This window comes from Campylobacter sp. JMF_08 NE1 (assembly GCF_027737875.1).
Classification (GTDB): Bacteria; Campylobacterota; Campylobacteria; order Campylobacterales; family Campylobacteraceae; genus Campylobacter_B.
In genome coordinates, this window is record NZ_JAOVUC010000001.1 from 1 (window position 1) to 115343 (window position 115343).

General features: G+C 40.9%; 116 protein-coding genes, 1 tRNA gene and 1 pseudogene (1 of these 118 running past the window's edge). 66 read left to right on the forward strand and 52 right to left on the reverse strand.

The window, feature by feature from the left end:
* The first annotated feature begins 331 nt into the window (after positions 1 to 331).
* From rpsB to OFN91_RS00040, 8 genes are read left to right on the forward strand one after another with little or no spacing between them, the layout of a single operon-like run.
* A complete protein-coding gene (gene rpsB, locus OFN91_RS00005; protein ID WP_270860623.1) occupies positions 332 to 1126 on the forward strand; it encodes a 30S ribosomal protein S2 in 795 nt (264 codons plus the stop codon).
* Positions 1126 to 2184, forward strand: coding sequence for a translation elongation factor Ts (gene tsf, locus OFN91_RS00010; protein ID WP_270861912.1), 1059 nt, complete (start codon positions 1126 to 1128; stop codon positions 2182 to 2184). Before rpsB ends, tsf begins: the two co-directional genes overlap by 1 nt.
* Positions 2185 to 2186: 2 nt before the next feature.
* Entirely contained in the window at positions 2187 to 2828 is a 642-nt protein-coding gene (locus tag OFN91_RS00015; protein WP_270872820.1) for an ABC transporter ATP-binding protein, read from the forward strand.
* Between the two features lie 58 nt (positions 2829 to 2886).
* Positions 2887 to 4770, forward strand: a complete 1884-nt coding sequence (locus tag OFN91_RS00020) for a hypothetical protein (RefSeq protein ID WP_270872821.1) — start codon at positions 2887 to 2889, stop codon at positions 4768 to 4770.
* Positions 4771 to 5385 carry a guanylate kinase gene (gene gmk, locus OFN91_RS00025; protein ID WP_270872822.1) on the forward strand — a complete coding sequence of 205 codons (615 nt, stop codon included), beginning with the start codon at positions 4771 to 4773 and terminating at the stop codon, positions 5383 to 5385.
* 9 nt (positions 5386 to 5394) lie between these two features.
* Entirely contained in the window at positions 5395 to 5598 is a 204-nt protein-coding gene (locus OFN91_RS00030) for a twin-arginine translocase TatA/TatE family subunit (RefSeq protein ID WP_270859118.1), read from the forward strand.
* A 3-nt stretch (positions 5599 to 5601) separates the two neighbouring features.
* Positions 5602 to 7197, forward strand: coding sequence for an arginine--tRNA ligase (gene argS, locus OFN91_RS00035; RefSeq protein WP_270871992.1), 1596 nt, complete (start codon positions 5602 to 5604; stop codon positions 7195 to 7197).
* A gap of 35 nt (positions 7198 to 7232) precedes the next feature.
* A complete protein-coding gene (locus OFN91_RS00040) occupies positions 7233 to 7796 on the forward strand; it encodes a hypothetical protein (protein WP_270872823.1) in 564 nt (187 codons plus the stop codon).
* 9 nt (positions 7797 to 7805) lie between these two features.
* On the opposite strand, the gene OFN91_RS00045 is transcribed toward OFN91_RS00040, so the two are convergent.
* On the reverse strand, positions 7806 to 8696 hold the full coding sequence (locus OFN91_RS00045; RefSeq protein WP_270859115.1) for a DMT family transporter: 891 nt from the start codon (positions 8694 to 8696) through the stop codon (positions 7806 to 7808).
* Between the two features lie 193 nt (positions 8697 to 8889).
* Positions 8890 to 10077: an ammonia-forming cytochrome c nitrite reductase subunit c552 gene (locus OFN91_RS00050; RefSeq protein ID WP_270872824.1), complete on the reverse strand. Its 1188-nt coding sequence runs from the start codon at positions 10075 to 10077 to the stop codon at positions 8890 to 8892.
* Positions 10078 to 10222: 145 nt separating this feature from the next.
* On the opposite strand from OFN91_RS00050, the gene OFN91_RS00055 reads away from it, so the two are divergent.
* From OFN91_RS00055 to OFN91_RS00080, 6 genes are all read left to right on the forward strand, one after another.
* Positions 10223 to 10606 (forward strand): CidA/LrgA family protein, encoded by a 384-nt coding sequence (locus OFN91_RS00055; RefSeq protein WP_270859089.1) that lies wholly within the window; start codon positions 10223 to 10225, stop codon positions 10604 to 10606.
* On the forward strand, positions 10603 to 11295 hold the full coding sequence (locus tag OFN91_RS00060; RefSeq protein ID WP_270871270.1) for an LrgB family protein: 693 nt from the start codon (positions 10603 to 10605) through the stop codon (positions 11293 to 11295). The genes OFN91_RS00055 and OFN91_RS00060 overlap by 4 nt, the downstream gene beginning before the upstream one ends.
* 9 nt (positions 11296 to 11304) lie before the next feature.
* Positions 11305 to 11880 (forward strand): cytidylate kinase-like family protein, encoded by a 576-nt coding sequence (locus OFN91_RS00065; RefSeq protein WP_270859087.1) that lies wholly within the window; start codon positions 11305 to 11307, stop codon positions 11878 to 11880.
* Positions 11881 to 12097: 217 nt separating this feature from the next.
* Positions 12098 to 12511 carry a TonB-system energizer ExbB gene (gene exbB / locus OFN91_RS00070; RefSeq protein WP_270859086.1) on the forward strand — a complete coding sequence of 138 codons (414 nt, stop codon included), beginning with the start codon at positions 12098 to 12100 and terminating at the stop codon, positions 12509 to 12511.
* A gap of 1 nt (position 12512) precedes the next feature.
* Positions 12513 to 12896, forward strand: coding sequence for a TonB system transport protein ExbD (gene exbD / locus OFN91_RS00075; RefSeq protein WP_270866139.1), 384 nt, complete (start codon positions 12513 to 12515; stop codon positions 12894 to 12896).
* Entirely contained in the window at positions 12889 to 13659 is a 771-nt protein-coding gene (locus OFN91_RS00080; protein WP_270872825.1) for an energy transducer TonB, read from the forward strand. Before exbD ends, OFN91_RS00080 begins: the two co-directional genes overlap by 8 nt.
* Positions 13660 to 13998: 339 nt before the next feature.
* On the opposite strand, the gene OFN91_RS00085 is transcribed toward OFN91_RS00080, so the two are convergent.
* The 8 genes from OFN91_RS00085 to glmU form a co-directional block, all read right to left on the reverse strand.
* Positions 13999 to 14817, reverse strand: coding sequence for a hypothetical protein (locus OFN91_RS00085; protein WP_270872826.1), 819 nt, complete (start codon positions 14815 to 14817; stop codon positions 13999 to 14001).
* Positions 14818 to 14908: 91 nt separating this feature from the next.
* A complete protein-coding gene (truA, locus tag OFN91_RS00090) occupies positions 14909 to 15610 on the reverse strand; it encodes a tRNA pseudouridine(38-40) synthase TruA (protein ID WP_270872827.1) in 702 nt (233 codons plus the stop codon).
* Position 15611: 1 nt separating this feature from the next.
* The gene (locus OFN91_RS00095; protein WP_270861875.1) at positions 15612 to 16643 is read right to left on the reverse strand and encodes an LptF/LptG family permease; all 1032 of its coding nucleotides are present in this window, start codon (positions 16641 to 16643) and stop codon (positions 15612 to 15614) included.
* Positions 16636 to 17388, reverse strand: coding sequence for a prepilin peptidase (locus OFN91_RS00100; RefSeq protein ID WP_270868323.1), 753 nt, complete (start codon positions 17386 to 17388; stop codon positions 16636 to 16638). Before OFN91_RS00100 ends, OFN91_RS00095 begins: the two co-directional genes overlap by 8 nt.
* A gap of 109 nt (positions 17389 to 17497) precedes the next feature.
* The gene (locus OFN91_RS00105; RefSeq protein WP_270872828.1) at positions 17498 to 18652 is read right to left on the reverse strand and encodes an acyltransferase; all 1155 of its coding nucleotides are present in this window, start codon (positions 18650 to 18652) and stop codon (positions 17498 to 17500) included.
* Positions 18652 to 19329, reverse strand: a complete 678-nt coding sequence (gene uppS, locus OFN91_RS00110; RefSeq protein ID WP_270872829.1) for a polyprenyl diphosphate synthase — start codon at positions 19327 to 19329, stop codon at positions 18652 to 18654. The genes OFN91_RS00105 and uppS overlap by 1 nt, the downstream gene beginning before the upstream one ends.
* Before the next feature lie 3 nt (positions 19330 to 19332).
* Positions 19333 to 20514 carry a bifunctional phosphopantothenoylcysteine decarboxylase/phosphopantothenate--cysteine ligase CoaBC gene (gene coaBC / locus OFN91_RS00115; protein ID WP_270859075.1) on the reverse strand — a complete coding sequence of 394 codons (1182 nt, stop codon included), beginning with the start codon at positions 20512 to 20514 and terminating at the stop codon, positions 19333 to 19335.
* Positions 20507 to 21808, reverse strand: coding sequence for a bifunctional UDP-N-acetylglucosamine diphosphorylase/glucosamine-1-phosphate N-acetyltransferase GlmU (glmU, locus tag OFN91_RS00120; protein ID WP_270872830.1), 1302 nt, complete (start codon positions 21806 to 21808; stop codon positions 20507 to 20509). Before glmU ends, coaBC begins: the two co-directional genes overlap by 8 nt.
* 166 nt (positions 21809 to 21974) lie before the next feature.
* Here glmU and OFN91_RS00125 point away from each other — a divergent pair, with 166 nt between their 5' ends.
* The 15 genes from OFN91_RS00125 to OFN91_RS00195 all read left to right on the forward strand — a co-directional run bounded on the left by OFN91_RS00125 (position 21975) and on the right by OFN91_RS00195 (position 37066).
* The gene (locus OFN91_RS00125) at positions 21975 to 22832 is read left to right on the forward strand and encodes an EamA family transporter (RefSeq protein WP_270872831.1); all 858 of its coding nucleotides are present in this window, start codon (positions 21975 to 21977) and stop codon (positions 22830 to 22832) included.
* A 130-nt stretch (positions 22833 to 22962) separates the two neighbouring features.
* The gene (locus OFN91_RS00130; RefSeq protein WP_270872832.1) at positions 22963 to 24147 is read left to right on the forward strand and encodes an efflux RND transporter periplasmic adaptor subunit; all 1185 of its coding nucleotides are present in this window, start codon (positions 22963 to 22965) and stop codon (positions 24145 to 24147) included.
* 16 nt (positions 24148 to 24163) lie between these two features.
* Positions 24164 to 26092 (forward strand): MacB family efflux pump subunit, encoded by a 1929-nt coding sequence (locus OFN91_RS00135; protein ID WP_270872833.1) that lies wholly within the window; start codon positions 24164 to 24166, stop codon positions 26090 to 26092.
* Positions 26093 to 26094: 2 nt separating this feature from the next.
* Positions 26095 to 27453 carry a TolC family protein gene (locus OFN91_RS00140; protein ID WP_270872834.1) on the forward strand — a complete coding sequence of 453 codons (1359 nt, stop codon included), beginning with the start codon at positions 26095 to 26097 and terminating at the stop codon, positions 27451 to 27453.
* Between the two features lie 101 nt (positions 27454 to 27554).
* A complete protein-coding gene (rpmH, locus tag OFN91_RS00145) occupies positions 27555 to 27689 on the forward strand; it encodes a 50S ribosomal protein L34 (RefSeq protein ID WP_270859069.1) in 135 nt (44 codons plus the stop codon).
* A gap of 14 nt (positions 27690 to 27703) precedes the next feature.
* Positions 27704 to 28009 (forward strand): ribonuclease P protein component, encoded by a 306-nt coding sequence (rnpA, locus tag OFN91_RS00150; RefSeq protein WP_270859218.1) that lies wholly within the window; start codon positions 27704 to 27706, stop codon positions 28007 to 28009.
* On the forward strand, positions 28006 to 28335 hold the full coding sequence (gene yidD / locus OFN91_RS00155; RefSeq protein ID WP_270859068.1) for a membrane protein insertion efficiency factor YidD: 330 nt from the start codon (positions 28006 to 28008) through the stop codon (positions 28333 to 28335). Before rnpA ends, yidD begins: the two co-directional genes overlap by 4 nt.
* Before the next feature lie 2 nt (positions 28336 to 28337).
* A complete protein-coding gene (gene yidC, locus OFN91_RS00160; RefSeq protein ID WP_442868042.1) occupies positions 28338 to 29921 on the forward strand; it encodes a membrane protein insertase YidC in 1584 nt (527 codons plus the stop codon).
* A complete protein-coding gene (locus OFN91_RS00165) occupies positions 29911 to 30648 on the forward strand; it encodes a Jag N-terminal domain-containing protein (protein WP_270872835.1) in 738 nt (245 codons plus the stop codon). Before yidC ends, OFN91_RS00165 begins: the two co-directional genes overlap by 11 nt.
* Positions 30648 to 31979 carry a tRNA uridine-5-carboxymethylaminomethyl(34) synthesis GTPase MnmE gene (gene mnmE / locus OFN91_RS00170; protein ID WP_270872836.1) on the forward strand — a complete coding sequence of 444 codons (1332 nt, stop codon included), beginning with the start codon at positions 30648 to 30650 and terminating at the stop codon, positions 31977 to 31979. The genes OFN91_RS00165 and mnmE overlap by 1 nt, the downstream gene beginning before the upstream one ends.
* A gap of 57 nt (positions 31980 to 32036) precedes the next feature.
* Positions 32037 to 32918: a lysophospholipid acyltransferase family protein gene (locus OFN91_RS00175; RefSeq protein ID WP_270872837.1), complete on the forward strand. Its 882-nt coding sequence runs from the start codon at positions 32037 to 32039 to the stop codon at positions 32916 to 32918.
* Positions 32918 to 33811: an ELM1/GtrOC1 family putative glycosyltransferase gene (locus tag OFN91_RS00180; protein WP_270872838.1), complete on the forward strand. Its 894-nt coding sequence runs from the start codon at positions 32918 to 32920 to the stop codon at positions 33809 to 33811. Before OFN91_RS00175 ends, OFN91_RS00180 begins: the two co-directional genes overlap by 1 nt.
* Complete coding sequence (locus OFN91_RS00185; RefSeq protein ID WP_270872839.1) at positions 33808 to 34899, forward strand: glycosyltransferase family 4 protein; 1092 nt, start codon at positions 33808 to 33810, stop codon at positions 34897 to 34899. The genes OFN91_RS00180 and OFN91_RS00185 overlap by 4 nt, the downstream gene beginning before the upstream one ends.
* Positions 34896 to 36092, forward strand: coding sequence for an O-antigen ligase family protein (locus OFN91_RS00190; RefSeq protein ID WP_270872840.1), 1197 nt, complete (start codon positions 34896 to 34898; stop codon positions 36090 to 36092). The genes OFN91_RS00185 and OFN91_RS00190 overlap by 4 nt, the downstream gene beginning before the upstream one ends.
* The gene (locus OFN91_RS00195; RefSeq protein WP_270872841.1) at positions 36089 to 37066 is read left to right on the forward strand and encodes a glycosyltransferase; all 978 of its coding nucleotides are present in this window, start codon (positions 36089 to 36091) and stop codon (positions 37064 to 37066) included. The genes OFN91_RS00190 and OFN91_RS00195 overlap by 4 nt, the downstream gene beginning before the upstream one ends.
* A gap of 154 nt (positions 37067 to 37220) precedes the next feature.
* Here the strand turns inward: OFN91_RS00195 and OFN91_RS08285 are convergent.
* Positions 37221 to 37379 (reverse strand): annotated as a pseudogene (locus tag OFN91_RS08285) (DapH/DapD/GlmU-related protein); the annotation flags it as partial.
* A 312-nt stretch (positions 37380 to 37691) separates the two neighbouring features.
* On the opposite strand from OFN91_RS08285, the gene OFN91_RS00205 reads away from it, so the two are divergent.
* Genes OFN91_RS00205 through purH form a run of 6 tightly spaced genes read left to right on the forward strand, consistent with a single transcriptional unit; the run spans position 37692 to position 44950 of the window.
* Positions 37692 to 38687, forward strand: coding sequence for a glycosyltransferase (locus OFN91_RS00205; RefSeq protein WP_270869636.1), 996 nt, complete (start codon positions 37692 to 37694; stop codon positions 38685 to 38687).
* The gene (locus OFN91_RS00210) at positions 38684 to 39475 is read left to right on the forward strand and encodes a polysaccharide deacetylase family protein (RefSeq protein WP_270872843.1); all 792 of its coding nucleotides are present in this window, start codon (positions 38684 to 38686) and stop codon (positions 39473 to 39475) included. The genes OFN91_RS00205 and OFN91_RS00210 overlap by 4 nt, the downstream gene beginning before the upstream one ends.
* On the forward strand, positions 39472 to 40224 hold the full coding sequence (locus OFN91_RS00215) for a glycosyltransferase family 2 protein (protein WP_270872844.1): 753 nt from the start codon (positions 39472 to 39474) through the stop codon (positions 40222 to 40224). The genes OFN91_RS00210 and OFN91_RS00215 overlap by 4 nt, the downstream gene beginning before the upstream one ends.
* Before the next feature lie 53 nt (positions 40225 to 40277).
* Positions 40278 to 42470: a phosphoribosylformylglycinamidine synthase subunit PurL gene (purL, locus tag OFN91_RS00220; protein WP_270872845.1), complete on the forward strand. Its 2193-nt coding sequence runs from the start codon at positions 40278 to 40280 to the stop codon at positions 42468 to 42470.
* A gap of 2 nt (positions 42471 to 42472) precedes the next feature.
* A complete protein-coding gene (locus tag OFN91_RS00225; protein ID WP_270872846.1) occupies positions 42473 to 43378 on the forward strand; it encodes a DnaJ domain-containing protein in 906 nt (301 codons plus the stop codon).
* A 39-nt stretch (positions 43379 to 43417) separates the two neighbouring features.
* Positions 43418 to 44950 carry a bifunctional phosphoribosylaminoimidazolecarboxamide formyltransferase/IMP cyclohydrolase gene (purH, locus tag OFN91_RS00230; protein ID WP_270872847.1) on the forward strand — a complete coding sequence of 511 codons (1533 nt, stop codon included), beginning with the start codon at positions 43418 to 43420 and terminating at the stop codon, positions 44948 to 44950.
* Between the two features lie 189 nt (positions 44951 to 45139).
* On the opposite strand, the gene OFN91_RS00235 is transcribed toward purH, so the two are convergent.
* Positions 45140 to 45670: a DUF1643 domain-containing protein gene (locus OFN91_RS00235; RefSeq protein ID WP_270872848.1), complete on the reverse strand. Its 531-nt coding sequence runs from the start codon at positions 45668 to 45670 to the stop codon at positions 45140 to 45142.
* 90 nt (positions 45671 to 45760) lie between these two features.
* Here OFN91_RS00235 and OFN91_RS00240 point away from each other — a divergent pair, with 90 nt between their 5' ends.
* Together OFN91_RS00240 and OFN91_RS00245 are read left to right on the forward strand one after the other, a co-directional pair.
* Entirely contained in the window at positions 45761 to 46018 is a 258-nt protein-coding gene (locus OFN91_RS00240) for a helix-turn-helix domain-containing protein (protein WP_270861853.1), read from the forward strand.
* A gap of 398 nt (positions 46019 to 46416) precedes the next feature.
* Positions 46417 to 47481 (forward strand): acyltransferase family protein, encoded by a 1065-nt coding sequence (locus OFN91_RS00245; RefSeq protein WP_270872849.1) that lies wholly within the window; start codon positions 46417 to 46419, stop codon positions 47479 to 47481.
* 53 nt (positions 47482 to 47534) lie between these two features.
* On the opposite strand, the gene OFN91_RS00250 is transcribed toward OFN91_RS00245, so the two are convergent.
* Together OFN91_RS00250 and OFN91_RS00255 are read right to left on the reverse strand one after the other, a co-directional pair.
* A complete protein-coding gene (locus tag OFN91_RS00250; protein ID WP_270872850.1) occupies positions 47535 to 48872 on the reverse strand; it encodes a sodium-dependent transporter in 1338 nt (445 codons plus the stop codon).
* Between the two features lie 26 nt (positions 48873 to 48898).
* The gene (locus OFN91_RS00255) at positions 48899 to 50251 is read right to left on the reverse strand and encodes a sodium-dependent transporter (RefSeq protein ID WP_270859048.1); all 1353 of its coding nucleotides are present in this window, start codon (positions 50249 to 50251) and stop codon (positions 48899 to 48901) included.
* Between the two features lie 129 nt (positions 50252 to 50380).
* Here OFN91_RS00255 and thyX point away from each other — a divergent pair, with 129 nt between their 5' ends.
* The gene (thyX, locus tag OFN91_RS00260; protein WP_270864511.1) at positions 50381 to 51004 is read left to right on the forward strand and encodes an FAD-dependent thymidylate synthase; all 624 of its coding nucleotides are present in this window, start codon (positions 50381 to 50383) and stop codon (positions 51002 to 51004) included.
* Between the two features lie 491 nt (positions 51005 to 51495).
* Here thyX and OFN91_RS00265 read toward each other — a convergent pair whose 3' ends face one another.
* From OFN91_RS00265 to radA, 4 genes are all read right to left on the reverse strand, one after another.
* Positions 51496 to 52281: a hypothetical protein gene (locus tag OFN91_RS00265; protein WP_270872851.1), complete on the reverse strand. Its 786-nt coding sequence runs from the start codon at positions 52279 to 52281 to the stop codon at positions 51496 to 51498.
* Between the two features lie 355 nt (positions 52282 to 52636).
* Complete coding sequence (gene ccoS, locus OFN91_RS00270) at positions 52637 to 52861, reverse strand: cbb3-type cytochrome oxidase assembly protein CcoS (protein ID WP_270859044.1); 225 nt, start codon at positions 52859 to 52861, stop codon at positions 52637 to 52639.
* Entirely contained in the window at positions 52858 to 55242 is a 2385-nt protein-coding gene (locus OFN91_RS00275) for a heavy metal translocating P-type ATPase (protein ID WP_270872852.1), read from the reverse strand. The genes ccoS and OFN91_RS00275 overlap by 4 nt, the downstream gene beginning before the upstream one ends.
* A gap of 43 nt (positions 55243 to 55285) precedes the next feature.
* A complete protein-coding gene (radA, locus tag OFN91_RS00280; RefSeq protein ID WP_270869621.1) occupies positions 55286 to 56635 on the reverse strand; it encodes a DNA repair protein RadA in 1350 nt (449 codons plus the stop codon).
* A gap of 145 nt (positions 56636 to 56780) precedes the next feature.
* On the opposite strand from radA, the gene brnQ reads away from it, so the two are divergent.
* The 5 genes from brnQ to OFN91_RS00305 all read left to right on the forward strand — a co-directional run bounded on the left by brnQ (position 56781) and on the right by OFN91_RS00305 (position 61556).
* On the forward strand, positions 56781 to 58097 hold the full coding sequence (gene brnQ, locus OFN91_RS00285; RefSeq protein ID WP_270859041.1) for a branched-chain amino acid transport system II carrier protein: 1317 nt from the start codon (positions 56781 to 56783) through the stop codon (positions 58095 to 58097).
* A 163-nt stretch (positions 58098 to 58260) separates the two neighbouring features.
* Positions 58261 to 59949: an acetolactate synthase large subunit gene (locus OFN91_RS00290; RefSeq protein WP_270859040.1), complete on the forward strand. Its 1689-nt coding sequence runs from the start codon at positions 58261 to 58263 to the stop codon at positions 59947 to 59949.
* 9 nt (positions 59950 to 59958) lie between these two features.
* Positions 59959 to 60429: an acetolactate synthase small subunit gene (gene ilvN / locus OFN91_RS00295; protein ID WP_270859039.1), complete on the forward strand. Its 471-nt coding sequence runs from the start codon at positions 59959 to 59961 to the stop codon at positions 60427 to 60429.
* A gap of 8 nt (positions 60430 to 60437) precedes the next feature.
* Entirely contained in the window at positions 60438 to 61391 is a 954-nt protein-coding gene (gene lpxD, locus OFN91_RS00300) for a UDP-3-O-(3-hydroxymyristoyl)glucosamine N-acyltransferase (protein WP_270872853.1), read from the forward strand.
* A 9-nt stretch (positions 61392 to 61400) separates the two neighbouring features.
* Positions 61401 to 61556, forward strand: coding sequence for a hypothetical protein (locus OFN91_RS00305; RefSeq protein ID WP_270872854.1), 156 nt, complete (start codon positions 61401 to 61403; stop codon positions 61554 to 61556).
* 25 nt (positions 61557 to 61581) lie between these two features.
* Here the strand turns inward: OFN91_RS00305 and OFN91_RS00310 are convergent, their stop codons facing one another.
* Genes OFN91_RS00310 through OFN91_RS00350 form a run of 9 tightly spaced genes read right to left on the reverse strand, consistent with a single transcriptional unit; the run spans position 61582 to position 69214 of the window.
* A complete protein-coding gene (locus OFN91_RS00310) occupies positions 61582 to 62343 on the reverse strand; it encodes a TIGR02757 family protein (RefSeq protein ID WP_270872855.1) in 762 nt (253 codons plus the stop codon).
* Positions 62344 to 62371: 28 nt separating this feature from the next.
* Positions 62372 to 62947, reverse strand: coding sequence for a 16S rRNA (guanine(966)-N(2))-methyltransferase RsmD (gene rsmD, locus OFN91_RS00315; RefSeq protein ID WP_270872856.1), 576 nt, complete (start codon positions 62945 to 62947; stop codon positions 62372 to 62374).
* Positions 62934 to 63290 carry a hypothetical protein gene (locus OFN91_RS00320; RefSeq protein ID WP_270872857.1) on the reverse strand — a complete coding sequence of 119 codons (357 nt, stop codon included), beginning with the start codon at positions 63288 to 63290 and terminating at the stop codon, positions 62934 to 62936. Before OFN91_RS00320 ends, rsmD begins: the two co-directional genes overlap by 14 nt.
* Positions 63290 to 64246: an SAM-dependent methyltransferase gene (locus tag OFN91_RS00325; protein ID WP_270872858.1), complete on the reverse strand. Its 957-nt coding sequence runs from the start codon at positions 64244 to 64246 to the stop codon at positions 63290 to 63292. Before OFN91_RS00325 ends, OFN91_RS00320 begins: the two co-directional genes overlap by 1 nt.
* Positions 64243 to 65409: an aspartate aminotransferase family protein gene (locus tag OFN91_RS00330; protein ID WP_270871942.1), complete on the reverse strand. Its 1167-nt coding sequence runs from the start codon at positions 65407 to 65409 to the stop codon at positions 64243 to 64245. The genes OFN91_RS00325 and OFN91_RS00330 overlap by 4 nt, the downstream gene beginning before the upstream one ends.
* Positions 65406 to 66029 (reverse strand): trimeric intracellular cation channel family protein, encoded by a 624-nt coding sequence (locus OFN91_RS00335; RefSeq protein WP_270859031.1) that lies wholly within the window; start codon positions 66027 to 66029, stop codon positions 65406 to 65408. The genes OFN91_RS00330 and OFN91_RS00335 overlap by 4 nt, the downstream gene beginning before the upstream one ends.
* Positions 66030 to 66078: 49 nt before the next feature.
* The gene (locus tag OFN91_RS00340; RefSeq protein ID WP_270872859.1) at positions 66079 to 66669 is read right to left on the reverse strand and encodes an NUDIX domain-containing protein; all 591 of its coding nucleotides are present in this window, start codon (positions 66667 to 66669) and stop codon (positions 66079 to 66081) included.
* Positions 66654 to 68036 (reverse strand): magnesium transporter, encoded by a 1383-nt coding sequence (gene mgtE / locus OFN91_RS00345; RefSeq protein WP_270859029.1) that lies wholly within the window; start codon positions 68034 to 68036, stop codon positions 66654 to 66656. The genes OFN91_RS00340 and mgtE overlap by 16 nt, the downstream gene beginning before the upstream one ends.
* An 8-nt stretch (positions 68037 to 68044) precedes the next feature.
* Complete coding sequence (locus OFN91_RS00350; RefSeq protein ID WP_270861835.1) at positions 68045 to 69214, reverse strand: peptidoglycan DD-metalloendopeptidase family protein; 1170 nt, start codon at positions 69212 to 69214, stop codon at positions 68045 to 68047.
* Between the two features lie 129 nt (positions 69215 to 69343).
* Between OFN91_RS00350 and OFN91_RS00355 the strand changes: the two genes are divergently transcribed.
* Together OFN91_RS00355 and OFN91_RS00360 are read left to right on the forward strand one after the other, a co-directional pair.
* Positions 69344 to 70069 carry a plasminogen-binding N-terminal domain-containing protein gene (locus OFN91_RS00355; RefSeq protein ID WP_270861834.1) on the forward strand — a complete coding sequence of 242 codons (726 nt, stop codon included), beginning with the start codon at positions 69344 to 69346 and terminating at the stop codon, positions 70067 to 70069.
* Complete coding sequence (locus OFN91_RS00360; protein WP_270873061.1) at positions 70062 to 71441, forward strand: FAD-linked oxidase C-terminal domain-containing protein; 1380 nt, start codon at positions 70062 to 70064, stop codon at positions 71439 to 71441. Before OFN91_RS00355 ends, OFN91_RS00360 begins: the two co-directional genes overlap by 8 nt.
* A 63-nt stretch (positions 71442 to 71504) precedes the next feature.
* Here the strand turns inward: OFN91_RS00360 and OFN91_RS00365 are convergent, their stop codons facing one another.
* From OFN91_RS00365 to truD, 3 genes are all read right to left on the reverse strand, one after another.
* The gene (locus tag OFN91_RS00365) at positions 71505 to 71999 is read right to left on the reverse strand and encodes a hypothetical protein (protein ID WP_270869610.1); all 495 of its coding nucleotides are present in this window, start codon (positions 71997 to 71999) and stop codon (positions 71505 to 71507) included.
* 48 nt (positions 72000 to 72047) lie between these two features.
* The gene (locus OFN91_RS00370) at positions 72048 to 72287 is read right to left on the reverse strand and encodes a hypothetical protein (protein WP_270869609.1); all 240 of its coding nucleotides are present in this window, start codon (positions 72285 to 72287) and stop codon (positions 72048 to 72050) included.
* Positions 72288 to 72448: 161 nt separating this feature from the next.
* Positions 72449 to 73561: a tRNA pseudouridine(13) synthase TruD gene (gene truD / locus OFN91_RS00375; RefSeq protein WP_270872860.1), complete on the reverse strand. Its 1113-nt coding sequence runs from the start codon at positions 73559 to 73561 to the stop codon at positions 72449 to 72451.
* A 111-nt stretch (positions 73562 to 73672) separates the two neighbouring features.
* Here truD and OFN91_RS00380 point away from each other — a divergent pair, with 111 nt between their 5' ends.
* Positions 73673 to 74713, forward strand: coding sequence for a hypothetical protein (locus OFN91_RS00380; RefSeq protein WP_270872861.1), 1041 nt, complete (start codon positions 73673 to 73675; stop codon positions 74711 to 74713).
* 393 nt (positions 74714 to 75106) lie between these two features.
* Positions 75107 to 75808, forward strand: coding sequence for a hypothetical protein (locus OFN91_RS00385; RefSeq protein ID WP_270872862.1), 702 nt, complete (start codon positions 75107 to 75109; stop codon positions 75806 to 75808).
* Positions 75809 to 76197: 389 nt separating this feature from the next.
* On the opposite strand, the gene OFN91_RS00390 is transcribed toward OFN91_RS00385, so the two are convergent.
* Entirely contained in the window at positions 76198 to 78774 is a 2577-nt protein-coding gene (locus tag OFN91_RS00390) for an ATP-dependent Clp protease ATP-binding subunit (protein ID WP_270872863.1), read from the reverse strand.
* Between the two features lie 183 nt (positions 78775 to 78957).
* Here OFN91_RS00390 and OFN91_RS00395 point away from each other — a divergent pair, with 183 nt between their 5' ends.
* The 9 genes from OFN91_RS00395 (at position 78958) to OFN91_RS00435 (ending at position 86322) form a co-directional block, all read left to right on the forward strand.
* Complete coding sequence (locus OFN91_RS00395) at positions 78958 to 80304, forward strand: S41 family peptidase (RefSeq protein WP_442867877.1); 1347 nt, start codon at positions 78958 to 78960, stop codon at positions 80302 to 80304.
* Between the two features lies 1 nt (position 80305).
* A complete protein-coding gene (gene purC, locus OFN91_RS00400) occupies positions 80306 to 81022 on the forward strand; it encodes a phosphoribosylaminoimidazolesuccinocarboxamide synthase (RefSeq protein WP_270859019.1) in 717 nt (238 codons plus the stop codon).
* Between the two features lie 3 nt (positions 81023 to 81025).
* Complete coding sequence (gene purS, locus OFN91_RS00405) at positions 81026 to 81262, forward strand: phosphoribosylformylglycinamidine synthase subunit PurS (RefSeq protein ID WP_270859018.1); 237 nt, start codon at positions 81026 to 81028, stop codon at positions 81260 to 81262.
* Positions 81259 to 81924, forward strand: a complete 666-nt coding sequence (purQ, locus tag OFN91_RS00410) for a phosphoribosylformylglycinamidine synthase I (RefSeq protein WP_270870830.1) — start codon at positions 81259 to 81261, stop codon at positions 81922 to 81924. Before purS ends, purQ begins: the two co-directional genes overlap by 4 nt.
* Positions 81918 to 83210: a hypothetical protein gene (locus OFN91_RS00415; RefSeq protein WP_270870829.1), complete on the forward strand. Its 1293-nt coding sequence runs from the start codon at positions 81918 to 81920 to the stop codon at positions 83208 to 83210. Before purQ ends, OFN91_RS00415 begins: the two co-directional genes overlap by 7 nt.
* The gene (locus tag OFN91_RS00420; protein WP_270872864.1) at positions 83197 to 83976 is read left to right on the forward strand and encodes a lysophospholipid acyltransferase family protein; all 780 of its coding nucleotides are present in this window, start codon (positions 83197 to 83199) and stop codon (positions 83974 to 83976) included. Before OFN91_RS00415 ends, OFN91_RS00420 begins: the two co-directional genes overlap by 14 nt.
* 23 nt (positions 83977 to 83999) lie before the next feature.
* Positions 84000 to 85073 (forward strand): CapA family protein, encoded by a 1074-nt coding sequence (locus OFN91_RS00425; RefSeq protein ID WP_270872865.1) that lies wholly within the window; start codon positions 84000 to 84002, stop codon positions 85071 to 85073.
* Positions 85074 to 85094: 21 nt separating this feature from the next.
* The gene (locus tag OFN91_RS00430) at positions 85095 to 85856 is read left to right on the forward strand and encodes a TSUP family transporter (protein WP_270861822.1); all 762 of its coding nucleotides are present in this window, start codon (positions 85095 to 85097) and stop codon (positions 85854 to 85856) included.
* Positions 85857 to 85947: 91 nt separating this feature from the next.
* Positions 85948 to 86322, forward strand: a complete 375-nt coding sequence (locus OFN91_RS00435; RefSeq protein ID WP_270859012.1) for a RidA family protein — start codon at positions 85948 to 85950, stop codon at positions 86320 to 86322.
* Between the two features lie 100 nt (positions 86323 to 86422).
* On the opposite strand, the gene OFN91_RS00440 is transcribed toward OFN91_RS00435, so the two are convergent.
* From OFN91_RS00440 to OFN91_RS00505, 14 genes are all read right to left on the reverse strand, one after another.
* On the reverse strand, positions 86423 to 87094 hold the full coding sequence (locus tag OFN91_RS00440) for a hypothetical protein (RefSeq protein ID WP_270872866.1): 672 nt from the start codon (positions 87092 to 87094) through the stop codon (positions 86423 to 86425).
* A gap of 124 nt (positions 87095 to 87218) precedes the next feature.
* Complete coding sequence (locus tag OFN91_RS00445) at positions 87219 to 87863, reverse strand: YggS family pyridoxal phosphate-dependent enzyme (protein ID WP_270872867.1); 645 nt, start codon at positions 87861 to 87863, stop codon at positions 87219 to 87221.
* Positions 87860 to 88978, reverse strand: coding sequence for an RIP metalloprotease RseP (gene rseP, locus OFN91_RS00450; protein ID WP_270872868.1), 1119 nt, complete (start codon positions 88976 to 88978; stop codon positions 87860 to 87862). The genes OFN91_RS00445 and rseP overlap by 4 nt, the downstream gene beginning before the upstream one ends.
* Before the next feature lie 3 nt (positions 88979 to 88981).
* The gene (pgsA, locus tag OFN91_RS00455) at positions 88982 to 89554 is read right to left on the reverse strand and encodes a CDP-diacylglycerol--glycerol-3-phosphate 3-phosphatidyltransferase (RefSeq protein ID WP_270859450.1); all 573 of its coding nucleotides are present in this window, start codon (positions 89552 to 89554) and stop codon (positions 88982 to 88984) included.
* Between the two features lie 14 nt (positions 89555 to 89568).
* Positions 89569 to 90357, reverse strand: a complete 789-nt coding sequence (locus tag OFN91_RS00460; protein ID WP_270868015.1) for an enoyl-ACP reductase — start codon at positions 90355 to 90357, stop codon at positions 89569 to 89571.
* Positions 90357 to 91253, reverse strand: a complete 897-nt coding sequence (gene dapA / locus OFN91_RS00465) for a 4-hydroxy-tetrahydrodipicolinate synthase (protein ID WP_270859452.1) — start codon at positions 91251 to 91253, stop codon at positions 90357 to 90359. Before dapA ends, OFN91_RS00460 begins: the two co-directional genes overlap by 1 nt.
* On the reverse strand, positions 91246 to 92499 hold the full coding sequence (locus tag OFN91_RS00470) for a M16 family metallopeptidase (RefSeq protein WP_270872869.1): 1254 nt from the start codon (positions 92497 to 92499) through the stop codon (positions 91246 to 91248). The genes dapA and OFN91_RS00470 overlap by 8 nt, the downstream gene beginning before the upstream one ends.
* Before the next feature lie 7 nt (positions 92500 to 92506).
* Complete coding sequence (locus OFN91_RS00475; RefSeq protein ID WP_270872870.1) at positions 92507 to 93565, reverse strand: quinone-dependent dihydroorotate dehydrogenase; 1059 nt, start codon at positions 93563 to 93565, stop codon at positions 92507 to 92509.
* Between the two features lie 608 nt (positions 93566 to 94173).
* Positions 94174 to 94617, reverse strand: coding sequence for a hypothetical protein (locus OFN91_RS00480; protein ID WP_270872871.1), 444 nt, complete (start codon positions 94615 to 94617; stop codon positions 94174 to 94176).
* A complete protein-coding gene (locus OFN91_RS00485) occupies positions 94614 to 94910 on the reverse strand; it encodes an AtpZ/AtpI family protein (RefSeq protein WP_270859456.1) in 297 nt (98 codons plus the stop codon). The genes OFN91_RS00480 and OFN91_RS00485 overlap by 4 nt, the downstream gene beginning before the upstream one ends.
* A 23-nt stretch (positions 94911 to 94933) precedes the next feature.
* Positions 94934 to 96205, reverse strand: coding sequence for a glutamate-1-semialdehyde 2,1-aminomutase (gene hemL, locus OFN91_RS00490; protein WP_270872872.1), 1272 nt, complete (start codon positions 96203 to 96205; stop codon positions 94934 to 94936).
* Complete coding sequence (locus OFN91_RS00495; RefSeq protein WP_270864475.1) at positions 96189 to 96572, reverse strand: c-type cytochrome; 384 nt, start codon at positions 96570 to 96572, stop codon at positions 96189 to 96191. Before OFN91_RS00495 ends, hemL begins: the two co-directional genes overlap by 17 nt.
* Before the next feature lie 51 nt (positions 96573 to 96623).
* On the reverse strand, positions 96624 to 97859 hold the full coding sequence (locus OFN91_RS00500; RefSeq protein ID WP_270872873.1) for an ArsS family sensor histidine kinase: 1236 nt from the start codon (positions 97857 to 97859) through the stop codon (positions 96624 to 96626).
* A 16-nt stretch (positions 97860 to 97875) separates the two neighbouring features.
* Complete coding sequence (locus OFN91_RS00505) at positions 97876 to 98556, reverse strand: response regulator transcription factor (protein WP_270859460.1); 681 nt, start codon at positions 98554 to 98556, stop codon at positions 97876 to 97878.
* Between the two features lie 254 nt (positions 98557 to 98810).
* On the opposite strand from OFN91_RS00505, the gene OFN91_RS00510 reads away from it, so the two are divergent.
* From OFN91_RS00510 to OFN91_RS00550, 9 genes are all read left to right on the forward strand, one after another.
* Entirely contained in the window at positions 98811 to 99107 is a 297-nt protein-coding gene (locus OFN91_RS00510) for an HU family DNA-binding protein (protein ID WP_270859461.1), read from the forward strand.
* 84 nt (positions 99108 to 99191) lie between these two features.
* Positions 99192 to 99278 (forward strand) — tRNA-Leu (locus OFN91_RS00515).
* Between the two features lie 104 nt (positions 99279 to 99382).
* Positions 99383 to 100813, forward strand: coding sequence for an acetyl-CoA carboxylase subunit A (locus OFN91_RS00520; protein WP_270862426.1), 1431 nt, complete (start codon positions 99383 to 99385; stop codon positions 100811 to 100813).
* A 9-nt stretch (positions 100814 to 100822) separates the two neighbouring features.
* Complete coding sequence (locus tag OFN91_RS00525; RefSeq protein WP_270859463.1) at positions 100823 to 101047, forward strand: hypothetical protein; 225 nt, start codon at positions 100823 to 100825, stop codon at positions 101045 to 101047.
* Positions 101047 to 101763: an arginyltransferase gene (locus OFN91_RS00530; protein ID WP_270872874.1), complete on the forward strand. Its 717-nt coding sequence runs from the start codon at positions 101047 to 101049 to the stop codon at positions 101761 to 101763. Before OFN91_RS00525 ends, OFN91_RS00530 begins: the two co-directional genes overlap by 1 nt.
* Before the next feature lie 143 nt (positions 101764 to 101906).
* Positions 101907 to 102671 (forward strand): ABC transporter ATP-binding protein, encoded by a 765-nt coding sequence (locus OFN91_RS00535; RefSeq protein WP_270872875.1) that lies wholly within the window; start codon positions 101907 to 101909, stop codon positions 102669 to 102671.
* On the forward strand, positions 102671 to 103618 hold the full coding sequence (locus OFN91_RS00540; RefSeq protein ID WP_270872876.1) for an ABC transporter substrate-binding protein: 948 nt from the start codon (positions 102671 to 102673) through the stop codon (positions 103616 to 103618). The genes OFN91_RS00535 and OFN91_RS00540 overlap by 1 nt, the downstream gene beginning before the upstream one ends.
* The gene (locus tag OFN91_RS00545; RefSeq protein WP_270872877.1) at positions 103611 to 105476 is read left to right on the forward strand and encodes an iron ABC transporter permease; all 1866 of its coding nucleotides are present in this window, start codon (positions 103611 to 103613) and stop codon (positions 105474 to 105476) included. Before OFN91_RS00540 ends, OFN91_RS00545 begins: the two co-directional genes overlap by 8 nt.
* Before the next feature lie 24 nt (positions 105477 to 105500).
* Positions 105501 to 107570, forward strand: a complete 2070-nt coding sequence (locus OFN91_RS00550; RefSeq protein WP_270872878.1) for a TonB-dependent siderophore receptor — start codon at positions 105501 to 105503, stop codon at positions 107568 to 107570.
* Between the two features lie 123 nt (positions 107571 to 107693).
* On the opposite strand, the gene OFN91_RS00555 is transcribed toward OFN91_RS00550, so the two are convergent.
* From OFN91_RS00555 to OFN91_RS00580, 6 genes are read right to left on the reverse strand one after another with little or no spacing between them, the layout of a single operon-like run.
* Positions 107694 to 108068, reverse strand: coding sequence for a GtrA family protein (locus OFN91_RS00555; protein WP_270872879.1), 375 nt, complete (start codon positions 108066 to 108068; stop codon positions 107694 to 107696).
* Positions 108065 to 109936 carry a glucosyltransferase domain-containing protein gene (locus OFN91_RS00560; RefSeq protein WP_270872880.1) on the reverse strand — a complete coding sequence of 624 codons (1872 nt, stop codon included), beginning with the start codon at positions 109934 to 109936 and terminating at the stop codon, positions 108065 to 108067. The genes OFN91_RS00555 and OFN91_RS00560 overlap by 4 nt, the downstream gene beginning before the upstream one ends.
* A gap of 11 nt (positions 109937 to 109947) precedes the next feature.
* Positions 109948 to 110991 carry a glycosyltransferase gene (locus tag OFN91_RS00565; RefSeq protein WP_270872881.1) on the reverse strand — a complete coding sequence of 348 codons (1044 nt, stop codon included), beginning with the start codon at positions 110989 to 110991 and terminating at the stop codon, positions 109948 to 109950.
* A 32-nt stretch (positions 110992 to 111023) separates the two neighbouring features.
* Entirely contained in the window at positions 111024 to 111758 is a 735-nt protein-coding gene (lptB, locus tag OFN91_RS00570; protein ID WP_270858753.1) for an LPS export ABC transporter ATP-binding protein, read from the reverse strand.
* A complete protein-coding gene (tsaE, locus tag OFN91_RS00575) occupies positions 111751 to 112161 on the reverse strand; it encodes a tRNA (adenosine(37)-N6)-threonylcarbamoyltransferase complex ATPase subunit type 1 TsaE (protein ID WP_270872882.1) in 411 nt (136 codons plus the stop codon). The genes lptB and tsaE overlap by 8 nt, the downstream gene beginning before the upstream one ends.
* Positions 112145 to 112390 carry an RNA-binding S4 domain-containing protein gene (locus tag OFN91_RS00580; protein WP_270862526.1) on the reverse strand — a complete coding sequence of 82 codons (246 nt, stop codon included), beginning with the start codon at positions 112388 to 112390 and terminating at the stop codon, positions 112145 to 112147. The genes tsaE and OFN91_RS00580 overlap by 17 nt, the downstream gene beginning before the upstream one ends.
* A gap of 338 nt (positions 112391 to 112728) precedes the next feature.
* Between OFN91_RS00580 and OFN91_RS00585 the strand changes: the two genes are divergently transcribed.
* On the forward strand, positions 112729 to 114894 hold the full coding sequence (locus tag OFN91_RS00585; RefSeq protein WP_270872883.1) for a TonB-dependent receptor domain-containing protein: 2166 nt from the start codon (positions 112729 to 112731) through the stop codon (positions 114892 to 114894).
* Positions 114895 to 114954: 60 nt separating this feature from the next.
* Here OFN91_RS00585 and OFN91_RS00590 read toward each other — a convergent pair whose 3' ends face one another.
* Positions 114955 to 115343, reverse strand: the end of a protein-coding gene (locus OFN91_RS00590) for a putative transporter (protein WP_270872884.1). 589 nt of this gene lie beyond the right edge of the window; only the last 389 of its 978 coding nucleotides appear in the window; its start codon lies off the right edge, out of view; the stop codon is at positions 114955 to 114957.

The window sequence follows — 115343 nt, forward strand, 5'->3', positions numbered from 1 at the left end:
CTCCCCCTTACCAACCCCCACCCCTGTAAAACCTTAGAAGTGGCTAAATTTTAAAAAGCGTTGCTTTTTAAAATTTAGCTGATTTTATTTTTACTGAAACGGCTTACGCCGTTTCTAACAATGACAAATAATCAAAAATTCAAACATAAATTTAGCTTAATTTTATAAATTTTTCAGTATAATCCAAGTTTCATTTCACACGCATTTATCCTTATTTAGTTGCAAATTTGGCAAGTTGTGAAAGCAAATTTCACGCCCAAAAAGCCCTAAATTTGCTAAAAAATGCGGAGGAAGAAACTAAATTCGGGCTAGTCCCATAAGGAGAAAACTCATGGTTACAATGAGAGATTTATTAGAATGTGGCGTTCATTTTGGTCACCAAACACGCCGCTGGAACCCAAAAATGAAAAAATTCATTTTCGGCGAGAGAAAAGGTATCTATATCATAGATTTGCAAAAAACTATCCGCTACTTCCGCTACACTTACAATGTCGTTCGCGACGCAGCAGCTGAGGGCAAAACTGTCCTATTTGTCGGCACTAAAAAACAAGCAGGTGCGACTTTGCGTGAATACGCTGAAAAATGCGGAATGCCATTTGTAAATCATCGCTGGTTAGGCGGTATGCTAACAAATTTCAGCACTATCAAACAATCAATCCGCAAACTAGAAGTCATCGAAGCTATGGAAGAAGACGGCTCAATCAACCTTCTAACAAAAAAAGAAGCCCTAATGCTACGCCGCAAAAAAGAGAAATTAGAGCAATATCTAGGCGGAATTCGCAATATGAAAAGCTTGCCTGATATGATTTTTGTTATCGATGTAGTTAAAGAAAAAATCGCCGTAGCAGAAGCAAACAGACTAAAAATCCCTGTTGTAGCTCCACTAGATACAAACTGCGACCCAGATGTTGTAGATTTCCCAATTCCGGGCAATGATGACGCTATCCGCTCGGTTCAACTTTTCTGCCAAGAAATGGCTGAGGCTATCAACGAAGGAAAAGCTCTAAGAGATCAAGACGGCGAAGTAAGCGAAGAAAAAGCAGAAGTAAGCCAAGAAGAAAAAGATGAAATCGTAGAAGAAGCGATGAGCGAAGAAGATTTCGAAACAGCAGAGGACGCAGAATAATGGAAATTTCAGCACAAATGGTAAAAGAACTGCGCGAAAGCACTGGCGCAGGTATGATGGACTGCAAAAAAGCATTAGTTGAAACAAACGGCGATATGGAAAAAGCCGTAGATCTACTACGCGAAAAAGGTCTTGGCAAGGCTGCGAAAAAAGCAGATCGCCTAGCTAGCGAAGGTCTAGTATGTGTCGAAGTAAATGGCAACGCTGCAACAATCAGCGAGGTAAATTCAGAAACTGACTTCGTCGCAAGAAACCAAAATTTCATTGATTTGGTTAAAAATATCACTATTCATGTCCAAAAAAACAGCATTGAAACAGTAGAAGCGCTAAATGAGAGCGTAATCGACGGCGTGAAATTCGAAGATCACCTAAAAACTCAAATCGCAACAATCGGCGAAAATTTGGTTGTTCGCAGATTTGAAACCGTCAAAGCTGGCGCAAATGGTGTAGTCCAAGGATACTTGCACTCAAATAGCCGCGTGGGCGTCATCATCGCAGCAGCTTGCGATAGCGAAAAAACTGCCGAAGGCGCAAAAGATCTAATCCGCAACCTTTGCATGCACGCAGCAGCTATGAAACCAAGCGTGATTAGCTACAAAGATTTGGATAAAGAATTTATCGAAAAAGAATTCGCAGCACTTGTGGGCGAGTTAGAAAAAGACAATGAAGAGAGAGTAAGACTGGGCAAACCTTTGCACAAAATCCCAGTATATGGCTCACGCGCTCAAATCACTGATGAGGTTTTGGCGACTGAGACTGAGAATTTAAAAGCAGAACTTAAAAAACAAAACAAACCTGAGCAAATTTGGGACAAAATTATCCCAGGTCAAATCGATAGATTTATCGCTGATAACACTCAAATCGATCAAAGACTTACGCTTATGGGACAATTTTTCGTAATGGACGATAAAAAAACTATCGAGCAAGTAGTGGCTGAGACAGCTGAGAAACTCGGTGGCAAAATCGAAATCGTAAAATATGTCCGCTTCGAAGTCGGCGAGGGCTTAGAGAAAAAAGTCGATGATTTCGCAGCAGAAGTTGCAGCTCAAATCGGCTAAAAATGACACTTTTAAAGGGCGTTAATCTTACTCATGCGTATGATTATACGCTCTTTAACGATATAAATATCACAATAAATTCAAATTCTACTAGCGCCATTTTGGGCGTGAGTGGTTGCGGTAAATCCACACTTTTGCACATTTTATGCACACTTTTAAAGCCAAATTCGGGCGAAGTTTTTTACAATGACACAAATTTATACTCGCTAAGCGCGGACGAACGACTTAAAATTCGCAGGCATGATTTTGGCATAATTTTTCAATCACACTACCTTTTTAAGGGCTTTTCTGTCAAAGAAAATATCGAACTTGCAGCCAAGCTTACAAATAACAAAATTGATTATGAAATTTTAGAAAAACTAAAAATTACTCAGACTTTGTCCCAAAATATCGGCGAGCTTAGTGGTGGTCAGCAACAACGCGTCAGTATTGCTAGGGTGCTAAACAAACGCCCACGCATTATTTTTGCCGATGAACCAACTGGGAATTTGGACAAAAGCACCGCTAATGAGGTCATGGAGGTGATATTTGATTATATCGCCAAAAATGACGGCGCACTCGTGCTTGTTACTCACGATGAAAGCTTAGCTGGCAAATGTTCGTCAATTTATCGCCTAAATAATCAAAATTTAGCTAAAATATAAGCAATCACTAACCAAAATTATCCTAAAATAGGGAAATTTTTTTTCAAAAAGGCTAAAAATGAAAATTTTACTTGATAGCACAAATGAACAAGTTGCAAAAGTAGTTAATATTTGTTGCGAACGCACACACTCTGATTTAGCGAATTACAGCATTGATGAACAAGATTATGATTTGGTGATAAAAGATTATAGCGAAGAGGATAGCATTTCTCATTTTGATGTCGATAAAACCCTGTTTTTGATCTCCAAAGACGATATTATCGTAGGCGCGACACACACGCTGACTAAGCCATTTGCGCCTGCTGAATTGATTAAATTTATTAGCGGATTTTCATCTGCAAAACCAAATCCTGAGATAAAATCAAAAATGGCACAAGAATTCGCCGATGTAAGCTCGATGATGAAAGAGATCGAGTCAATCGATGAAAAGGGCGATAAGGGCGCTGATATGGGAATCGGTCTAGCGCCAATCAATGATAGCGCGGACGAGGAAACAAAAGCTGAAAACCCTGCGCCAAAACCAAAACCAGCTCCAAATATCGATGCTGGCGATACAATCTCTCTTGCTACTAGCGCAGAAGCTAGCGATGAGACGCAAAACGAAGTAAAATCTGAACCTGCAAAAAATGAGCCTTTTAATATCGAAATTCCTGATAATTTAGATGATTTGGTTTTAGAACTTGCTCCTAGCGAGCCAGAAGCTAAACCAAGCGATGAGAGTGTTAGCGAGCCTGCAAACGAGGCCGAAACTACCGCAGAAGTTAGCGTAGAGCCAGCTAGCGAGGTAGCTTCTGAAAGCAGTGAAGCTAGCCAAAATGAGGCTAGCACGCAAAATTTCGAAAGCCTTTTAGATGATTTTTACAACTCTGACGATGATGTTCCGCTATCTGCATTAGCTGAAAATATCGATGATGATACGCCGCTTTCCGCTATGCTAGATAATGTAAATGACGATGTTCCGCTATCTGCATTGGCAGAAAATATCGATGATGATACGCCGTTAAGTGAAATTTCGCTTGATGATCTTGACGATGATAAACCTTTAAGCGCATTAGCAGATGAAATTTCGCTAGATGATATCGATGATGACATGCCACTAAGTGCTGTTATGGATCAAATTTCAGACGATATGCCGCTTAGTGAGATTGCGCAAAATAACGAGCCAGAAGAGGCACAAGAAGAGCAAAAAGAAGAAGCAAAAGTAGAAGCGCAAGAAGAAGCCAAAGAAGAGCCAAAAGAGCAGAGCGAAGATTCATCTGATAGTGATTTTGGGTCGATGTTTTCTTCGATGTTTGATAATTCTAGTGATGATGAGCCAGAGGATAAAGCAGAGGGCGAAAAAGAGAGCGAAGCCCTAATCGCGCTAGCTAGCGACAAAGAAATTCCTTTGGCGAATGTTTCGTTAGAGCCAGCATTTGAGAGTGTAGAGCATGGCGAGGACGAGACAAAGGCTGAGCCAGAAGCCCAAATTTCACAAGATGAGACCCCAGATGAGGACGATGAGGAAACTGGCGATGATGATTTGCTATTTGATAATATTTTAGCCCTTGAAAAAGATAAAAAAGTCGCTTCCGAGCCTGTTAAAGCGGCAGCGCAAGATGAGAAAAAAGATGAAAAACCAAATTTTGATGATTTGGATTTACCGCAAGTCGCAAGTGGCGTAGAGCTACCTGATATCAAACCAGCTGTCGATGTCAGTGTCGAGCCGACCGCTCAAAGCGAGGTTCCTGCGCATGTCGCACCAAAAACTCGCGATGAAGTTAATCGAATTTTAGAGCAAGAGCGCAGATTTTTGAGCGTTGATGAGCTAAAAGAGCAGTTGCGCTACGATTTAGAGGCAAATATCGCTAGTGTGTTGGAGCAATTCTCTGGCGAGGAAAACATACAAGAAGCACTTAAAGACCTTAGAATCAATATCAATATCTCATTTGAGGATAAATAATTGCTAGGTAAAATTTTACTAGTTTCAGGTCCAAGCGGCAGCGGTAAGAGCACTCTTATAAAGAGGCTTATCGCTGAGTTTGGCACAGATGAGATATATTTTTCTATCAGTTCTACCACAAGAGATATGCGAGATGGCGAAAAAGACGGCGTGAATTACCATTTCATCAGCAAAGACGAATTCAAAGCTGGCATAGAAAATGACGAATTTTTAGAGTGGGCGCTCGTGCATGGCAATTACTATGGCACATCGTTAAAAGCCGTGCGAAAGGCGCTAAATTTGGGTAAAATTGTGATTTTTGATATCGATGTGCAAGGTTTCGAAATCGTTCGCCAAAAAGTAAGCAAAAACGAGCTTACCACGGTTTTCGTAACCACTCCGAGCCCAGCAGAGCTAGAAAAGCGTCTGCTAGCACGGGCAGATACAGCCTCTGGCGATATCGCTACTCGTTTGCAAAACGCAAAAGACGAGATTAAATATCTCGCACAATATGATTATTTCGTAATCAACGACGAGCTAGAAAGCGCGTATTTAAATTTTAAATCAATCTACAAAACAATCAGATTAGAAACCGCTAGATGCGATATTTCAGCGGTTATGAAATCTTGGAAATAAGGAGAGACAATGGGCGTTAGCGTTCAACAATTGCTAATTATTTTGGCTATTATAGTGTTGCTTTTCGGAGCGAAAAAAATTCCTGAGCTTGCAAAAGGCGTAGGCAAGGGTATCAAGTCGTTTAAAAAAGAGATGGAAGACGATCCTAAACTCGAAGAGAGTGTGAAAAAAGAGAGCGAAACTACCAAAGCTGACGAATCTCAAAAGGCTTAGTTTTTGAAAAATTTAGCTATAAACGAAATCTCTCGCGTCCTAGGGCGCGAGGTAATCATCGAAAAACCAAAAGACAAAACCCTCGCTCACTATGCTTCACCTGTGGCGTTTTCGCTTGCAAAAGAGCTTAGAAAAGCCCCTAAAATCATCGCCCAGGAGCTAGCGGCTAAATTTAGCGATAATGAAATTTTATCAGCAAGTGCGATAAATGGGTATTTGAATTTTCATATAAAACCTAGTGTGCTTGGAAATTTAGCCCAAAATGCGCTAAATTTGGGCGAAAATTTTGCGAAAAATAGCGCAGAGCATAAAGGCGAAAAAATCCTGCTTGAATACATCAGCGCGAATCCAACCGGCCCTCTTCACATAGGCCATGTCAGGGGCGCAGTATATGGCGATACCTTCGCTAAGGTAGGAAACTACCTAGGTAGCGAGGTTTGCACAGAGTATTACATAAACGACGCTGGCAATCAAATCGAATTGCTTGGTATTTCCATGATACTGCGCGCAAAGGAAATTTTCGGGCAGAGCGTCGAGTATCCCGAGAAATACTATCGCGGCGAGTATATCGATGAGCTGGTAAATTTAAGCGTAGAGAAATTTGGCAAAGAGATTTTTTACGATGATGGTAGAATTTTAGAGCTTGCAGAATTCGCCAAAGACGAGGTTTTGAAAATCATCAAAAAAGATTTGGCTGATTGCGGGATTACTATACAAAACTGGGCTAGCGAAAAGAGCCTTTATGGCGAGCTTGACGCGACGATTGCCAAGCTTGAAAAAAGTGGCGAAATGTATAAAGAAGGCGGTAAGGTTTGGATCAAATCCAGTGCTGTGGGCGATGAAAAAGACCGTGTCGTCATCCGCGAGGACGGCCGTCCGACATATCTAGCGGGCGATATTGTATATCACAATAACAAATTCGAGCGCGGATTTGAGCGATATGTCAATGTCTGGGGAGCAGATCATCACGGCTATATCGCGCGCTTAAAGGCGGCAATTCACTTTCTAGGATACGATGAAAATGCCCTAGAAATCGTGCTTATGCAAATGGTAAATTTGCTAAAAAACGGCGAAGCGTTTAAAATGAGCAAACGATCAGGCACCAGCGTGCTAATGAGCGATGTGTTGGGTGCGATTGGCAAGGATAATTTGCGCTTTATGTTTATTAGCAAAAAGGGCGAAACACCGCTAGAATTCGACATTGACGAGCTTGGCAAAGAAGATAGCTCGAATCCGATATTTTATATCAATTATGCTCATGCTAGAATTTATCAAATTTTTGGCAAAGCTGGCAAAAATATGAGCGATAGCGAGGTTTTGGGCGCAGATTTTAGCACGCTTGATGAAGCTGGGCTAAATTTGGCTTTTGAGGCGATGACGCTAAATGAGGTTTTAAACGAAGCCTTTGCTAGCAGGGGACTGCAAAAAATCCCTGATTTCCTTAAAATTTTAGCCGCAGATTTTCATAAATACTACAACGAAAACCGCGTGGTTGGCAGCGAAAACGAAAATGCCAAACTCAAACTTTTTGCCCTTGTCGCGCTTAGTATTCGCACGGCGTTTGGCTTAATGGGGCTAAGTGCGAAAGAGCGCATGTAAATTTTGCCGAATTTTCGGCAAAATTTCATTTCAAAATGAAAAATCCTATCAAAACTCTATTTTATAAAATCAAAAAACCGCTCCCGCCGGGTGCGCGCAAAATCAGCGGAATCATCAGCGATGTGCGTGCCTGCGAGGTGAGGGAGAATTTTTTTGTCGTGATTTTTCATGTAGGAGGGCTTAGGTTTAGCTCGATTTTCGCCAAATGGTGGGCGAAAAACGGCGATTTGATCGATGTGATTTACACCAGAGGCTGGCAGGAGGGCACTTATTCTGCGCTTAGTGTCACTAGCTATTCGACCACGGCTTATTGGGGAAATTGGAACTTGATAAAGCGATTTTGTGGCGTGGTATTTTCGCTACTTTTCGTCGCATTTATGAGCGCAGTCATCGTATCTGGCGTGGAAGAAATCGCGCGGATAGAGTATTTTTACGACAAGTTAGTTTATTTTCTTTTCTTTTGCATTGTCGCAATCGTCTATGGTATGGGCGTGGTAAATGCCTATGTCAAATTTAAAGTATTTTTTAGTTTTATCTACTACAAACGCAAATCTGATAAATTTTTAAAAGCCCTAAATTTAAGATTTCCGTTAAAATAAATTTTAAATTTAGCCCAAATTTTGATTTTTCGCCTTAAAATAGCTTCCAATCTCGCTGATTAGCACGCCTGCGATTATCAAAACAGCGCCTAAAATTTGCCAGCGATTTAGGATTTCTCCACCTACGAAAACCCCCATAATACCCGCAGTTACTGGTTCTAGCGTGAAAAACAGAGCGACTTTGATCGGCGTGGTGTAGCGTTGCATCAAAGCCTGCGCAAAAAACCCAAAAACCGTCCCTACAAGGCAGATAAAAATCATTGCGATGAAAAATTTCGTATCCAGCACAGGCGCGACACTCACGCCACTGACAAAGTAGCTAGCCAATGCGCAAAATAGGCTAAGCGAGGCGATTTGGACATAGACCATGCCAAAAATTTCGCATTTGCGCACGAAATTCGCCGTAAGCACGATATGAAACGAATACGCGCTCGCGCAAACGAGTGCCAAAATTTCGCCCGCTCCAAAGCCAAGCTCGGTTTGGCAGATGAGATAAAGCCCCGCCACAGCGAAAGCAACGCCGATATAGGCGTATGAGTAGATTTTGTATCCAAACAAAATACTGGCGATAAATGGCACGAGCACGACATTTAGCCCCACGATAAAGGCCACCGACGAGCTAGCGGCAAATTTCATTGCAAAGGCTTGGCTTACAAACCCTGCGAACAAAAACAGGCTCAAAACCACGCCATAGCGGATTTGTGTGCGCGAGATAGATTTGATTTTGCGCCAAAATAGAGCCGCGATAATCACGCTAGCGATAAAAAATCGCCAAAAAAGCAAGACAAAAACATCGTTGCTCTCAATCGCCCATGCTGTGGGCAAATACCCCAACCCAAAGGCAATCGCCACAAAAATCATACCGATATCTGCTCTAAATTCCATGCTTAAATTTTTCATAAAGACCCTTTTTGTATTTGGCAAAAATTTAGCAAATTTGGCTTAAATTTGGAATTTTAAAATGTAATTAAATTTACAAAATAATCAAGAATTAATTATAAATTTTCCGCTTCGCAAGCCCGCAACCCTGCGCCAGAATTTAAAATTTAAAAATGGGGTCAAATTTGACCCCATTGCACTTTTTAAAGCAGAGTTAGAAAGTTATTTCTATGATTTCATAAGGCTTAGTGAAGCTTTCGTCCTTGACTTTGAGCAGGTTTTGAAGCTGTGGCGCTAGGACATAATAGACGATTTTTACATCGACAGTGTAGGTGTTTTGTGGCATAGTTACGCTAAATTCTCTGCTCTCCCCAGCGTTTAATCTCGTATCTTCCTTCAAAGTTTTTGCGGCATACGATAGGGTTTCATCGCCTCTACTGTCTGTATAGATCGCACGAAGCGCGCCTAAATTTTGTGTTGATAAAATTTTGCCAAGCCTGTCTTTGAATCTGACATGCACTTCAACCGAACGCCCGCTAAATCCTGTCGGAACCTTGTGAGTGGTTAAATTTTTTAAATTTATCACCGCTTTGTCGCCGCCTAAGCGATTAAATCTAAGCTCAATCGCCTCTTTTAGGATATCTGAATTGCGTGCGCCGTTGAAAAAGTGAGATCTGATATCTCTGATAACCGCGCCCTCCCTAGGTGCGCCAGGGGCGATGATTTTTTTGGTCGATTTGCCCATGTGGCAATCCACGCAAAGTTTGGCATTTTGCACGCCTGCGCCCTCAGCCTGTGTGTTATAAATAGAAAGCTTAGATTTGCCACCTTGTCCTTGGTGGCAAGAGTTGCAAAGCTCGTCGTTGTTTTGGAAAAAATCTCGTTTTTGGCTTTGGTGATACAGTGCGTCAGCCTCGCTCACATCGTATGGTCCAGTCACATAATCCTCGCTCCACGAGAAGCTTTTGTATCCAGAGATACTCGGATCGCTTTGGTCTGGTTTGATTTTATCGACATTGTGGCAAATGTAGCACGAAATGCCGTTTTTGACATCTTCGCTTTTGGTAAATTCTTTGACCTTGTCTTTCTCGCCAAGATCAAGCGACAGCGCCACGCTCATCGATACATCGAGCTCTTTGATTTTCATTTTTGCGTTGTGGCATTGACCGCATGATAGCGTTAGACTCTCTTCTAAATTTCCAGTTTCTTTGGCGATTAATGAAATTGATTTTTTGTAAAGTTCGTTAGAATCCTCGTGTGATAGCGCGTGTAGAGATTTGGCCCATGCTTCATGCACATCGCTGTGGCAGGTGGCACAGACATTTGGATCAGCGAAATCAGCCTCAGCGGCAAATAAAAATGAGAAACCTAGCCCCAAAAGCCCTAAAAATTTAAACCTCATAATCTCCCTCCAAATCGAAATTTAGGCTATTCTAGCAAAAGAATTCTTAAAATATTCTATTAGTTAAATTACACTTTTTATACAAATTTAATATTTTATTTACTCGAATTGCGCTAAATTTCGACGAATTTTTGGAGGTTGAAATTTGAAATTTTTAGAGCAATTTAGCATTATTTTAGGAATTTCTCTGTGCGCTGAAATTTTATCCAAACTTATCCCGCTTAGCATACCGGCTAGTATTTATGGGCTGATACTTATGCTTTTGGCTTTGATTTTTAGGGTGGTTAAAATCTCGCAAATCAGGGAGAGTGCGTCGTTTTTCATGCAGATAATGCCTGTGATTTTTATCCCAGCAGGGGCTGCTATCATCGTAGCTGGCGATGTTTTGATGGCGAATTTTTGGGCGATAATCGTGATTGTGGCGATTTCTACGATTTTGGTAATGGGTGCTAGCGGATTTGTAACGCAGATTTATTACGAAAAAACGCTAGAAAAAGAGCGCAAAAAGCTCTACGAGGACGAAAAATGAGAGAGATACTTATAAATTCGGCGTTTTTTGGCGTTTTTTTGTGTTTGATTTCGTTTCAGGCTGGAATTTATCTGAAAAAACGCTTCAAACTAGCGATTTTCAACCCGCTTTTGGTAGGGACGATTTTGACGGTCTTAACCCTCGTGCTAGTGGATATCCCATACGATAAATTTAACGCCAGCGCCGCGCATGTGAGCTTTTTTCTCACGCCGATTACGGTGTGTTTGGCGGTGCCATTATATGAGCAACTCTCGCTCTTGCGCAAAAATTTTGTCGCGATTTTTGCGGGGCTGTTTTCGGGCGTGCTGGCTGGGACTTGCAGTATTTATGCGCTAGCTTTGATTTTTGGCATAGACCATGCGCTCTATGTAACACTGCTACCCAAATCCGTAACCGCGCCCATTGGCATGGGTATTAGCGAGAGTTTGGGCGGAATCGTAAATTTGACCATGGCGTGCATAATCGCAACGGGGATTTTAGGAAATATATTTGGAGAGGCGATTTTAAGGCTATTTCGTATAAAAAAATCCGTAGCAAAGGGGATTGCGCTTGGGTGCGCAAGCCATGCTATGGGGACAGCAAAAGCCCTTGAAATCGGAGATATCGAGGGCGCAATGGCGTCTTTGGCGATGGCTGTAACCGGGCTTTTTACCGTGGTTGGGGCCAGTATTTTTGCAAACTTCATTTAAGGAAATTTTATGGTAATCACAATCGCTAGACAAACAGGGGCAGGTGGGCGCGAACTAGCCCAAAAATTGGCAGCTAGGCTGGGATACACTTACCTCGAAAAGGCCGATTTGCTCAAACGAGCCGATTCTTTGGGGTGCTTTGAGATGATGTATGAATTCTACAACGAAATGCCCATAAATATGCTCTTGCACGCCATTTCGCACAACGAAATCGCAAACGAAGAGAAGCGCGAACGCATAGCCAAAATTTATCGCCAAATCGCACATGACGGAAATATCATAATTTTGGGGCGTTGTGCTGGGTATTTTTTGCGCAGTAGAGGGGATTTGCTGCGTGTGTTTTTGCGCGCGGAGGACGAGTTTAAACTCGCTCGCCTTGCTAGCGAAACTAAGGGCGATGTCAGGGAGTTTATGGAAAACTCAGACTCTGGCAGAGCGAGCTTTCATAGGTATTACACGAACGAAATTTGGGGCGCGTCGCAAAACTATGATATCTGTATAAACACATCGTTTTGCGGTGTCGATGGCGCGGCGCAAATCGTGGAAAATTTGATTAAATTTAAAGAAAATTTGAGCGATAAATGATTTTGTATTTCAAAACTTACAGCGCGTAGTATAAAATTTTATACAATCAATTTTGAGAGAATTTATTAAAAATTTTGCTTTCAAAATTGATTGATATTGATAAAAGTTATTGACTTATATTCTAAATTTTGTTAAAATACCCCGATTTTTGGCTATTTTCAAAATTTATATATTTTTGATAAGCAAAATTTACAAATTTTATCCACGGGGGAAATTTATGGATTTTCTAAAAGACTATATTGATTATATAATTATTTCTATTTTGGTTTTTATGAGCTTTTTGGTCGTTTGGTTTAGCATAGAGCGGGTGCTGTTTTACAGAAGAGTATCGCCAAAAGACTACAAAAGCAAGGCGCTGTATGAGGAGGCGCTGAGCAAAAATCTCACCGCACTTTATATCGTGTATTCTAACGCCCCGTATATCGGGCTTTTGGGCACTGTGGCTGGCATTATGATTACATTTTATGATATGGGTGCTAGTGCCAATATCGACGCAAAGGCTATCATGCAAGGCCTTTCTCTCGCGCTCAAAGCCACTGCGCTGGGGCTTTTGGTCGCTGTGCCTACGCTGATGATTTACAACTGCTTTTTGCGCAAAGTCGATGTCATGCTCAATCGCTACGAGGGCTAAAATGCGACTACCTAGGAAAGAGGGGCTAAATATCGTCCCATTTATCGATATTATGCTGGTTTTGCTAGCGATCACGCTTAGCGTTTCGACCTTTATCGCACAAGGGTTAATCAAGGTCGATTTGCCAAGCGCCAAAAGCGCGCAAAGCCCAAGCGAAGAGAAGAAAATCACCATTAAAATCGACGAGCACTCGCAAATTTTCATCGATGATATCGCCGTGGATAGCGAGGCTTTGAAGTCAAATTTAGAGCATTTGCAAAAGCATGATTTGATTGTTTTAGAAAATGACAAAAACTCCAAATTCGAGGCTTTCGTCATCGTAATGGACGCCCTAAAAGAGCTAAATCACGAAAATTTCGCAATTGTGACGAAAAAAGATGAATAGCGCAATCGGATTTTTTACTTCGCTGATTTTGCATATTGCCTTGCTTGGGCTTGCGTTTGCGAATTTTAGGGCGCCAAATTTGATGCAAGATGAGGCGTTAAGCGTGATTAGAATCGAAAATTTCGTCGCTTTGAGTGATACTGCGCCCGAAAATGTGGAAAATTTAGCCGAGCAAAATTCACAGCCTGAACCTGCCCCAGAGCCCGAACCAGAGCCCGAACCAGAACCAGAACCTGCCCCAGAGCCCGAACCCGAGCCTGCGCCTGAGCCTACCCCAGAGCCTGTTCCTACCCCTGCGCCTGAACCGCTCCCTAAACCTGAGCCAAAGCCAAAACCTAAACCAAAAAAAATCGCAAAAGAAAAGGTTGTAAAAAAGAATTTCGATAGCAACAAAACAGGCACAAATTTGCCAAATTTAGCCCAAGCTAATGCTAGCGCAGGCGCACCAAAAGCGGGCATGGCAAACATACAAGGCAACGCCAAGAGCGATAATATCGGTGGCGTGATACAAAAAATCATCGCAGCCTACGCGCAAAAAAACTACCCAAAAAGCGCGAAAATGCGTAAGCAAACCGGCATGGTAAAGGCGGAGTTTTCGTATTTGCCCGGTGGCGCGGTGCAGGGCGCAAAGATCACGGCTAGCTCTGGTGTGGAGGCGCTCGATGAGGCTGTTTTGAAGGCGATAGAGCGCACGAAATCGAAATTTCCGCCCACGACAAGCGCGCGAACTTTTGTCGTAAATGTGCGCTTTGTGCTGAAATAAATTTCAAAATTTTGCAAATTTAGCGACTTTAAATTTTAAATTTGTAGATTGCCGCGCTCGTTTCACTCGCTCGCAATGACAGATTAAGGAAAATTTGCCAGCCATTGTCATTGCGAGCTTTCGCAGAAAGCGAAGCAATCTACGAGATTAAATTTACGATTGATTTTTATGTTATTATGAGTAAAGCTTTGCAAAGCAAAGAAGCTTTATTTAAATGATTATTAAATTATTTTATCTTTTTTTTGTGGGCAAGGACGCCAACCTTACGATACTTCTCTACTACCTGTTGAACTCATAGTTCTCTCCTTTAAAAAAAAATTGGTTTTATTAAATTTGTTATCAAAAAATTGAATACCTTTTTGGTAAATTATCAATATTTATATTTTTTTGTAAAAAATATTTCTTTACTTCACTATATATTTCATCACTATATAGATAAATCATAAAATATCTAATTGATAACGGCGAACCGATTGCAGTTTTAGCTGGATTATCAATTTGAATAGATGAAAAAATTTCAAATCCTTTTAAACTCTTATTCAAAAATATATAAAAGAAAAATCTTATAAAAATATATGAAAAACAAAAAGATACAGCTAAACTAACAATTAATATAGGTTTGTAGAATAAAAATACAACCAACATAATCATAAAATACATAGTGACAATATTTTGTTTGCGATTGCTTACATCACAACAAGTAAAAAATGGTTTTGCCATTTTATTTTCTACAATTTCACATCGCCTTTTTAATTTCCCATAATCATAAAATTCAATATATCTATTTGTAAATTTAATTTTATGGTGTGAAAAATGCGTTTTTTGAAACATAAAAATAATACTTATCCAGCAAATCGGAAAAAGAATAAGCCAAATATCTAAATTACCGCTATTTGCTAGATATAATTTTTCAAATAAATTATAAAAAATCCCACTAATCATTAAAGACGGCACAAATAACGAAAATACAAAAAATTCTTCATAGTTTTGTATTATCAATGGATTTTCATCATAATCCCTAAAATTTGGGTCGGTTTGTTTTTTGTTTTCTAGCCATTGTTGATATTTAGCTTCTTTTTCTTTTGCTTGTTGAATTTTCATTTCGGCTTTTTTAGTCATTTGCTCTGCTTTTTCTCGCATTATTTTTTCATTATCCAAATTTAATCCTTTTATAAAATCTCGGTCAGTATCTGCGATACTGAATTTATCAAATTTTACAAATTCAACCCCGCTTAATCAAATGTAAAATTTAGTAAATCACATTTGCAAGATAAAGTCCATTTGGTGGGGCTGGTATGCGGGTGAGGGCGTGAGAGAGGTCTAGGGGGCGATTTGATTTGAGCGAGGCAAGGGCGTTTGCTAGCATTAATCGCACTTGCGCACGCAAAAAGCCGTTTGCGACGAAATTTACCACGCTGAGATTTTTGTGCGAATACGCGCGCGCTACGAAAATTTCACGAACTGGGCTTTTTATCTCGCTTCCAACCTTCATAAACTCGCTAAAATCGTGCTCGCCGATAAATTTCGCAAGAATCAAATTTAGCTTTTCGGTATCAAATTTGGGCATAAAAATTTGAAAATCGCTTAGAAATGGGTTAAATTCGCCGTGGTTGATGATGTAGCGATACGCCCTAGCTTTCGCGCTGTATCTTGGGTGAAATTCATCGCTTACCACGCGCAGGTCGCGCACGAAAATGTATGGCGCACAGTGGCGATTAATGAGCTCTTTAAGGCGCGGCAAGCTTTGGTAGAGTTCGCATTTAATCGTGCTTGTTTGGCGCAGGGCATGCACGCCCTTGTCGGTGCGAGAGCTAGTGGTGAGCGCGCCAAAAATCCCAACTCTGCCTAGCGCGATTTTGAGCGCGTCCTCGACGCTACGACCATGTGGCTGGGACTGCGAGCCACAAAATCGCGCGCCGTTGTATGCGTATGTAAGAAGTAAATTTTGCATTTTAATATCGCGGTTTGATTTTGAAGTTATAATAAATCCAAGATAGGATAAATGTCAGCAAAAATGTAACGCTAATGGCGATTTGTGGGCGTTTGGCTAGTATCATAATCAGCGCAAAATAGCTAAAAAGCACCCCGAAAATCCCGGCGTAAATAAAGCCCTTTTCGTAGCGGTAAGTTACGATTCCAAAGCTTAGCGCAAAAAGCACGCTTGCTAGCGGAAATAGCGAAACAAGCACATAAATGCTGAAATCTTTTTTGCGTTTGTCGTTTTTGCGCATTTCGCGCCAGTATCCTAGCACATCGCTCCCTGTGCGGATATTGCTCTTAGAAAGTGTGCGTATGATAAGCTCGTCAAACTCAGTAATATGCCACTCATCGCTATCGACGGTGTAGATTTTGCCATCATGCAAAAGTGCGGAGAAGCTTTGATTTTCGCTTACAAACTCGCCTTTTTTGGCGATGATTATGCGTTCATCTTCGCCTTTTTTGCCGTGGTTGTAAAATACTAAATTTTTGTAAATTTTGCCGTTTTCGCCCTCGTCTTCGCCCTCGATGAAAACCATCCACTCCGAAAATTTCTGCCCAAATTCGCTAGCTTTGATATTTAGCGTGGCGCTGACTTTTTTGTAGTCGATGAAATTGTCTTTGAGATTTTCGGCGATTGGCATCATCACAAGCGAAATAAAGAGCAAAAGAACCGAAAAAATCGCCGCAATCACGCCGAAAAACACAGCGATTTTGCGCGTAACATAGCCGATAGTAAAAAGCACGATTGTCTCGTTTTCTTTCGAAAGGCGGAAAAGCGCCATGCTAAGGGCGACAAAAAAGGCAATCGGCACGGTGAAAATGAGAATTCGCGGTAGCATGAAAAGATAGAGTTTGATTAGCTCTATCAAATTTATCTCGATAAAAGAGGTAATGCGCGCAATCTGCAAGAAAAACACAATCGACATAATGATAAAAAGCGTGCTAAATAGCGACGCAAACGAGCTTATGAAGTTGCTAAATAGGTATTTTTGAACTCTATCCATAAATCATTTCCAAAAGCTCTAAAATTTGAGCTTTGAATAAAATCGTAAGCAAAAGTCCAGCTGATAAAAACGGCACAAACGGCAGTTCGTAGCCTTTTTTGTTGGCGATTGCGTATGCTGGCAGGGTCAAAATCGCGCCGATATAAATCGCGATTCCGCCGAGCTTCCAGCCCAAAATCGCGCCGATGATTATGGCGATAAAAATATCGGCTGAGCCCATGGCTTCGCGCTTTAAGACCTTTGTGATGATGAGGCGAAGCGCGAAAAACGCTAGCCCATACCCAGCGGCTGGATACAGCAAGCTAATGTCAAAATCATAAAGCAAAGGATAGACTAGGCTAAGTGCGGTAGCTGTGAAAAGTAGGCTATCTGGCACGGCCTTAAACTCGAAATCGATTGCCGAAAGTGCTAGTAAAAGTATGAAAAGTAGCGCTAAAATGGCGGCTTTGATGATATCTGGCTCGCAGATATACGCGCTCGCGGCTAGCGCGCCAGCTAGAAACTCCACGATAGGATAGCGGATAGAGATTTTTTCCTTGCAAAATGCGCATTTTCCGCCCAAAAACAGCCACGAAAACAGCGGGACATTGTGGTAAAATTTAAGCGGAGTGCCACATTTAGGGCAGTGCGAAGCAGGGAAGTTGATACTCTCGCCACGCGGAAGCCTGTGGATTAAGACATTGCTAAATGAGCCGACACAGATGCCAAAAAGGGCGAAAATCGCCATATAAAGGTAGTATTCCATAAAAATCCATTATTAAGTTGATAAATTTTGCAAACGGCTATTTTACAATTTTTTGGCTAAATTTTGGGCAAATTCGGGAGTGAATTTGCAAATTTAGGCTTAAAATTTTTTAGACCACTTTTCGCAAAATAGGAATTTTTGAGAGTATAAACGCCAAAAGTGCAGAAATCACAAAAACTGCCAAGCTTAAAAGTGGAATCATTATTATTGGATTTAGCGTTGTGTTTGTGATTTGTAGTTTTATAATAAATATATCTCTAATTGCAGCGTGTATAAGATAAATTCCAAAACTTAGTGCAGAAAGTTTGGTTATAAGTTTTGCAAATTTGCCGTTGTTTTGGAAATTTGCAAATAAATTTTTAAAGAAAATAAAAACGCCAAAGCTTACAAACATAACATTTATTAATCTATAAGTAAAAATAAATTCCTTGCCTTTGGTAGTATGTGTCGCAAAATATGAATTAAAACCTATCGTAATAACAAGAGAAATAAATGCCAAAATGTAAAAAAGAGTTCTAGTTTTTTTGGAAATTTCAAAATTTGCAAAATAAAATCCGGCTAAAAAATATATCAAATAACCACTGAATTCAGGGACATTTGAACGAAAATATAGAGTTTTATTTAGAAAAAATTTCAAAAATACATTGATAAAATCATAACCGCAACAAAAAATCGCTAAAACAATGAGCAAAAGTTCAAAATCTTTTTTACTTAAATTTCGCACCAAAACTTGTAAAAATGGAGCCAAAAAATAAAGTCCGATTATCATATATAAAAACCAAAGGTGATATTTTGTGCTTTTAAATAAAAAATCTGTTAATCTAAATGGATTGGTGTCAAATTTGCCATTTAAAAACATATCAAAATAAAGATAAAAAATACTCCAAACGATAAGTGTAATGGATAGTCTAAAAATATTTTTCTTTAAAATTCTGCCTAAATTTTCGCTCACACTTTCACTATATCGCCTAAAATCAAGCAAAAATATACCGCTAACCATGACAAAAACAGGCACGCACCAACGAACTAATCCGTTGTAAAAATTTACTATTTGCCATTCGTAAGATTGCGATGGCATTTTGTATTGTCTAATAACAGCTACATGCAAAAATATAACCGCAAAAATCGCAATAACTCTTAAAAAATCAGGATAAAAAACCCTTTGCGGTGTGTGTATGTGTGTGTTAGAAACGCCGTTTGTTTGTGAAGTGCTAGAAATTTTCAAATCTTGCAAATTTTGTGCGTTTTTCTCATTTTGTGGCATTATAGCCCTCCAAATCTGCGGTTTTTATTTTTAAATTCGCTGATGATTTGAGATAATTCTGCGTTAGAAAACTCAGGCCACAAAGTATCGCTAAATGCTAGTTCGGCGTAACTTGCCTGCCAAAGCAAAAAATTTGAAATGCGTTTTTCGCCACCTGTGCGGATTAGCAAATCCACATCGCCACTGCGCGCGGTATCCAAATGCGCTGAAATTTCGCTCTCGCTAAATTCGCTCCCAGAGCGTGAAATTTCACGACACGCTCGCACGATTTCATCACGCGCGCCGTAATTTATCGCCAAATTTAGATTTAAATTCGCACAATTTTGCGTAAAATTTTGCAAATCATAAATTTTGCTTTTCAAATCATCGCTAAATTTCGCTATATCGCCGACGGCTTTGAAATTTATCCCATTTGCCAAAAAACTCTCTTTTTTATCAACCAAAAATTTCGCCAAAAGCTTCATCAAAAACTCAACTTCGCTTTTTGGGCGCTTCCAGTTTTCGGTGCTAAATGCGTAAAGAGTTAGATTTGGGATTTTTTCGTTTATGCAAAATTCGCAGACACTCTGCACGACCTGCGCGCCCACTTCGTGCCCGCCAGTGCGCAATAGGGCGCGTTTTTTAGCCCAGCGCCCATTGCCGTCCATAATGATTGCTAAATGGTTTAATTGATTCACGATTTAGATTTTTTTAAGCTCGTTTGCTAGTTTTAGCGCGATTTCATCTTTGCTCGCAGTGTCTAGCTCGGTAATAAAATCGTTTGTCAAAAGCGTGATTCTCGTGACATCGCCACCTAGTTTTACCACATCATCTAGCGTATTTAGGCACACTGCGTCGAGATTTTTCTCATCTAGCATGCGTTTTGCTTCATTTAGTGCAGTCTCTTTGTCAGTTTCGAGCTTGAAGCCGATTTTTTTGATATTTGCATGCACTGAGCTTAGGATATCATCGGTCTTGCCAAGGCGCAGGTTCCATACATCGCCGATTTCTGTCTTTTTGACCTTGCCTTTGTAGCGGACTTTTGGAGTGTAGTCGCTAACAGCTGCTGCCATTATTAGGTATGAGCCATCAGGGAATTTTGTGCTATCAAGGGCTGATTTTAGGCCGATTGTGCTCTCAAAAATCGTAAGTTTGTAAGGTAAATTTGGATAATCCACGCTCGAAATCAGCGTTACATTTGCGCCTAGATAATAAAATGCGTCCGCGATTGCCTTTGAGGTTTTTCCGCTAGAAAAATTTGTAATTCCGCGGATATTGTCGATTTTCTCGGTTGTTGGACCGCCTGTGATGACGACATTTTTACCTTCCCAAAATTTATCCTTATGGATTGCGCGTTTTACGGTTTGAAGTATCGCCTCTGTGGTGGCTAGGCCGCCTTTGCCCTTTTCGCCACAAGCTAGCATTTTTTCGATAGGCTCGACAAACAAGGCTTTGACATTGCTTTTTAAAATTTCAATGCAGTTTTGGGTTATGTTGTTTTCAAGTAGCGCAGGATTGGCTGCTGGTGCGATTACGACCTTGGCTTTGGCGAAGGCTGCGTTTATGGTTTGTAAAAATACATTATCACAAACTCCCCAAGCAAGCTTGTTTATCGTATTTGCCGTAGCAGGAGCGATTAAGACTAAATCTACTTTTGAGTAGTTTATGTGATTTACCCCTTTTTGCCAGTCTTCGTTGCCACTGCATAACACAGGGTGATCGCACAAAGCCTCGAAAGCCTTGTAGCTCACAAACTCGCTCGCACCCTCGCTAAGTGCGACATAAACATCGAAATTCGCCTTTTTAAGCGCAGAGAGAATTTCAAACGCTTTATAAAAACTAATGCTTCCACAAACTGCTAGTAAAATTTTCTTCTTACTCATTGTTGCTCCTAAAAAATTTATAGAAAAATTCAGCTTTGTTTGTTTGTTTTGATCTAGCTATCGCTAGTGCGCCGTTTGGGACATCTGAAACGATAGTTGAGCCCGCTGCTATGATGACATCATCGCCTATTTTAACTGGGGCTACGAACTGCGTATCGGAGCCTACGAAGACATTTTTTCCGATTATGGTTTTGTATTTTTTCTTGCCATCATAATTGCATGTAATCGTGCCGCAGCCGATATTTGTGCCGCTACTAATCTCGCAATCTCCAAGATAGCTTAAATGACCTGCTTTGATATTATTAACTTTCGCGTTTTTTAGCTCGACGAAATTTCCGATATGAGTGCCCACAATCTCGCATTTTGGGCGTATGTGCGCCATAGGGCCAAGGTCAGAATTTTTGATAAGTGAGCTTTCGACTACGCTTGAACTTTTGATTATAGAGTTTTCGATCACGCACTCGCCGATAATGCTGACATTTTCTTGCAATTCACACTCGCCGATAAATTTCGCCCTGCAATCGATATAAATCGTGCTAGGAAGGCGCATTAGCACGCCAGCTTTCATCAAGCGCTCTTTTATGCGATTTTGCATAATTTCCTCAGCCACGCTTAGCGCAAATTTATCATTTATGCCCATGAAATTTTGCTCATCAACCCACACAGCAGAGCATTTTAAGCCCATATCCTTGGCGATTTTTATGCTATCTGTGAGGTAATACTCTTTTTGGGCGTTGTTTGGTGTGATTTGAGGCAGTATTTTTTCTAGCACCTTTGTGTCGAAGCAGTAGCACCCAGCATTTGCGTCGCAAACTAGCTTTTCTTCTTCGCTAGCGTCCTTTTGCTCGACGATTTTTAAAATTTCGCCGTCTTTTGTGATAACTCTGCCATATCCAAATGGATCTTTTGCGCGAAATACGCTCAGGGCGACATCTGCGTCGCTACTGCAAAGCGAGCGCAAATCCGCGCTGTCGATTAGTGGCATATCGCCACACACGATTAGAGTTTTTTGGCTATCAAATTTGATATCTTTTAGCGCGCCTGCGGTGCCCGGGAAGTTTTCGTGGTCTTGTTTGTAAATTTTGGTGTTTGGATACTCGCTCAAAACTGCCTCTTTGACACGATCAAATTGATAGTGCAAAATCACGCTCACATCATCGCTAATCTCATACGCGCGCTCTAAAACATGGCTTAACATCGACTTTCCGCAAAGCTCAAATAGGACTTTTGGGCGGTCTGATTTCATACGCGTGCCAAAACCAGCGGCTAGAATTACTACTGAAATTTCACTCATAATTTTCCTAAAAAATAAAAATTTAGGGATTTTATCACAGCTAAGATTAATAAAAGATTACTTTTGCGCGCCGAAAATTTAAAATTTGCCATTAATAAAATTTGTAATATAAATTTAATCTCAAATTTTATAAAATCGCTAAATTTTTAAAATTTTGGGGCAAATTTTGACAAAACTTATCATCGTTACATTTATTTGGGCGTTTAGCTTTTCGCTAATTGGCGAGTTTTTGCGCGGGATTGATAGTGCGTATTTGGCGCTTTCGCGCGTGGCTTTGGCGTTTGTGTGCTTTGTGCCGTTTATGAAAATTAGGGGTGTAAATTTGCGCCTAGCAGGGCAAATTTGCGCGATTGGCGCAGTGCAAATCGGCATAATGTATATTTTTTATTACAAAAGTTTTGCATATCTCAAAGTCTATGAAGTGGCGCTTTTTACGATATTTACGCCGTTTTATGTAACGCTGATATATGACGCGTTTGCTAGGCGTTTTCGCTCGCTTTATCTGCTTAGCGTCTCATTTGCGGTTTTGGGGGCGTTTGTGATTAAATTTAATGGTATAAATTCTGAGTTTTTAACCGGATTTTTGCTGATTCAAGGGGCGAATTTGTGCTTTGGCGCAGGTCAGAGCGCGTATAAATACCTCTGCGAAAGCAAGGGCCTTGGCGAGCAAAAAGAGCTTTTTGGCTATTTTTTCCTAGGCGCGGTGATTGCTTGCGCGCTTGTGGCGGCGCTTTTTGGAAACGCGGCGAAATTTAATCCAAACGCAGAGCAGGTCGCAATCATAATTTTTATGGGCGTAGTAAGCTCCGCGCTTTGCTATTTTTTGTGGAACAAAGGCGCTTGCGAAGTCGATGCTGGCGTGCTTGCGATTATGAATAACGCTCTAATCCCAGCTGCAATTATCGTAAATTTAGCCCTTTGGCACAAGGACGCCGAGCTTGGCAAATTTCTAATCGGTAGCGTGATAATCGCATTTTCACTAATCCTACACAAAAAAATAATGAAATTTTACGCAAAAGCCTAAAATTGGTTAGTTTTGATTAGCTTTTGTAAAATTTAGAGATAGAATTTGTAATTAAAATTTCGCAAAATTTCATTAGGTTTAAATTTGTTCGCTAAAATTGCGGATTTGAATTTAAAAAAAGTTGGAGAAGATGAAAAAAATAGTCAAAATTTTAGTTATTTTAGCCCTGATTTTGGGCGGATATTTCGCGTATAAAAAATTTGGCGCAAAAGATGAAGCCCCAAAAATCCTAACCACAAAAATGCAAAAAGGCAATATCCGTGGCACCGTGACAGCTACTGGCGAGGTTTATGCGCAAGAGTTAGTCGATGTGGGTGCGCAAGTAGGCGGTCAGATCAAAAAGCTCTATGTCAAAGTCGGCGATGTGGTCAAGGCTGGCGATATGATAGCCCAAATCGACTCAGTTACCCAAGAAAACAATATCGCCAAGGAAAAGGCGCAGTTAAATATCTATGAGGCAAATTTGGTTTCAGCCAAAATAGCTAGTGATAACGCCCAGATTCAATACAACCGCGAGCTTAAACTCTACAAAGCAAACGCGACCTCGAAAGAAGCCCTAGAAAACGCCAAAAACAATCTCGCTGCAAAAGAGGCAGCCAAAAAACAGATCGAAGCGCAAATCGAGCAGACCAAACTCTCTTTAAGCACGGCTGAGACAAATTTAGGCTACACCAAAATCACAGCCCCTACTAGCGGGACAATCGTATCTGTTCCAGTCGAAGAGGGAAAGACGGTCAATGCCAACCAAACCACGCCAACTATCGCAAAAATCGCGGATTTAAGCAAAATGGAGATAAAAATGGAAGTCGCCGAGGGCGATATTTCTAAAATCAGCGTCGGCACGCCGGTAGAATATTATATTCTCTCAAATCTCAACGATGTGCGCCAAGCCCATGTCTCTCACATAGACCCGGGTCTTACTACGCTAAGTGACGGCAGCTACGACAAGGCTAGCACGAGCGCGAGCTCATCAAAAAGCGCTGTTTATTTTTATGTCAAATCCTTAATCGACAATAGAGATAATTACCTAAAAATCGGCATGACGACAGAGTGCGAAATCATCGTAAATCACGCAGAAGACACAAACTATCTGCCAACTTCTGTGATTAAACGCGATGAAAATGGGGATTATGTCATGGTAAAAAGGGCTTTTGGCTCAGAGAAAACCTATATCAAAAAGGGTATTAGCGATGATTTAAATACCGAAATTTTGGGTGGTTTGAGCGATGATGATGAGATTATCATCGCAGATGGTTCAAACGCCAATCAAATCGGCGATGGCAGAGGCGGACGCGCTCCTAGAATGAGATTTTAAAATTTAAAATTTAGCCATGATAAAGTTAGAAAATATAAACAAAAAATTCAAACTCGGCGACGATGAGGTTCATATTCTAAAAGATATAAATTTGCATATAAAAGCCGGCGAATTCGTATCAATCATCGGTCAAAGCGGTAGTGGAAAATCCACGCTGATGAATATCATCGGCTGTATCGATACACCAACTAGTGGAAGCTATAAAATCGATGATAAAGAGGTTGCTAAGCTTAGTTCAGATGAGCTTGCAAGCCTTAGAAGCAAGAAATTTGGCTTTGTTTTTCAAAAATACAATCTCATCGCCTCAATCGACGCTACCGAAAATGTCGCCCTACCAGCCGTGTATGCAGGCGTGCCATCTCATGCTAGGATTAAGCGCGCAATAGAGCTTTTAGAAGGTTTAGAGCTAGGCGATCGCACGAAAAATTTGCCAAACAAACTCTCAGGCGGACAGCAGCAGCGCGTCTCTATTGCAAGGGCTCTCATAAATGGTGGCGAGATAATCCTAGCCGATGAGCCAACAGGCGCGCTTGATAGCAAATCTGGCGTCATGGTAATGGAGATTTTAAAAAAACTCCACGAAGAAGGTCATACTATCATCGTCGTAACCCACGATAGCAATGTCGCCTCAATCGCTGATAGGATTGTCGAGATCAAAGACGGCCAAATTTTAAGCGATAATGTCAAAATGGGGCGCACTTTTGATTTGCATAAAGAAAAGTTAGAAAAAGAAAGCTCGCTTTTTTCTGCCAAAGATCAATTTATAGAGAGCTTTAAAATGTCGGTGAGCGCAATATTTTCGCATAAGTTGCGCTCGATTTTGACAATGCTTGGAATTATAATCGGAATTGCCTCTGTTATCTGCGTCGTTGCCCTAGGAAACGGCTCAGAAGAGAGGATTTTATCAAATATCCGCTCGATTGGCACGAATACCATTAGCGTCTATCCGGGGCGAAATTTCGGCGATATTAGAGCAGGCGGGATAAATACCCTGACCAAAAATGACTCCCTAGCATTAGCGCACCAGCCTTATGTGGATTATTCTACGCCAAACTCACGCACGAGTGGAACGCTAACTTACGCTAGTATGAGTGCGACGGGGCAGGTTTTTGGTGGTGATGTAAATTCGCTCGCAGTCAGCGGAATAGATGTGGTAGAGGGGCGAAATTTCAACGAAGATGATATAAAATATTCAAATTCTGTCATCATCATCGATCAAAACACCAAAAAAACGCTATTTAAAGGTGTGGAACCACTTGGAAATACGATTTTATTCAACGGCAGGGCTTTACGCATAATCGGCATAGCTGGCGAGGATAAAAACGCCTTTGGCAGTAGCGAGAGTTTGCGCGTGTATGCGCCATATACGACCGTGATTGATAAAATTTCAGGCGATAGGCAGATTAGCTCAATCACGGTCAAAATCAAAGACGATGTCAGCACCGCAATGGCTGAGGAGAGTATCACACAGCTACTAATTCAGCGCCACGGCACGAGGGATTTTCATACGCGAAATTCAGATACGATTAAGCAAACGATAGAGAGCACGACAGGCACGATGAAAATTTTAATCGGCTCAATCGCCTTTATTTCGCTAATCGTGGGCGGAATCGGCGTAATGAATATCATGCTAGTCTCAGTTACCGAGCGCACCAGAGAGATCGGAATCCGCATGGCAATCGGTGCCAAAGAGGGAAATATTTTGCAACAATTCCTAATCGAGGCGATTTTGCTATGCTGGTTCGGCGGAATTTTGGGAATTTTGTTTGCGCTTCTTATTGGATTTGGCTTTAACACCCTAAGTCCTGATTTTTCTATGAAATTTACCATTGCGCCGATAATCGTATCCTTTGTGGCTTCATCTGCTATCGGGATAATTTTCGGGTATTTGCCAGCAAGAAGTGCAAGCAAACTAAACCCAATCGACGCATTAGCACAGGAGTAGAGATGAAATTTAATATATTTGTAAGCGCAGTTTTTGTGGCGTTTTTTGGCGGGTGTGCCGCGATAAATAGCAACCTTGATTACGAAGTGCAAGATAGCTTTATAGACGAAAACGAAACCTATGAAATCGCGCAGGATTGGTATAAGGGATACAATCAGCCATATTTAAATGCCCTTGTTGATGAGGCTTTGGCGAAAAACTACGATTTGCGCGCAGCAGCGTTAAATTTAGAGCGCGCGTATGCGAATTTAGGCCTTAGCAAAGAGGATTTATTCCCTACGCTTGGGGCTTCGTGGGGAGCGGGTGCGAGCCGCGATATCAGCAGAAGCGATGAGTGGAGCAAGACTTATAGCTCTGGCTTTAATGTCAGCTATGAGCTAGATCTTTTCGGGCGGATTCGCTCGAACATAAATGCAAGCGAGTGGGACGCGAGTGCGAGTGTGTTTGACTTACAAAACGCCCGTTTGACGCTGATAAATTCGGTCGTGAGCGGGTATTTTGAGATGCTTTATCTAAATGACGCTCTAAAATGGACGAAGCAAAATTTAAAAGATTACGCGCAAATTGAGCAGATTGTCAAGGCAAAATATGATTATGGCAGATCCGAGCTTATCGAATACAAGCAGGTGCAAAACAGCATTTTGAATCTGAAAAACCGCGTTTTGGAAATCGAGAAAAATATCGAGGATAACCGCAAATTTATGCGCGATTTAATCTCGCCTGATTTGCAGTTTCGCGCAGATTTGCCAAGCATTGAGAGCGTGAAATTTCTAGGTGCAGACCTTAGTGTGCCTTACACTGCTTTGCATAATCGCCCAGACATTAGAGCTGCGATTTCTAGGCTAAATGCGGCGTTTTATGACCACAGACGCGCAAGGCTAAATTTCTTCCCGCGCGTAAATTTGGGCGCAGGGTTAAATTCGGCAAATACAGATAAATTTAGCGATGGATTTGATTTGAAATTTTTAAGCGGAAATGTCAGCATTAGCCTGCCGTTTTTGGACTATGGACGGCTAAAATCGCAGTTAAGGATAGCTGAGGTGGATTTTTACGCTTACCGAAATTCTTACGAAAAAACCCTAAGCGGCGCAGTAAATGAGACGCTAAATTTGTATAGAATTTACGAAATCAACCGCGCAAGGCTTGCAAATTTAGCCGATACTTACAAAACAGCCAGCGAAATCGAGCGAATTTACCGCGTCAAATACGACGCAGGTGCTAGCGAACTAAAAGATTTTTTGGAGGCTAGATCGAGTGCGATTTCGGCGCGAATAAATCTACTTGCGCAAAGATATGCGAGTATGCAAAATGAAATTTCAATCTACCGCGCTATGGCTGGTAAATTTCGCCAAAAATTTTAAATTTTAAAATTTGTTTAGCATTGAAAAATTTAGTTTTTCAATGCTTTTTAAGTAAAATTTTTGTAGAATCCACACCTTAAATTTTTTAAAAAAGGAAGAATATGAAAAGAACATATCAACCACACAACACCCCTAGAAAGCGCACACACGGCTTTCGTGTAAGAATGAAAACAAAAAATGGACGCAAAGTTATCAACGCAAGACGCGCCAAAGGTAGAGCAAGATTGGCTGCGTAGGTAGTTTCGCTCCGATAAGCGAAAATCAGGTTTTTTCAGAAGTTTATAAAAGTGCTGCGAAATGGCACTGTGATTGCGCTGTCGTGTATTTTATGGACGGCGAGCGCAGGTTTAGTGCGATAGCTAGTAAAAAGATTGGAAATGCGGTTAAGCGAAATCGCACCAAACGCCTGCTAAGAGCGGCGTTTTATAATCAGCAAAATTTATTAAAAGATGGCACTTTTATCATTATCGCAAAAAAACAGATTGAAAACATGAGTTTTAAAGAGATAGAGCGAAGTTTGCGTTGGGCTTTTAAAAAGATAGGTTCGATAAAATGAGAAATTTTTGTGTTTTTTTGATTAAATTTTACAGAGCCTTTATTTCACCTCTTTTACCTGCGAGTTGTCGCTACTATCCCACATGCTCTACTTATGCGCTCTATCAGTTTAAATTTAACCACCCCTTACACGCATTTTTTGCTACATTAATTAGAATTTTAAAGTGCAACCCTTTTTTCAAGGGCGGAATAGATCACCCTATCATCAAGCATAATTTTAAATTTAATTTTTTTTGGGCATGCAAAAACAGTGCTTTGGGCGTAAAACCAAAAATTTGGTTTATACCATATTCAAAAAATCAGTATTATATAATATTTAGGAGATAATCGTGTTAGATCAAATATCCCAACAAAAACGCCTAGGACTAGCTATTTTGCTAGCTTTTTTGTTTTTTGTGGCATACGACCATTTTTATATGTCAAAAGTCAGAGCTGCTATGGAGGCGAACAAAACAGCCACTGCCGCGCAAAGTGCGCAAAGCGTGGCAAAACAAGCCCCAACTAGCGCAAGTGCTAGCATAACTCCGAGCGCAAGCGCAGGTGCGAGCGCGCAAAATCAGTTAGTCAAAATCGTCGGCAAAGAGGCGAATTTTACGATTGATAATTTCGGTCGCATTAGCTCATACACACTAAATGATAAAAAATTTACAAAAGAGGGCGAACCGATAAATTTAATCAGCAAAGATGGCGATTCAAAACCGCTTGAAATCAGATTCGAAGACGCTAATTTAAACGAGCTAGCATTTTCTACTCCATACACTGCCTCTGCTGATAGATTAGATATCACAAACGGCGCGGCTAGCGTGGTTTTGACACAAAATTTAGGCGATTTTGTCGTTAGTAAAAATTTGAAATTTAACCCAAATGGAAGTTACGAAATCGATATCAAATTTAACCGCCCGACTTCGTATTTTATCACACCTGGCTCTCGCCCTGATGTCGAGGTAGATGGATACACAATCCACGGTATCACAGTGGGCAAAAGCGACGATACAGTCGAGATTTTCGAAGACGGCGATGTGAGCGAAAACGAACGCGTCGAAAACGCCGTGTTTGTGGCTAGCTCAGATAGATACTACACAAGCCTATTTTTTGGCGAAAATTTAAACACCACGATTACTAGCGCAAACGATATTTCGCAAGCCTTCATTAGAGCAAACGGCGATTTTAAGAGCATTGGCTATATCGGACCGAAGGATTATGTAACCCTAAAAGAGGTAGATCCAAAGCTAACTAATGTCATCGAGTATGGCTGGTTCACCTTCATCGCAAGGCCTATGTTTAAATTTTTGCGCTGGATTTATAGCCATGTAGGCAACTGGGGCTGGGCGATTATGATACTTACGCTAATTATTCGCGCAGCACTCTTTCCGCTTAGCTACAAGGGTATGTTATCAATGAATAAACTAAAAGATTTAGCCCCAAAAATGAAGGAGTTGCAAGAAAAATACAAAGGCGATCCGCAAAAATTGCAAATGCACATGATGGAGCTATATCGCAAAAACGGCGCGAACCCAATGGGCGGATGTTTGCCGATACTACTTCAAATTCCGGTATTTTTCGCGATTTATCGCGTGCTTTTAAATGCAATCGAGCTAAAAGGCGCTGAGTGGGCTATGTGGATACACGATCTATCGCTAAAAGATCCATATTATATCTTGCCGATTTTGATGACAGCACTTATGTTTTTACAGCAAAAAATCACGCCTACTTCATTTACAGACCCAATGCAAGAGAAGGTAATGAAATTCTTGCCACTAATGTTTGGTGTGTTTTTCCTAATGTTCCCAGCAGGTCTTACGCTGTATTGGACGGTGAATAATATGTGTTCGATAGTGCAACAATATGTCATAAACAAAATCTTTGCTCGCCAAAAGCAAGCCCAAATTTCGGAGAAAAAACATGAAAATTGAAGCGATAAATTTAACGCAAGCTTATCAAAAAGCAGCAGATGAGTTTGGGTGTTCGATTACCGAGCTAAATATCAGGGTAATTCAACAGCCAAGTAGCGGATTTTTGGGCTTTTTTAAGAAAAACGCCATTATCGAGGTTGTCAAAAAGGGCGAGAAATTTCCACAAAGCGAAAATTTAAGCCAAAAACCAAATGATGAGAAAAAACCGCAAAATTCGCAAAAAACTAGAAGCGCAAATTCGCACAAAGTCCGCAAAGAAAAGCCAAAAGCTACCATAAATGATGAAATTTGCAAAGATATCGAGCAAAAAATCACAAATTTGATCGCGCAAAGTGGATTTAATCTTAGTGTTTGCGAGGTTAAAATTCACGATGAAAACAGCGTCTATATCAAAATCGACGGCGATGATAGCGCGCTACTAATTGGCAAGGAAGGTCACAGATACAAGGCGTTTTCGTATATGATTTATAACTGGATTAGTATGAAATACAACCTCTCTGTCGTTTTCGAAGTGGCTGAATTTTTGCAAAACCAAAGCAAACACATTGATTCGTATATTGGCGCGTTAAGGGCGAATGCAAACGGCTCAAAAATCGTAACCAAGCCATTTGACGGGGCTTTCGTCAAAATCGCTAGCGATAAGATTAAAGAAAGCTTCCCAGATCGCACGATCGGTATCAAATCCACTCGTAACGGTAAAATCATCATAATCGACGAAAAAAATTAATGAATCAAACAATCGCTGCTATCGCCACCGCTCACGGAGTCGGCGGAATATCAATCGTGCGCATAAGCGGGGCAGGTGCCCTGCAAATCGCGCGCGAAATTTCGCATAAAAATGACTTCTCGCCACGCCACACCACACTGGCGAATTTATACGGCGCAGACGGGGTGAAATTTGGCGAGGCGATTTTTATATATTTCAAAGCCCCGCATAGCTTCACTGGCGAAGATGTCGTGGAGATCCAAACACACGGCGGACTCATTAGCTCGTCTATGGCGCTTGATAGCGTGGTTTCGCTAGGAGCGCGTATCGCTGAGCCTGGGGAGTTTAGCAAAAGGGCGTTTTTAAACGGCAAAATGGATTTAAGCAAGGCCGAGGCGATTAGCGATTTGATACTTTCTCGCTCAGAAAGTGCGGCTAAAATTTTATCTCGTAACCTGCACGGCGAGCTTGAAGGCTTTGTAAATGATCTGCGCGCTAAGCTTGTTAAAACTCTTGCTTTTGCCGAGGTTTGCATAGATTACGCCGAAGAGGATTTACCACGCGATGTGCTTGAAAATTCGCTAAAAATGCTAAATGAAAACATAGAAAATTTAGAAAAAATCACCCAGATTAGCAAGAGCAGAAAAGGGTTAATTGAGGGCTTTAAGGTCGCAATCGTAGGCAAACCAAATGTGGGCAAAAGTAGTATTTTAAACGCGCTTTTAAACTACGAGCGCGCAATCGTCAGCGATGAGGCTGGCACGACTAGGGATAGAATCGAAGAGAGCCTTAAAATCGGCACTCACCTAATCCGTATCATTGATACAGCAGGCATTAGGCATGGCGAGAGCAAAACCGAAAATATCGGCATTTCATACTCAATCAAGGCGATTGATGAGGCTGATATTATCCTGGCTGTGTTTGATAGCTCTGCGAAATTTGAGAACGAAGATGAAAAAATCGTCCAAATTTTGGAGCAAAAAAGCGATAAAAAAATATTTTATATCTTAAATAAATCTGATTTAGCGCAAAATTTTGCATATAATTTTGCGCAAAAACCGCTTAAAATTTCAGCCAAAAACGGCGTCGATGAGATTTTAAAAGAGCTTGAAATTTACCTAAATTCGCAGAATTTCGACGGACTTATGCTAAGCAACACTCGCCAAATCAATGCTTGCCAAAACGCGCTAAACGCCCTAAAAAGCGCGCGCGAAAAGCTAAACGAGGCTGAGCTTGAAATTTTTGCTTACGAAATGAATCGCGCCATAGAGCAGATTTCATCGATTTCTAGGCCCTTTGAGAGGGATGAAATTTTAGATGAAATGTTTGGGAATTTTTGCCTAGGAAAGTGATTTTATATCTTATTTAGCCAAAATTTACTATAATCACCCCTTTTAATAAGGGTGAAAATGAGAGAAAAATTTGAATATTTCCTAGTCGTAATTTTAATAAAATTAGCCAAAATTCTACCGACAAATTTCTTATATTTTTTCTTTGATTTCTTGGCGAAATTCGCCTTTTTTGCGCTAAAATCGCGCGCAAAAATCGCTATAAAAAACCTCAGCCTTGCCTACCCACAAAAATCAGCTGGCGAGATTAAAACCCTAGCGCGCGAAAATTTCCGCTCTGTGGCCAAAACCCTGACCCAAACCCTGCTTTTCTACCACGAAAGGCTCGATTTTAGCGCACTTATCGCTAACAAAGACGAGGCACTAGAAAAGGTAAAAGCGCTAAAAGGTGATAGCAAAAACAGCATTTTGTTTTTCACGGCGCATTTTGGAAACTGGGAAGTTTTAGCCCATTTTTACGGCGCGAACGGCTTTCCTGTGGCGGTTGTGGGGCGCAGGGGAAATAACGAACTCATCGAAGATCGCCTAGTTACGCCATTTCGCAAAAAATACGGCAACGAGCTAATCTACAAAGATGACGCCATGCGCGGGCTTGTCGAGCGTCTAAGGGCGGGCAAAAATGTAGGAATCCTGCCAGATCAAAAGCCGGGCGGAAAAAACAGCCTAAAAACCACATTTTTTGGGCGTGAGTGTTACACCACAAAGACGATTGCGTCGCTGTATTTGAAATTTAACCCAGTCCTAATCCCCGTTTTCGCGCGTCGCATGAGTGATGGTCGCTACGAAATCGTCATCAAAGATTTCACTCCGCCAAGCGAAAATTTAGAAAAATCACAGGCCGAGCAGTTCATAACCCAGCAGTGCAACGATATCTTCGAAGAGGTCGTGCGAAGCGCGCCCGAGCAGTGGTTTTGGATGCATAATCGCTGGAAAGTTGATTGATGAGAGCGCTTATCTTTACCGACGGGCGCAAGGGGCATGAGAGCCAAAGCGTGGCGTTTTGCGAGTTAAAAGGCTTGGAATTTGAGCTTTGCAAGGTTGGCTATAAAAACAAAATTTTAAAAATTCTCTCATATTTTTTGGATTTTTTGGGGCTGAAATTTAAAATTTTCGAGTGCGAAAACAAAAATTTTGTGAATTTTGACATTTTCGTAGGAGCTGGGTCTGTGACATACTATCCCTTAAAATACTGCGCCGCGAAATTTGGCAAAAAAAGCGTCGCGCTAATGTATCCAAAAGGCTATAAAAAGGACTTTTCACTCATTTTCGCAAACGCTCACGATACCACGCAAACTGCGCCAAATGTGGTGATTTTGCCGACGAATTTAAACCTTAGCAAAACGGGGAATTTCTACACTCCCAAAAAAAGCGCGGTTGCATTTGTCATCGGTGGGCCAAACGCTTCATTTGATATGAGTAGCGAAATTTGCGACATTGTGGAGAAAATCAAAGCAAAATTTCCGCGCCACGAATACGCCATAACCACTAGCCCACGCACTCCCAGTGAAATTGAGGCGCAGTTTGAGCGCGCAAATTTCGATTTTAGCGTGATTTATAGCAAAAATCAGATCAATCCAATCGGCGATTTTTTGGAGGGTTGCGAGTGGATTTTTATCACCCAAGATTCTGTTTCGATGATAAGCGAGGCTGTGTGCAATGGTCGCGCAAATGTCGCTGTTTTGACACTTCCACGCAAAAATTCGCACAATAAATTTGACGATTTTATCGCAAATTTAACGCAAAATGAGTGTTTGCGAATTTATTCTAAAAACAGCGAGTTAGAACCGACAAAAAAGATAAATTTAAGCCAAATTTTAGAAGGAATTAGCCTATGAGAGTGGTGCAAATACTGCCAGAACTTAACGAGGGTGGCGTCGAGCGCGGTGTGGTCGAGCTCACGCGCGAATTTGCTAAATTTGGCGTGGAGAGCGTGGTGATTAGTAACGGCGGAAAGCTAGTAAGCGAGCTAGAAAAAAATGGCGTGCGCCACATAAAATTCGATGTTTGCTCCAAAAATATATTCACAGCTTTTTCCCGCGCTAGTGCGCTAAAAGAAATTTTGCGCGAGATCTCCCCAGATATCGTGCATGTGCGCTCTCGTGTGCCTGCATGGCTAGTGAAATTCGCCAAAGGGGGGCTAAATTTTGGGCTAGTTAGCACCGTGCATGGGCTAAATTCTGTGAATTTTTACAGCAAAATTATGGTTGATGCCGATAAAATCATCTGTGTCAGCAACGCTACGGAGGATTATGTAGTGCGAAATTTCGGCGCAGATGTCAGCAAAATCAGGGTGATTCCGCGCGGAATTGATTTAGAAAAATTTAATCCCGACAATTTAGACCACGATTTTATGGCGAAATTTCGCACCGAATTTGGGCTAAAAAAGGGCGATTTCATCGTTTCTAGTGTGGGTCGCATAACGCAACTCAAAGATTATGAAACGCTCATAAAAGCGGGGCAAATTTTAAAGCAAAGTTTTGGTGAGAGGCTAAAAATTTTAATCGTGGGCGGTGTGCGAGATGATAAAAAAGAGTATTTTTTGGGGCTACAAAATTTAGCGCGTGAGTTAAATTTGGCGCAAAGCGTGATTTTTACGGGTTCGCAAAGCAAAATCCCTGAGATTTACGCACTCTCAAATGTGGTTGTAAGCGCATCGAAAAAGCCTGAGAGTTTCGGGCGAAGCGTGGCTGAGGCAATCGCGCTAAATGCGCCTGTGGTGGCGAGCAATCACGGCGGCGTGCTAGATATAATCAAATCTGGCGAAAATGGCGAGTTTTTTGCCGTGGGTGATGAGAGGGGGTTAGCTGCGATGATAGAGCGCGCGAAGGATTATAAATTTGACGGATACGGCTACATAGCGGAGAATTTCAGCCTAGCGCAAATGGTGGAGAAAACTATGAGTGTGTATAAGGAGATGGCGTGAGTAAAATTTTTGATTTTATCAGATTAAATCCTTGGCAAAGTGCGCTAAAATTCGGGCTTATAATTTGGCTTTGTTCGATTGCATTTGAAAATAGCGTGTATCAAATTTCGACGATTTATATAATAGTTTTGGCGATTTTGCATGTTGTAATTTACAAAAATTTCAGCGTTCTAATCGCAAATTTAAAAGAAGTTAAGCTTTTTTCGTTTTTTGTCTTTTTAATCATTGTTTCTATGGTTATCGCAAATCTCCTAAACCCCGAGCTTTTGACAAAAAAATCGTGGCGAAATATCATTATTTTTGTCACTAGATATGGTTTTGTTTTTATCGCATTGGCTTATTTTTATAAGTTGAAATTTTTCTCCAAAAAAGAGATTATTTTATATTTATTGCTTGGAACATCGATTTTATTGGTATCGGCGATTTATCAAGTGATAAATAACCCAGACTTAATCCTAAGCAAAAATGTAAGTGATATCAAAAAAACAGGTCTAACTGGACTTTTGGATAATCGCAACAGACTAGGTTTTATGATGGGCATAGGGGCTGTGTTTAGCTTGATTTTTACAAAATACAAGCCAAAGCTTGGCATAGTTTTGTTTTTATTGCATATTAGCGTTTTGGTTTTTACATATTCGCGTTCGTCGTGGGTCGGCGTGAGCGCAGCTATGCTTTTGTGGGTGGCTTTAAATTTGAGAAAAAATATAAAATTTATACTTTTAGTTTTGATTTTATTTAGTCTTATTGTTTTGGGGATTTATTTTTATTTTGACGCCGTTGCGATTAGATTTAATCATCTTTTAACTGGGCACACTAGTTACAGAGATATTATCTGGGAATATACTATTACTCAAATCCAAAACAATCCTATTTTTGGGCATGGTGTGCAAACTTGGATTAGCTTAGAAAAACCAAAAAAACTTATGAGATTTCTCATGGTGCATAATGCTGAGCTTGAAATTTTGCTTTTCACTGGAATTTTTGGTCTTCTAGCATGGCTTGGGGTACTGTTTTGCGCTATCAAAGAGATATTTAGAAGTAAAAATTTCATCTATTTTTGCGCTTTGGCATATTTTTGCATTGTAATTCAATTTGATTTTAGTCTGTTTGATACAAAAAGGCTGATGAGCTATCTAAGCTTATTTGCGTTTTTGATTTTTGCTGATAAATTTACACAAAAGGCCGGTGCGTGAAAATAGCTTATTTTTCGTGCTCTACAATCTATGGTGGTGTAGAAAAAATCGTTTGCGATAGCATAAATGAGCTATGCCAAAACGATGAAGTGCTTTTAATCGTGCCAAACGGGTGTTTGTATAAAGATAAAATTTCGCCAAAAGTTAGAATTTACGAGTATAAAAACTATGATAAAAGGTGGAATTTACTTTTATATTTTGAAATTTTAAAAGTATTGAAAAAATTTGGCGTCCAAATTTTACACACTCACGGCGCAAAAGCTTCACAAATGGGTTTTTTGCTAAATAAATTTATGGATTTTACGCAGGTTGCTACAAAGCATAATGTGCGAAAGGGCAAAATTTTTAATAAAATTTCAAATGTCATTTCGGTATCAAAGAGAGTAGCCCAAACTATAAATCACAAAAGTGAAGTTATATATTTTGGTATTAAACAAAGGCAAATTTCACGAAATTTAGGCGATAAATTTAGCATTATTGCGGTTGGAAGACTAGATTTTATCAAAGGTTTTGATGAGTTGATAAAATCTGTTAGTAAGCTTGATTTTGACTTTGTTTTGCAAATTGTCGGCGAGGGAAAAGAGAGAAAAAATTTGCAAAATTTAATAAATTCTCTAAATTTGCAAAGCAAAGTGGTGCTCCTCGGATTTAAAGACGATGTCGCACAAAGGCTAGCAAATTCGCACCTACAAATCATATCATCTCGTAGCGAGGGGCTTTCGATTAGCTTAATTGAAGGGATTTTTTATGCTAATGTTTTACTTGGCACCAAAGTTGGTGGAATTGGTGAAATTTTAGATGAGGAATTTTTTATCGATTATGAAAATATGAGCGCAAAAATTAGTAAAATTTACAAAAATTACGATATGTATTCGCAAAAATTTAGCGAAAAACACAAAGAGATAAAAAATAGTCTGAAATTTGAAAATTATATATCCACTCTAAAAAATTATTACGAAAACTGCCTAAAATAGGCTAAATTTATACGCTAAACCCCAAGCTAAAATCACTCAATGCTCTTGTTTGCTCTAAAAGCTCATTTTGGCTCATATTTTTTGGGTGTTTTTCGCTTTTGTGTGAGGTTTTTAGCGCTTCTTGCATTTTTTGCATATATTCATCATAAGTGCAAATCAGCCTTGCTGGATTTCCGCCGACAACCGAATTTGGGGCTACATTTTTTGTGATTACGCTTCCGGCTGCGATTATGACCTTATCGCCGATTTTTGTGCGTGGTAAAATAATGCTTCCATAACCGATAAAAACATCATTTCCTATCTCGACTTTGCCGATTTTAGAGTAGCCAAGGGCCTTTTTTGTGCTTGCATCATGGGCTAAAATTGTAGCGTTTGTAATGGTTACATTATCGCCGATACTGATGAGATGACCGAACGCCTCATCGATGCAAGAGTTGATAATATGGACATTACTGCCCATTTTTATATTTTTGTATGTGGGTTTGCCTTTTAGCTTTTTTATCAAATTTTTAAACATAAATTTTCCTTAAATTTTTTGCCCATTATATAGAAAAAATAATTAAATTTAACGAAGTATAAAGCGGTAATATGAGATAATCGCAGGATTTAAAATTTAGGAAATGGTTTGAAAATCTTACACGCTCTTAATTGGATAAAATTTGCAGGAACAGAAAACGCTTGTGTCCAGCTATGCAACGAATTAGTTAAAGAACACGAAATTTATCTAATGAGCGACAAAAATATTTTAAAATACATAGACAAAAATGTAAAATTAATAGAGATAAATTTTAAAAAAAACAGATACAACCCCATTTTTTTGCATAAAATTGCTAAAATTTTAGATGAAATTAGCCCAGATATCATACACGCTCACAACGCAAAAGTGATAGAGATTATCTATAATGCTAGATTTTTTATGAAAAAGAAAATTCCGCTAATCGCCACAAAACACACTTTGGAATTCAAAAAAAATTATAAATTAGCCGATTTGTGCGTGGCTGTGTTAGATGAAACAAAAAAGATTTTGCCGCCAAATTCTATAATTATCGAAAATGGAATTTTATACAAAAAGCCAGAAAAGATTAAAAAACTAGATAAATTTCACATCATCAGCTCTGGCAGATTAAGCGCCATTAAGCAAATGGATGTGGTCATTAAAGCGCTTAGTTTGGTAAAATTTGACTTTGTGTGCGAGATATTCGGTCAGGGTGAGAAGCAAGGTGAGCTAGAAAGGCTAATTAGTGAGCTAAAACTTGATAAAAATGTCTTTTTGCGTGGTTTTGTGGATAATATAAATGATCATTTAGCAAGCTGCGATTTGCAAATCATCGCTTCGAAATTCGAAGCTTACGGACTTGTGGCGATTGACGGGGTTTATTATTCGCCACTTATGATTTCGACGAATACTGGCATTTGTGAGCAAATTTTGCCTAGTGAGTTAAAATTTAGCGCCACGCCAGAAAATTTAGCTCACAAACTAGATGAAATCCACGCAAACTACGATAAATTCGTGCAAATTTTCGCCCCTATCAAAGCCAAAAAGGACGAATTTAGCGTAGCAAAAATGGCGCAAAATTACATAAATGCGTATGAAAATTTGATAAAGGATTTTAAAAAATGATATATTTTTTCGCAATTTTAGCTGTGGCGTTTATAGCGTTTTCGTGCAGGTATAACTGGTGGCGGATCCCGCAGGGCTGGGACAAGGCGCGCGTGCTGATGTATCATAGCATAAGCGAGCATAAGGGCGATAAATTTGATAAATGGCGCGTTCGCCCAGCTGATTTTGAGGCCCAAATCGCATGGCTAGCCAAAAACGGCTTTACTACTTTCACGCTTAGCGAGCTAGCAAATTTAGCCCAAATCCCGCCAAAATCGGTCTGTATTACCTTCGATGACGGATTTATGGATAACTACACAAACGCCTTTGAAATTTTGAAAAAATATAATTTCAAAGCCACGATTTTTGTGGTGGCTACCGCTACGCAAAACGACTGGGAGCGCGGAAATACCGACCATTTAAGCCAAATTTTAACTAGCGATGAGATAAATTTAATGCACCGCTCAAATTTAATCGAGTTTGGCTCTCACACGCTAAGCCACGCGAATTTAGATCGTTTGTGGGCGAGCGAGCCCGAAAAAGCGCGAGATGAAATCGAAAAATCCAAAAAAGAGTTAGAAAAAATCACTGGGCGCGAGTGCAGAGTTTTCGCCTATCCTTACGGCAAATTTAATGATGAAATTTTATCGCTTACGCGAAATTCAGGATACTGCGCCGCGGTCGTGGTAAAGCGCGGGCTTTACGAAGCGGGGAACGATAAATTCGCCATAAAGAGAATTGGCGTTTTGGGGACGGAGAGTTTTTTTGATTTTTGGCTGAAATTTACGCGCATAAGGAATAAACTATGATAAATGCAAGTGTCTATGCAATCGTGCAAAACGAAGAAAAACATATCGAACGAATGCTAAAAAGTGTCGCGGATTTCGCAGAAATCATCATCGTCGATAGCGGCAGCACCGATAAGACACTAGAAATTGCGCAAAAATTTAATGCTAAAATTTACCACCACGATTGGCAAGGCGAGGGTGTGCAAAAAAACTATGCTTTTAGCCTGTGTTCGCACGAGTGGGTGCTAAATTTAGACGGCGACGAGGAAGTAAGCGAAGAGCTAAAAGCTGAAATTTGCGAGTTTATGGGGCAGAGCGAATTCGACGGGCTTGATATTAAATTTCACGAATTTTACATGGGCGGAATCGTCGATGATAGAGTGCGCAAAAACACCCATATCAGATTTTTTCGCAAAAGTGCTGGCGAATACCGAAATTTGGGCGTGCATGCGCAAGTCAGCATAAATGGCAAGGTGCGAAAATCTCGTGGCGTGATTTATCATTTCAGCGATAAACCAATCAAAGAGCTAGTGAGCAAAAACAACAACTATTCGAGCCTGCGCGCACAGCAAAAATTTGAAAAAGGCAAAAAACCGAGCCTAGCCAAACTGCTTTTTATCTTTCCGCTTGTCTTTTTCAAATCGTATTTTTTAAGGCGAAGTTTTTTCGACGGCAAAAAAGGCTTCATAATCGCCGTTATAAACGCATTTTACGCATTTATGAAAGAGGCGAAATTGTATGAAATTTGGCTTAACAAAAAAGGAAATTAAGCAAAATTTAGCTATTATAAAAAGTTATTAAATTCCACTAAAAGGGCGATAAAATGGATAAAAAAACCATTGCGGCACACAAAATCAGCGAAGACGAATATGCAAAAATTTTAGAAATTCTAGGGCGTGAGCCAAATTTGCTAGAACTTGGCATTTTTTCGGCTATGTGGAGCGAACACTGCTCATATAAATCAAGTAAAAAATACCTAAACGGCTTTCCGACCAAGGCTCCATGGGTCATACAAGGTCCCGGTGAAAATGCCGGTGTTATCGACATTGGCGGTGGCATGGCGGCTGTTTTTAAAATGGAAAGCCACAATCACCCTAGCTACATCGAGCCGTTTCAAGGCGCAGCCACAGGCGTGGGCGGAATACTGCGCGATATTTTTACAATGGGCGCAAGGGTCGAAGCAAATCTAAATTCGCTTCGTTTTGGCGATGTCGTGGGGAATTCCAAAACAAATCGCTATCAAAGATATTTAGTCAAAGGCGCAGTTAGCGGTATCGCACACTACGGCAACTGCATGGGAATCCCTACAATCGGTGGCGAAACGACATTTGATAGCAGTTTTAACGGAAATATTTTGGTAAATGCCTTTGCTCTTGGAATTGTAAAAAGTGATGAAATTTTCTACGGCAAGGCAGAAGGCGTGGGAAACTCAGTCATCTATGTAGGCTCAAAAACAGGCAGGGACGGGCTTGGCGGAGCCGTTATGGCAAGTGATAGCTTTAACGATGAAAACAAATCTCTTCGCCCAACCGTGCAAGTTGGCGATCCGTTTGCCGAAAAGCTTTTAATGGAAGCTTGTTTGGAGCTTTTTAAGACTGATTTCGTCGTGGGAATCCAAGACATGGGAGCAGCTGGGCTAACTTCTAGTAGCTTTGAAATGGCAGGACGAAGCGGAAGCGGTATGAAAATGCACCTTGATCGTGTCCCTATGCGTGAAAGTGGCATGACGCCATACGAGCTAATGCTAAGCGAAAGCCAAGAAAGAATGCTAATTTGCGCGAAAAAAGGTTGCGAAGATAAGATAAAAGAGATTTTTGCGAAGTGGGATTTAGACGCAGAAGTCATCGGCGAAGTAACCAATACCGGTAAAATGGAGCTTTACTGGCATGGCGAGCTAGCGGGCGAGATTCCAATCGAGCCTTTAAGCGAAGCAGCACCTGTTTTAGACCGCCCTACAAAACGCCCAGCGTATTTGGACGAGATAGCAAACCAAAATTTATGCACATGCTCTGATAAATTTGACATAAACGCCGATTTTGACAAGGTTTTTTCGCACCCAGATGTGCTAAATAAATCGCTCATTTACGATCAATATGACGCAAATGTCGGGCTAAACTCAGCCAAACGCCCGGGCAAACTAGGCGCAGCGGTAATGAGAGTCAAAGAAAATGGCGCAAAACTCGCAATCGCTATGGATTGCAACACTCGCATGAACTATATCGATCCTTTCACTGGTGCGGCTCTTGCTGTGGCTGTTAGTGGTCGCAAGGTCGCTCTTAGCGGTGCTACGCCGTTAGCTATAACTGATTGTCTAAACTACGGCAATCCGCAAAACCCAGAGGTTATGTGGCAGTTCGCACAGGGCGCAGAGGGTATCAAAGAGGCCTGCAAGGCTCTAAATACGCCTGTTGTGAGTGGAAATGTGAGCTTGTATAACGAAACAGAGGGCGTGAGTATCCAGCCGACCCCTGCGATTGTAACCGTGGGCGTAAATAATGGCGAGATTATCCCTAGTGATTTCACTCACAGTGATACTGGCGTCTATTTGGTGGGCGATACATACGGCGTGTTTTCAGGCTCGCTGTATCAACAAGCCATAAAAGGCGCAATCGGAGGCATGCTACCGAAGCTAGATTTAGCCAAAGAGCGCAAACTTTGGGACTTTGCGATTAAAGCAGGCAAACAAGGCGCATTGCGCTTCGCAAACTCCGTAGGAATCGGTGGCGTGGCAATTACCCTAGCCAAAATGGCGTGTGTAGGTAAAATGGGTGGCGAGTTTAAAATGCCGTGCGATGATGAGAGAGATATTTTCGACGAGAGCTTTACGAGGGCTGTTTTTGGCGTAAGCGACGAGGCGAAATTTGAAAGCTTAGCGCGCGAAGCAGGGTTAAATTTCGTAAAACTTGGCATTACTGGCGGTAAAATTTTCCAAATCAATAGCATTTCGCGCGATTTGGGAGAGTTGAGCGAAATTTATTTCAACGAATTCGCAAAAATCATTAGAAGCGAAGATTAATAGTGTCGAGTATTTTTTATCTATTTTTGGCTTTTTTGCTTTATCATTTTATAAAGGGATTTATAAGCGGTATTAGCGGAAATTCCGGCTATGAGAGAAAAGAGCCAAAAATGAGCCTTGAAGAGGCGAAAATTTTAATCACCCTAACTGCAAAGGTCGCCAAAAGCGACGGCGTGGTAAATGAGACAGAAGCCACGATGATAGGCGAGATTTTGGACGATTTGGTTCGCAAAATGGGCGGTGGCGAAAACGAGAGAAAACTTTTGAAGCAAGTTTATAAGATAAACAAAGACAAAGAGCACGATATCTACTCTCTCGCGTTTCATTACAATCAAAAATTTCACCTAAGTTCGAGCCGAAAAGCGGCGCTAATTTATTTTTTCTTAAACATAGCCTATATCGATCGTTCATTTAGCGAGCAAGAGCGAGATATAATCGCCAAAATCGCGCGCGGATTTGGTATGCCTTCCCATGTGGTAAGTCAAATTTTTGCTATGTTTGAGGCGAGTTATTATGGCACATACGGCGGTTCTAGCCAAAGTTACGACAACCGCGGGCGTGGAGGCTACCAAAATAGCCGAAATTCTAGTGGTTACGGCGATAGTCGCGGTGGCAGTTATGGCGGAAATTACGGCGGTGGATATCAAAATTCTAGCTCTGGCGGCGGATATGGTGGCTCTGCGCGAAATACAAGTTCGAAAAAAGACCCTTACGAAGTCTTGGGCGTGGATAAGGGTGCTAGTTTTGGCGAAATAAAGAAAAAATACCGCGAACTAGTCAAAAAATACCACCCAGATATTTTAATGGGCAAGGGCGCAGATGACGAGATTATCCAAGAAGGCACGAAAAAGCTTCAAGAAATCAATGAAGCGTATGAGAGCTTAAAAGAGCGTTTGGGCGAAAGCTAAATTTTAAAATTTAAAAATTTCAATTTATAAGGAGTGAGCATGAGAGCGTTAATCAGCGTTAGCGACAAAGACGGCGTAGTGGAATTTGCAAAAGATTTGGCAAATTTGGGTTGGGAAATTTTGAGCACGGGTGGCACTTATAAGCTACTTTGCGAAAACGGCGTAAATGCTGTGGAAGTGAGCGCCTACACAGGAAGCCCTGAGATGTTTGAAGGCAGAGTAAAAACCCTGCACCCTAAAATTCACGGCGGAATTTTGCATAAAAGGGACGATGCTAATCACGCCGAACAAGCCCTAAAACACGGCATTGGCGGGATTGATTTGGTTTGTGTGAATTTATATCCTTTCAAACAAACCACGATTCGCACAGATGATTTTGATGAGATTATCGAAAATATCGACATCGGCGGACCTGCCATGGTGCGAAGTGCAGCGAAAAATTTCAAAGATGTTTTGATTGTAACGGACATTTTGGATTATGATTTAGTTATCGAAAAAATCAAAGCAAAAGCCGATGATTTGGAATTTCGCCGAAGCCTTATGATAAAAGCCTACGAGCACACTGCCGCGTATGATAGCATGATAGCAAACTATATGAACGAGCGATTTAACGGCGGTTTTGGTGCTAAAAAATTTATCACAGGCTCAAAAGTCATGGCGACAAGATACGGCGAAAACCCGCACCAAAAGGGCGCTTTGTATGAATTCGAAAACTTTTTTAGCCTAAATTTCAAAGCCCTAAAAGGCGAAGCAAGTTTTAACAATATGACCGATATTCACGGCGCAGTTATGTTAGCAAGTAGCTTTGGCGAAGCCCCAGCAGTAAGTATCTGCAAACACGCAAATCCGTGTGGTTTTGCCATAAAATCAAATTTGTTAGAAAGCTACACCGAAGCGCTTAAATGCGACCCTGTTTCGGCTTATGGTGGCGTGGTGGCGATAAACGGCACACTTGATAAGGCTTTGGCAGAGAAAATCAATGAAATTTTTGTGGAAGTCATAATTGCAGCCAATGTCGATGAAAACGCACTTGAAGTCTTTGCAAACAAAAAACGCATTAAAATTTTCACGCAAGAGAATAAATTTTTAATGCGTGAAAATGATAAATATGACTTTAAATTCATAGACGGGGGATTTGTCTATCAAGAACGCGACTATGTGGGTGCTGATGAGGTCAAAAATGCTAAATGCGTTACAAAGCGTTCGGCAAATGATGGCGAATTTACCGATTTGCAAATCGCTTGGCAGGTGGCAGCGCTAACCAAATCAAACTGCGTTGTGTATGTGAAAAACTCGGCAATGGTGGCAATCGGCATGGGCATGACAAGCCGTGTCGATGCTGCGCGCGCTGCGGTGGCAAAAGCAAGGGATTTGGGGCTTGATTTGCAAGGTTGCGCGCTGGCAAGTGAAGCGTTTTTTCCTTTCAAAGATAGCATAGAAATCGCAAACGAAGTGGGCGTTAAAGCCGTAATCCAGCCGGGTGGCTCAATCCGTGATGATGAAGTCGTCGCAGCAGCAGATGAGTTTGGTATGGCGATGTATTTTACGGGAATTCGCCACTTTTTGCATTAAAATATTATTTGCAATTAAACGAGCCTAGTATTTTGCGGCGTGGGCTAGGACAGACGAGTCAGTCTAGTCCGTCGCCCACTCCGTGAAAAATCGTCGGCATAAGTGTTAATTTTTGCAATTCCAAATCTAACTTTCGTAGGGTGGGCATTCTTGCGCACCATAATGGTAAAATGAGATATTAAAATAGAATTAATTGGATAATTCTCTTTTTAATCTATCCATTTCGCCTTTAATGTCTGTAAATTTTTGTAGTTTATCTACTTTGTTATATAGTGGATGGGCAGGAATTCCACTTTTTAATGTTTTAATCACAAAAATATTTTTATTTTTTACTATATCTAAAATTCCAAGCAGACTTTTTAGCATAAAATTTGGCATAATTATACCACCATAGGCTAGTAAAATATCTGAAATTTTTAGCTCTTCGATTTTGTATTTTATGTGGCTTAAATTTGCAATGCTAATTTTTTCATCAAATTTTACTTCGCTAGGATTTGTAGATATAAACGGGTAAGCATTAACCATAATGTATCCGTCGTATCCATTAAATTCGCAAAATTTAATTACTCTATTCATAGTAGGGTCTGAATTTTCCTTATTAGCCGTGCTTGGATTAAAGCCGATTATCATCAAATTTTTATTACCATTTTTGCCTAATGAAAATCTGCAAATATCAGTTTTTTCACAGAAAGTTGGTTGATAATTTTCTGGGTATTTCATGCATTTACCTTTCACAAATGAATTTATTTAAGCATAGTTAAATTTTAATATTTATATACTTACAGTTAGTTTAACCATAGGTAGGCGAAATTGAAAGACTGCACCATTACAGACGAACAAATGGAGCAAATTTACAAAACTATCGGCGAAAATGTCAAACGCATACGCACACAAAAGGGCGTTTCGCAGTTAAGCCTAGCTATGGCGATAGGACACAAGGCAGTCGGAACGATTTCTATGGCTGAACTTGGCATAAATAAAAAACACTTCAATATAGAACACCTAGTCAAAATTGCAAATGTCCTAGAAGTCAGCGTTTGCGAGTTTTTCAAATCAATCAAAATTTAAATTTGCTTGTCATTGCGAGGCGTGAAACGCCGAAGCAATCCAGAGAAATTTAAAGGGCTTTTGAATTTTAAAATTTTTGAATTTAAAAATTTCGGGGCAGTGTTACTGGAATAAAAATTTTAAAATTCAATAGATTATTCTTCGGATTGCTTCGCTTTGTTTGCAATGATAAATTAGAGATTATGGAATTTTACTGGATTGCCACGGCGACAAGTCGCCTCGCAATGACAAACTGGCAAAATTCTCGTAATTACAAACCAAACAACTAAGCCCAAATTCCTTATAAATTTATCTCATTTCTAAGCCATAGCATTTCACTACGCTATTAAGTAAATTTAAACTTATAAAAGGCTATAATTTGGGTTTTTTCAAACCAATAAAAAGAGGGTTTTTAACAGATGAATTTCTTATCATTGCCCAATGCTGGGCGACAAAACGAGTTGGATATAGCAAGGGGTCTTGCTGTAATCTTTATGGTGCTAATCCACTGCGTGGAATACTTCTACAACGGCGAAGATTCCGTGTTTTTCAAGGTCGCAAACTTCCTAGGCTCACCGCCTGCTGCGCCTGTTTTTATGTTTATTTTGGGTTGCGGTATTGTGTATTCTAGGCGTAGTGCGCCGGGGCTACTTTTTAAGCGTGGCGTGATATTTTTGGTGTTATCTTATGTCTTTAATGCGCTTGTGTATGTGCTTCCATACTACATTAGCTCTAAGCTAAACGATGACGCTGAAATTTTCGAAGAAAACTGGACGCAGATTTACGATGCGGACATTTTGCAGTTTGCGGGACTTGCGTTTATATTTTTTGCGCTAATGAAAAAGCTAAATTTATCAAATTTAGGCTATCTCATAGTGGGAATCATCTGCTCGGGCGTGGCAATGTATCTAGGCGAGAATTTCGCAGAGTTTGAATCAACCTGCCTACAAGCCGTAACAGGGCTATTTTGGGGCACACATGAGGGAAGCTATTTTCCATTTTTAAGCTGGATTGCCTATCCGATAGCTGGATATTTATTCGCTGATATTTTAATCTACACTCGCCCAGAAGATAAAGGCGCACTATATACAAAACTAAGCCTTATTTGCGCGGTTATCTTTATCGCCTCGGCTGTGGTATTGGCGAAGTTTTATGCGTGGGACGATATGATGGACGGCGACCCATACTATCACCAAAACATATTTTTTAACATAATGTTTATCGCCTTTGTTTTGGCGTGGATTGGGCTAATGTATCTGGTAGCCAAGGTGCTTCCAAATCTCATTATGTCGTGTTTAAAAACGATAAGTGTGCTTGTAACGCCGTTTTATGTGTTGCAATACATTTTTATAATTTATATTGCCGTGCTTGTTTTTGGCGACGAAGCAGAGTGGGATATGAATCCTGTGCTACTAATGTTTGTAGCTGTGAGCGTGCTATCATACATCGTAGCGGTAATCTACTCAAAAATTCGCAAAGCATAAAAAAAGGCTACCGAAATTTCGGTAGCCCAAATTTTAAAATTTTAATCCCAAATTTAGCTAAAAAACAGCAAATTTACCATTATTATGATTATTGCAAATGGCGCGATAAATCTTAGCGAAAAATACCAAATCTCAAACGCACCCTTGCTCATATCCTCGCCAAAAAACTCCGCCAAAAGGGATTTTTTCATAACAAATCCGACGAAAATCGCCGAACTTAGCGCACCAAGAGGAAGCATGATATTTGAGGTCAAAAAGTCTAAAATATCGAAAAAACCCTTGCCAAAAAATGTAAAACTTTCGCCAAATTCCGCGTTCATTGATAGCGTGCAGCACGCTCCTAGCGCGCCTACGACTATGCCTGATAGCCCACACGCTCTACTTCTAGAAATGCCAAAATGATTGACAAGATACAAGATAAATGGCTCTATCATCGAAACCGCGCTCGTAATCCCAGCAAAAAACAGCGACACAAAAAACAAAATCGCTAAAATTTGCCCCATAAAGCCAAGCTTAGCAAACATTGTGGTAAGCGATACAAACACTAATCCTGCGCCCTGAGATGGGCTAGCGTTAAATTCGAAGATAAATGTAAATACGATTAGCCCCATCATTAGCCCGATTGCGATATTGATAAATACGATATTTACGCAACTTTTCACTAGCTTTACACCCTCTCCTAGGCTAGCAGCATACGCAGCGATACAGCCAATCCCGATACAAAGGGTAAAAAGTGAAAGCCCAAGCGCGTCAAGCACGCTAGCGACGGTGATTTTGGAAAAATCAGGCGTGAATAAAAACTTCACCGCCTCGCCAAATCCCTCCATAAAAACCGCATATCCTAGCATTAAAAGCAAAAGCACGAAAAGCAGGGGCATCATTATCAAATTCAGCTTTTCTATGCCACTTTTGATTCCGCGCGATACCACAAAAAGTGTCAGCACAAGCCCTAACGCATAAAATGCAAGACTTGAAAATAGTGAGTGCGAAATCACGCCCCCAAAAAGTGCGCCAGCCTCATCTACTGAGGCAGGAAGCGCGCTAAAACCGATAAAAATGTATCTCATAATCCAACCAAGGATTACGAGATAAAATGACAAAACAAAAATTCCGCCCACTATGAAAATTCCAGCGAATTTCCACTTTTCGCCGTTTTTGGGGTCGAGATATCTATACGCGCTAGGCAAATCGGCTCTGCTAATGCGCCCAATCGCCATTTCGGCTAAAAATAGGCTAAACCCAATCCCAAGCGTGAGCACGAGATATAAAAGCACAAATGCGCTTCCGCCGTTGCTACCGACTAGGGTTGGAAACTTCCACGCATTTCCAAGCCCCACAGCACCGCCGGCGACCGCTAAAACAAAGCCGATTTTGCTAAATTTATCGTTCATAATCTTTCTTTAAATTTCAAATTTGACTATCCAAAATTTACGATTCCTAGCTCTCTTAGCGCGATTACAAAAATCGCAAGCGGAGATACCACGCGAAGTAGGACATAATACCAAATTTTAAATCCGAAATCTCCCATATATGGCGAAAGTAGGGCATAAACGCCGTCTTTTTTGATGACATATCCTACGAAAATGACAATGATTAATCCGCCAAGTGGCATTAAAATTTTAGATGTTAAATAATCCAGCGCGTCGAAAAACGGCTGTCCTGCGATGACGAAATACTCGCTTGTCGCGCCATAGTATCCCAAAATGCAGGCAATCCCTAGCACATAGGTAAATACAAAAACCGCCACGCAAGCTTTCGCGCGAGAAAATGCGCGGGATTTGACTAGGTAATAAACAGCTGGTTCAATCATCGAAATCGCTGAGGTAATGGCGGCGAAAAGTAGGGTTAGGAAAAATGCAAACGCCAAAATATGACCGATAAAGCCGAGTTTGCTAAATAGCACGGCAAGGGAAACGAAAATCAGTCCAGGACCTGATTGGGCTGGATCGCCGTTAAATTCGAAAATAAATGTGAAAACAACAAGACCCATCATAACGCCAATCATTACATTGATTAAAACGATATTAATGCTCGAAGTTAGGATATTGGTGCGCTCTGGCAGGCTTGCAGCGTATGTCAAAATCGTAGTTACGCCAAGGCTAAGTGTGAAAAACGCTAATCCTAGCGCGTCAAGCACACTTTGTGAATTTAGCGCGCTAAAATCAGGCAAAAGCAAGAATTTGGCGCTTTGTGCGAATCCGTCGAAGCTAGCCGAATACAAAACCATAAGCACAAGCAGGATAAAAAGGCTAGGCATCATCCAAATATTTAGGCGCTCAATGCCGTTTTTGATACCCTTTGAGACGATCAAAAAGCACACAAGCGACATTATCGTAAAGCAGATAATCGCTACAAGCGGTGAATTTGAAATCAAAGCGTTAAACATCGCACCGCTATCGTCTAAATTTTGAGGTAGTGAGAAAATCGATGTGGCTGTGTATTTTAAGATCCAGCCCATTACGACGCTGTAAAATGAGTAAATCAAAAGCGCAGTAATCATCAAAAATCCAGCCTTGCTCCAAAGCTCTTTGTTGCTAGGGGCAAGTCTTCGGTAGCTATCGACTGGATCGCTCTCGCCAAGGCGACCAATGGTGATTTCGCCGATAAAAATGACAAAACTTACCAAAAATGTGAGCAAAAGATAGAGCAAAATAAATGCGCTACCGCCATTTTGACCTACGAGTGTGGGGAATTTCCAAGCGTTTCCAAGTCCCACGGCTGAGCCTGCGACCGCCAAAATAAAACCAATGCGTGTGAATTTGTCGTTCATACTTTTCCTTTTGGTAAAAAATTTGCCAATTTTATCAGAATTTAGCTTACATTAAGCTATTTAAATTTGATTAAATTTATAAAATTTTGGCTAAAATCACGCGTTATAAAATTTAATCAAGGAAAATTTATGGAAGTAAAACTTTTGAATTTCACGCCACTTTGGGTATGCTCAAACGCCATAAGAACTTGCTGGCAAAGCTTCGAGCGGGGCGATAACGGCGGCGAAAAGGACTTAGCGCTAATTAATCGCGTGGGAAATGAAATGAAGCACTCATCTACGCTCGAACACATTTTTTATAATTTTTATATCAAGGGCATCTCGCGCGCGCTTTTGCAAGAATTAGCGCGCCACCGTATGGCTAGCCTGAGCGTGAAATCCACCCGCTACACGCTAAAAGAGCTAAGAAATGAGCCTGAAATCACAAGCGATAGCGCCGCAAAATACATCGTGCTAACAGGCAACGACGCCGTCGATAGCGCAAGCATAAAAGCCCTAAATAATCTAAGGGAAATTTTAGGCGCAAACACTAGCCTCGATATCGCCAAATACTGCCTGCCAGAGTGCTACAAAACCGAGCTGGCGTGGAGCATAAATGCTAGAAGCCTGCAAAACTTTCTTTCTCTTCGTTCTAGCAAATCAGCACTTTGGGAGATACGCGCACTCGCAAATGCGCTCTTTGCAGCACTGCCAGAAGAGCATAAATTTATCTTCGAGCATTGTATGTATAAGGCAAATCCGCAAGAATTGTAACATTTGTGTCATTGCAAAGAAATGCGAAGCATTTCAGTAAAATTAAATCAGCTAAATTTAAAGCGAAGCTTTAAATTTAGCCACTTCTAAGGTTTTACAGGGGTGGGGGTTGGTAAGGGGGAGGGTAGCGTCTCCTAAAAAGCGCGCCCTCCCCCTTACAAGAAAAGCACGACACAGGTTAAATTCAAAAAATCGTTCAATGCTAAATTTAGGTTGAATTTTGCTTTAAATTTTACTGGATTGCTTCGAAAACTTCGTTTTCTCGCAATGACATTTTATGTAAATTTAATCTCGGTCAGTATTTTAAAATACCGAATTTATCAAATTCACAAATTTAAACTCAAATTTGATAGTTTGAGTTTAAATTTGCAAAATTTTACCAACTGTTTATATTTGTTATTTGAGCCTTGCTTCTGCTTTGTCTAGCTCGATTTGAGCAACTGCTTCTCTACTCATTTTGTCTCCTTAAAAATAAAGTTTTATTAAATTTTTTATGCAAAATATTTTTTTTGAATATAATCTATGTTTATATTTTTCTTATCTAAAAACCACTTTTTGATTTCCAAATAATCTTTTTTATCAAAAATACAAACCATATAAAATTTGCCACGCAAAACATTTATATTGTAAGCCCAACCATTTTTTTGTGGCTCATCTACTATAATTGAAAAAAATGGCGTAAAATCTTTCAAATTTCTTTTTACAATCATATAAAAACAGCCTTTTAAGAATATATTTGCTAAAAAATAAAAAACTATAAAAAGTAATCCGACGAATTTAAAAGCAACAAGCGCAATAATGCAATTCATAATAATAGCCCATACTATTCCATTATTTTCTATATCATCTAACCAAAATGGCTTACAAACAATGTTTCTTAAATTTTGATTTGCAGAATTGTGTTGCACTTTTTCAAATTCATAAAATTGTATAAATTCATTTGTAAAGCGAATTTCTGCTTTTCTGCGTATTATAAAAATATAGTAGCCAATAACAAAATACAATAATAAAATAAAAATTGCTATTGCATTTATTATAGTTATGTTTCTAACTTCTTTAAGTAACTCGTCATCAACCAAATTTAACAAACACCCATAAATAAACACATATAAATTTAACAAAATTACAAATGCAACAAACGCAGAAAACCAAGATAAAACCGAATTAAAAATTTGATGATAATCTTTGATAACTATCGGCTCTTTGTCGTAATCTCTCTGATTTTCATCTGAATTTTTATTTCTCACATTTTTATTCCAATTCTCAAAATTTTCCAAAATTTAATCCTTTTATAAATATTTAGTCATTGCGAACGAAGTGAAGCAATCCAGCAACAGTGAAGCTGTTTTTAGAATTTGCAGTCACTTTAAATTTTACTGGATTGCTTCGAAAACTTCGTTTTCTCGCAATGACAGCGAATTTAGCGTTTTGGTTATTTTTACTCGTAGATTGCTTCGTCGCTTCGCTTCTCGCAATGACAAATTAGGCAAAATTTGTATAATCTGTCATTGCGAGAATTTTGCGTCAGCAAAATTCGTGGCAATCTACGAGTAAGAAATTTCGGCACAGTATTTTTGCAAAATTTCGGCGCAGTATTTCTGCGAAATTTAATGTGGAATTTTACTCTAAATTTCAACTATCCAAATTCTCTTTTTTTCGCCTTAATGCCTCTTTGCGTTTTTCTTCCATTTTCACAGCTTCGTTGAGTGCGTCCTCGCCATCGAATTCCGTCCCGCCAAGAAATTTAGAATAATCATCGAATTGATGATTTTTCAGCGCCCACAAAAGCCCGCCTAACACGCAAAATCCAAGTATTAGCGAAATCGTAACCATAGTCATTAGCACGGCGTTACTCATAGTTTTATCCTTCTTAAAAGCATTGAGTTTGCGACCACGATTACCGAGCTTAGGCTCATCGAGAGCGCCGCAAACAGCGGGATTGCGTATCCCAAAAACGCAAGCGGAATCGTGATTAGGTTGTAAAGTAGCGAAATAGCGATATTTTGGCGGATTTTACTGCCTGTTTTGCGCGCGATACGCATGGCGCGCACGAGGCTCGTCATATCGTCTTTGATAAGCACGACATCGCTTTTTTGCACGCTAAGATTCGCGCCACTTCCTAGGCAAATCCCAGCGTGAGCGAGGCTAAGCGCGGCCGCGTCGTTTATCCCGTCGCCTACCATTACCACTTTTTTGCCCATTTTAGCGAGGTTTTGGATATAGCTAGCCTTTTCGTCTGGCAAAATTTGCGCGCCAAATTTCACTATTTCTAACTCGCGCGCTATCGCACTGACGGCGTTTTGGTGATCGCCACTGATGATATGAAGCTCGTAACCTAAATCTTTTAGCGTTTTTATGGCCTCTTTGCTATCATCTTTAAGTGGCGCAAGAAGCCAAAATTTGGCTAAAATTTGCCTATTTTGCATGAAAAAATACTCGCTTAAATCCCCGCTAGCGACATTTGCGCCAAGCTCGCACATAAATTTCGCGCTTCCGCCATAAATTTCATTTTCGCCAAATTTCGCGCTAATGCCCTTGGCTGGGTGGTTTGTGATATTTTCTAAATTCGCAGGCGCAAATTTTGCAAATTCGCCCGAATTTAAAAATTCAAGCACGGCCTCGGAAATAGGGTGGTTTGAGCTTTGCACAAGCCCTTTTAGCGCGCCGATATCGCAGAGTGGCGAAATTTCGCTTTTTTTGACGATTAGCGCAGAGCTTGTGAGCGTGCCTGTTTTGTCAAAGACGATAGTATCGGCGTTGGAGAGGATTTCTAGCATTTTGGCCTCTTTGAAGATTATGCCATGCCTTAGCGCCACAGAGATCGCGCACAGCGTTGCAATCGGCGTGGCAAGGGCTAGGGCGCAAGGGCAGGCGATGATGATGACGCTAACGCTGATTAGTAGCGCGCTTGCAAAGCCTGCTTTGGCATACCAAAACACAAACGCCACAAACGCCACGGCTATGACAAAAATCGAAAAATAGCCTGAAATTTTATTAGCCAAAATTTCAAATTTTGGTTTTTTTAGATTTGCGTTTTCTAAAAGCTCGACGATTTTGCTAAGCAACGAGCCCTTAAAATCGGCGTTTGCGCGGTATTTTAGCGAGCCAGATAGGCAGAGTGAGCCTGATTTGATTTCATTGTTTTTGCCTAGCGACACCGGGATACTCTCGCCCGAAATGCCCGAATAATCGAAACTTCCCTCGCCGCTACTTACCACGCCGTCGATTAGGACGCGATCGCCTTGGTTTATGAGAATTTCATCGCCGATTTGCACCTCGTTTGGGGATTTGTTTGCATAGCTTCCGTCAAAACCAAGTGTGCAAACCTCGCCAAGAAGCATGTTTGAAAGCGAGCTTAAATTTTCGCCAGCCCTTTTTTGGCTTAAAATTTGCAGATATTTTCCAGCAAACACAAAGGTGATTATCATCGCTACGGATTCGAAATATACCTCGCCATTGCGCGAAAACATAACATAAAGCGAATAAATATAAATTACCAAAGCCCCAAGACCAACGAGCAAGTCCATATTTGGGGTGCGAGTTTTGAGCGCATAAAATGCCCCCTTAAAAAATACCGCCCCAGTATAAAAAAGTACAGGCGTAGCTAGGATAAACTCAGCAAAGTGCAAAATATCCTTCGTCCCCTGCTCGATCCCCGTGAAATACCCGCCATACAGCGCGATTGAGATCCACATAATATTCATCACACAAAAAATTCCAACCAAAAGCCTAGCGTAAAATTCCCTGCGTTTTGCCGTGTCTTTGGCGTTTTGGGTGTTTGTGTCATAAGGGTAGGCATCGTATCCAATCGAGCGGATTAGATTTAAAATTTCGGCTAAGGATATTTGCTCTTCGTCCCATACAATGCGCGCTTTGTGCGAGGCTGCGTTTAGGCTTACTTCGATTATGCCAGTGGCGTTATTTAGGATTTTTTCGTTTAGCCAGACGCATGCTGAGCAGTGAATTCCGTCGATTAAAAGCGAAATTTGGTTAAATCCGTCTTTATCTTTGGTGACATAGTTTTTGTAAATACTGCTTGTGGGGCCCTGAATTTGGGCATTTTGTTTGGCTGGGCGCAGAGTATTTTTGCCAAGGCGCTCGTAAAATTCGCCCAAATTTTGCCCTTGCAAAAGATAATAGACATTTTTGCACCCATTACAGCAAAATTTATGCCCCGCCTCATCGCTAAAAAGCTCCGCGCTCTCAAACGAGCCGTGGCAGTGATCGCATTTTTCCATTGAATTTGTCCGTCCAAGAATTTCGCGCGATTATAGCATTTTTTTACATCCAATCAAGGATTTGCGAAATTTCCGTGGCGTGAAAAATTTTAAGCCCAAGCGAATTTTGCGGTTTCATCGGCGAGATTATGTTTTTAAATTTTTGCAAACTAGCCTCTTTTATGCGCGCATCAAGGTTGAAAATTTCGCGAATTTCGCCATTTAGGCTAACTTCGCCAATAAACGCGCTCTCTTTGCTAAGCGGGCGATTTTTAAAGCTACTTACGATCGCAGCGACCACGGCTAAATCGCAGGCGGTTTCGGTGATTTTGACCCCGCCGATGACATTTACGAAGACATCGTATCCGCCAAGACCAATTTCAAGCTTTCTATCCAAAAGTGCTAAAAGCATATCGAGGCGGTTTTTATCATATCCTGTGGCAGAGCGTTTGGGATACGAGCTTTCGCAAACTAGGGCTTGGATTTCGACTACTAGGGCGCGTGAGCCCTCCATAGTCACAGTGATTGCTGAGCCTGAGGCAGGTTTGGTGCGAGTGAAAAATTTACTTGCGACATCTTTTGCGCTAATTAGCCCTTTTTCGCTCATTTCAAAAATCCCAACCTCGCTAGTAGAACCAAAACGATTTTTAAAACCACGCAAAATTCGAAGTTCCTTGCTCGCGTCCCCCTCGAAATACAGCACCACATCGACCATGTGCTCTAAAATCCTAGGCCCTGCGATTGAGCCCTCTTTGGTGATATGCCCGATGATAAAAATGCTAATCCCGCGCTCTTTTGCAAGTCGCATTAGCTCAAATGTAATCTCACGCACCTGCGTCACGGAGCCCGGGGCTGATGAGATTTTGTCGCTATAAAGGGTCTGAATACTATCAATGATGACGCTTTTGTAGTTTTTGCTTGAAATTTCATCTAAAATCGTGTTTAAATTTATCTCAGTTAGCAAGAATAAATTTTTGTTGATTGCGCCTAGGCGATCGGCTCGCATTTTGATTTGGCTAGCACTTTCTTCGCCGCTGACATAGAGTGCGGGCGAATTTGGGCTGGCTAAATTCGCAGCGATTTTGAGCAAAAGCGTGGATTTGCCAATCCCTGGACTTCCGCCAATTAGCACGAGTGAGCCCTCCACAAGCCCACCACCTAAAACCAAATTTAACTCAGCGTCTTTGGTATCTATGCGCACGACATCTTCGATTTGGATTTCATCGATTGCTTTTGCGCCACTCGCGCCTTTTTTTTGCTCTAATTTTTCTATCTCTTTTAGGGTTTTAATCTGCTCGGCTTTAAGCTCCACGAAACTATCCCATGCGCCACAATCAGGGCATTTGCCAAGCCAACGGGATTGTTGATTTCCGCAGTGTTGGCACTCGAAAAGTGTTGATTTTGATTTTGCCATTTTGTTTTACCTTGATAAATTTATTAAATTTCGCGCGATTATAGCAAAAATTTTTGCCTTAAATTTTTAGTAAAAATAAAATTTAAATGAAATTTAAATTAAATAATGAGAAAATGAGCGGTTAAATTTTTGATAAGGAGATTTCATGGACAGAAAGCTTACTAAAAAAGAGTTTTTTACCATTGCTTTAATGCTTTTTGCTATGTATTTTGGTGCTGGAAACTTCATTTTTCCGCCGATTGTGGGCAAAAACGCAGGCGATAACTTTTTCGTGGGAATTATGTTTTTTTGCTGTGCCGCGATTTTAATCCCAGTCCTTGGCGTCGCAGCCGTGGCTAAATCAAAGGGCTTGGCAAATTTAGTCGAGCGCGTAGATCCTGTGTTTGCGCTGATTTTCACAGTCGCATTGTATCTGACTATCGGACCGCTTTTTGCGATACCGCGTGCTGCAAATATGCCATTTGATATCGTCGTGCGCGAAAATGTCGCCGAAACATCGGTGCAGATGTGGCTTTTGATCTATTCGGCTGCGTATTTTGCGCTAAATTTTGTTTTATGCTTAAATCCGTCTAAGCTTGTCGATTTGCTCGGACGCTACCTTACGCCTGTGCTTTTGATTTTGATTTTGGGACTTTTCGTATCGTCGTTTTTCACCCCTATGGGCGAATTTGTCGCTCCAAACGAAGCGTATAGAGATCACGCAGTCGCAAGTGGTTTCGTCGATGGATACCAGACTATGGACGCTTTGGCTTCACTAGCCTTTGGTATCATTATCGCAAATGCGATGAGAGCGCGCGGTGTTAGTGATGAGGGACATATTGTCGTATCTATGATAAAAGCAGGTATGTTTGCGGGCGCGCTTTTAGCCGTGATTTATCTGATGATTTCATATCTTGGTGCGAGTGCAGCTAGCCTTTTCCCTGATGTAACAAACGGCGCACAATACCTTAGCAAAATCAGCCACTATCTTTTTGGCAGTGTCGGTACAGCCTTGCTAGGGCTTGCATTTTTCCTAGCCTGCCTTACTACGACTTTGGGTTTGATTAGCTCATGTAGCCAGTATTTTGAAAATTTGGTCAAAGGCAAAATTCCATACAAAGCGTGGGTTGTGATACTTTGCCTTGTATCATTTGGCGTGGCAAATTTTGGACTTACAACGATTATTAGCGCGAGTATCCCTGTGCTAATCGCGATTTATCCAGCTGCGATTATGCTTATAATTTTATCGCTAATCGATCCGCTAATCGATACAAGCAAGCTAGTTTATAGAGCATGCGTGTATGCGAGCTTCGCTGTGGGTATCGTAAATGGACTAGATGTCTTAAAAATCAAAATTCCAGGTATCACTAACTGGGTTAGTAGCTTTCCATTTTATGATGCTATGCTTGGCTGGATTGTGCCTAGCGTAGTGGCTTTTGTGATTAGTTTTTTGATACATATCCTTACGAAAAAATCATTTTAACCAAATTTAGGCTTGCGCGAGTTCGCAAGCCTTTTTAAATTTTGCCTTAAATTTAACCAAATTCTTACAAAAATATAAAATTTAATCAAATTCTTTAAAAAATTCTTAGAATTTAATCTAAAAAATAATAAAATATCCAGTCATTTCATAATTAGGATTGAACATGGAGAAATTAAACGGTTCGCAGATGATTATCGAGGCGCTTCATCAAGAGGGCGTTGAGGTAGTATTTGGATATCCTGGTGGCGCTGCGCTAAACATATATGATGAAACATACAAACAAACATATTTCAAACATATCCTGGTGCGCCACGAGCAAGCTGCGGCTATGGCGGCTGACGGATACGCGCGTGCTAGCGGAAAGGTCGGCGTAGCTATCGTAACAAGCGGTCCTGGTTTTACAAATGCAATCACAGGCCTTGCCACTGCGTATGCAGATTCTATCCCAATCGTGCTAATTAGCGGACAGGTTGCTGGTTCGCTTATCGGAACTGACGCATTTCAAGAGATTGATGCGGTTGGAATTTCAAGGCCATGTGTCAAACACAATTTCCTAGTAAAAACCGTTGAAGAGCTTCCAATGGTGCTAAAACAAGCATTTTATATCGCGCGCTCTGGCAGACCGGGTCCTGTGCATATCGATGTGCCAAAAGATGTTACGGCTAAGCTTGGCGAGTTTATCTATCCAGATGAGATAAAAATGCAAACATATCGCCCGACTTACAAAGGCAACGCAAAACAGATAAAAAAAGTAGCAGAGCTAATAATGGCGGCCAAACGCCCGATAATTTATATCGGCGGTGGCGTGATTTTAAGCGAGGCTAGTGAGGAAGTAAGGCAACTAGCGCATATCACGCAAATCCCAGTAGTAGAGACCCTAATGGCACTTGGCGCGATGAGAAGCGATGATGAGTTAAATTTGGGCTTAGTGGGTATGCATGGAAGTTACGCAGCCAATATGGCGCTTAGCGAAACTGACCTTATAATCTGCCTTGGAGCGAGATTTGACGATAGAGTAACTGGAAAACTCGAAGAATTCGCCAAAAACGCAAAAATTATCCATGTCGATATCGACCCAAGCTCGATTTCAAAAATCGTAAATGCGCATTTCCCAATCGTAGGCGATGTAAAATCGGTCTTAGCAGAGCTAAATCCTAGATTAAAGGACGAAGCAGAGCCTGCAAACTACGCTAAATGGCGCGAACAAATCAAAATTTATAAAGAAATTCACCCACTAAAATACACAGATAGCGATGAGGTTTTAAAACCACAATGGGTAGTGGAAAAAACTGGCGAGATCGCAAGTGATGACGCTATCATCGTTACAGATGTCGGTCAGCACCAAATGTGGGTAGCGCAGTTTTATCCATTTAATCGCCCTCGCACGCTTCTTACAAGCGGTGGGCTTGGCACTATGGGATATGGCTTGCCTGCTGCAATGGGAGCGAAAGCTTACGCCGGCGAGAAAAGGCAGGTTATAAATTTCACAGGCGATGGCTCGATTTTAATGAATATCCAAGAGCTAATGACGCTTAGCGAAAATAATCTTGGTGTCGTAAATATCATACTTAATAACAACTTTTTGGGTATGGTTAGGCAGTGGCAAAGTATGTTTTATGGTGCGAGATTTTCATCGACGGATCTTAGCAAACAGCCAGATTTCGTAAAACTCGTAGAGAGCTTTGGCGGGCTTGGATTTAGCGTTAGCACAAAAGCTGAGTTTGAAAGCGCGCTAAAAACTGCGCTTGAAAGCAATAAGGTTTGCTTTATCGAGGTTAAGGTCGATCGCTTCGAAAATGTTTTCCCAATGGTGCCAGCAGGTGGCGCGCTATATAATATGATATTTGAATAGGATTTGATTATGAATAGTATAAAAAGAATTATTTCAGTCATAGTTTTGGACGAACACGGCGTGCTTTCTCGTATTTCTGGGCTTTTTGCAGGGCGCGGATATAATATCAACTCCCTAACCGTCGCACCTATCCCAAATACAAATTTATCTAGGCTTACGATCGTAACCTTGGGCGATGAGCGCATTATCGAGCAGATTACAAAGCAACTTCATAAACTAATCCCGATTTATAAAGTAATCGAGGAGGCAAATTTTGTCGAAAAAGAGATGGTTTTAATAAAAATCGCATTAAACGAAAATTTAGCCGGACTTGACGCTTTGCTAAAAGCGTATAACGGCTCTATCGCAAACAGCGACGAAAACCATATCGTGCTTATGGCGTGCGATGATGCTGATAGAATCGAGAGTTTTTTAAAGACCGTGAAAAAATACAACCCAATCGATATCGTCAGAAGCGGTAGCGTCGCACTTGATATGTAGGAGAAAAGATGAAACTTTCTGAAATTGTTAAAATTTTAAGGATGGATTTTGCTAGTTTGGGGATCGAAGATGCCGAAATCACAGCGATAAATTCACTGCAAAATGCAAGCGGGAGCGAGCTTAGCTACTGTGATAGCGAAAAAAATGAGAAATTTATCGCCGATAGCAAGGCGTGCGCTGTTTTGGTAAAAAAGGGCATAGAGGTTCCAAAAAACATAATCAAAGTCGAGTGTGTCAATCCACACCTAGCCTTTGCAATACTGAGCAAATATTTCGCAAAACCGCTTATCAGGGAGCCTCGCCCAAGCGCGATTGCTAAAAGTGCGCAAATCGCAAAGGGCGTTTATATCGGCTCAAATACCCAAATCGGCGAGAGAGTCGTAATCTGCGCTGGTGCGTATATCGGCGATGATGTCGTTATCGGCGATGATTGTGTGATACACCCAGGGGTCGTGATTTACAACGACACGATTATAGGGGCTCGTTGCCATATCCTAGCAAACGCAGTTATCGGCTCGGACGGCTTTGGCTATGCGCATAGAAGCGACGGCACGCATGTTAAAATTTATCACAATGGAAATGTTGTGCTCGAAGATGAGGTCGAAATCGGCGCGAATACCACGATAGATAGGGCGGTTTTTGGCTCTACGATAATCTCTGCTTGCACCAAAATCGACAATCTAGTCCAAATCGGACACAACTGTGAGCTAGGTGAAAACTGCCTAATCGTCTCACAAGTGGGACTTGCAGGATCAACTATACTTGGTAGAAATGTCGTTCTCGGCGGTCAAGCAGGCAGTGGCGGACATGTCAGGGTAGGGGATTTCGTCCAAGTCGCAGCCAGAGGCGGGATTAGCAAAGACCTACCAGCTGGTAAAAATTTCGCCGGCCACCCGATAATGGAGCTAAAAGAGTGGTTTAAACTCCAAGCCAAGATTGCGCGATTTTTCAAAGATAAATAAGGATTAAAAATGACGCTAGAAGAGCTGAAAGACACTATTGATAGAATTATACTAGAAAGCCCAGAGATGAGGGGTTGTGAAGTGGAAGTCGTGGGCGAGAAAAAACACGAAATTTTCGCAATCTATGTCGATGAAAACGCCAGAAAAATAGTCGTAGAAATCTAAATTTAGCCCAAATATGGGCTAAATTTCACTTCAAATTTTTTATTAATTCCTCAATTTCTCTGCTTTGTCCTAGTCTATACAGCGCAAAATCATATTTTATCGGATCGTGCGGGTCGAACTCACGCAGTTTTGCGCTAAGAGCACTAACAGCGCGAAAGTCATAAACCTTTCTATCTATTAAGCCCAAGGCTAACGAGACCTTGTGCGTGTGAGTATCTAGCGGTATGAGTAGTTTGGACGAACTTATGCGCGAAAACAACCCCAAATCTATATCGCTTTTGCGCACCATCCAGCGCAAAAACAGATTGTAGCGTTTATACGGCGAGGTCGGTTTAGTGGTGAAATTTTTGCCGAAGAAAAACTCATATCCAGCCGAGCGATACTCTGAAAGCTCGTAAATTTGGGCTATGAGCGCATTTATGCCGTTTATGATTTCGCCATTTTTCATACCATTTAAAATGATTTTTTCTATATCGCACTCGCAAAGCCTGCGAAGCGCGAGAAAAATCTCTGCCACATCGCGTTCGCTTTGAAAGCGGTATTTTTTGCCTTGCAAAGCTGATTTTATCGTCTTTTCATCGCTTCCAAGCAAATCAAAATTTAGCGAATTTAAAAATTTTACTATCTGCCCTGCATTTCCATAGGCAAAAAGTGCGCAAATTAGCGCGATTACGGGCGCGTGCGGGGTGTGAGCGAGAGGTTTTAGCACTTGCAGTGGATCTGGGGCGCTAAAAAGATTTTCATCAGTATTGCTACGCGCCGAATAATACTCCAAAAGCGCCTTCATTTCGGCACCGCTAAGGTTTTTTGAAATTTTATTTTGCATAGTAAGATAGTGTCGTGGCGCCAAATTTTTTGGATTTTAAAAGGCTAAATTTTGCGATATTTGCCTCAAATTTTACCTCGCTTGCATGCTCAATTATCACAAATTTCACCCTCTCGCACTCGCAAATTTCGCAGATTAGGCCCACTACGCGCTCGTAAATTCCAGCAAAACCATCTCTGATATCAAATGGCGGATCAAGGTAGATGAAAATTTTTTCGTTGTCTAAATTCGCCAAAATTTGTGGCAAAAGCGCGAAACAATCGCCGTTTAGGGCATTTTTTTCCACGCCAAAAAGGGCGAAGTTGCGCCTTGTGATTTCGTAAGCTTTGCGGTCTTTTTCGATAGCAAAAACCTCTTTTGCGCCGTTGCTAAGGGCTTCGAGTGCCATGCCGCCGCTTCCGCCAAAGCCCTCGATAAAGCAGCTACCCGCTAATTCATACCTAAATGAGTCAAAAAACGAGCCCTTTACGATCGATTTCGTGCTGCGCGTAGTCCCTAGGCTTGGGAGTTCCAAGCTTTTTCCTTTGTAAATTCCGCTTGAAATTTTGCCTCTAAATTTCGCCACTTTGTTTCCTTAAAATTTCTAAAATTCGCGCCTTAAACTCATCAAATACTGCGCCGATTTGCGCTTCTAAATCCAAATTTTGCGAAAACTCAAATTTATTATAGCTAGCTTGCACGATCTCGCTCGCGCTAAAATTTTTAAGCGCCAAAACAAGCTGTTCTTTTGAAAACGGCAATTCTAAATCGCCGTTTTTGGCGATGATAAAGAGCGGTTTGGCACTTGCTCTGGCAGTGTCTGTCACGACAAAATCGGCCTCGCCTAAATTACGCACGGCAAAATTTGCCAAAAACATTTCGAGGCTTTTTTGCATAATCTCGCATTCGCAATCGATAAAAACTCTCATTAAAATCCTTTTAAAAACTCGATAAATTTGAACTTTTCGCCAAATTCGTGGCGCAGGTGGTTAAACTGGGCTAGGGCGTTTTGATAGCCGTTTTGACCCAAATTTTGCGCAAATTGCTCCAAAATTTGTGTCGCGCCAAATTCGATTAAGGCCTTTTCAAAGCTCATAAATCTGCCAATTTTCGCGCCAGTATTCTCAAAAGCTCGCGATAAAATTTCAAAATCTACATTGTAAGTAATGTCGCTTACCCCGTAAAATTCGGCTAAATTTTGAATTTCAAAAAAATTATAGACTTGGTGATTTTTGTAAATTCTAAGCGAAATTTCCCCGCTCGCACCCATTTTGCCATAATCAAATGCCAAAAAGGCGAATTTTTGCGCATTAATGCTACTAGCAAATTCCTCGTATCCAAGCGGAATTTCTGCGCCCCCAGCGCTAAATTTTAAAATTTCATTATCGCAAATTTCGCGCCAAATTTGTTTAAAATCCTCGATATAAAGCATTTTGCCCTCTTGGACGACCTCGCATTTGAAGGTGTCAAAAAGCTCGTTTGCGATAAAAATCGCCTCGTTAAATTTCGCCTCTTTTAGCGAAGCGAAGTGTTTGAGCGTGATTTCATCGCCAAATTTTTTAGCGAAATTTTCGCTTTGGATTTGGCGCAGCCTCTGGTGTGGCTCGATGATGACAAACTCAAATTTCGCCAAAGAATTTGGGTCGAAAGTAAAAAGCGCCTGCGCTATATCAGCGAGCAAAAATCCCTCATTTGCGCCGATTTCGACGAGTGAAATTTTGCCAGCAAAATTCGCACTAAGGCGCAAAATTTCGCGCCCCAAGCAAATCCCAAAAAAGCTTCCCACGCTAACAGCGGTGTAAAAATCGCCCTCTTTGCCGATTTTAACGCCATTTGCGTAGTAGCCTTCATTTAGCCACGCCTCGAAAAAATCGCTAAATTTCAATCTTGAAGCTCTTCAAGAGTCTTGCGCAAAATTTCAAATCCTGCTTTTATCTCTTTTTTCTTTATGTTTAATGGCGGTAAAAATCTTAGTGTTTTGCTACCTGATTTTAGCACCAAAAGCCCGTTTCTTAGGCACTCGGCAAAGAGTATGCTTAGATATGTGCTGTCTTTTAAAACTAGCCCTTGCATTAGCCCAAGTCCTGTGCGAGATTCGAAGAAATTTGGGAAATCTTTTAGAATTTTGTCTAAATTTTCTTCAAATTCAGCGATAGTTTTTTTAAGCTCGCCACTTTCGTAGAGGTATTCTAGCTCGCGCAAAACGGCGTTTGCGGTCGATGTGGCTAGGTGGTTGCCACCAAATGTGCTTCCATGCTCGCCAGGGGCAAAGATATTTTCCCTAGCCACGCACGCACCGATTGGCACGCCACCTGCTAGCCCTTTGGCAAAGGTGATAATATCAGGCTCTATGCCATAAATCTTGCTTGCGACAAACTCACCTGAGCGATAGACGCCACATTGGACCTCGTCGGTGATTAGAAGTAGGTTTTTTTCTTTTAAAATTTTGGCTAGTTTTTGGACTGATTTTTTATCCAGTGGGCAAATTCCACCCTCGCCCTGGATTAGTTCTATCATTACAGCGACCGTTTTATCGCTGATATTTGCGATGATTTCATCAATTCCGTCGTAAAATTTAAATCCCTCAATGTATGGAGCGAAAATTTCAGGGTGAAATTTATCCTGTCCTGTGGCACTCAAAGTAGCCATTGTGCGCCCATGGAAGGAATTTTTCAAAGTCAAAATTTCATATTTTTTGCTCTCAAATTTAGTCGTGCCGTATTTGCGCGCCATTTTTATGGCTGCTTCGTTCGCCTCTGCCCCAGAGTTGCAAAACACAGCGTATGTTTGATAGCCTAAAAGATTGCTGATTTTTTTGGCTAGCACCTCTTGTGGCAGGACTCTATAAATGTTCGAGCTATGGATTATCATCGCGCTTTGCGTGTTTATGGCCTCTATCACCACAGGGCTTGCATGCCCTAGGCTGCACACCCCAATTCCAGCAGCGAAATCAATGTATTTCTCGCCGTTGCTATCCCATAGCTTCGCGCCTTTACCCCTAGTAAAAGCGACATCGACCCTAGAAAAATTACTCATTAAATACTTCATTTGTTATACTCCACTTTTGGCAAATGCCAACCCCTATAATACGCAAACATTCTAACCACAATCCCAGCGAAAAATAGTGCCAAAATCGTGTAGATATTCGCCAAGTCAAGCCAGTCTAAGATAAAATAAACCAGCCCGACACCCATACTTATCGTCCCATAAAGCCCCGTGCGCAAAAACCACGGCACCTCGTTTAATAGCACATCGCGCAAAATTCCGCCACCAACGCCATTAAAAAAGGCGATAAGTATCGCCCCAAAAACATTTAATCCATACTCGATTGAAACCATAGCCCCGACAATCGAGAAGCAAATCACATCGATTGCGTCGGAGAAAATAAATATAAATCTGCCTTGCAGTTTTTTGGTCTGGGCTGCGAAAATATGCGAGGCGATAAGCACCGCAATGACGATGATTACTGGCATATAGTGCGTGAAAGAATACAGCGGTCTGCCCACCGTGATATCGCGCACAATCCCGCCACCAAGGGCGGTTAAAAACGCAGCCAAAAAAATCCCCAGCCAGTCGCAATCCCTTTTAACCGCGAATAAAAATCCGCTCAAAGAGGCTGAGGCAATGCCGATGTATTCGATATATAAAATGATATTATGCTGTGTCATCGGCGTGGGTAAATTCTGAAATTTAGTGAAATTTGGGCTAAAATTTGCATTAAATTTCGCCCTTGTTTTGGAAAAACCACAAAAACGCCGCCACTAACCCAGAGGCTCGCACGATTTTTTCATCATACATAAATTTTTTAGCTTCATCTAACGGCAAAAAATACAGCTCGATATTCTCGCCATCGACCCCGCCACCTGCGCCTTTTTTCATACTCTCATCAATCTCGCCGTAAAATAAAATTTGGCGATTTGCGCCAAAACCAAGCGCGCTGTAAAAGCTCGTGATAAACTCTAAATTTTTAAGCTCATATCCGGTTTCTTCGTAAATTTCCTCGATTGCGGTTTGTTCCTCGCTAATGCCTTTGTCTAAAATCCCAGCGCACAGCTCGTAGGTAAAGCCCTTTTCATCGCAGTTTATTAAATTTTCGTCTTGGTAAAACCACACACTTGGACGAAACTGCTTAACGAGCAAAAACGCCTTTTTTTCGCTGTGATACAGCAGGATTGAGACGCTATCATGCACCTTGACGCAGTCCCATGCTCTGGGCTCGCCGTTTAATTCAAAATTTAGCCTAAATGGCTTAATGAAATTCGAGTGTTCGAGTTTTGAAATTTTAAAATTTTTTATATCAATATCCATGTCGCAAGTCCTAAAAAGCTAAAAAATCCCACTATATCAGTAACCGTGGTCAGCAAAACCGAGCTTCCCACAGCTGGATCGATTCCAAAACGGCGCAAGGCAATCGGAATAATCGCGCCAAAAAATCCAGCCAAGGTCAAATTTATCACCATTGACATCGCAATCACGACGCCAAGAAGCTTCATGCCAAACCATACCCACGCCACAACTCCCATTGCCACGGCAAAAATCGAGCCATTTACCAGCGAAATGGTAACTTCGCGCGTGATTACCGAGCGGATATCGCGCGCCTCGATTTCGCCGAGGGCTAGGCGACGAACCGTAACGGTAAGAGCCTGTGTGCCTGTGTTGCCACCCATGGAGGCCACGATTGGCATAAGCACGGCAAGGGCGACGAGTTGCTCGATTGTAGCGTCAAAAAGTCCGATGATAATCGAGCTAATAATCGCCGTGCATAAATTCACGCCCAGCCACGATGCACGCGCCTTTCCAGCTGAAAATGCAGTATCTTCCTCCTCAGCCTCATCATCGACACCGGCAAGGTTGTAAATTTGCTCTGTGGCGCGCTCTTGAATCAAATCATGCACATCATCGGCTGTGATTCGCCCAATCAGCACGCCGTTTGCGTCCAAAACAGGGATTACATTTAGGTCAAATTCCTCGAAATCCTTGATGACATCTTCGATTTTATCGGTATCAGTGGCGAAATGCACCTTTGCGTCTGCGTTAAATTTTTGCGAAATTTCTTTTAGCGTGAGCGAAAAATCGTATAAAATCAAATCCGAGGTCGAAAACGCGCTTAGCATGTGGCCTTTATCATCTAAAACAAAGAGCTGAAAGACATTTTCGATATCGCCGTTTTGGCGCATTACCCTTAGCATATCGACAGCTTCGCCTAGGGTTTGGTTTTCGCGTGCGCTAAAAACCTCGGTTTGCATATACGCGCCAGCTTCGTCATCGTCGTATTTGTTAATCGTCAAAATATCGTGGCGATCGTCCTCATCAAGCCCGTAAAAAAGCTCCTTTGCCTTATCCTCGTCGATTTCTTCGATACTTTGGAGTAGTTCTGCTTGATCATCACTTTCTAGCTCTTCGATAGCTTCGACAATTTTCTCGCTAGGAAGGGTTTCGATGATGTCTTCGAGCATGTGATCTGGCATTTCAAGCGCAGCGTCAGCGAGGTCCTCGGGGTCGAGTTTTTCTAGGAATTCGACATATTTTTCCTCGTCGTGTTTTTTAAGCGCCTTTAAGTGATCTGCAAGGTCCGCTGGGCTTAGCTCTTCTTCTATCGTATCGCCGATATGCGCCTCTAAAAGAGCCTCGGCCTCTTCGTAATCTGTTAAAAATTCTTTATCTTTTGCTTCCATTTTTGCCTCTAATTTATGCTGACTAAATTTTCATAAGGTTCAAATTTCGCTGGGTTTTTCGAGCCGTCTTTAACCGCGTCAAATTTAGCGTTCATATCCTTTACCAACGCCTTAAATTTGCGCTCTTCCTCGCTTACGAAATTTGATTTTGTGATTTTTATGGTTTTTAGGGGATCGACTGGCTGGTTGTTGCGATACAGACCCAAATGCAAATGCGGTCCCGAGCTTAGGCCTGTGGAGCCTACATAGGCGATTAATTGGCCCTGTTTTACGCTCATACCGACTTTTAACCCTTTGGCAAATCCGCTTAAATGCGCATACAGCGTAACCAAACCTCCGCCGTGGTTGATTTCGACGGTGTTTCCGTAGCCGTTTTTGCGCCCTACGAAGGTTACTTTGCCATTGCCTGCGGCATTTACTTTTGTCCCTTTTGGCGCAGCATAATCCACGCCTAGGTGCGCGCGGTATCGTTTAAGCACCGGGTGGAAGCGTTTAGGCGTGAAACGAGATGAAATTCTAGTATAAACAAGTGGCGTGGTAAGCACGAAATGCTCGACCTTTTTGCCAGTTTCGTTGTAGTATTTGTCCTCGAAATAATAAAGCGATTTTGGTTTTTTGGCTTCCTCGATTGTGCCGGCTAGGATTTTAACCCCGCCAAACGGTCTGCCAAGCCTTGTTTTTTGCTCGTATAAAATCGTAAGGCGATCGCCTTTTTGCAGTTTTTTGAAATTTACCTCGTTTTTAAAAACGCTCGAAAATTCGTTTGCTAGCGCGATACTGCCAGTAGCCTTTAAGATATCGTTTGAGGGCGATGAAGTAATCTCAATGCTTAAAGCGTAAGAGTGCTGCTCATAAACAATCGGCGTGTAGATAAATTTGTAAATTCCCTTTTTGTCGCGGTAAATTTGGATTTGAAGTTCGTCGTTTATGGGGATTAGGACTTGGACGATTTTGCCAAGCGGGTCTTTTAGCATCATACACTCGACATCTGCGCGCACTTCGGCGGCTAATTCTTGGTCCTCTTTGTCTAAATCATAATATGTCGAGAGCGGAATAGAGAAATTTTCCATAAATTGTAGCAAGCTCACGCCTGAGGGCCATTTAAATTTTTCCACACTCGAAGAACTGGCAAATGAAAGGCTAAAAAGTAAAAAAATCAGTGCAAAAATTCTCATCATAAACCGCTTTAAAATTGAAATTAAAACCTCAATTCTAGCCAAATTTGGTTTATATTTGGCAAATATCCCTTGCCGTTTGTTGTAAATTCTTATGTATAATTGGCGAAAATTTTATTTTAGGAGTTAAATTTGAAACGAATTTTACTTGCTTTGGGGCTATTTTTATCATCTGTTTTTGGGGCTGAGTTTTACATGCCACCTTACGAAACGCTGATTTTTGATGTGCAAAATGGCGAAGCCGTAATCGCTGATAATCCCGCTATCATGGTAGGAAGCGCTGGGATTGTAATGCATGATTTCGGTAACGGCGAAAATGCTATCATCGCGCGCGCAGTAGTCAGCGAAAAATCCGGCGCAAAGGCAAAAATCAGATTTGAAGTCTTTGGTATGTTGGAGCAAAAGGCTCTACCACTGCCAAAAATTTTGCCAGCTAATGGCGATAAGGTGATTTTAAACTACCTTTATGACCGCGCCCTAATCGTGGCTCCAAATGCCGAAATTTACGCACAAATCGTACAGGCTTTCCCAAATATCGAGTTTATTCACCCTGACCTTGGCGGAGCGTATTTGAGGCTAAATTCTAAACCAAACCCAAGCCGTGATGATTTCCGCAAAATTTGCGCGAAAAACAGCACTGGGCTAATTTTTGTCGCAATGAACGAAAAGAGCGTATTCGCAGACTGCGGCAGCTTCAAACCACTTCGCACTTATGAAAGTGGCAAGGTTGCTTACTACACGCTTCCATTTTATTCACGCGTAGGGGATATCAAAACCGTGTTTTGGGATTTTACAAATGGTCCGATTAGCGACTATGACAGACACTACTCATATCTTTTGGGCTTAGATGATGAATAATTCTGATATAGAATTTTTTACAAATTTACTAGGCGAGCAAAACGCCTATTTCGACGAAGCGCATAAAATCGCCTACTGCTACGACGCGACTAGAAGGCGTTTTAAGCCAGACGCTGTGCTTTTCCCGCGTGATGAGAGCGATGTGAGCGAGATTTTAAAATACTGCAACGCTCACAATCTGCCAATTATTCCGCGTGGGGCTGGAAGTGGCTTTACGGGCGGTTCTTTGGCGCATGAGGGCGGGATAATTCTAGGCTTTGAAAAGCACATGAATAAAATTTTAGAGATTGATTTGCAAAATTTAGTCGCCGTTGTCCAGCCGGGCGTGATAAACAAAGATTTGCAAAACGCAGTCGCCAAAATGGGTTTGTTTTATCCGCCAGATCCTGCCAGTGAAGCATACAGCACGCTTGGTGGCAATGTCGCTGAAAACTCAGGCGGTATGAGAGCGGCGAAATACGGCATTACCAAAGACTATGTCATGGCTCTACGCGCTGTGCTTCCTAACGGCGAAATCATACGCGCTGGCAAACGCACGATAAAAGATGTCGCAGGGTATAATATCGCTGGAATTTTAATCGCTAGCGAGGGCTCGCTCGCTGTGATTACCGAAATCACGCTAAAACTCATCGCAATGCCAAAATTTAAAAAGACCGCAATGGGAATTTTCCCAAGTGTCAAAAACGCAATGGACGCTGTGTATAAGACAATGGCAAGTGGCGTAACGCCCGTGGCAATGGAGTTTTTGGACAATCTGTGCATAAAGGCTGTCGAGCAGAAATTTCATAAAGGTCTGCCAACAAGCGCTGGGGCGATACTAATCTGCGATGTCGATGGCAATATCGAAGATAGCCTAGAAGCCGATTTGCGCGTGATAAAAGATAGCTTTATCGCAAATGGCGCTAGTGAATTTCGTGTGGCAAAGGACGAGCGCGAGAGTGCGGATATTTGGTTTGCGCGCAGAAACTGCTCGCAATCAATCACCTGCTACGGCTCTTTGAAGCTAAATGAAGATATCACCGTGCCACGCTCGAATTTACCTGCGCTTTTGGATAAAATCGCTGAAATTTCGGCTAAATACGGGCTTGTTACGCCGTGTTTTGGACACACTGGCGATGGCAATGTCCATACAAATGTCATGGCTGATAAAAGCAATGTCGAAGAGGTCAAAAAGGCTCACCTAGCTATCGAGGAGATTTTCGCAGCGACTGTGGAGCTTGGTGGCACGCTAAGTGGGGAGCATGGGATTGGCATTTCGAAGGCTCCGTATATGAAAATGGCGTTTAACGAGGCTGAAATGGAGCTTTTCCGCGCGATTAAAAAGGCTTTTGATCCAAACAATATCCTAAATCCAAACAAAATGGGGCTGTAAAATTCGGCTCATTTGCGGTGGGCAAGTATGCCCACCCTATGATACTATTTGATTTCAATTTACTCATATATTTCCATTAAATAAACTGATTATATATTCTTTTTTATCTACGCATTTAACAAATAATTTATTATCTATAATTTCATAACTATTTATAATTTCGCCAAAATCCACTCTCCATACTTCTTTGCTTCCAAAATAACATATAATGTTACACTCACAGACTACACATAGATATTCGCTGTTTTCATCGTAGAGCATTTCGAAAAATGGAAAAATCAACTCTTCATTAAATAAAATTTCGCCGCCGTCTATATCTATGCAGATAAAATTTTGACTAGCACCTATGTAAAGTAAATTCTTTCGCACATTTAAGCTTATTTGGGAATTTGTGCCATAGTTAAAATATGCTACACCATAAATTTGACCGCCACAGCTAACACACAAAAATTCATTATATTCATCGTCTCCACAGAATATAATATTTTCTTTTGGCACTTTTTCTTGTAAAAATTTTAAATTTTCAATAAAACGCATTGTAATTAGTGGCGTTTTCATTTGCTATCCTTTACAATAACGGTCAGCACCGTAGGGTGGATATCCTTGCTACACATAGAATAAATCCACCAATGCTTCTAAAATTTTTCCATCTGAATTCAATTCATAATTTTCATCAAAGCCTTTTATCTCTAATTCATCAAGAGCCCACTCTCTAATGCTTTCTGCTGTATCTATATCTACACATACTTTTATAAAATTCTTATTTTTGATAGTTAATATTTTTTTTGCAAATTCACAATTTTCCATTAAATATTCAAATTCTAGTAATGTTAGTTTGACTTCCATTATTTTTCCTCGTTTAACAAAGCTCTTGCTTTTGACGATAAAGCACCGTAGGGTGGCATTCTTGCTCACCGAATTTTATATTTTTATCAAATTTTATCATTATTTCAAATTTGGTGCAGTATTTCTAGCTTGCGGAGCGAAATTTGGCTAAATTTCAAATTTCACTCTTCGTTAGGGGCGAAATTTTCGAAAATTTCTCTATGCAAAATTTCCTCCAAAATCACCGTCGCATACGAGCCTTTTGGTAGATAAAAGCTAAATCCAAACTGCGCCTTTTCCTCGTCGTAGCTGTGCGAGATATCCTCTATATAGCTCCACGCATAGCGATACGAGCCGTTTGTTTGCGCTAAATACGCCTCAGCCTCGGCGAAAATCTCGCTCTCAAATCCCCTTGCCACGCTACTTGCGCGCAGTTTTTGCGCCCCAGCGATGAGCCCAGCGCTCGTGATATCGCGGCGCACAAATCGCTCTACCTCCGCGCCTAAATCCTCGCAGGTAAAAAACGCCCCATGCGGGAAATGCCCCAAAATCTCGCCCGGAAGTAGCTTGTAAAATTGCGCCTGAGTGGCGATAGATTTGGCAAGGGCTTTGTCAAATCCGTAAATTTTGGCAAACTCGCTCACACTAAATTCGCTAGCAAATTTTGAAATTTCAACCCTTTTGGCTAGCCAAGCGTTAAATAGCTCGCTTTGATACGCGCTGATTAAGAAGTCGCGCATTTTAGGATTTTTAATGCGCTTTTCGCCACGCAGTATCGCTAGACCCGCCTCGGCATTGTCGCCAAATTTGCCAAAGCGCTGAAAGCCAAAATAGTTTGCAAACCCCTGCGCGCTGAGTGTTTCAAGAGCTTCACGCAGTTTTAAAGCGTCAGTTGGCAAGACCTTTTTTAGGCGGATAAAAAAATTATTTCCCTTTAAATGTCCGATTTTTAGCTTGTTTTTGTGGCGATTAAGGCTTAAAATTTTGATTTTTTCGTGCGAAAAACTCTCTAAATTTTGCGCGAATTTGAAAGGAAATGTAACAAACTGGCTAGTTAAGCCCTCTTTGTCTTTTAGCCCTGCATAGCCGAAATCGCGCATCTTAACGCCTAAATGTTCGCTTAAAATCTGCAAGGCTTCCCAGGTGGTAAGGTCCTTTTTTTGCAGATGTATCATCGCATGCTCGCCATCACCGCTAGCCTCATACAATGGGACTTCGCGCACGACGAAATCGTTTGAGTTTTTGCTAAAATGCGCGTTTATGGGCGCGTGGTTTAAGGTATATAAAAATTTCATATTAATTTCACTTTTTGGCTAAAATAAAAGCGATTATTATATAAAATCGCGCCTAAAAATCTAATTATTAGCCAAATTTTAGTAGAATTTCGGGCGCAAAAAGGAGCAGTTATGTTGGAGATTAGGCTTTTTAGATTTGACCCTAAAATCGATGTTTTAAGCTATTTTAAGCCATATATTTTTGAGCGCGAAAATTTCGCTAGCGTGGGCGAGCTTTTGGGCGAGATAAAGGCGGGCGATCCGTATTTTAGCTATGAGGGCGTGAGTTTTGTCAAAATTAATGGCGTGGTCGCAAGCGTGGAGGAGCCATTTGGTGGGATTTTGGCGCGCTTTGGTAGGATTTTATACATCGCGCCACTTAGCCAGAGCGAGGCGCGCAAGGATTTGGAGTGCGGATTTGAGAGCTTTTACTCTAAATTTCAGAGTTTTTCTACTATCGCTAATAGCGATACTTTCGAGTTTTACAAGGAATTAGCGCCGTATTTTTACAGCTCAAATTTAAGGAAGTTTAGCGAGGTTTTTTTGGGAAACAGCGCTTTTGTTTTTGCGAATTTTCTGCTCGAAAATTTCCCGCAAAAAAGGGGCGAAATTTTAGATTTTATCCGCCCGCAGCTCGTCTATTTCACGCCGTGCAATGCCCTAAATTTGGACTATGATTGCGATTTGATTTATGATAGGCTTTGCGAGCTTTGTGGGATTGATCCAGCGCGCGTGGATAAAATTTATAGCGCACAAAGCCTAGCCGAGATAGACGCAAACACTGCCCCGCACCGCTACACGGGCTTTAAAATCGCTGTTTGGGGCGATGAGGGCGCGCGGGATTTGGTGCGCAGATTTGGCGGAGATGTCGTGAGATTTGAGCGCGAAAACGAGGCGTTAAGGGCTGAAATTTACGGTGCCGAAAAGGAGTGCGCGCTAAGGGTGGCTGGGGAAATTTTATTTGACGCGTTTGATAGCGGGGCTGATTTTTTGCTAGTAAATTCCAAAAAAGCACTTGGCTTTATTGATGGTAAAAGTGCCGAAATCTGCGCGCTAATGGGGCGCGAGCTAATTGATTTTTACCTGCTTAGCACGGACGAGTTTATCGCCCTTGCTCAGGGTGAAAAATCAAAAACTTTGGCGTCGCATAAACTAAAAGTCGCGTTGGTGTAGAGCGGTAAAATTCGCTAAATCTGTCATTGTGAGCAAAGCGAAGCAATCAGGGGAAGTTACGATAAATTTCAAATTCTCTCTAAATTTTACTGGATTGCCACGGCGATTTTGTCGCCTCGCAATGACAAATTAGGCAAAATTCTGCTTGCTATTGTCATTGCGAGGAGCGAAGCGACGAAGCAATTTACGAATTTGAAATTTAAAATTTGTAAATTTGCAAATTTAGTGTTTTGGTTATTCTAGCTCGTTGATTGCTTTGATTTACTTAGTAAATCTCGCAATGACAGTGGAAGCGCTAATTCGCAAATCGCAAATTTAATCATTTGCGGTTTCCACAAATTTGCCTAAGGGCAAACTCTTGCAATGACGGAAAATTTATAAAAGGATTAAATTTTGAAAAGTAAGAATTTAAGAGATTACGATAAAGAACCGTTGATAATCAAGGATTATGTTACGGGCGAATATGCTGTATATTCTATGTTTATAGTTTTTCCTTTGCTTTTTTTAACTTTGATTTTTACGACTCACACTGGGGCGCAAGAGATAGAGTTTTATATTAGAGTTTTTATCATTTTAATACCACTATCACTATTTTATTTATACAAAAATAAACAAACAGATAAAGAAAATAAACGATTTGAATTTACAAATAATTCTATCACTTTGCTATCTGATAAAAAAATTATAAAAAAGCTAAATATCAGCGATATAAGTTCAATAAAAATGTCAAGTGATATTCGTTGGGATAGGTCGCAAAATATCGATAAATTAAATTTTGCTTTTGTGGCTATATGGCTTTTTGCTGGTTTTTTGGCAGGAGAACTAGAAAAAGGTTTAATTTTTGTGATTGGTTTTATCTTGGTTATTGTTTCAATTAAATTTATACTTCATATCCACAAAGGAGGTTTTAATTCGCTTAGATTTTTTGATCAATTTGTAATTTATGAGAACGATTTTAAAGGTGGTAGGATTATGAATATTCTAATTGCTACTGAACAAGAATACAAGACAATTAGGGCTTATTGTATCCAAATTTTGAAAAAAGATATAAACAATATCCCTTGTGTTTATAGTGTTTTTAGTAAGAAAAATTAAATTTGATAAACCATTTTTTTAGAAAGGAGAACTTATTATCAGTCGAGCAAAAAATCAATAAAACTACGATAATTTTGCGAATTATTTTCCGCAAAATTTTGCGCATTGGCTGGGTGTAGAGACGGCAAATTTTGGCGAATTTAGCGATATTTTTAGCGACGGGGTGCAAGCAGATACGCTAGGGGCTAGAAATTTAGCGAAAAACAAAAATCCAGACCCTGCTGTGGATATTTCGAAATTTTATAAATAATTTGAAATTTTAAAATTTAAAAAAGCCTAAATTTGCAAAATTTAGGCTTGAAATTTTAAATAAATTCGCGCTGAAATTTAAGAAAATTTAGCGCGAATTTGAGGCTAAATTTAGCGCATAAATTCGCGCCAAATTTAGCTTATGAAACGACCTTAATCTCGATATCCTCGCCGTTGGCGTCGATTAGGATCGCATTTCCTTCTTTGAGTTCGTCGTTTAAAATCATATCGGCGATCTTATCCTCGACTAAATCATAAAGTGCGCGTCTTAGCGGTCTGGCGCCGTATTCTGCATCAAATCCAGCCCCAGCGATGAGCTTTTTGGCATTTTCGCTTAGAGTTGCGCTGATACCGCGTTCTTCGAGCAAATGGGCTAGTTCTTTAAACATAATTCCTACGATGTCGATGAGATTGTCCTCGCTAAGGGCGTTGAAAATCACAATGTCATCGAGCCTGTTGATAAATTCAGGTCTGAAATAGTTTTTCAGTTCGTCTTTTACGGCGTTTTCGCGCTCATTTTCGCCCAGACTCATAATCTTATCCGAGCCGATATTGCTCGTAAGGATTATAATGGTGTTTTTAAAATCCACGACCACGCCCTTATTATCGGTTGCGCGCCCGTCATCTAAAATGCCAAGCAAGATATTAAAGACATCTTTGTGTGCCTTTTCGATTTCGTCGAAAAGTAGCACGCTATATGGATGGCGGCGCACAGCCTCGCTTAGCTGACCACCCTCATCGTATCCCACATATCCAGGAGGCGCACCAAGCAAGCGTGAGACGCTGTGTTTTTCCATATATTCGCTCATATCAAATCTAATCATCGCTCGCTCATCGTCGAATAAAAATTTCGCTAGTGTTTTGGCGCTCTCTGTTTTGCCCACGCCAGTAGGTCCTAAAAACAAAAAGCTTCCAATCGGGCGATTTGCGCTAGCTAGGCCAGCCTTGTTTCGCTTCACAGCGCGCGCTATGGCGTGAAGCGCGGCGTCTTGACCCACGACGCTTTGTTTTAGGTGAGATTCGATATTTAGGTATTTTTCGCGCTCTGATGAGAGCATTTTGCTTACGCTAATTCCTGTCCATTTGCTAAGGATTCCTGCGACCATTTCCTCATCGACGCGATTTTTTAGCAAAACTCCGCTTTCCTTCATACCCTCCCATTTGGCTTCTAGCTCTTTGACTTTGGCGTTTGCGGCTGGGATTTTGCCGTATTCGATTTCGGCAGCCTTGCTTAAATCCCCTTTGCTTCTAGCATTTGCGGCTTCGATTTTTAGGCTATCTATTGATTTTTTGGCTTCGCTTATGCCGTTAAATACAGCCTTTTCGTTCTCAAATTTAGCCAAAAGCGAATTTTTGGTTTCGTTTAAATTCTCAATCTCTTTGTCGATTTGATTTAGCCTTTTGTCGTTTTTGGCGTCGTTTTCCATTTTTAGGGCTTCTTTTTCGACTTGAAGGGTTAGAATTTCCCTTTTTGCCTTGGCTAGTTCGTAAGGCTCGCTCTCGATTTGCATTTTTAGCTCAGCGGCAGCCTCGTCGATCAAATCAATCGCCTTATCAGGCAAAAATCTATCGCTGATATAGCGGTGGCTAAGCTTGGTAGCAGCGACTAGCGCGCTATCTGTGATTGTAACATTGTGATGAACCTCTAAACGCTCTTTTATGCCACGAAGTATCGCCGTAGCCTCGCTCACGGTCGGTTCAGCCACGATGACAGGCTGGAAACGGCGTTGCAAGGCGGCGTCTTTTTCAAAATATTTGCGGTATTCTTTGAGCGTAGTCGCGCCGATAGTGTGTAGCTCGCCCCTAGCTAGGGCAGGTTTTAGGATATTTGCAGCGTCCATACTGCCTTCGCTTGCCCCAGCTCCTACGATAGTGTGAATTTCATCGATGAAAAGTATCACATCGCCAGCTTTTTTAACCTCGTCGATGACGGCTTTTAGGCGATCTTCGAACTCGCCTCTGTATTTCGCGCCGGCAATGAGTGCGCTCATATCAAGCGCCATTACGCGCTTGTTTTGCAGGCTAAGCGGGACATCTTTTTGCGCGATTAACTGCGCCAAACCCTCGACAATGGCGGTTTTGCCAACGCCTGGTTCGCCAAGAAGTATTGGGTTGTTTTTCGTTTTGCGGATTAGTATTTGCATCATACGGGTGATGACTTCATCGCGCCCGATAATGGGATCTAACTCGCCATTTATCGCTTTTTGGGTCAAATTTAGCGCAAATTTGCTAAGTGCTTCAAGTGTGTCATCGCCTGTTTTGGTGGTGATATTTTTGCCCGCTCTTAGCATTTCTAACTCTTTTTTTATCTCGCTAAGATCGGCAAATTTAGCCAAAATTTCTTTTAGCGGAGATTTGTCTAAATTCGCCACTAACCAAGTATCAATAGCGATAAATTTATCCCCAAGGCTCGTCATTAGGCCTTTTGCGCTCTCTAATGAATTTACCACTTCGCGCGAAATTTTGATATTATCGCGCGTAACATTTGAGCTAGTTGGCAGGGTTTGTAGCGCGCTTTTGATTTCTAACTCAACCGCGCTTTTGCTGATGTCAAATTTGTTAAAAATTTGATTTAGCACAGAGCTTGAATCCACGCACAATGCCCACAAAATGTGCAAATTCGCAACCTCGCCATTTTTGGAGTGGATAGCTAGGGAGAGCGAACTTTCGAGTAGTGAGTGCATTTTGTCAGTTAAAATTTCAAGTGTTTCGTTCATAAAAACTCCTTAAAGTTGATTTTGTCTGTATTATATATATTTAGTCTAATAATGTCAAGGTTTTTTAGTAAATAAATTTAATCTTTCAAATTTTTCGCTCTGAATTTTAAAATTTTATCGCTAAAAATGGCTTAAATTTAACTAATATTTAGCGAAATTTTTATAGAATTCCGCCTATTTCAAATTAAGGACAAATTTTTGCAACAAAAACATCTCTTTTTTGGCTTTGGTTTTGTATTTTCACTACTTTTTGGTCTGTTTTTTGTAGGAAATTTGGAGGCGAAAGAGGCAAATTCGACCAAAAAACCTGACAGCGAAAAAACAAGGCTTGAAGCGCTGGCAAAGCTTACTAAAACCCTAGCAATCGTGGAAAATAATTATGTCGAGCAGATGAGTTTTTCGGAGCTTGTGGATAAGACGATTTCGGGATTAATGGGAAATTTAGACGCCCATTCTAGCTTTATGGATCAAAAAGCTTACAATGATACTAAGGTACAAACTCAGGGCGAATTCGGCGGTTTGGGCATTCAGGTCGGTATGAAAGACGGCGCACTAACGATAATTTCGCCGATTGAGGGCACACCGGCTGATAAAAAAGGGCTTAAAGCAAATGATGTGATTTTGCGAATCGACGGAAATGCGACACTTGGGATTACAATCGATGAAGCTGTAAGCAAAATGCGTGGCAAACCAAAAACCAAAATCACGCTCACAATCGTTCGCAAAGGCGAGAGTAAGCCCTTTGATGTGGAGATTGTGCGCGATATAATCAAGGTCGAGTCTGCGTATTCGAAAATGATAGATGATGAGAAAATTTTGTATTTGCGTGTAACAAATTTCGACCAGCATGTCACCGCTGACACGGCTAAATTTATAAAAGAACACCCTGAGGCAAAGGGGATAATCCTTGATTTGCGAAACAATCCTGGCGGACTTTTGGAGCAGGCAATTGGACTTGTGAATTTATTCGTGGATAAGGGCTTAATCGTATCGCAAAAAGGTCGCAACAAAGCCGATACCGAGGAGCATAACGCAGATCCTAAGAAAAAGGTAACCGACCTGCCACTCGTCGTGCTAGTAAATGGCGGAAGTGCGAGTGCAAGCGAGATCGTAAGCGGGTCGTTGCAGGATCTAAAACGCGCTGTAATCGTGGGCGAGAATACTTTCGGCAAGGGTAGCGTGCAAGTGATTTTGCCTATCGAAAACAAAGAAGCCTTGCGACTAACAATCGCGCGGTATTACCTTTCTAGTGGTCGCACAATCCAAGCTGTGGGCGTTACGCCTGATTTGATTGTAGCAGCTGGCAAGGTGCCTCAAAAGAGCGAAAATGAATTTTCAGTCAAAGAAGCCGACCTGAAAAAACACCTAGAAAGCGAGCTTGCAAAGGTCGAAGAGCCGAAAAAAGAAGAAGAAAAAAAAGAGAAAAAAGATGAGAAGAATTTCATCTCAAAAGAGCAGATTAACGACGATATTCAGCTAAAAACCGCAATTGATGCGATTAAAATTTTAAGACTAAGCAAAGGAGAGTAGCATGGCAAGCAAAAAAGAGCTTATTTACGAGGGCAAAGGCAAAAAAATGTGGTCAGTCGAGGGCAATGATGATTTGCTAATTAGCGAATTCAAAGATTCCCTAACTGCATTTAACGGCGTGAAAAAGGCAGAAGAGGCTGGAAAAGGTGCGCTTAATTGCAAAATTTCAACTCAAATTTTTCATTTATTAGAGAAAAACGGCATCAAAACTGCGCTAGTTGAGACGCTAAATGAAACCGAGCAATTAGTCAAAAAATGCAAAATTTTCCCACTTGAAATCATCGCGCGAAATGTCGCTACCGGCTCACTTACAAAACGCCTTGGTATCAAAGAGGGCACGATTTTGCCATTTACTTTGGTCGAGTTTTGCTACAAAGACGATGATTTGGGCGATCCGATCCTAAACGACGAACACGCCATAATCCTAGGTGCGGTAAAAGATCAAGCCGAGCTTGACGAGCTTAAAGTAATCGCAAAGAAAATAAATGAAATTTTGGTTAAATTTTTCGATGAGAGAAATTTGCGCCTAATCGACTTTAAAATCGAACTTGGCAAAGATAGCAAAGGCGAAATTTTGCTAGCTGATGAGATTAGCCCTGATAGCTGCCGTTTTTGGGATAAGGATACGAACCAAAAACTAGACAAAGATGTATTCCGCCAAGGGCTCGGTGATGTAAAAGTCGCTTATGAGGAAGTTTTAAAAAGAATTTTAGGATAAAAAATGAAAGTAATCGTAAATGTAAAATTGAAAAATGGCGTTTTAGATCCGCAAGGCAAGGCCGTCAAACACGCCCTAACTTCGCTTGGTTTTAGCGGTGTAAATTCTGTAAGCGTGGCTAAACAAATCGAGCTTGACATGCAAGGCGAGAACAAAGAGGCGATTTATAAAAATGTAGAGCAAATGTGCGAGGACCTGCTAGCCAACACCGTTATCGAAGATTACGAGATTGTGCTATGAAGGTAGCGGTTATCAATTTCCCAGGCACGAACTGCGAACGCGACACAAAATATGCTTTTGAGCGTCTTGGTTGCGATGTAGAAGTGATTTGGCATAAGGATACTACGCTAAATGCCGATTTGGTCGTGCTTCCTGGCGGTTTTAGCCATGGTGATTATCTAAGAACGGCTGCGATTGCGAAATTTAGCCCTATCATGGAGGCTGTGCGCGCTCACGCCAAAAAGGGCGGGTATTTGCTCGGTATTTGCAATGGATTTCAAATGCTTTTGGAGCTCAAACTCTTAGAGGGCGCGATGAACCGCAACATAAATTTGAGCTTTATCTCTAAATATCACTATCTAAAAGTCATTAGTAATGACAATAAATTTCTTGCTTGTTGCAAAAATGGCGAGCTTTTAAATATCCCTATCGCGCACGGCGAGGGAAATTACTATGTGGATAGCGAAAATTTGAAAAAAATGTATGATAATGACCAAATTTTGCTTAAATACTGCGACGAAAATGGCAATGATTTAAACCCAAATGGCTCGGTTGATAGCATAGCTGGAATTTGCGATAAAAGCAAAAAAATCTTTGGTCTCATGCCACACCCTGAGCGCGCTATCGAGGAAATTCTCGGTGGAACGGACGGCGAAAAAATGCTAAAAGGGCTAGTTTGTTAAGAATAGTTTTAGCCCTTTTTGGTATTTGCGCACTTAGCCTAGCTGCGCCAGAAGTTAGCATAGATTCGCTCGATGATTTGAGCAAATACGCTCCGAAAAAATCGGAGCAAACCAGTTCTACTGAGGGCGCACAGCGTGATAACTCTCGCGTAATGATGAAAATGAATAAAAACGAGGTTATGAATAAAAACCTTAGCCTTGATGATTTAAGGGCGCTTGCGCCGACAAATGAGGTGGATTTGGATATTTCAGATGAGAAAATCTACGAGGATATCAAACCCAAAGAACTCACTCTCAAAGTCGATGGAGCGCCTAAAAAAGCCTATTATAATGAAATTTTTAGGATAAATTTCAGCGTGTATTTAGGTCAAAAAGTAACCGTTACGCCAAAACTAGCGATCGATCGCACGGAGAATTTAATCTGGCTAAACGAGGATAATCTCTCGTGGATACAGGGCGATGAGATGTTTGAAACGACGCTGTATTTTAGCGCAAACGGCGAGGGTGCGAAGATAAATGACATTATTCTAACCTTAGAGCGAAATGGCGAATTTTTCGAAAAAAGCTCGATTAAACCGCGCAATCCTGAGTTTATCAAGCTAGAAAAAAGGGAAAATTTCGTCCATATTTCAGCCGATGATTTGAAGCTGAAAAACTACAAAACCGCCAAATTTGATGATAATTCAAATTTACTCACCCTAGATTTAAGCGTGCGAAACGGCGCGCTTGCCTCATTTAGCGTGGATAATCCCTCTATCATAAAACAAGGCGTGGATTCTGTGCGTGGCGGATACGCTAGTCAGAGTGGATATTATTTCGCTGTAATCGACAAAAATGTGAAAAATTTTGATTTTAGCTATTTTAATCTGCAAACGAAAAAATTCGAAAATTTTGGTATCGAGCTAAATCCGCAGGCCGAGGATCTTAGCACGCAAATCGGACTTAATCCGAAAGAATCAAAATTTGAAGCTTACAAACAAATCGCCATTTACACCCTTGCAGCTGTGCTTTTGGTGATGTTTTTGCTCAGCAAAAATATCACTCCGCTGATTTTTGCGGTGATTATTTTGGCGCTAAATTTGTATTATCAAAACCCTTATGGAAATGGCAAAATCGCCAAAAATACCGCCGTGCATATCTTGCCGATACCGACATCTACGGTGTTTTATGTCACCAAAGAGCCTCAAAAGGTCGAAATTTTGGGCGAAAACAAGGGATTTTATAAAATCATGCTAAGTGGTAGCAAAATCGGCTGGATCAAAAAGGACGAAATTGTCAAGGATTAAGGCACTTTTTTACTCGTTTTGGTTCATCGCTACGGTAATGGTCGTAATCGTGCTGATGTGGGCGAAAAACAGCTCGCACCGCACATTTCGCCGTATGTGGGGCAGGTGGCAAAGATACGCTGTGGGTTATGATATCGAAATCATCGGCTCGCCAGATCCGCAGGTGGGGCTTTTTATCGCAAATCATCAAAGCATTATGGATATCGTGGTTTTAGAAGAAACTCACCCTGCAAACATCTGCTGGATAGCCAAAAAAGAGATTGGCGAACTGCCGATAATCGGCAAAATTTTAACCCTGCCAAAGATGATTGCCGTCGATCGCAAAAACCCTCGTGAGCTCGTGCGAATCGTGCATGAAGTAGATGATCGTATAAAAAACGGCCGTGCTATCGTGATGTTTCCAGAAGGCACCAGACATCGTGGCACGAAAATGCTCAAATTTCAAAACGGCGCAAAAATGATAGCAAACAAACTAAGCCTTAAAGTCCAGCCTATCGTGCTTATCGGCACTGGGGCGATTGCGGATTCGAAGGAATTTCGCGTGCGAAGCGGACATGTGAAAATCATCTACCTAGACCCTGTCGATACGAGTGATAACGCATGGCTAGAAAATACCCGCACCAAAATGCAAGCTATCATCGACGAGCACGAAAATTCAGAGCAAAATTCAGAGCAAAATTTGGCAGAAAATGGCGAAATTTCAGAGCAAAATTCTACGCAAAATTCAGAGTCAAATTCGGCTAGTAATAGTAGCGAGCAGTGTTAAATTCGGCTAAATTTGGGGAAATTTTGAAAATTTTAATTCTCTTTTTTTCATTTTTACTTTTTGGTTGTGCTAGCGAAAACACCCTCTCTCTCATCGCTGTGGGGGACAATCTAATCCACTCCAAGCTAATCGAGGGCGCGCATGATAAAACCGCCAAAAGCCACGATTTTAAGCCGTATTATCGCTTTATCAAAGATGAAATCAAAGACAAAGATATCAAAATCATAAACCAAGAAACAATCCTAATCGAAGATAAAAAAAAGCTCTCTGGCTACCCAAATTTCGGCTCTCCGCTCGAAGTAGGCGAGGCTGTGGCAGACGCTGGGTTTAATCTAATCGCCCATGCGACAAACCACGCGCTCGATAAGGGCGAAGAAGGCATACTAGATAGCGCGAAATTTTGGTCTGGCTTCGAGGATATCGCGTATATTGGCATTTCACCAGATCAAAATAGCAGTAAAATCGTTAAAATTTTGAAAAAAAACAATGTTAGCGTCGCGTTTTTGAACTACACTTATGGGCTAAATGGCCACATAATGCCAAAAGGCAAAGGGTATTTGGTGGATTTGCTAAGTGACGAGGAAAAAATTTTAAGCGACTTGGAACTTGCGAAAAAACACGCCGATTTTGTGGTGGTTTTGCCACACTGGGGCGTGGAATACACGCACAAACCAACCGCCACACAGAAAAAGCAGGCGCAGTTTTTGGCAAACTCTGGCGCAGATCTCATCATCGGCACACACCCGCATGTAATCCAGCCATTAGAGCTCATCACCACAGATGATAACAGAAGCGTGCCGTGCTTTTATTCGCTAGGAAACTTCATATCTAATCAAGACGAAAGTGCGCGCATGCTGGGCGCCATGGCTGATATCGTAATCGAAAAAGAGGGCAACGCGACAAAGATAAAAAGTCTGCGCGCAGTCCCGCTAATCACGCACATTAGCCCATATTCGCACGATTTTTCGGTGCATTTGCTCGCTCACTACCCAGATATGCTAGCGATGACGCACAGGCTTAGGCGTGTTGGGGACTTTAAAACCGAAAATCTTAAAACGCTTTGGAACAGCGTTTTTCCTGACTTTGAAATTAAATAAATTTGATTAAAAGGGGAGAGTGTGGAATTTGAAATTTGGCAAATTTTGATTTTAGTTGCTGCGGCGTTTGCTGGTGGATTTATCGACGCAATCGCAGGCGGAGGCGGGCTGATATGCCTGCCTGCACTGCTTGCAGTGGGTATCCCGCCACACCTCGCCCTTGGCACGAACAAGCTTCAAGGCACATTTGGCACATTTTCTGCGGCGCTAAATTTCACGCTCAAAGGGCTAGTCGATCCGCGCAAAATCGCCCTAGCGATAGTCTGCACGCTCATTGGCGCATTTATTGGCACGCGCGTGGTGCTTTTAATCGACGCGAAATTTCTAAACTACATTATCCCGGTTTTGCTTTTAGCGCTTTTTATCTACACTGTGCTAAGCCCAAATTTGGGCGAGAGCGAGCGCGCAGCGAAGATGAGCAAAAATTTATTTTATGTTTTGTTTGGTCTGCTTTTGGGATTTTATGACGGATTTTTCGGACCTGGGGCTGGGTCGTTCTGGACTTTTGCGCTAGTTGGCGTGCTAGGGCTTCACATGAAAACTGCCGTCGCGCAGACAAAAATTTTAAATTTCGTCTCAAATATCGTATCACTAGGCGTGTTTATCATCGGCGGACAGGTGCTGTGGATGATAGGTATAATCATGGGTTGCGCGCAGATAGTAGGCGGCTGGATGGGGTCGAATTTGGTCGTGAAAAAGGATGTGAAATTCGTGCGCACGATACTACTTTTCGTCGTTGCATGCACGATTTTAAAGCTACTTTATGGACTGATTTTTGGCTAAAATTTGGTAGTTTTATAAAAAAACTTAAATTTATTGGCTCATAAGTTAAAAGTGGCTAGAATTTTTTAATTTTTTTTTGAAAGGATACTGTATGAAGGTAATTTCGACAAAAAAAGCCCCGGGTGCCATTGGGCCGTATTCACAAGCAATCGTCGCAAATGGATTTGTTTTCACTTCTGGTCAGATTGCGCTCACGCCAGATGGCGAGTTCGCTGGTGGCGATGTGAGAGCGCAAACTACGCAGGTTATGGCTAATTTAAAAGCGATTTTGAAAAAGGCTGGAAGCGACTTTGACCACGCGATTAAAACCACGATTTTTTTGGCTGATATGGGCGATTTCGCGGCGGTAAATGAGGTGTATGGCGAGTATTTCAAAGACACTAAACCAGCCCGCTCAACCGTTCAGGTCGCAAAACTCCCAAAAGATGCTCTTGTAGAAATCGAAGTCATCGCAAGCGTGAAATAAATTTATAATTTTTTGTGCTTTGTTTTGCGACGCTAAATTTTTGTCGCGAACAAAGCAGTTTTTTGTTTTTTGGTATAGTTAAAATTTAACAACGACATTTTTAATCTAATCGCTTAAAATCAATAATAAAGGAAGTAATAATTCCAAAAATAGCACCAAATATAGCAATACAAAACCAAATCAATCCAAAACCATAAAAAATTCCAAAGATGAAAAAATCCAAATTTTCTAATTTCGGAATTTCTGAGCTATTAAAATAACCTTTTTTGTTTTTTATTTCTATAAGATCATAACACATAAGCAGAAGAAACGATAGAGAAACCAAAAATAGAAATCTATTTTTGATGAGCAAACCAGAAAATTCGCCTGGTCGTAAAATCAAAGTGATAAATTGATCTGGGGCGGATTTGTTTTCGTGTAAAAATATGCTGGGGTCATCTACTCTTTTGCATTTTATCCAAAAATCATAATGAAAACCCAGAAAATAAATAGCATAAATGAAGCAACAAGCGCCATAAATTAGACCGAGTAGGCTCATTTCGCATAGATAAAATGTAACAAAAGTCGGCAAATTTTCGTATGAATAATTTACGATTTCAAAATGAGATTTCATAAATTTTATAAAAGTATTCAAAATAGGAAATTTTTCTACAATGTTGTTTGGTAAGACAAAAATTTGTAATGAAACTAGCAATGTAAAAATCAAAAAATAGTAGTTATATTTTTTGATTTTTTTATGCAAATTTAGTAATTTTGTTTCTTTATTTTCCATTGATACTCTTTTAAAATGTGGATTATGGCTCTAATACTAAAAGAGCCATAATCCAATTTGACACTAAATGCGAAACAAATCCCGCTTAATCTCTACTATCGCTGATTTCATGTCCGAAATTTTATTAAATATACAAAATCCGCCCGAGCCTGACCATATTTGACCCGCATTTTATGGCTAGTTCAAAGTCATCGCTCATGCCCATTGAGCAGATTTGCGCGCCGTGCGGTCGTAGATTTTCAAAAATTTTATAGGTAATTTCAAAGCTTTTTTGTATTTCGCGCTCATCGTCTGAGTGCGCGCCGATACTCATCACGCCGCATAAATTTAGATTTTTGCAACTCTCTTTTATCTGCAAAAACTCATCAATCGCGCGCGAAATTTCAAGCCCACTTTTGCTACTTTCGCTAGCTGAGTTTATCTCCAAAAGCGTATCTAGCGTGAAATTTAGCCGTTTATTCACAGCAGTAGCAAGCTCATAAGAGTTGCAACTTTGCCACAACGCAGGGCGAAGCGAGAGCAAATGATTTATTTTATTACTTTGCAGTGAGCCGATGAAGTGCCATTTTAGGGGCAGGTCGCTTAAAATTTCGCATTTTCGCTTCATCTCTTGGACGCGGTTTTCGCCAAATTCGATTTGCCCCTGCGAGTAGAGATTTTCCACCGCGTCAGTATCTACATTTTTGCTCACAGCGATTAGACGCACGCTCTGCGCGCCTGATGAAATTTTTGCGCTGTCTATGCGCTCTAAAATTTGCGCTAGATTCATTGATAAAATCCTAGCATGCGCGCGAAGTCATTTACTATCGTAAAAATCATCAGCATTGCCAAAATCGCGATTCCAGCGTAGCTAGCGCCGACGAAAACCTTCTCTGGCACTGGGCGGCGAAACACAAGCTCGATTAGGTTAAACAAAATATGTCCGCCATCAAGAGCTGGGATTGGGAAGAGATTTATTATGCCCAAATTCACAGAAATCAGCGCAACAAGGAGCAAAACTACCGAAGCTCCGTAGCTTACGGCCTTAGTCGTGATATCGGTGATAGCGACGATTCCGCCCATTTCCTTAGGAGAAACGACGCCTGAGACTAGTTTTTCGAGCCCCACCAAGATGATTTTGCTCGATTGGATTGTCTCATCTAGCGCAAAACTTAGCGAGCTAGCGCCCGTGTGATAGAGCGTGATATATTTGGGCTCTTTTCCAGGAGAAATTCCTATTAGTGGAGTTTGGATACGCTCTCGCCAAATGTTTAGTTTCTCGCCCATTTTCGGGGTTAAATTTAGGTTTTTGATTTTACCTGCGCGCTTGATTTGTAGGCTTAAATCCCCAGCTACGACATTTTTGGAGATATCGTCCCACTCTCTGATTTGCGCGCCATTTATTGATAAAATTTCATCGCCGACCATAATTCCGGCGTTTTGTGCGGCTGAGTTTTCGCTCACTGCGCCTACGATTGGCGCGATACGCTCTACGCCGATATAGCCTAGGCTAATGTAGATTAAAAACGCCAAAATTATATTAAACGCAGGCCCAGCCACAAGTATGGCAATGCGCGCTAGCGGGCCTTTGGTGTTGTAGCTATCGGGGTCGAAATTTTTCGCACTTGGGTCCAAATCCTCTTGACCTTTTAGGCTGACATATCCGCCAAGCGGGATTGCGCTTATGCAATACTGTGTCGCGCCGATTTGTTTGGTGTAAATTTTCTCGCCAAAGCCCACGCTAAATACATTTACGCCCACGCCAAGCAGGCGTGCAACGCTAAAATGGCCAAGCTCGTGGAAAAATATCAAAAAGCTAATGGCTAAAATCGTTACAAAAAAATGTAACCCGTAAAAATACAATCCACAAAGCAAAATTCCTATGGTTAAAAGTATGCTTTTCAAACATCACTCCGTTGCTTTTGCATTTTTTTTGTGATTTTTAGCGTAGGCCAAAATGTATTCTAGTCCCGAATACAGCGTGAGTGCCACTGCGAGCCATAGCAAGAAATTTCCACCACTCCACTGCATTGTCAAAAATCCTATGGCAAACATTTGCGACACCGTTTTTACCTTGCCTGCCATTGAGGCTGAGACGCTGATATTTTCGCTCACCATAACCGTGCGAAAACCTGTGATAAAAAACTCGCGGATTAGGATTAGATACACAGCCCATGGGCTCGCTCTATCAATATACATAAGCCCTAAAAATCCAGCCAAGGTTAGCATTTTATCAGCCAGAGGATCGATGATACCACCAAATTTGGTGATTTGATTCCAGCTTCTAGCGATAAATCCGTCGAAAAAGTCCGTCACGGAGGCGATTACGAAGGTTAGGGCGGCGAAGTAGTTTATCCAGCTGACATGCACCGCGCCAACCATACCGCTACTATCGGCATTGCCAGCAAGCAAAATGAGATAAAAAAACAAAGGCGCTAGTAGAACCCTAAAAATTGCTAATATATTTGGTAAATTCCACATATTTTTTCCAAATTTTATTTAAAAGTTGTTCCGCCATCGACGATAAATGTATGACCTGTAACCCAACTAGCCTTGCTTGAACACAAAAATAGGCACGCACCTGCTAAATCTGTCGGCTGTCCCATGCGATTAAGCGGGCTTAGCTCGGCTGTTTTGTCGCGCACTTCCTCATAATTCGTAAAAGCTCTTAGCGCGTCTGTTTCGATTGGTCCGCCACTTACGACATTTACGCGGATATTTTTCTCGCCAAGCTCGGTTGCAGCGTATCTTGCCATAGCCTCAACTGCCGCTTTTGCAGTGCCGTGTCCTGAGTAATGCTCGATATAGACTAAATTTCCAGTCGAACTTAGGCTGATTATACTGCCACCACCTACCTTTTCCATGCGTTTGGCTGCTTCTTGCGAGCCCACGACAAAGGCATTTACTGTCGCGGTAAAGATATTGTTAATCCCGCGTGGTTTTAGCTTCATAAATTTAGTGTATCCACCAGCCACCGCGCGACCCGAAATAATGGCATTTGAGATGAAAAAATCCACTCTATCAAAATCTGCATCGATCTTTTCAAATAGCTCTTTGTAGGTCTCTGGCTCTAAGATATTTAAGCCGTACGCCCTTGCTTTAATGCCAAATTCCTTTTCTAACTCCGCTGCTTGGGTTTTGGCTAACTCTTCGTTTGAGTTGTAGGTAAAGGCGACATTTGCGCCAACTTTGGCGAATTCCAAAACAATCGCGCGACCGATTCCACGCGTTCCACCGCTGATTACTAGGGTTTTTCCTTTAAATTCGTTGATAGTTTCTATCATTAAAATCCTTTGATATTGTATTGTTTCATAACAGCTTCAATTTTAGCTAAATTTTCCTTGCTAGGCTCGCAAAGTGGCAAGCGATACTCCAAAGCTGGCATTAGCCCAGCGATATACATTGCCGCTTTTATCGGGATTGGGTTGCTTTCGCAAAAGAGAATTTTGTTTATAGCATACAAATCATCATTGATCTCTTTTGCCTTGATATAATCGCTATTTAGTCCGAAATTTACGAGCTTTGAAATATAATCAGGCAATAAATTTGCAGTTACTGAGATGACGCCCTTTCCGCCGTTTGATAGGATAGGGTAGTTTATCGCGTCTTCGCCACTAATCACGCTTAGTTTCGGCTCGTGCGCTAGCAAATCCACGCATTTATCGATACTGCCACTTGCCTCTTTTACGCCGTAAATGTTGTCGCAATCGTTAAAAAGCTTGATTATGGTTTCTGTGTCGATATTACACCCTGTTCTACCCGGGACATTGTATAAAAGCACTGGAATTTCGATAGAGTTTGCAATCTCTTTGTAGTGCAGATACAAGCCTTTTTGGGTCGGTTTGTTGTAGTATGGCGCGACAGAGAGTATTCCATCAGCCCCATGCGCTTGCGCGAATTTGGCTAAATCCACAGCCTCGTGCGTGGCGTTTGAGCCGGCACCTGCTAGGACTTTGACGCCTGTGTTTTTGCAGGTATCGACTGCGATTTCTATGCAGACTTTGTGCTCATCGTGGGTCAATGTGGCGCTCTCGCCTGTGGTACCGACAGGGACTAGGACATTTATGCCGTTATCGATTTGGCGTTTTATGAGTTTGGCGTAGGTTTGCTCGTCAAGTTTGCCGTCTTTAAACGGCGTGATTAATGCGGTCATTGAACCGATAATTACATTTTTATTCATCGTTTTCCTTTCGTAAAATCAATGTGGTTGAATTTTTAAATTTGAGATATTTTTTCATAGTTTCGTTTAAATTTTGCGCTGAGATGTTTTCGATATCGCTTTGGAGTCTAAACAGCGCGTCCAAATCGCCTCTGATGATATATGAGCCATAAATGCTAGCCACCTTGCTAGCGCTATCCATGGAGTAAATTAGGCTTGATTTGGCTGAATTTTTGAGTTTTGTGATTTCATCGTCGCTGATTTGAGAATTTTTTGCGTTTTCTAAGATAGCAAAAATTTCATCTCTTAGCCTCTCGCCGCTAATCCCAGCGTTGCAAACGCCGAAAATTATCATTAAATTTTCATGTTTGCTGGCTAGATTATAGACATCGATTTGGTTGGCTAGCTTTTTCTCATCGACTAAAATTCGTTGCAAAAGCGAGCTTTTCATACCGCCAAGATAGTCGCAAAGAGCGTTTATGCTGGCTGCGTCAGCGTGGTTAAATGGCGGGATTTTAAAGGCGGTTGCCACGATTTGGACATGAGAGTCTTTGTGTATGAGATTAAATCTAGCGCCATCTTGCTCTGGTTCTGGCGCGCAAACATGCGATTTTTCGCAGCGATTTTTGATGTGCGAAAAGCTCTTTTTGGCTAGCTCAAACGCGCTTTTTTCATCGATATCGCCACTGATTAGCAGTGCCGCGTTGTTTGGATTATAAAATTTAGCGTGAAATTCCCTGATATCCTCGATTTTCCAGCCCTCTATATCGCTTCTAAATCCAATCGGTGTCCAGTGATATGGGTGATAAACAAAGGCGCTGTTATACAGCCTAAAAAACAGATACCCAAATGGATCGTTATCCGTGCGCCAAAGCCTCTCTTCTAAAACCACATTTCGCTCTGGCAAAAACTCGCTCTCTTCGAGCTTTAAATTTTCCATGATATCTGCGTATAAATCGAGGCAGGTGGCTAGATTTGAGCGCTCGCATTTGATGAAATAGTGCGTGAAATCAAAGCCTGTGCTTGCGTTATTTACGCCACCAAAACCTTTTACAATGGCGTCAAATTCGCCAGCTTTGCGATTTTTTGTGGATTTGAAATTTAGGTGTTCGAGCATGTGGGCTATGCCACTTTTGCCCATGACTTCGTCCTTTGAGCCCACATCGTAAAATAGATCGACGCTGATGACATTGCTACCTAAATTTACCGGTATGTGATAGACGGCTAAGCCGTTTTCTAGCGTGATTTTATTGAATTTTGCAAACATAAAAACCTCATTTTTTTAAATTTAAACCGATTGCTTCTGTGATATTTGAAAGGCCGTCTTGGCGCAAGAGTGAAGCTAACTCGGAGTTGATATTATAGGCTATTTTAGGGCCTTTGAAAATAAAACTTGTGAAAATTTGCACTAGGCTTGCGCCGTCTTTTATGCGGGTGTAGGCCTCTTTACCGTCGCTGATACCACCACAGCTAATCAGCACTGCTTTGCCAAATAGCTCGCTAGATACTGCGCGGAAAAGTTCGCGCGATTTTTGCGTGATTAACCTGCCGCTAATTCCGCCAAAATCCCTTGCCTTTGGCGTTAGCGAATAATCAATGCTAGTGTTATTTACTAGCAGGGCATCTGCCCCAGCTTTCACGGCGCATGAGCATAGCGACACGGCCTTTTGCGCGCTCATATCGGGGGCGATTTTTAAAATTATTGGTTTTTTGGTAATCTCTCTCATCATAGATAAAATTTCTTTTATGAAACTTTCATCTTGCAAAGCGCGCAAATTTGGCGTATTTGGCGAGCTAATGTTGATTTCGAAAATATCGCAAAGACTCTCAAATTTGCGAGTTAAAATTTCATAATCGCTTAGAGCGTTTTCGTTTGGCGTGATTTTGTTTTTGCCAATGTTTGCGACAAGCGGAAATTTGGCTGGGTAAATTTTGCGCACGCGCTCTGCGATAGCCTCGGCGCCCTCGTTGTTAAAGCCCATTGCGTTTTGGATACTTTCTTCTTCGACTAGGCGAAAAAGGCGCGGTTTGGCGTTGCCGGGTTGGGGTTTTGGCGTAAATGTCCCAAACTCAGCATGCCCGAATCCAAGGGCGTAAAGTGGGGCTAGCATGGTTGCGTTTTTATCAAATCCACCGGCGATTCCAAGCGGATTTTCGAAATTTAACCCCCAGATTTTTTGATTTAGAATTTCATCTTTGTAAGTTGTATTTTTGGCTAAAATTTCCAGTCCAAACGGAACTGCGCTTAGTGTGCAAAGCCCCAATTCTGCGATATGGTGTGCAGTTTCTGGCTGAAATTTAAAAAATATTTTTTTTAGCGTGTTGTAATCCATAAAATTCCTTTTCAAAACTCATCATTTTAGCGAAATTTGAATTAATAATTCTTTATATTTTTAGCCAAATTTGTGTAGTTTTGATTGTTTTTGTTTTTTAAAATTTCGGGTCGGTAATTTTGCAAATTTAGCGGCGGGAATTTTAAATTCGTAGATTGCTTCGATTTACTTCGTAAATCTCGCAATGACAGATTAGCAAGTTTTGCGCACAATTTGTCATTGCAAGCTTTCGCAGAAAGCGAAGCAAAATGAGCGAAGCGAAGGGGCATTTGGACGAGCCGTAGGCGAAGTCAATCTACGAGCGAAAATTACCAAAATGCAAATTCTGTGTCATTGCGAGCGAGTGTAACGAGCGAAGCAATCCAGTAAAATTTAAATTCGGAATTCAACCTAAATTTAGCATTGAATTATTTTTTGAATTTAACCTGCGCCGTGAAATTCTCCGTAAGGGGGAGGGCGCGCTTTTTAGGAGACGCTACCCTCCCCCTTACCAACCCCCACCCCTGTAAAACCTTAGAAGTGGCTAAATTTAAAGCTTCGCTTTAAATTTAGCTGGTTTTATTTTTACGGAAATGCTTCGCATTTCTTTGCAATTGTAGAGTAAAATTTTAGTTTTTATTACAAAACGCAAAAACGAGCGTGCCTAGCGGGATTACGCTTACGCCAAGCATTAGTGCAAGCGGGTTTAAAAGTCCAAATTTAGCCAAAAGCCAAATTCCAAAAATTAGCGCAGCGTAAGATAAAATTTTAAATGGCGAAAAAAATGCGGTGGCAAAATTTGATTTGACCGCGCTTTTTTTGGGCTCGGCCAAATTTTCATCATCAAATTCATCGTTAGCGATTTTGTCGTATTTGCCAGAGCGAATTTCATCTTCGAGGCGCAGTGCGTAGGCTCTGTGCGAAAAAAACACAACCGCAAGCGAGCAGAAAAATCCGAGTTGCGAACTAGCGAAAAATGGGGCAAATTTCGCCCCAAAAGCGCAAAGTAAGCCCCCAAGCGCAAGGAGTAGAAAATCAAAAATCAAGTAGATTTTTAAAATTTCTTTTTTCACTCTTTTTCGTCCCAATCATCATCGTCGAAATTCTCTTTTGCGGCCTTGTATTTGGGATCGTCTTCAAGCTCTTTGAGGCTTTCGTTTAGCCCCTTAAACGCCTTATAGACATTTAAAAACGCCGCAGCTATACCAAAGCACACGCAAACCCAAAACACGATTAACGAGCCGGTTAGGGATTTGAGCCACAGCCCAAGCCCCACGCCAATGGCGATTGCGACGACTATCGAAATCCCAAGGCTCACATCGTATGCGACCGGGACGACCTTGTGCAGGTTTTTTGTGTATTTCATAACCTCGCCTTAAATTTCAAAATTTACAAATTTGCCATTGCTTCATCGGCCATTTTTATGGCAAAATCTATATCTTTTTTGCTCATTGCCTCGCAAATAAAGCCAGTTTCGAACTGACTTGGCGCCAAAAATACGCCCCGTTTTATCATTTCGCGGTGAAATTTCGCAAAACGCTTAGTGTCGGATTTGAGCGCGTCGTCGTAGTTATTCACCTCATTTTCGTTGAAAAAATACCCAAACATACTTCCCACGCAGGCTGTTTGAAGCGCGATACCATGCTTTTTGGCGGCTTTGCTAAGGCCGTTTATGAAGCGTTTGGCGAGTGAATTTAAATCTTTGTATAAATTTTTCTTAGCATAAATTTTACTCAAACTCGCAATTCCAGCCGCCATCGCCACTGGGTTTCCACTTAGCGTGCCTGCTTGATAAACACCGCCAAGAGGGCTGATTAGATCCATGATTTCAGATTTTCCTGCAAAGGCTGCCACGCTCATACCGCCACCGATTACCTTGCCAAAGGTTACGATATCGCCCTCTATGCCATATACATCGTAGCTTCCGCGCGCACTAGCGCGAAATCCGCTCATTACCTCGTCTATGATTAGCACGATTTTTTTCTCGTCGCAAATTTTGCGAAGTTCGCTTAAAAATTCGGCTTTTGCAGGCACTAAGCCCATATTTCCAGCGATTGGTTCGATGATTATGGTGCCGATATCATTGGCTTCTACAATTGCTTTGACGCTTTGGATATCGTTATAAACAGCCACAAATGTGTTTTTAACGATATCTTCTGGCACGCCAGCACTGCTTGAATATCCAAATGTAGTAGCCCCTGAACCTGCCTTGACCAAAAGCGAGTCGCTGTGTCCGTGGTAGCAACCAGCGAATTTTATTATGCCGTCTTTTCCGCTGTAAGCGCGCGCTAGGCGGATTGCGCTCATTGTAGCCTCTGTGCCACTGCTAGTGAAGCGAATTTTATCCAAAAACGGAAATTTATCTAAAACAAGCTTAGCAAGTTTCGTTTCTAGCGGGCTTGGTGCGCCAAAACTTAGTCCAAATTTTGCTGCATCGCAAACCGCTTTTTGGATATCTTTATCAGCGTGTCCGAAAATCAGCGGACCCCAGCTTTGCACGAAATCAAGGTATTTTCTGCCCTCGACATCGTAGATATACGCGCCTTTGCCCTTTTTTACCATAAATGGCTCGCCACCTACGCTTCCAAATGCGCGAACAGGCGAATCAACGCCACCTGGGATAAATTTCATAGCCTTTGCAAATTCAGTTTTGTTTGTCATTTTCGTCCTTTTTTTGGGTTTGATTTTTGGCTTTTAAATATTTATAAATAATGATAATTTCGTCTTTTGTAAGAAAATAGCTTGGCATAATGTCCTTGCTAGCGCCGATTCCGTCGGCTAATTCTTGCAGTGAAAGGGTGTTGATTTTGGGCGCGAAAAGGGATTTTTCGTAGTAGGTTTCATTTGAGCGGTTAAATTCCTCATATTTTGCGATGAGCTGTCCCTCGCCACGCTCGCCGTGGCACTTATCGCAGCCGATTCCACGGGGGTTTTGATAGAGCATGGCTCCGTATTCTTCATCTGTGATGAAGCTCTCTGCACACAAACAAACACCGAAAAATGCTAGTAAAAATATTAAATTTCGCATAAACTCACTTTTTAAAAAATTTTGCAATCATATATCAAATCGCCTTAAAATTTAGAGTAAAATTTCACTCATATTATCAAAATAAAAGATATTTGTTCCATTTTCTCTGCGGTATTTAAAGGCTAAACCATGCGATTTGGCGATATTATCGACGATGTATAGCCCAAGACCGAAGCTTTGTTTGGCGTTTGAGCCCTTGGAAAATGCCTCTTTGTAATGCTCGAAATCCTGCTCTAACTCTGGCGAATTGCTGATGAAATCGAAGGTTTCTCCGACATTTATGATGACATGGCGGTCGGTGGAGTATTTGATTGCGTTGTCGATTAGATTTTTCACAGCGATTGAAAACAGCTTCAAATCTACATTAAATTTTAAATCCTCTGGCGCATTTATGGTTACTAAATTTTCGCCTATCATTGCGATTTTTAGGGCTTCGTTTATGATTTCTTTGGCTGAGTAAATTCCGCGTTCTCCAAGCGGAATCCCAGAAGTCGCCCTCTCGACTGCGGCAAATTCGTTAATCAAATCTTCTAGCCTTTCAAACACCGATAACAAGCGCTCTTGGTATTTGTTTTTTTCGATCATTTCGACGGTTATGCGGCCTTTGGTAATGGGCGTTTTTAGCTCGTGCATGATGTTTCGCAAAAATAGGTGGCGCGATTCGTTTAGTTTGTTAATCTGCGTAACTGCGCCGTAAAACGCGCGCGAAACCTCGGAGATTTCGTCTGTGCCTGTGGCGACATTTGCGATATTTAAATCGCCTGTGGCAAATTTGTCGATTTGGCGTTTTAGCTTGCGAAGTGGTTTGATTTTGCGTATAATAAAAATGTATGCGAGCAAAATAATCGCCAAAATTCCGCCATAAATCGCTCTAAAAATATCGTAGCGATATGGTTGGTATTCTTTGTCATTTAAAATTCTAACCTCGTTGGCGTGGGTGATTTTGAGGTAGTGTTTGCGGTTATACATTATAATATCAGCCGAGCCGATATCAGCCGAAATGCTGTCTAAAATTTCGCCATTTTCGGTTAATTGCTTTATAAAATTTTCGTCATTAATGCTAGCAAATTCGAAATTTGCGATTTGTCTTTGGAATTCGTTTTGTGAGATGAGCCTGCTCATCTGGTATAGGTGCGAGCGCGCGACTATGGAGTATTTTGTGTTTAGCTCTCTGGTGTAGTTTTGTTTATCATATCCGATAAGCCAAATGAGTGCGAGCGATACGCCAATCGTCGCAAGCGCGAAAATAAATGTAATGGTATAAAAAATCGAAGATCTAAATTTCATATTTAAATTTCAAAATTTATTGCACGAGCTTGTATCCCACGCCCCTGATTGCGTGGATATATTGCGGTGTCTTGGAGGTTTCGCCAAGCTTGACCCTGATACGACCGACGATGACATCTATGCTTTTTGGCGAGGATTCTTCGCTGATTGAGGAGCTATTGTAAATGAGCTCTTCGCGCGTGATTGCTCCGCCTTCTTTTTTGACTAGATATGAGAGGACATCGTATTCAGCGACCGTCAGCGATAAAGGCTGACCTTTAAAGGTGATAATGTGCGAAAAATCATCTACCACGATGTCTTTGTTTGTTTTTTCGCCACTTTGTTTAATCGAGCCTGTGTTGTAGCGCTCGACATGGCGTTTAATGCGGGCTAGGAGCTCTTGGGGGTTGTATGGTTTTGGTAGATAATCATCTGCGCCGAAATCAAAGGCATTGATTTTATCGGTCAAATCGTGGCGCGCACTAGAAATGATAATCGGTAAATTCGAGGTTTTGCGGATTTCTTTGCAGACTTCGAGCCCGTCCATGCCAGGAAGCGTTAGGTCTAAAATCACGAGGTTGAAATTTTCTAATTTAAGCTTCGAAAGTCCGATAAATGGGTCATCTGCGACGGTAATGTCGATTTCGTATTGTTCTAAGTATTCGCTTAAAATTTCAGCCAATTCCAAATCATCTTCTATCATTAAAATTTTTGTCATCTTTTTACCTTAAATTTAAAATTTTGGGCGCATTATATCAAATTTAAGATTATAAAAAATTTTAGCGGCTAAATTTGTGTAAATTTGGGAAAAAATGAAAAATTTATTTTTCAAATAGTGTGAAAATGGGCAAAATTTTGCCAAATTTCGTGAAATTTTGCCAAATTTGGCGAAAAATTCGCAAAATTCTATTGAAATTTTTATCAAAGTATTGTAAAATGGTCGCCGTTACACTTTATCACAAAGGATACTCTATGAAAAAAGCTGATTTTATCAGTATTGTTGCTGAAAAAGCAGGACAAAGCAAAAAAGATACTACAGCAGTAGTAGATAAAGCTCTTGAAACAATTAAAGAGCTATTAGTTAAAGGCGATGAGATTAGTTTCATTGGCTTTGGTTCTTTTAGCATTGCTGAGCGTGCTGCTCGTGAAGGCAAAGTTCCTGGCACAAACAAAACTTACAAATCACCTGCTACAAAAGTAGTTAAATTTAAAGTTGGCAAACAACTTAAAGAGGCTGTTGCTGCTTCAAAAGCTAAAAAGAAAAAATAATTTTTCTTACTCTTTAAGCCCCAAAATTTTGGGGCTTAATTTTATTTTAATCAAATTTTTGTATAATCTCGATTTTTAATTTAAGCCCAGGTGGTGAAATTGGTAGACGCACCAGACTCAAAATCTGGCGGAGGCAACTCCGTGCCGGTTCGATTCCGGCTCTGGGCACCACTAAAATCCTTTAAAATTTTGACTTTTTCCCCTAAATTTCAACTTGATATAACATTTTTTATACTATCATACGCAATATTATTTTTACAAAAAGGTGTTTTAGTATGATACATAAAATTCTCATAGCAAATCGCGGTGAAATCGCGGTTAGGGTTATTAGAGCATGTAGAGATTTGCACATAAAAAGTATAGCGATTTACACCGAGCCCGACAAAGACTGCTTGCATGTTAAAATTGCTGATGAGGCCTATGAGGTCGGTACAGAGCCACTTACTGGGTATTTGGACGCTAAAAAAATCGTAGAAATAGCCAAAGCAAGCGGTGCGGACGCTATCCACCCTGGATATGGATTTTTGAGTGAGAATTATGATTTTGCAAAAGAGGTCGAGGATGCTGGGATTATCTTTATCGGTCCAAAACCAGAAGTTATCCGCAAAATGGGTAATAAAAACATCGCTCGCTATTTAATGCGCAAAAATGGTATTCCTATCGTGCCAGGCACCGAAAAATTAAACAACGAATCAATGGAGACTATCAAAGAATACGCCCGCAAAATCGGCTATCCGGTGATTTTGAAATCAAGCGGCGGCGGCGGAGGGCGTGGAATCCGCGAAGTTTGGAGCGAAGAGGATATGGAAGCGGCGTTTGAATCCTGCACCAGAGAGGCGAAGGCGTATTTTAACAACGATGAAGTTTTTATGGAAAAACTCGTCGTCAATCCGCGCCATATCGAGTTTCAAATCATCGGCGATAATTACGGCAACATTATCCACCTTTGCGAGCGCGATTGCTCAATCCAACGCCGTCACCAAAAAATCATCGAAATCGCCCCGTGCCCGTCGATTAGCGAGCATTTGCGCAAGACCATGGGTATCACCGCAGTAGCCGCAGCTAAGGCCGTGAATTACTCAAATGTCGGCACTGTGGAGTTTTTGCTCGATGATTACAACAACTTCTATTTTATGGAGATGAATACCAGAATCCAAGTAGAGCACGGAATCACCGAGGAAATCACCGGTGTGGATATCGTCGTGCGCCAGATTCGTATCGCAAATGGCGAAATTTTAGAGCTCGAACAAAGCGATATCAAACCGCGCGGTTACGCGATTGAGGCGAGAATTACAGCCGAAAATGTATGGAAAAATTTCACCCCAGCACCTGGCAAAGTCGAGGATTATTACCCAGCTTTGGGACCTAGCGTGCGCGTGGATAGCCATATTTACAAAGGCTATAAAATTCCACCATTTTATGACTCGCTTTTAGCTAAACTCATTATCAAAACGACAGATTATGACTTGGCGGTAAATAAGCTAGAAAGGGCATTGAAGGAGTTTCGCATAGAGGGTGTGCGCACGATAATCCCATTTTTGCTCTCGATCAGCAAATCGCGTGAGTTTAGACTGGGATTTTTCGATACGAGCTATGTCGAGAAAAATTTGGACAAAATTTTGGCAAACACCAAGGACGATTTCGATACGAAAAAAACCGAAGTCGTCGCTGCAATCGCTTCTGCTATGCGAGAAGCCGAAATTTAGGGAGCGCAAATGGATTTTTTAGAATCGCTAAATAGCATAAAAAAAGATATGATTAAAGAAGAAAAGGCGAAAAATCCACCCAAACCTAAGCCAAAACCAAACCCAAATCGCGATGAATTTAAAGATATTTTCAAAGATGAGGATTTAGGCGATGAGAGCGTGAGTGCGCGTGAAAATCGGCTAAAAGACGAGTTTTTGAAATATATCGAAAACGCAAATATTAGAAAAATTTAATGCTTGAAATTCCATTTTGCACGCTCAATTTTCCCTGCCCGTATTTGCAGGGAAAATCAGCTAGAAATGAATACATTTTTGTCAAAAACGCCTCATATTCTTATAATTCAAATTTAGTCACTCACGGATACAGACGCTTTGGGAATTACTTCCAAAAGCCCATTTGTGCGGGTTGCGATGAGTGTAAAAGCCTGAGAGTAGATGCGAGAAATTTCAAATTTTCCAAATCACACCGCAGAGTTTATAAAAAAAACGAAAAAACCACGCTTGGCTTTTCAGCGCCGATTTTAGACGGCGAGCATTTGGAGCTTTTTGAAATTTATCACAACTATATGAGCGAAAAAAAGGGCTGGCCACGCCAAAATATCACGCCTGAGAAATACTATGAAATTTATGTGGAGGGATATGGAAATTTCGGCAAGGAAATTTCGTATTACGATGAGTTTGATAGGCTGATTTGCGTCGATTTGATCGACATTGTCGAAGATGGGATAAGCTCGATTTATTGCTATTACGACCCATACAGAAGCGATCTTAGCCTTGGGAAATTTTCACTTTTAAAGCAGATTGAAATCGCGAAAAAATTTAATCTGCGCTGGATATATTTGGGTTATGCAGTGCGTGAGTGTCCGAGCCTAAAATACAAATTTGACTACCAGCCATATCAAATTTTATCCAGTTATACAGACCCGCAGGAGCCCAGTTTATGGGAGTAGAGTAGGGCAGGTTTTGCTATACTTTATCATTTTTGAAATTTTAAATTGATATGGCTTTTGATAATAATTGTTAAATATTTAGTTTAAATTTATTAAATTTTTGATAATATCTATCTTTTATTTTAATAATGGATATTATCATCGTGTTAAAAACTAGTAATCTAAATTACCAAATACAAAATAAAAAAATTTTAAATAACATAAATTTAGAGTTTGCAAAGGGCGAATTTTACGCTCTCGTGGGGCACAATGGCTCCGGCAAATCCACGCTTATCAAGCTTTTAGCCGCACAAATCAAAAATCAAAGTGGCGAAATTTCGCTAAATGGCAAAAAAATCGAAGATTACGCAAAAAAAGAATTTGCCAAAAGTGTTGCTTATTTGCCCCAAATTTTACCAGACGCTTCTCATTTGACGGGCTTGGAGCTAGTTATGGCGGGCAGATACGCGCACGGGGGCAGGTATTTTACGGACAAAGAAAACGACGCCAAAATCGCCACCAAGTGCTTACAAATCACAGATACGCTCAAATTCAAAGACCAGATCGTCTCCACACTAAGCGGTGGCGAGAAATCGCGTATTTTCCTAGCCATGCTACTCGCGCAAGAAAGCGATTTTTTGCTACTTGACGAGCCATTAGCGCCCCTAGATATCGCGCACCAGCTAAGCATCATGGCGCTAATCAAAAAAATGGCAAAAGAGCTTGGCAAATGCGTCATCATCGTGATTCACGACATAAATTTAGCCTGTTCGCACTGCGATAAAATCATCGCGCTAAAAGGTGGCGAGCTGATACTAAACTGCCCATCTAGCGAGGCTATGAGCGCAGAAAAAATCAAAGAAATTTACGGCGTAAATGCCCATATAATCGCGCACCCAAAGACAAATTTATTAACGGCGATGTTTTAATGAGAGCGGTTATTTTTTTATTTTTAATTTTCGGCGCAGTATTTGGTGGCGAAAAATCGCGTATAATCGCGCTGGATTGGAGCGTGGCGGAGATTTTGGAGTTTTTAGGACACGAGCCAATCGCAATGGCCGAAAAGCAGAGTTTTATGCTCTGGGGTGGTGGGCTAGGTAGTGGTGCAAATACCCTAGATTTGGGGCTTAGAAACCAGCCGAGTTTGGAGATGATAATAGCTTTGAAGCCTGATTTCGTGCTTTTGCCATCGTTTTTTGCGGGGCACGAAAAAACCATTTCAAAATACGCCAAAACCCGCATTGTCGATATTTACAAAGGCGGAAATTTGGAAGACAACCTAAACGAGGCTATTTTGGAAGTGGCGAAAATTTTGGATTGCGAAGAGAGGGCGAAAATTTTACTTGCCAAAAATAACGAATTTTTCGAAAAAAAGAAAAAAGAGCTAGAAAATTTCACAACGCCTGTTTTAGTCGTGCAGTTTATCGACGCGGCTCACATTAGGATTTATGGCGCAAACAGCCTGTATGGCGTGGTTTTGGCTAAACTTGGGATTACAAATTTGGCTCCAAAAAATTTATCATATAATCTTTGGGGTATCGCGAGTGCCCATGTAAGCGCACTTTATGAGGTGGAGCAGGGTGCAAAGCTCGTCATAATCGAGCCAAACAGGGTTGATATAAACTCGCAAATCGCCTCAAATGGGATTTATAAAAATTTGCAAATTTTGCAAAACCGCGCGCAAATAGAGGCTGTGTGGAGTGCTGGTGCGTGGCTAAGTATGCAAAAATTTGCAAATTTGCTGAGTGAAATTTTAAAAAATGAGGCAAATTTAGAGAATTCCAAAATTTCGCAAAATTTAGAAATTTCGCCAAATTTGGCAAATTTATCAAATTCGCCAAATTCTAAAATTTCGCAAAAGAGCGCAAATGAATAAAACTCTACCAATCTTAACGCTCATTTTTGCGATACTCTGCGCCATTTCACTTCTTGGCGCACACGCGAATTTAGGCGAAATTCGCACTCTTGTGGTACTAAATTCCACCCTGCCACGCATTTTGACGGCTCTTCTTTGCGGTGCGCTTCTTTCGCTTTCATCGCTTTTGCTTTGCGCTATTACGCACAATCCATTAGCGAGTGATAGCACCAGTGGCGTAAGCGCGTCAAGCGCCTTTGGGGTGCTGTTTTTGGGGCTGTTCGCGCCTGCTCTTGGCACCACGCTAAGTGCGTTTGTGGGCGCGCTCATCGGACTTGGGCTTTTGTTCGCGCTCACAAATACGCGCGAGTTTAGCGCATTTAGCGCGACGCTGTGCGGTCTAATCATAGGGCTAGTCTTTGGCGCACTAAGCGCGCTACTTTTGATATTTTTTAAAGATGAAAGCTATTTTATCACGGTTTGGCTAAGTGGCGATTTGGCCCAAAACGGCTACGCAAACCTGCGCACAATGGCGATTTTATCGCTTCCAGCCCTAGTTGTAACACTAGCTTTTGCGCGTTCGTTTTGGCTCTTTGGGCTTGGCGATAGCGCGGCAAAATCGCTTGGGCTAAATGTCGTTTTGGTGCGAATTATAGGCTTTGTGCTGGGTGCGTATTTTACCGCTGTGGCGGTGGCGCATTGCGGGATTATCGCATTTGTGGGACTTGGGGCGAGTTATCTCACAAATCAGCTGAAATTTAGCTCGTTTGTCAAAAAAGCGATTTTTTGTGCCATTTTGGGGGCTTTGATACTTGGAATTTGCGACGCAGGGCTCATAATACTACAAAATTTAACCCAAATTTCGCTTCCTGCGGGTGCAATCTGCGCATTTTTGGGTGCGCCGATGTTTTTGTGGCTCATACACTGCGCCACAAAGGACGCAAACGCAGGGAACGGCGCTAAAAACGAAATTCGCGAAAGGGCGAAGTATTTAAATTTGCCATTTCTTGGCGGAATTTTGGCTGTTTTCGTGGCGTTTTGTCTATTTTATGGCGAATTTTCGCGCGAGATTTTTGCTCTGCGCATAAACCGCGTTTTCACAGCCTTGTTTTGTGGCGGAATTTTGGCTGTTTGTGGCTATATTTTACAGAGCCTAACCCGCAACGACATGGCCTCGCCCGAGCTTCTTGGCATTAGTTCTGGCGTGAGCCTTGGCGTGCTTGCTTCGATGTTTTTCGCGCCTGCGCTTGGCTTTGTTTTTGGTGTATTTGGGGCGTTGGTGGTTTTGGGCTTTATTTTGGCGATAAATGCAAGAAGTGGCATGATCCCAATGCGCGTGATTTTAAGCGCGATTGCGGTGAGTGCCTTTGTGAGCGCGGTGGAGAAAATTTTGCTTTTTAGCGGGGATAGCAGGATTTATGATTTTATCTCATACAGCGCTGGAAGTACCTATTCTACGACTTTTTCGCAGGTTTTGCTTTTGGCGATGCTTTGCGTGATTAGCTTTGGCGTGGTGATGAGATTTCAAAGAGAAATTACGATTTTAAGCCTAGGCGATGTGTGCGCTAGTAGCGTGGGCGTGGATATTTTCAAATTTAAAACAATTTTGTTTGTATTTTGCGCCGTATTGTCGGCTTTTAGCGCACTTTGCGTGGGGCCAGTGAGTTTTGTGGGGCTTATCGCGCCACATTTGGCGAAATTTTTGGGCTTTCGCAAAACGGGTGCTGGGCTCATGGCAAGTGCGCTAATCGGGGCTTTGATAATGAGCGTGGCGGATTTTTTGGGTAGGAATTTGATTTTTCCTTACGAAATACCTTGTGGCGTGGTCGCTACGATAATCGGAAGCCTTTATTTTCTATGGATTGCAAGAAAAATTTAATCAATTTTAATCAAAGGAGCATTTATGCGAAAAATTTTTGGTAGCGCGTTTGCGCTTAGTCTGTGCGCGGCGGCTGTTTTGGCGCAGGAAGTCTCTGAGACGGCAAACGAGGCGCAGGTTTTAGACGAAATCGCCGTGGTAGGCTCGATAAGCAAGGGTAGTGGCAAGGTCGATTTCATGAGTGCTGGAAGCTCATCTGTAATCGAGAGCAAAAAAGCTATCGAAGAGCGTGGCGCGACACAGCTCGATGAGGCCGTAAAATACGAAGCAGGTTTTATCGGACAGCCTTATGGCGCGGATTTGGATACCAGCGACTGGCTTAGACTTCGTGGATTTGAAGCGAGTGTGAGCGTGGATGGCGCTAGTGCGTATAAGGGCGGATATTTTGGTATCAGTCCTGATTTATACGGATATGAGAGTATCGAGGTGGTAAAGGGCGCAAACTCGCTACTTTATGGCTCATCATACGCTGGCGGTGTGATAAATCTCATCTCTAAGCGTCCAACTCTCACCCCACAAGGCGAAATCGGCGCGAAATTTGGCTCAAATCATCTGCGTGGGGTGTTTTTCGATGTCAGCGACGAATTTAGCGAAAATGTGAAATTTCGCATTGTAAGCGATTATGAGAAAAAGCGTGGCGACATAAACTACACATGGAACGAGCATTTTTTCATCGCGCCATCGATTTTGTTTTTGCTAGGCGATGATACACAGCTCACACTTCTATCTAGCTTCACGCATGACGCAGGCACTGGAAGCAACGGGTTTTTCCCTTATGTAGGCACGATGATACCTGGCGCGCAGGGTAAAATTTCGCCAAGTGCGAATTTGGGCGCACTAAACGATAGTCTATCGCGCGATCAAATTTCAGTTGGATACGAGTTAGCGCATAGCTTTAACGATAAGCTAAAATTCGAATCAAGCTATAAATTTAACCGCGAAAACAAAGACCAAATCGGCGCAAGTGTCGAGTATAATATGATAAACGATACCGATATCGCGCAGGATTTGCTTTTTGTCGATGCGAGTGTGAATTCGCATATATTCGATAACCGCATAAGCTACGAAGACGAGTGGGGGAGTGTGAAAAACCGCCTAACTTTGGGCGTGGATTACAGAGATATCCGTGCTAGGGGGCAGTATTTTTACAACTATTTCGTAGGCACTATAAATGTCTATAATCCCGTGCGCACCCGCCTAATGGCAAATCCGGCGCTGTCGTTTTCAAACCCGAATTATGACTTGGATCAAAGTCAGCTTGGATTTTATTTAAATGATAAAATTGAGCTGTTTGAAAAGCTAAATTTAACGCTTGGAATTCGCCACGACAAGGCAAAAGCCACGCTAAATGGTGATAAAAGCTACGACACGGACGAAACGACCTATCAGGCTGGGATTTTATACGCGTTTGATAGCGGATTTATGCCGTATTTTAACTACTCCGAGTCTTTTATGCCACAATCCGGCCGCACGAGTTCGGGCGAGTTTTACAAGCCAACCACGGCTAGACAATACGAAGCGGGTGTGAAATATCTGCCAAGCTTCATAGACGGCGAATTTAGCCTAGCGTATTTTGATATCGAGCAGAGAAATGTCCCATACACCGATGGTTCGAGCTTTTCAAGTCAGGCTGGAAAGCAGGTAGCCAAAGGCGTGGAGCTTGGCGCAAATGTGAATTTAAGCGAAAATTTAAACCTAATCGCCGCTTACACGCACTACAACGAAGCCAAAATCAATGTCGATGGCTTTGACTACATGACGCCAACGCCGCTAATCCCGAAAGATATGTTCTCTGGCTTTTTGGTTTATTCTATGGATTTGGGTGGCGGACATGGGCTCAAAATGGGCGCTGGCGTGCGATATGTGGGCAAAAGCAAGAGCGAGAGTAGCGCATGGACATCGCCTCGCCACGACGCTGTGAGTGTGCCGTCTCACACGCTAATTGATGCTATGACGGAGTATTCGTATAAGGACTTTTCACTTCGTCTAAATGCGACAAATATCGCTGATAAGGAGTATGTTGCAGGGTGCAACTACTGGTGCTATTACGGCGAGGGCGCGAAGGTAACACTAACCGCGAAGTATAGTTGGTAAAATTTTGCGTGAAATTTTTAGTAAAATTTTGCGGAAATTTGCTGGAATTTTAGTGGAATTTTGTATGGCGTGGTTTCGCGGGATACTGCGCCGCGTAAAATTTGGGCTAAATTTGATTTAAATTTAGCCCTTTTTGAAAACCCAAATTTTGCTTAGCAAATATCCAGTGATAGTATAAATCGCACCTGCGATGATTTGCGAAATATAGGGATTTACGCCAAATTTTAGGCAAATTTTAAGCGTGATAAAATTTAGGCTCCACGCAATCAGCATAGAGCTAACGAATTTTAAAAATTCGGCTAAATTTGCCTTTTTGGAAGCTTGTTTGCTTTGGAAGGTAAAAATTTTATTCATCACAAACGAAAAACAAATTCCCACGGCGTAGCCTATAATGTTGGCTAATTCAGGGCTAAACCCACGCCACATTAGCAAAAAGATTAGCCCAAAGCCGACGATTGTATTTAAAACTCCCACGAGCAGGTATTTTATGAGTGTCATTTTGACTCTTTTAAATTTATTTTAAATTTTAATTGTCCTTCTTGGGTTTGAGAGTTATAAAAAATGATTAAAATTTCTTTTATATCCATTTTGTCTAGTTCTACTGTGTATAAAAATTTATCGTTGTCTTTTGTGAAATTATGGATATTTTTATTTGCAAATATTTGCCCTTTTTCGCTAGTGAAATAAAATCCCAAAGAATTATCGTTTTGTCTAGCAAATTTCACAATATTTTCGCTAAATTCAAAAACATAGATATATTTTCTGCTCCATTTTTGGTTGCTTTTATAAATTTTTAGATTTAAGTTTTTATCTACATTAGCATTAAAGAGCGTTGTTTTGGCTAGATTGCTACTAATAAAAGCATAATTTTCAGAAAGATTTAGGCTTTTAAAATTTACATCAATACAGCCATTTTTATATTGTTTTATCGTGTGAAAGATATTTTCTTTGGTTTTTTCTATTGTGTCTCCTTCGCACTTGCCATTGACTCGACCAATTATTCTCGTAAGAGACTTATACCCTAGCTGATTAGTGGTATTATTGTTCCAGTCTATTAAAGTCTCTAAGATTTTAAGCTTTTTTCTAACATTTTCTACTGACGGAGCGATAATGATTCCATTAAAATTCACAAATTGCAGATGAATGTCGTCAAAATCCAATAGGTCTTGCATAACCAAAGTTGTTCTAAAATCAATGTATTTTTGTTGCTCTTGCTGGGCAGAACCAATCGAATTTGATATATATAAAAGTCCATAAACGCAATATAATATCAAAAATGTTGAAAATATTTTAATGATATTATAGGCTTTTAGATTATTTATATACTCGCTTAAATATATTAAAATTATGGCAAAGTAAATACCCAAAGTTGCGATATATCTAAGTTCAAATTTGATTTCTACAAACAACAAATAAAAACCCATAGAAAAGATAAAACCAAAAAATAAAAATATGATAAAGCAAAGTAGTGATTTAAAGCTTTTAAATTTTAAAATTGTAGCAATCGAAGATAATATTATTACAATGGCACCAATATATAAAAATCTAGTTTCATTCCAATCGTTGTATATTTTGACGATAAATTTAACACAATTGCCAACAAAGCCACTAAATAAATCATTTACGCCGAAAGTTTGTGTATTTACATGTATTTGAATTGGATTATAAATAAATACTTTAAATATAATAATAGCTAAAAAATATGAAACCAGACTCAATATAGCAAAATTTAAAAATTCCTTTTTTTGAGAAATTTTCAAAAAAATCAAAAACATAGCTATCAACAAATAGGTAAAATTGAGACTTTGATATGTGGTTAGCATAATCAATAAACTAATCACAGAGATTATACAAAATAAAAATTTTCTTTTTATAAATAAAAAAGGTATTATGGAAGCAAACAGCCCTACACACATATAAATACTATCAAATTTAAACAATAAAGCTTCCAAAAAATATGGGTTTAAGCCCATAAACAAAGAAGCAATCAGCGCCAAATATGAAATTTTGTTATTTATCGTTTTTACCAAAATCATAGAAGCTAGACTTAGAATTAATATACAAATTAAATTTTGTAGTGGAGAAAAATCAAGTAGTGGCAATCCAAAATTTAAAAAATCTGATAAAAATATTGTGCTATATCTTGATGCATTAGCCCAGAATTGATAATCTCCGCTTATGGCTCTTGTATTGTCATCGATATAATAAATATTTGCCCTAATAATCGCAAAAATTCCTATAAAATAAAACAAATAGATAAATCCAAAATATTTTAAAAAATTTTTATCTTTAAAAAACGAGCGAGTTACGCTTAAAAATGCCAAATAATCAAATTTTAGTGTTCTTTTTAAATTCGCTAAATTCATAAATTTACCTTTTAAATAATTTCTTCGATTATAAAATGTGGTCTGTTTTTGACCTGTTCGTAGATTCGTGCGATATACTCGCCAATAACGCCAAGCACGATAAGCTGAATTCCGCCTAAAAACAAAATAATGACAATCGTGCTAGCCCAACCGCTTAGATTTACGCCAAAAATCAGCGTTCGCAAAATGACATAAGCTCCATATATAAAGGCAAAAGCACTAACCAAAAAGCCGATGATAAAAGCAAACCTTAGTGGCGCAGTAGAAAAGCTCACAAAGCCTTCAACGGCGTAGTTAAAAAGCTTTTTAAAACTCCAACTGGTTTCTCCTGCAACGCGTGGTTCGTGGTCGAATTCCAAGCATTTTTTCTTAAATCCAACCCATGCAAACATTGATTTTGAGAAGCGGTGATATTCGTTCATTTTAAGTAGTTCAGCCACTACGCTTTTATCCATTAGGCGATAATCCCTTACGCCACTTTCGATTTTTACGCCTGAAATTCGGTTAAAAATTTGATAAAATGCTTCACTGAATTTTGATTTTACATAGCCTTCGCCAACGCGGTCTTTGCGTTTAGAATAGACGATTTTATATCCATCAAGGTAGCTTTTTACCATTTCGCTTATCAGGCTTGGCGGGTCTTGCAAGTCCGCATCCATTAGCACGACCATATCGCCCCGTGCTTGTTTAAATCCTGCTAAAATAGCTGCTTCTTTGCCAAAGTTGCGCGAGAATTTTACCAAATGCACGGCGCTGTCTTTTTCGTGAAGTTCTTTGATTTTTTCTGCTGTATTATCACGGCTTCCGTCATCGACAAAGACAAATTCATACTCTAAATTTGATAAAATTTCATTTTGAATTTGCTTTAAAACACCAAGTGTAACTTTGTAAAATTCATCTAAAACAAGCTCTTCGTTGTAGCACGGAACGACTATGGATAGAAGTTTTGTAGAATTTTGCGGATTATTTTGCGTAAAATTTTGCTCTAAATTTTGCGAAAATTCGTCTAAATTTTCGCTTTTACTCTCTCTCTCTCTCTCTGAAATTGGTTTCATTTTTCGTCTTTCTTAAATTTCGTCATTTAAGCCTAAATTTCACTATCAAATTTAAAATTATCGCCTAGATAGTATTTTCGCACATTTTCATCGTTTGCGACCTGTTTGGCTGTGCCGCTAGTGAGCAACTCGCCGTCTTTTATGACATAGGCTCTATCGCAAATCGCCAAAGTTTCGCGGACATTGTGGTCGGTTATGAGAATGCCAATGTCAAGCTCTTTTAGGCTTCGCACGATGTTTTGTATGTCGCTAACAGCGATAGGATCGACCCCTGCAAATGGCTCATCAAGCAAGAGAAATTTCGGCGTTATCATCAGGCTTCGCGCGATTTCACAGCGTCTGCGTTCGCCACCGCTTAGGCTCACCCCTTTTCGCTCCCTTATCGGCTCGATATTTAGCAGATTTAGCATTTCATCGACTTTTTCGGCTGCGATTTTTTTGTCTTTATAGGTGATTTCAGCGGCAAGCATTAAATTTTCTTCCACGCTTAAATCCTTAAAAACGCTACTTTCTTGGGGCAGGTATCCGATGCCAAGCTTGGCGCGTTTGTGAAGCGGGACATTGCTAATGTCCTTAAAATCGAGCAAAATCTCGCCACTCGTGCTAGAAATCAGCCCGCAAATCATATAAAATGTCGTGGTTTTGCCAGCGCCATTTGGACCTAGCAAGCCCACGACTTCGCCGTTTTCGACCTCTAATGAAACGCCCTTGATTATCGGGGTGCCTTTGATAGTCTTTTTCAAATCTTTTACTTCTAATCTATGCATAAACTACCTCGTATTCGCGTTTGTCGCCCATGACCTTGATATTTACCGCGCAACAATCCAGCTCATATTTTTCAATAAATTTTATCAAATTCTCGTCCGCCCACTCGATGATATGAAGCCCGTCTTCGAATAAATTTTCGATTAAGCCATTGTTCATCATCGCCTCGCTACCGCCGTTATACAGGTCGTAGTGATAAATTTGCCCGTAATTTTGCATTACCGAAAATGTTGGCGAACTCACAGCGGCTGGATCTATGCCATGCGATAGCGCGATAGCCTTTGTTAGCGTGGTTTTGCCACTTGCTAGCGTGCCATTTAGCAAAATCACTCCACTGCGTGGCAAAATTTCAGCGATTTGTGAAATTTCGCTCTCACCAAGCGTGAGTTTAAAGCTCTTTGACATATTTTTCTTGCTCACTTTTTGGCGTGTTTTTGGTGGCGGGAAAGCCCAGAACTTGATAGCTTTTATCTTTTTCTAAAAATTTAATGGTGATTATATCGCCGATTTTTAGGATTTTGCTAGCTTTTGCCACTGCGCCGTTGATATAGACTACGCCGCTTTTGCACATATCCTCGCTTATAGCGCGCCTTTTTGTGATATTTACTGAATTTAAAAATTTATCGACTCTCATGGGTGGGATTGTAGCCAAATTCGCCTTAAAATTTGGAAATTTAGGCGAATTTAAAATTTTATAATTAATCAAAAATTTTACTACTATAAATTTGTTTTATCAATTTTGTTATAAAGCATAAAATTCATAAATTTTAAAATTTTAAACGAAAATAAAACAATAAATTCTCGCAAAATTTTTTAATAAATTTTCCTTAAAATTTTATAAAAACTTCGATAAAAACGAAGTATAATCGCTATTACATTTTATTGATAAAAATTTTCAATATATTTTAAGTTGATAATGAATATAATTTTGCCACGATTTTTAAATGCAAATTTAACGAAAGGAAATTCCACATGAAAAAGAGCTTTTATCTTTCTTTGGTTGTGGCTGGTGTGCTTTTTGGTGTCGAAAACAACGCAACAACTCCTAAGCATAATGCGGTTGAATTCGACGAGATTATCGTTAGTGCGACCTTGACGGAGGTCGAAAATTTAAAATATGCAGGTTCGGTTGGTGTAGTTGGCGAAAAAGAGCTGAAACAAAAATCAAATGTTATCGATTCTATTATGGATATTCCAGGTGTAGATGGTGGTATGGAAATGGGGCGCGAAAGCGGTAGGCAGTTTCAAATCCGTGGATTTGGATACCAAAGCGAAAATCGCGTTATCATCAAGCAAGATGGCGTTCCAAGAAGCCCAAGTTTGTATTCAAATCATATTTCTAGTTTTAGAACCGATAGCGATATTTTAAAAAGAGTTGAGGTTACAAAGGGCGCTAGCTCGATTTTGCATGGTTCTGGTGCTATTGGCGGAATTGTAGAAATGAGCACAAAAGACGCTAGGGATTATCTAAGTGAGGGCAAAGAATTCGGTGCAATGATTGGAGGTAGATTAGAATCAAATAATATGAAAAGTGGTAGAGCTGCCGTATATGCTGCGCCAAAAGATATTCCGGTAGATATTTTGATTTATGGCAAAAAAGCTTCACATGGAAATATGAAATTTGCCGATGGTGGTTCGAAATATGCAGATCCGAACGACCCTACCACAAAAAAATCGTTTGATGATGAGGATATTAGGACTATATTTGCCAAAGTAGGGGCAAATTTAGGTGATAATCATAGATTGCAATTCAGCCTTTTTGACTACAAACTAGATGCTCTTACTACTTGGCAAACACTTTGGAATAATTATGATAGTTTAGATGTCAAGGGAAATTTAGAGCAAAGAGATTATGTTTTTAACTATTTTTACACTCCACAAAATCCATGGTTAGATTTAGAATTGACAGCCTACAAAACAGAGTCTAAATACCATAGAATTTACGAAGAAACCGAGGGTTCTGGGGTTTGGAATAGTATGTATGATAATGATGAAGAGCGTTGGGGCTTAAATTTAAAAAATGTTTCGCGTTTCGAAACTGGTATTATAAATCACAATCTTGTGACTGGATTTGACTATCAAAACAGAGAAGAGGATGCTTTAATGGCGGTTGATGGCGTCTCTACTATGGATTTTTTCTCTCATCCAAATAAATGGCAAGATTTTGGATTTTATTTGCAAGATATTATGCAAGTTGGCGATTTGGAGCTAACTCTTGGCGGACGATATGATAAATTTAAACGCGAAGTAGGTGTAAATGACGCCGATTTTAGCGACGATAGATTTTCGCCAAGAGTTGCGCTAAGCTATACTTTTTTTGACAAATTTACTCTTCTTGCAGGATATAGTGAGAGTTTTAGAGCGCCAACTCCACATGAGACTTCGCAGGCTGGTTCGATAAATAGGATGTATTATTACATACCAAATCCTGATTTAAAATCAGAGGTTGCAAAAGAGTATGAAATTGGATTTAGCTTTGCGGATGATACTATTTTTAGCGATAATGATAAATTTAGCTTCAAAGGCGTTTATTTTAACGGAAAAATCGAAGATATGATTAATATTGCAAAAAGACCAGATTTAGGAACACCACCGATTAGTGGGCTTAATCCGGCAGGAACTGGATTTCAAGAATATGGACAGTATCAAAATATCGAAGAGGCAAAAAGACATGGTTTTGAGCTTAGTGCAAACTATGAAATAAACGGATTTAAATTTGGCGCAGGTTACGAACACCTAAAAATTTATGATAGCAAAACAAAAGAGCCTATTACAAACGGCAGACACGCCGATAAACTTATGGCAAGTTTTGGTTACAAACCACTTTCGAATTTGAGTTTGGATTTAAAAATTAGCCATTGGTTTTCGCCTGAAATTTACGGAGATGGTATTTATAGTGTAAATTCAAGGACGGGTGAAGTTACGCATTATGTCGATAAGGACTTTACGATTGCTGATTTTAAGGGCGAATACAAAATAGAAAAAAGTGAAGTTTTGCCTTTTTTAGATGGCGCGACAGTTGGTTTTGGTGTAAATAATATCTTTGATAAACCATACATTAACGCAAATAGAACCAGAGAAACTACTGCGGTAGGTCGTGGGCGAAATTTCTGGGTAGATTTAGAAGTTAAATTTTAAAATTTTCATTGAACTCCTTTTTGCGAATTTGGGTAAATTTCACCCAAATTCGCTATTTTTTTACTCTAAATTTGGCTTATACCCGATATTTTCCTCAAATTCTTTAAGCCTCATGTGGATTGAGCGAAGTTCCGTAATCGTCGTCCAGTTGTTTGTAAATACGCTAAAACTCACGCGTACTTTATTAAACGCGTTTGCCGTTTGGATCAGCACGCCAAGCGTGATTGCCTTGGTAAAAAGCCCCGGACCCATGATGAGGTAAGGCACCATGACTAGGATTTGTGAGTAAGTATTTAGCCACGCATCGAAATACAAATAGTGCAAAAATAGCTTGTGGTAGTTAAATTTGAGCTTGTCAAAAAGCGAGTAAATTTTCTCTTCGCTGCCGTAGTTTTGCTTATCTTCTTCGGCGAATACTAGCTCTTTTCGAAAGGCTGCTTCGACCTTTT

Excerpts from the sequence above, each read along its gene's own strand:
- ilvN (WP_270859039.1), top strand. The coding sequence starts at position 59,959 with ATGAATAGTATAAAAAGAATTATTTCAGTCATAGTTTTGGACGAACAC.
- OFN91_RS00140 (WP_270872834.1), top strand. The coding sequence starts at position 26,095 with ATGAAATTTAATATATTTGTAAGCGCAGTTTTTGTGGCGTTTTTTGGC.
- purC (WP_270859019.1), top strand. The coding sequence starts at position 80,306 with ATGGCAAGCAAAAAAGAGCTTATTTACGAGGGCAAAGGCAAAAAAATG.
- OFN91_RS00255 (WP_270859048.1), bottom strand. The coding sequence starts at position 50,251 with ATGAACGACAAATTCACACGCATTGGTTTTATTTTGGCGGTCGCAGGC.
- lptB (WP_270858753.1), bottom strand. The coding sequence starts at position 111,758 with ATGCATAGATTAGAAGTAAAAGATTTGAAAAAGACTATCAAAGGCACC.
- OFN91_RS00545 (WP_270872877.1), top strand. The coding sequence starts at position 103,611 with ATGAATAAAACTCTACCAATCTTAACGCTCATTTTTGCGATACTCTGC.
- radA (WP_270869621.1), bottom strand. The coding sequence starts at position 56,635 with ATGGCAAAATCAAAATCAACACTTTTCGAGTGCCAACACTGCGGAAAT.
- OFN91_RS00525 (WP_270859463.1), top strand. The coding sequence starts at position 100,823 with ATGGATTTTTTAGAATCGCTAAATAGCATAAAAAAAGATATGATTAAA.
- brnQ (WP_270859041.1), top strand. The coding sequence starts at position 56,781 with ATGGACAGAAAGCTTACTAAAAAAGAGTTTTTTACCATTGCTTTAATG.
- OFN91_RS00585 (WP_270872883.1), top strand. The coding sequence starts at position 112,729 with ATGAAAAAGAGCTTTTATCTTTCTTTGGTTGTGGCTGGTGTGCTTTTT.
- OFN91_RS00020 (WP_270872821.1), top strand. The coding sequence starts at position 2,887 with ATGAAAATTTTACTTGATAGCACAAATGAACAAGTTGCAAAAGTAGTT.
- purQ (WP_270870830.1), top strand. The coding sequence starts at position 81,259 with ATGAAGGTAGCGGTTATCAATTTCCCAGGCACGAACTGCGAACGCGAC.
- OFN91_RS00380 (WP_270872861.1), top strand. The coding sequence starts at position 73,673 with ATGTTGGAGATTAGGCTTTTTAGATTTGACCCTAAAATCGATGTTTTA.
- OFN91_RS00245 (WP_270872849.1), top strand. The coding sequence starts at position 46,417 with ATGAATTTCTTATCATTGCCCAATGCTGGGCGACAAAACGAGTTGGAT.
- OFN91_RS00095 (WP_270861875.1), bottom strand. The coding sequence starts at position 16,643 with ATGGATAGAGTTCAAAAATACCTATTTAGCAACTTCATAAGCTCGTTT.
- OFN91_RS00370 (WP_270869609.1), bottom strand. The coding sequence starts at position 72,287 with ATGGAAGTCAAACTAACATTACTAGAATTTGAATATTTAATGGAAAAT.
- purH (WP_270872847.1), top strand. The coding sequence starts at position 43,418 with ATGAGAGCGTTAATCAGCGTTAGCGACAAAGACGGCGTAGTGGAATTT.
- OFN91_RS00440 (WP_270872866.1), bottom strand. The coding sequence starts at position 87,094 with ATGGAAAATAAAGAAACAAAATTACTAAATTTGCATAAAAAAATCAAA.
- OFN91_RS00050 (WP_270872824.1), bottom strand. The coding sequence starts at position 10,077 with ATGAGGTTTAAATTTTTAGGGCTTTTGGGGCTAGGTTTCTCATTTTTA.
- OFN91_RS00310 (WP_270872855.1), bottom strand. The coding sequence starts at position 62,343 with ATGAAGGCGCTTTTGGAGTATTATTCGGCGCGTAGCAATACTGATGAA.
- OFN91_RS00505 (WP_270859460.1), bottom strand. The coding sequence starts at position 98,556 with ATGACAAAAATTTTAATGATAGAAGATGATTTGGAATTGGCTGAAATT.
- OFN91_RS00320 (WP_270872857.1), bottom strand. The coding sequence starts at position 63,290 with ATGAGAGTTTTTATCGATTGCGAATGCGAGATTATGCAAAAAAGCCTC.
- OFN91_RS00210 (WP_270872843.1), top strand. The coding sequence starts at position 38,684 with ATGATATATTTTTTCGCAATTTTAGCTGTGGCGTTTATAGCGTTTTCG.
- OFN91_RS00060 (WP_270871270.1), top strand. The coding sequence starts at position 10,603 with ATGAGAGAGATACTTATAAATTCGGCGTTTTTTGGCGTTTTTTTGTGT.
- OFN91_RS00485 (WP_270859456.1), bottom strand. The coding sequence starts at position 94,910 with ATGAAATACACAAAAAACCTGCACAAGGTCGTCCCGGTCGCATACGAT.
- OFN91_RS00135 (WP_270872833.1), top strand. The coding sequence starts at position 24,164 with ATGATAAAGTTAGAAAATATAAACAAAAAATTCAAACTCGGCGACGAT.
- hemL (WP_270872872.1), bottom strand. The coding sequence starts at position 96,205 with ATGACAAACAAAACTGAATTTGCAAAGGCTATGAAATTTATCCCAGGT.
- OFN91_RS00030 (WP_270859118.1), top strand. The coding sequence starts at position 5,395 with ATGGGCGTTAGCGTTCAACAATTGCTAATTATTTTGGCTATTATAGTG.
- OFN91_RS00555 (WP_270872879.1), bottom strand. The coding sequence starts at position 108,068 with ATGACACTCATAAAATACCTGCTCGTGGGAGTTTTAAATACAATCGTC.
- OFN91_RS00550 (WP_270872878.1), top strand. The coding sequence starts at position 105,501 with ATGCGAAAAATTTTTGGTAGCGCGTTTGCGCTTAGTCTGTGCGCGGCG.
- OFN91_RS00510 (WP_270859461.1), top strand. The coding sequence starts at position 98,811 with ATGAAAAAAGCTGATTTTATCAGTATTGTTGCTGAAAAAGCAGGACAA.
- exbD (WP_270866139.1), top strand. The coding sequence starts at position 12,513 with ATGCGACTACCTAGGAAAGAGGGGCTAAATATCGTCCCATTTATCGAT.
- OFN91_RS00100 (WP_270868323.1), bottom strand. The coding sequence starts at position 17,388 with ATGGAATACTACCTTTATATGGCGATTTTCGCCCTTTTTGGCATCTGT.
- OFN91_RS00390 (WP_270872863.1), bottom strand. The coding sequence starts at position 78,774 with ATGAACGAAACACTTGAAATTTTAACTGACAAAATGCACTCACTACTC.
- OFN91_RS00435 (WP_270859012.1), top strand. The coding sequence starts at position 85,948 with ATGAAGGTAATTTCGACAAAAAAAGCCCCGGGTGCCATTGGGCCGTAT.
- OFN91_RS00560 (WP_270872880.1), bottom strand. The coding sequence starts at position 109,936 with ATGAATTTAGCGAATTTAAAAAGAACACTAAAATTTGATTATTTGGCA.
- OFN91_RS00475 (WP_270872870.1), bottom strand. The coding sequence starts at position 93,565 with ATGGATTACAACACGCTAAAAAAAATATTTTTTAAATTTCAGCCAGAA.
- truD (WP_270872860.1), bottom strand. The coding sequence starts at position 73,561 with ATGAAATTTTTATATACCTTAAACCACGCGCCCATAAACGCGCATTTT.
- OFN91_RS00215 (WP_270872844.1), top strand. The coding sequence starts at position 39,472 with ATGATAAATGCAAGTGTCTATGCAATCGTGCAAAACGAAGAAAAACAT.
- yidD (WP_270859068.1), top strand. The coding sequence starts at position 28,006 with ATGAGAAATTTTTGTGTTTTTTTGATTAAATTTTACAGAGCCTTTATT.
- OFN91_RS00520 (WP_270862426.1), top strand. The coding sequence starts at position 99,383 with ATGATACATAAAATTCTCATAGCAAATCGCGGTGAAATCGCGGTTAGG.
- OFN91_RS00290 (WP_270859040.1), top strand. The coding sequence starts at position 58,261 with ATGGAGAAATTAAACGGTTCGCAGATGATTATCGAGGCGCTTCATCAA.
- OFN91_RS00365 (WP_270869610.1), bottom strand. The coding sequence starts at position 71,999 with ATGAAAACGCCACTAATTACAATGCGTTTTATTGAAAATTTAAAATTT.
- OFN91_RS00445 (WP_270872867.1), bottom strand. The coding sequence starts at position 87,863 with ATGAATCTAGCGCAAATTTTAGAGCGCATAGACAGCGCAAAAATTTCA.
- glmU (WP_270872830.1), bottom strand. The coding sequence starts at position 21,808 with ATGAGTGAAATTTCAGTAGTAATTCTAGCCGCTGGTTTTGGCACGCGT.
- ccoS (WP_270859044.1), bottom strand. The coding sequence starts at position 52,861 with ATGAGTAACGCCGTGCTAATGACTATGGTTACGATTTCGCTAATACTT.
- OFN91_RS00500 (WP_270872873.1), bottom strand. The coding sequence starts at position 97,859 with ATGAAATTTAGATCTTCGATTTTTTATACCATTACATTTATTTTCGCG.
- OFN91_RS00180 (WP_270872838.1), top strand. The coding sequence starts at position 32,918 with ATGAGAGCGCTTATCTTTACCGACGGGCGCAAGGGGCATGAGAGCCAA.
- OFN91_RS00335 (WP_270859031.1), bottom strand. The coding sequence starts at position 66,029 with ATGACACAGCATAATATCATTTTATATATCGAATACATCGGCATTGCC.
- OFN91_RS00305 (WP_270872854.1), top strand. The coding sequence starts at position 61,401 with ATGACGCTAGAAGAGCTGAAAGACACTATTGATAGAATTATACTAGAA.
- OFN91_RS00275 (WP_270872852.1), bottom strand. The coding sequence starts at position 55,242 with ATGGAAAAATGCGATCACTGCCACGGCTCGTTTGAGAGCGCGGAGCTT.
- OFN91_RS00540 (WP_270872876.1), top strand. The coding sequence starts at position 102,671 with ATGAGAGCGGTTATTTTTTTATTTTTAATTTTCGGCGCAGTATTTGGT.
- OFN91_RS00350 (WP_270861835.1), bottom strand. The coding sequence starts at position 69,214 with ATGATGAGAATTTTTGCACTGATTTTTTTACTTTTTAGCCTTTCATTT.
- OFN91_RS00250 (WP_270872850.1), bottom strand. The coding sequence starts at position 48,872 with ATGAACGATAAATTTAGCAAAATCGGCTTTGTTTTAGCGGTCGCCGGC.
- OFN91_RS00580 (WP_270862526.1), bottom strand. The coding sequence starts at position 112,390 with ATGAGAGTCGATAAATTTTTAAATTCAGTAAATATCACAAAAAGGCGC.
- OFN91_RS00105 (WP_270872828.1), bottom strand. The coding sequence starts at position 18,652 with ATGCCACAAAATGAGAAAAACGCACAAAATTTGCAAGATTTGAAAATT.
- OFN91_RS00080 (WP_270872825.1), top strand. The coding sequence starts at position 12,889 with ATGAATAGCGCAATCGGATTTTTTACTTCGCTGATTTTGCATATTGCC.
- OFN91_RS00460 (WP_270868015.1), bottom strand. The coding sequence starts at position 90,357 with ATGATAGAAACTATCAACGAATTTAAAGGAAAAACCCTAGTAATCAGC.
- tsaE (WP_270872882.1), bottom strand. The coding sequence starts at position 112,161 with ATGTCAAAGAGCTTTAAACTCACGCTTGGTGAGAGCGAAATTTCACAA.
- mnmE (WP_270872836.1), top strand. The coding sequence starts at position 30,648 with ATGAATCAAACAATCGCTGCTATCGCCACCGCTCACGGAGTCGGCGGA.
- OFN91_RS00565 (WP_270872881.1), bottom strand. The coding sequence starts at position 110,991 with ATGAAACCAATTTCAGAGAGAGAGAGAGAGAGTAAAAGCGAAAATTTA.
- mgtE (WP_270859029.1), bottom strand. The coding sequence starts at position 68,036 with ATGGAAGCAAAAGATAAAGAATTTTTAACAGATTACGAAGAGGCCGAG.
- dapA (WP_270859452.1), bottom strand. The coding sequence starts at position 91,253 with ATGAATAAAAATGTAATTATCGGTTCAATGACCGCATTAATCACGCCG.
- OFN91_RS00530 (WP_270872874.1), top strand. The coding sequence starts at position 101,047 with ATGCTTGAAATTCCATTTTGCACGCTCAATTTTCCCTGCCCGTATTTG.
- rpmH (WP_270859069.1), top strand. The coding sequence starts at position 27,555 with ATGAAAAGAACATATCAACCACACAACACCCCTAGAAAGCGCACACAC.
- OFN91_RS00235 (WP_270872848.1), bottom strand. The coding sequence starts at position 45,670 with ATGAAATACCCAGAAAATTATCAACCAACTTTCTGTGAAAAAACTGAT.
- OFN91_RS00045 (WP_270859115.1), bottom strand. The coding sequence starts at position 8,696 with ATGAAAAATTTAAGCATGGAATTTAGAGCAGATATCGGTATGATTTTT.
- OFN91_RS00330 (WP_270871942.1), bottom strand. The coding sequence starts at position 65,409 with ATGAAGTATTTAATGAGTAATTTTTCTAGGGTCGATGTCGCTTTTACT.
- OFN91_RS00495 (WP_270864475.1), bottom strand. The coding sequence starts at position 96,572 with ATGCGAAATTTAATATTTTTACTAGCATTTTTCGGTGTTTGTTTGTGT.
- OFN91_RS00175 (WP_270872837.1), top strand. The coding sequence starts at position 32,037 with ATGAGAGAAAAATTTGAATATTTCCTAGTCGTAATTTTAATAAAATTA.
- purL (WP_270872845.1), top strand. The coding sequence starts at position 40,278 with ATGGATAAAAAAACCATTGCGGCACACAAAATCAGCGAAGACGAATAT.
- OFN91_RS00040 (WP_270872823.1), top strand. The coding sequence starts at position 7,233 with ATGAAAAATCCTATCAAAACTCTATTTTATAAAATCAAAAAACCGCTC.
- OFN91_RS00470 (WP_270872869.1), bottom strand. The coding sequence starts at position 92,499 with ATGTTTGCAAAATTCAATAAAATCACGCTAGAAAACGGCTTAGCCGTC.
- OFN91_RS00065 (WP_270859087.1), top strand. The coding sequence starts at position 11,305 with ATGGTAATCACAATCGCTAGACAAACAGGGGCAGGTGGGCGCGAACTA.
- OFN91_RS00360 (WP_270873061.1), top strand. The coding sequence starts at position 70,062 with ATGAATAATTCTGATATAGAATTTTTTACAAATTTACTAGGCGAGCAA.
- thyX (WP_270864511.1), top strand. The coding sequence starts at position 50,381 with ATGGAAGTAAAACTTTTGAATTTCACGCCACTTTGGGTATGCTCAAAC.
- tsf (WP_270861912.1), top strand. The coding sequence starts at position 1,126 with ATGGAAATTTCAGCACAAATGGTAAAAGAACTGCGCGAAAGCACTGGC.
- purS (WP_270859018.1), top strand. The coding sequence starts at position 81,026 with ATGAAAGTAATCGTAAATGTAAAATTGAAAAATGGCGTTTTAGATCCG.
- OFN91_RS00130 (WP_270872832.1), top strand. The coding sequence starts at position 22,963 with ATGAAAAAAATAGTCAAAATTTTAGTTATTTTAGCCCTGATTTTGGGC.
- OFN91_RS00015 (WP_270872820.1), top strand. The coding sequence starts at position 2,187 with ATGACACTTTTAAAGGGCGTTAATCTTACTCATGCGTATGATTATACG.
- OFN91_RS00185 (WP_270872839.1), top strand. The coding sequence starts at position 33,808 with ATGAGAGTGGTGCAAATACTGCCAGAACTTAACGAGGGTGGCGTCGAG.
- rpsB (WP_270860623.1), top strand. The coding sequence starts at position 332 with ATGGTTACAATGAGAGATTTATTAGAATGTGGCGTTCATTTTGGTCAC.
- OFN91_RS00340 (WP_270872859.1), bottom strand. The coding sequence starts at position 66,669 with ATGGATATTGATATAAAAAATTTTAAAATTTCAAAACTCGAACACTCG.
- coaBC (WP_270859075.1), bottom strand. The coding sequence starts at position 20,514 with ATGAGTAAGAAGAAAATTTTACTAGCAGTTTGTGGAAGCATTAGTTTT.
- OFN91_RS00165 (WP_270872835.1), top strand. The coding sequence starts at position 29,911 with ATGAAAATTGAAGCGATAAATTTAACGCAAGCTTATCAAAAAGCAGCA.
- pgsA (WP_270859450.1), bottom strand. The coding sequence starts at position 89,554 with ATGTGGAATTTACCAAATATATTAGCAATTTTTAGGGTTCTACTAGCG.
- truA (WP_270872827.1), bottom strand. The coding sequence starts at position 15,610 with ATGCAAAATTTACTTCTTACATACGCATACAACGGCGCGCGATTTTGT.
- lpxD (WP_270872853.1), top strand. The coding sequence starts at position 60,438 with ATGAAACTTTCTGAAATTGTTAAAATTTTAAGGATGGATTTTGCTAGT.
- exbB (WP_270859086.1), top strand. The coding sequence starts at position 12,098 with ATGGATTTTCTAAAAGACTATATTGATTATATAATTATTTCTATTTTG.